General features: G+C 65.1%; 117 protein-coding genes and 2 tRNA genes (2 of these 119 only partly in view). 65 read left to right on the top strand and 54 right to left on the bottom strand.

The genetic code is table 11. The annotated features are described in order from the left end of the window. Window positions 1-36 carry the final stretch of a ribosome biogenesis factor YjgA gene (gene yjgA / locus HR9077_RS10855; protein WP_136067019.1) on the top strand. 477 nt of this gene lie to the left of the window's left edge, so the window shows 36 of its 513 coding nt (coding positions 478-513); its start codon lies off the left edge, out of view; its stop codon occupies window positions 34-36. A 71-nt stretch (window positions 37-107) separates the two neighbouring features. On the opposite strand, the gene tldD is transcribed toward yjgA, so the two are convergent. The 7 genes from tldD to HR9077_RS10890 all read right to left on the bottom strand — a co-directional run bounded on the left by tldD (window position 108) and on the right by HR9077_RS10890 (window position 10,135). After that, complete coding sequence (tldD, locus tag HR9077_RS10860) at window positions 108-1,562, bottom strand: metalloprotease TldD (protein ID WP_136067020.1); 1,455 nt, start codon at window positions 1,560-1,562, stop codon at window positions 108-110. Next, window positions 1,559-5,464, bottom strand: a complete 3,906-nt coding sequence (locus tag HR9077_RS10865) for a YhdP family phospholipid transporter (RefSeq protein ID WP_136067021.1) — start codon at window positions 5,462-5,464, stop codon at window positions 1,559-1,561. The genes tldD and HR9077_RS10865 overlap by 4 nt, the downstream gene beginning before the upstream one ends. A gap of 4 nt (window positions 5,465-5,468) precedes the next feature. Beyond that, window positions 5,469-6,932, bottom strand: a complete 1,464-nt coding sequence (gene rng, locus HR9077_RS10870; RefSeq protein ID WP_136067022.1) for a ribonuclease G — start codon at window positions 6,930-6,932, stop codon at window positions 5,469-5,471. Window positions 6,933-6,964: 32 nt separating this feature from the next. Continuing rightward, a complete protein-coding gene (locus HR9077_RS10875; RefSeq protein WP_136067023.1) occupies window positions 6,965-7,567 on the bottom strand; it encodes a Maf family protein in 603 nt (200 codons plus the stop codon). A 42-nt stretch (window positions 7,568-7,609) separates the two neighbouring features. After that, window positions 7,610-8,095 (bottom strand): rod shape-determining protein MreD, encoded by a 486-nt coding sequence (gene mreD, locus HR9077_RS10880; RefSeq protein WP_136067024.1) that lies wholly within the window; start codon window positions 8,093-8,095, stop codon window positions 7,610-7,612. Next, the gene (gene mreC / locus HR9077_RS10885) at window positions 8,092-9,000 is read right to left on the bottom strand and encodes a rod shape-determining protein MreC (RefSeq protein ID WP_280178435.1); all 909 of its coding nucleotides are present in this window, start codon (window positions 8,998-9,000) and stop codon (window positions 8,092-8,094) included. Before mreC ends, mreD begins: the two co-directional genes overlap by 4 nt. 97 nt (window positions 9,001-9,097) lie before the next feature. Then, window positions 9,098-10,135 (bottom strand): rod shape-determining protein, encoded by a 1,038-nt coding sequence (locus HR9077_RS10890; protein ID WP_031383110.1) that lies wholly within the window; start codon window positions 10,133-10,135, stop codon window positions 9,098-9,100. Window positions 10,136-10,331: 196 nt separating this feature from the next. Between HR9077_RS10890 and gatC the strand changes: the two genes are divergently transcribed. The 4 genes from gatC to HR9077_RS10910 all read left to right on the top strand — a co-directional run bounded on the left by gatC (window position 10,332) and on the right by HR9077_RS10910 (window position 14,225). Further along, window positions 10,332-10,619, top strand: a complete 288-nt coding sequence (gatC, locus tag HR9077_RS10895; protein ID WP_136067026.1) for an Asp-tRNA(Asn)/Glu-tRNA(Gln) amidotransferase subunit GatC — start codon at window positions 10,332-10,334, stop codon at window positions 10,617-10,619. A gap of 78 nt (window positions 10,620-10,697) precedes the next feature. Then, window positions 10,698-12,158 (top strand): Asp-tRNA(Asn)/Glu-tRNA(Gln) amidotransferase subunit GatA, encoded by a 1,461-nt coding sequence (gatA, locus tag HR9077_RS10900; protein ID WP_136067027.1) that lies wholly within the window; start codon window positions 10,698-10,700, stop codon window positions 12,156-12,158. After that, complete coding sequence (gene gatB, locus HR9077_RS10905) at window positions 12,158-13,609, top strand: Asp-tRNA(Asn)/Glu-tRNA(Gln) amidotransferase subunit GatB (protein ID WP_136067294.1); 1,452 nt, start codon at window positions 12,158-12,160, stop codon at window positions 13,607-13,609. Before gatA ends, gatB begins: the two co-directional genes overlap by 1 nt. Before the next feature lie 64 nt (window positions 13,610-13,673). After that, window positions 13,674-14,225 carry a cupin domain-containing protein gene (locus HR9077_RS10910; RefSeq protein ID WP_136067028.1) on the top strand — a complete coding sequence of 184 codons (552 nt, stop codon included), beginning with the start codon at window positions 13,674-13,676 and terminating at the stop codon, window positions 14,223-14,225. Window positions 14,226-14,246: 21 nt separating this feature from the next. Here the strand turns inward: HR9077_RS10910 and HR9077_RS10915 are convergent, their stop codons facing one another. Next, window positions 14,247-15,746 (bottom strand): aldehyde dehydrogenase, encoded by a 1,500-nt coding sequence (locus HR9077_RS10915; protein ID WP_136067029.1) that lies wholly within the window; start codon window positions 15,744-15,746, stop codon window positions 14,247-14,249. 346 nt (window positions 15,747-16,092) lie between these two features. Here HR9077_RS10915 and HR9077_RS10920 point away from each other — a divergent pair, with 346 nt between their 5' ends. Then, window positions 16,093-17,472, top strand: coding sequence for a glutamine synthetase family protein (locus tag HR9077_RS10920; protein ID WP_136067030.1), 1,380 nt, complete (start codon window positions 16,093-16,095; stop codon window positions 17,470-17,472). A 13-nt stretch (window positions 17,473-17,485) separates the two neighbouring features. Here HR9077_RS10920 and HR9077_RS10925 read toward each other — a convergent pair whose 3' ends face one another. From HR9077_RS10925 to hemA, 15 genes are all read right to left on the bottom strand, one after another. Beyond that, window positions 17,486-18,334, bottom strand: coding sequence for an EamA family transporter (locus tag HR9077_RS10925; protein ID WP_136067031.1), 849 nt, complete (start codon window positions 18,332-18,334; stop codon window positions 17,486-17,488). Window positions 18,335-18,392: 58 nt separating this feature from the next. Further along, window positions 18,393-19,682: an NAD(P)/FAD-dependent oxidoreductase gene (locus HR9077_RS10930; protein WP_136067032.1), complete on the bottom strand. Its 1,290-nt coding sequence runs from the start codon at window positions 19,680-19,682 to the stop codon at window positions 18,393-18,395. Window positions 19,683-19,724: 42 nt separating this feature from the next. Continuing rightward, window positions 19,725-20,786 (bottom strand): polyamine ABC transporter substrate-binding protein, encoded by a 1,062-nt coding sequence (locus HR9077_RS10935; RefSeq protein WP_136067033.1) that lies wholly within the window; start codon window positions 20,784-20,786, stop codon window positions 19,725-19,727. Window positions 20,787-20,822: 36 nt separating this feature from the next. Then, entirely contained in the window at window positions 20,823-22,187 is a 1,365-nt protein-coding gene (locus HR9077_RS10940; protein WP_136067034.1) for a glutamine synthetase family protein, read from the bottom strand. Between the two features lie 115 nt (window positions 22,188-22,302). Next, complete coding sequence (locus HR9077_RS10945) at window positions 22,303-23,367, bottom strand: ABC transporter substrate-binding protein (protein WP_136067035.1); 1,065 nt, start codon at window positions 23,365-23,367, stop codon at window positions 22,303-22,305. Between the two features lie 39 nt (window positions 23,368-23,406). Beyond that, a complete protein-coding gene (locus HR9077_RS10950; RefSeq protein WP_136067036.1) occupies window positions 23,407-24,204 on the bottom strand; it encodes an ABC transporter permease in 798 nt (265 codons plus the stop codon). Next, a complete protein-coding gene (locus HR9077_RS10955; RefSeq protein WP_136067037.1) occupies window positions 24,201-25,118 on the bottom strand; it encodes an ABC transporter permease in 918 nt (305 codons plus the stop codon). Before HR9077_RS10955 ends, HR9077_RS10950 begins: the two co-directional genes overlap by 4 nt. Window positions 25,119-25,128: 10 nt before the next feature. Beyond that, window positions 25,129-26,247 (bottom strand): ABC transporter ATP-binding protein, encoded by a 1,119-nt coding sequence (locus HR9077_RS10960; protein ID WP_136067038.1) that lies wholly within the window; start codon window positions 26,245-26,247, stop codon window positions 25,129-25,131. Window positions 26,248-26,304: 57 nt separating this feature from the next. Then, complete coding sequence (locus HR9077_RS10965) at window positions 26,305-27,597, bottom strand: NAD(P)/FAD-dependent oxidoreductase (protein ID WP_136067039.1); 1,293 nt, start codon at window positions 27,595-27,597, stop codon at window positions 26,305-26,307. A gap of 141 nt (window positions 27,598-27,738) precedes the next feature. Next, window positions 27,739-28,677 carry a LysR family transcriptional regulator gene (locus tag HR9077_RS10970; RefSeq protein ID WP_136067040.1) on the bottom strand — a complete coding sequence of 313 codons (939 nt, stop codon included), beginning with the start codon at window positions 28,675-28,677 and terminating at the stop codon, window positions 27,739-27,741. 24 nt (window positions 28,678-28,701) lie between these two features. Next, the gene (locus HR9077_RS10975; protein WP_136067041.1) at window positions 28,702-29,454 is read right to left on the bottom strand and encodes a HesA/MoeB/ThiF family protein; all 753 of its coding nucleotides are present in this window, start codon (window positions 29,452-29,454) and stop codon (window positions 28,702-28,704) included. A gap of 42 nt (window positions 29,455-29,496) precedes the next feature. Further along, on the bottom strand, window positions 29,497-29,997 hold the full coding sequence (locus HR9077_RS10980; RefSeq protein WP_136067042.1) for an Lrp/AsnC ligand binding domain-containing protein: 501 nt from the start codon (window positions 29,995-29,997) through the stop codon (window positions 29,497-29,499). A 189-nt stretch (window positions 29,998-30,186) separates the two neighbouring features. Next, window positions 30,187-31,026, bottom strand: a complete 840-nt coding sequence (gene prmC / locus HR9077_RS10985; RefSeq protein WP_136067043.1) for a peptide chain release factor N(5)-glutamine methyltransferase — start codon at window positions 31,024-31,026, stop codon at window positions 30,187-30,189. Continuing rightward, on the bottom strand, window positions 31,026-32,111 hold the full coding sequence (prfA, locus tag HR9077_RS10990; protein ID WP_136067044.1) for a peptide chain release factor 1: 1,086 nt from the start codon (window positions 32,109-32,111) through the stop codon (window positions 31,026-31,028). The genes prmC and prfA overlap by 1 nt, the downstream gene beginning before the upstream one ends. Before the next feature lie 8 nt (window positions 32,112-32,119). Further along, window positions 32,120-33,394: a glutamyl-tRNA reductase gene (gene hemA, locus HR9077_RS10995; protein WP_136067045.1), complete on the bottom strand. Its 1,275-nt coding sequence runs from the start codon at window positions 33,392-33,394 to the stop codon at window positions 32,120-32,122. 248 nt (window positions 33,395-33,642) lie between these two features. Here hemA and HR9077_RS11000 point away from each other — a divergent pair, with 248 nt between their 5' ends. The 9 genes from HR9077_RS11000 to HR9077_RS11040 all read left to right on the top strand — a co-directional run bounded on the left by HR9077_RS11000 (window position 33,643) and on the right by HR9077_RS11040 (window position 40,828). Then, window positions 33,643-35,367 carry a tetratricopeptide repeat protein gene (locus HR9077_RS11000; protein ID WP_136067046.1) on the top strand — a complete coding sequence of 575 codons (1,725 nt, stop codon included), beginning with the start codon at window positions 33,643-33,645 and terminating at the stop codon, window positions 35,365-35,367. Window positions 35,368-35,371: 4 nt separating this feature from the next. Next, the gene (lolB, locus tag HR9077_RS11005) at window positions 35,372-35,986 is read left to right on the top strand and encodes a lipoprotein insertase outer membrane protein LolB (protein WP_136067047.1); all 615 of its coding nucleotides are present in this window, start codon (window positions 35,372-35,374) and stop codon (window positions 35,984-35,986) included. Next, window positions 35,979-36,830: a 4-(cytidine 5'-diphospho)-2-C-methyl-D-erythritol kinase gene (gene ispE / locus HR9077_RS11010; protein WP_136067048.1), complete on the top strand. Its 852-nt coding sequence runs from the start codon at window positions 35,979-35,981 to the stop codon at window positions 36,828-36,830. Before lolB ends, ispE begins: the two co-directional genes overlap by 8 nt. A gap of 98 nt (window positions 36,831-36,928) precedes the next feature. Beyond that, window positions 36,929-37,003 (top strand) — tRNA-Gln (locus tag HR9077_RS11015). Between the two features lie 65 nt (window positions 37,004-37,068). Next, a complete protein-coding gene (locus HR9077_RS11020) occupies window positions 37,069-38,010 on the top strand; it encodes a ribose-phosphate pyrophosphokinase (protein ID WP_210725912.1) in 942 nt (313 codons plus the stop codon). Window positions 38,011-38,126: 116 nt separating this feature from the next. Further along, window positions 38,127-38,807 (top strand): 50S ribosomal protein L25/general stress protein Ctc, encoded by a 681-nt coding sequence (locus HR9077_RS11025; RefSeq protein ID WP_136067049.1) that lies wholly within the window; start codon window positions 38,127-38,129, stop codon window positions 38,805-38,807. Window positions 38,808-38,846: 39 nt separating this feature from the next. After that, a complete protein-coding gene (gene pth / locus HR9077_RS11030) occupies window positions 38,847-39,431 on the top strand; it encodes an aminoacyl-tRNA hydrolase (RefSeq protein ID WP_136067050.1) in 585 nt (194 codons plus the stop codon). 157 nt (window positions 39,432-39,588) lie between these two features. Further along, on the top strand, window positions 39,589-40,680 hold the full coding sequence (gene ychF, locus HR9077_RS11035; protein WP_136067051.1) for a redox-regulated ATPase YchF: 1,092 nt from the start codon (window positions 39,589-39,591) through the stop codon (window positions 40,678-40,680). Window positions 40,681-40,751: 71 nt separating this feature from the next. Beyond that, window positions 40,752-40,828: transfer RNA gene (locus HR9077_RS11040), tRNA-Met, on the top strand. Between the two features lie 64 nt (window positions 40,829-40,892). On the opposite strand, the gene murB is transcribed toward HR9077_RS11040, so the two are convergent. The 9 genes from murB to HR9077_RS11085 form a co-directional block, all read right to left on the bottom strand. Continuing rightward, entirely contained in the window at window positions 40,893-41,909 is a 1,017-nt protein-coding gene (gene murB / locus HR9077_RS11045) for a UDP-N-acetylmuramate dehydrogenase (protein ID WP_136067052.1), read from the bottom strand. After that, a complete protein-coding gene (locus HR9077_RS11050; RefSeq protein ID WP_136067296.1) occupies window positions 41,906-42,391 on the bottom strand; it encodes a low molecular weight protein-tyrosine-phosphatase in 486 nt (161 codons plus the stop codon). Before HR9077_RS11050 ends, murB begins: the two co-directional genes overlap by 4 nt. Window positions 42,392-42,436: 45 nt before the next feature. Further along, entirely contained in the window at window positions 42,437-43,219 is a 783-nt protein-coding gene (gene kdsB, locus HR9077_RS11055; RefSeq protein ID WP_136067053.1) for a 3-deoxy-manno-octulosonate cytidylyltransferase, read from the bottom strand. Next, a complete protein-coding gene (locus HR9077_RS11060) occupies window positions 43,216-43,452 on the bottom strand; it encodes a Trm112 family protein (RefSeq protein ID WP_136067054.1) in 237 nt (78 codons plus the stop codon). The genes kdsB and HR9077_RS11060 overlap by 4 nt, the downstream gene beginning before the upstream one ends. Continuing rightward, window positions 43,445-44,458, bottom strand: coding sequence for a tetraacyldisaccharide 4'-kinase (lpxK, locus tag HR9077_RS11065; RefSeq protein WP_136067055.1), 1,014 nt, complete (start codon window positions 44,456-44,458; stop codon window positions 43,445-43,447). Before lpxK ends, HR9077_RS11060 begins: the two co-directional genes overlap by 8 nt. Further along, on the bottom strand, window positions 44,455-46,197 hold the full coding sequence (gene msbA, locus HR9077_RS11070; protein ID WP_136067056.1) for a lipid A export permease/ATP-binding protein MsbA: 1,743 nt from the start codon (window positions 46,195-46,197) through the stop codon (window positions 44,455-44,457). Before msbA ends, lpxK begins: the two co-directional genes overlap by 4 nt. Beyond that, complete coding sequence (locus HR9077_RS11075; RefSeq protein WP_136067057.1) at window positions 46,194-46,625, bottom strand: ExbD/TolR family protein; 432 nt, start codon at window positions 46,623-46,625, stop codon at window positions 46,194-46,196. The genes msbA and HR9077_RS11075 overlap by 4 nt, the downstream gene beginning before the upstream one ends. Continuing rightward, window positions 46,622-47,275: a MotA/TolQ/ExbB proton channel family protein gene (locus tag HR9077_RS11080; protein ID WP_244613157.1), complete on the bottom strand. Its 654-nt coding sequence runs from the start codon at window positions 47,273-47,275 to the stop codon at window positions 46,622-46,624. Before HR9077_RS11080 ends, HR9077_RS11075 begins: the two co-directional genes overlap by 4 nt. Window positions 47,276-47,401: 126 nt before the next feature. Next, window positions 47,402-49,708 carry a DNA internalization-related competence protein ComEC/Rec2 gene (locus HR9077_RS11085; protein ID WP_136067058.1) on the bottom strand — a complete coding sequence of 769 codons (2,307 nt, stop codon included), beginning with the start codon at window positions 49,706-49,708 and terminating at the stop codon, window positions 47,402-47,404. A 121-nt stretch (window positions 49,709-49,829) separates the two neighbouring features. Here HR9077_RS11085 and HR9077_RS11090 point away from each other — a divergent pair, with 121 nt between their 5' ends. Beyond that, complete coding sequence (locus HR9077_RS11090) at window positions 49,830-50,399, top strand: DUF2062 domain-containing protein (protein WP_136067059.1); 570 nt, start codon at window positions 49,830-49,832, stop codon at window positions 50,397-50,399. On the opposite strand, the gene HR9077_RS11095 is transcribed toward HR9077_RS11090, so the two are convergent. Then, complete coding sequence (locus HR9077_RS11095; protein ID WP_168380933.1) at window positions 50,396-51,121, bottom strand: ABC transporter ATP-binding protein; 726 nt, start codon at window positions 51,119-51,121, stop codon at window positions 50,396-50,398. The two genes, HR9077_RS11090 and HR9077_RS11095, sit on opposite strands and share 4 nt — an antisense overlap. Beyond that, complete coding sequence (locus tag HR9077_RS11100; protein WP_136067060.1) at window positions 51,114-52,355, bottom strand: lipoprotein-releasing ABC transporter permease subunit; 1,242 nt, start codon at window positions 52,353-52,355, stop codon at window positions 51,114-51,116. The genes HR9077_RS11095 and HR9077_RS11100 overlap by 8 nt, the downstream gene beginning before the upstream one ends. A gap of 192 nt (window positions 52,356-52,547) precedes the next feature. On the opposite strand from HR9077_RS11100, the gene HR9077_RS11105 reads away from it, so the two are divergent. The 4 genes from HR9077_RS11105 (at window position 52,548) to HR9077_RS11120 (ending at window position 56,645) form a co-directional block, all read left to right on the top strand. Beyond that, window positions 52,548-53,615, top strand: a complete 1,068-nt coding sequence (locus HR9077_RS11105) for an agmatine deiminase family protein (RefSeq protein ID WP_136067061.1) — start codon at window positions 52,548-52,550, stop codon at window positions 53,613-53,615. Between the two features lies 1 nt (window position 53,616). Next, window positions 53,617-54,516 (top strand): carbon-nitrogen hydrolase, encoded by a 900-nt coding sequence (locus HR9077_RS11110; protein WP_136067062.1) that lies wholly within the window; start codon window positions 53,617-53,619, stop codon window positions 54,514-54,516. A 202-nt stretch (window positions 54,517-54,718) separates the two neighbouring features. Then, window positions 54,719-55,654, top strand: coding sequence for an oxygen-dependent tRNA uridine(34) hydroxylase TrhO (gene trhO, locus HR9077_RS11115; RefSeq protein WP_136067063.1), 936 nt, complete (start codon window positions 54,719-54,721; stop codon window positions 55,652-55,654). Window positions 55,655-55,778: 124 nt separating this feature from the next. Next, window positions 55,779-56,645 (top strand): DNA replication terminus site-binding protein, encoded by an 867-nt coding sequence (locus HR9077_RS11120; protein WP_136067064.1) that lies wholly within the window; start codon window positions 55,779-55,781, stop codon window positions 56,643-56,645. 2 nt (window positions 56,646-56,647) lie between these two features. Here the strand turns inward: HR9077_RS11120 and HR9077_RS11125 are convergent, their stop codons facing one another. From HR9077_RS11125 to HR9077_RS11175, 11 genes are all read right to left on the bottom strand, one after another. Next, on the bottom strand, window positions 56,648-56,932 hold the full coding sequence (locus HR9077_RS11125) for a YrhK family protein (RefSeq protein ID WP_136067065.1): 285 nt from the start codon (window positions 56,930-56,932) through the stop codon (window positions 56,648-56,650). Window positions 56,933-56,989: 57 nt separating this feature from the next. Then, window positions 56,990-58,381, bottom strand: a complete 1,392-nt coding sequence (sthA, locus tag HR9077_RS11130) for a Si-specific NAD(P)(+) transhydrogenase (RefSeq protein ID WP_136067066.1) — start codon at window positions 58,379-58,381, stop codon at window positions 56,990-56,992. Between the two features lie 45 nt (window positions 58,382-58,426). Continuing rightward, window positions 58,427-58,684, bottom strand: a complete 258-nt coding sequence (gene nqrM / locus HR9077_RS11135) for a (Na+)-NQR maturation NqrM (protein ID WP_136067067.1) — start codon at window positions 58,682-58,684, stop codon at window positions 58,427-58,429. Beyond that, window positions 58,681-59,691 (bottom strand): FAD:protein FMN transferase, encoded by a 1,011-nt coding sequence (locus tag HR9077_RS11140; RefSeq protein WP_244613158.1) that lies wholly within the window; start codon window positions 59,689-59,691, stop codon window positions 58,681-58,683. The genes nqrM and HR9077_RS11140 overlap by 4 nt, the downstream gene beginning before the upstream one ends. Before the next feature lie 68 nt (window positions 59,692-59,759). Next, window positions 59,760-60,992, bottom strand: coding sequence for an NADH:ubiquinone reductase (Na(+)-transporting) subunit F (gene nqrF, locus HR9077_RS11145; protein WP_136067069.1), 1,233 nt, complete (start codon window positions 60,990-60,992; stop codon window positions 59,760-59,762). Between the two features lie 25 nt (window positions 60,993-61,017). Further along, on the bottom strand, window positions 61,018-61,638 hold the full coding sequence (gene nqrE, locus HR9077_RS11150) for an NADH:ubiquinone reductase (Na(+)-transporting) subunit E (RefSeq protein WP_136067070.1): 621 nt from the start codon (window positions 61,636-61,638) through the stop codon (window positions 61,018-61,020). Then, window positions 61,639-62,307, bottom strand: coding sequence for an NADH:ubiquinone reductase (Na(+)-transporting) subunit D (locus HR9077_RS11155; RefSeq protein ID WP_136067071.1), 669 nt, complete (start codon window positions 62,305-62,307; stop codon window positions 61,639-61,641). 3 nt (window positions 62,308-62,310) lie between these two features. Further along, a complete protein-coding gene (locus tag HR9077_RS11160) occupies window positions 62,311-63,099 on the bottom strand; it encodes a Na(+)-translocating NADH-quinone reductase subunit C (protein WP_136067072.1) in 789 nt (262 codons plus the stop codon). Further along, complete coding sequence (locus HR9077_RS11165; protein WP_136067073.1) at window positions 63,096-64,328, bottom strand: NADH:ubiquinone reductase (Na(+)-transporting) subunit B; 1,233 nt, start codon at window positions 64,326-64,328, stop codon at window positions 63,096-63,098. The genes HR9077_RS11160 and HR9077_RS11165 overlap by 4 nt, the downstream gene beginning before the upstream one ends. Further along, window positions 64,328-65,680 (bottom strand): Na(+)-translocating NADH-quinone reductase subunit A, encoded by a 1,353-nt coding sequence (locus tag HR9077_RS11170; protein ID WP_136067074.1) that lies wholly within the window; start codon window positions 65,678-65,680, stop codon window positions 64,328-64,330. Before HR9077_RS11170 ends, HR9077_RS11165 begins: the two co-directional genes overlap by 1 nt. A gap of 294 nt (window positions 65,681-65,974) precedes the next feature. Beyond that, window positions 65,975-67,444, bottom strand: coding sequence for a glyceraldehyde-3-phosphate dehydrogenase (locus HR9077_RS11175; protein WP_280178430.1), 1,470 nt, complete (start codon window positions 67,442-67,444; stop codon window positions 65,975-65,977). Window positions 67,445-67,706: 262 nt separating this feature from the next. On the opposite strand from HR9077_RS11175, the gene mfd reads away from it, so the two are divergent. Beyond that, the gene (mfd, locus tag HR9077_RS11180; protein ID WP_136067075.1) at window positions 67,707-71,156 is read left to right on the top strand and encodes a transcription-repair coupling factor; all 3,450 of its coding nucleotides are present in this window, start codon (window positions 67,707-67,709) and stop codon (window positions 71,154-71,156) included. A gap of 120 nt (window positions 71,157-71,276) precedes the next feature. Further along, entirely contained in the window at window positions 71,277-72,371 is a 1,095-nt protein-coding gene (locus HR9077_RS11185) for a L,D-transpeptidase family protein (protein ID WP_136067076.1), read from the top strand. 43 nt (window positions 72,372-72,414) lie between these two features. On the opposite strand, the gene HR9077_RS11190 is transcribed toward HR9077_RS11185, so the two are convergent. The 4 genes from HR9077_RS11190 to HR9077_RS11205 form a co-directional block, all read right to left on the bottom strand. Further along, a complete protein-coding gene (locus HR9077_RS11190; protein ID WP_136067077.1) occupies window positions 72,415-72,678 on the bottom strand; it encodes an Lpp/OprI family alanine-zipper lipoprotein in 264 nt (87 codons plus the stop codon). Between the two features lie 133 nt (window positions 72,679-72,811). Continuing rightward, window positions 72,812-73,378: a L,D-transpeptidase family protein gene (locus HR9077_RS11195; protein WP_136067078.1), complete on the bottom strand. Its 567-nt coding sequence runs from the start codon at window positions 73,376-73,378 to the stop codon at window positions 72,812-72,814. A gap of 1,102 nt (window positions 73,379-74,480) precedes the next feature. Beyond that, window positions 74,481-75,569 (bottom strand): phage portal protein, encoded by a 1,089-nt coding sequence (locus HR9077_RS11200; RefSeq protein WP_136067079.1) that lies wholly within the window; start codon window positions 75,567-75,569, stop codon window positions 74,481-74,483. Further along, the gene (locus HR9077_RS11205) at window positions 75,566-77,416 is read right to left on the bottom strand and encodes a terminase large subunit domain-containing protein (RefSeq protein WP_458692918.1); all 1,851 of its coding nucleotides are present in this window, start codon (window positions 77,414-77,416) and stop codon (window positions 75,566-75,568) included. Before HR9077_RS11205 ends, HR9077_RS11200 begins: the two co-directional genes overlap by 4 nt. A gap of 102 nt (window positions 77,417-77,518) precedes the next feature. Between HR9077_RS11205 and HR9077_RS11210 the strand changes: the two genes are divergently transcribed. The 18 genes from HR9077_RS11210 (at window position 77,519) to HR9077_RS11290 (ending at window position 88,668) form a co-directional block, all read left to right on the top strand. Further along, window positions 77,519-78,346 (top strand): GPO family capsid scaffolding protein, encoded by an 828-nt coding sequence (locus tag HR9077_RS11210; protein WP_136067080.1) that lies wholly within the window; start codon window positions 77,519-77,521, stop codon window positions 78,344-78,346. A 15-nt stretch (window positions 78,347-78,361) separates the two neighbouring features. Next, on the top strand, window positions 78,362-79,381 hold the full coding sequence (locus tag HR9077_RS11215) for a phage major capsid protein, P2 family (protein ID WP_136067081.1): 1,020 nt from the start codon (window positions 78,362-78,364) through the stop codon (window positions 79,379-79,381). A gap of 9 nt (window positions 79,382-79,390) precedes the next feature. Further along, window positions 79,391-80,086: a phage terminase small subunit gene (gene gpM / locus HR9077_RS11220; RefSeq protein ID WP_136067082.1), complete on the top strand. Its 696-nt coding sequence runs from the start codon at window positions 79,391-79,393 to the stop codon at window positions 80,084-80,086. 101 nt (window positions 80,087-80,187) lie between these two features. Further along, window positions 80,188-80,658 carry a head completion/stabilization protein gene (locus HR9077_RS11225; protein WP_136067083.1) on the top strand — a complete coding sequence of 157 codons (471 nt, stop codon included), beginning with the start codon at window positions 80,188-80,190 and terminating at the stop codon, window positions 80,656-80,658. Then, window positions 80,658-80,870: a tail protein X gene (locus HR9077_RS11230; RefSeq protein WP_136067084.1), complete on the top strand. Its 213-nt coding sequence runs from the start codon at window positions 80,658-80,660 to the stop codon at window positions 80,868-80,870. The genes HR9077_RS11225 and HR9077_RS11230 overlap by 1 nt, the downstream gene beginning before the upstream one ends. Before the next feature lie 11 nt (window positions 80,871-80,881). Beyond that, window positions 80,882-81,085, top strand: coding sequence for a hypothetical protein (locus tag HR9077_RS11235; protein WP_136067085.1), 204 nt, complete (start codon window positions 80,882-80,884; stop codon window positions 81,083-81,085). Next, entirely contained in the window at window positions 81,075-81,578 is a 504-nt protein-coding gene (locus HR9077_RS11240) for a lysozyme (RefSeq protein ID WP_136067086.1), read from the top strand. The genes HR9077_RS11235 and HR9077_RS11240 overlap by 11 nt, the downstream gene beginning before the upstream one ends. After that, window positions 81,575-82,009 (top strand): Rz-like lysis system protein LysB, encoded by a 435-nt coding sequence (lysB, locus tag HR9077_RS11245; RefSeq protein WP_136067087.1) that lies wholly within the window; start codon window positions 81,575-81,577, stop codon window positions 82,007-82,009. The genes HR9077_RS11240 and lysB overlap by 4 nt, the downstream gene beginning before the upstream one ends. Beyond that, window positions 81,903-82,172 carry an Rz1-like lysis system protein LysC gene (gene lysC / locus HR9077_RS22470; protein ID WP_458692919.1) on the top strand — a complete coding sequence of 90 codons (270 nt, stop codon included), beginning with the start codon at window positions 81,903-81,905 and terminating at the stop codon, window positions 82,170-82,172. The genes lysB and lysC overlap by 107 nt, the downstream gene beginning before the upstream one ends. After that, window positions 82,105-82,593: a phage tail protein gene (locus HR9077_RS11250; protein WP_136067088.1), complete on the top strand. Its 489-nt coding sequence runs from the start codon at window positions 82,105-82,107 to the stop codon at window positions 82,591-82,593. The genes lysC and HR9077_RS11250 overlap by 68 nt, the downstream gene beginning before the upstream one ends. Then, a complete protein-coding gene (locus tag HR9077_RS11255; protein WP_136067089.1) occupies window positions 82,586-83,044 on the top strand; it encodes a phage virion morphogenesis protein in 459 nt (152 codons plus the stop codon). The genes HR9077_RS11250 and HR9077_RS11255 overlap by 8 nt, the downstream gene beginning before the upstream one ends. 61 nt (window positions 83,045-83,105) lie before the next feature. Further along, window positions 83,106-83,579 (top strand): phage baseplate assembly protein V, encoded by a 474-nt coding sequence (locus tag HR9077_RS11260; protein WP_136067090.1) that lies wholly within the window; start codon window positions 83,106-83,108, stop codon window positions 83,577-83,579. A gap of 21 nt (window positions 83,580-83,600) precedes the next feature. Beyond that, a complete protein-coding gene (locus HR9077_RS11265; RefSeq protein WP_136067091.1) occupies window positions 83,601-83,894 on the top strand; it encodes a PAAR domain-containing protein in 294 nt (97 codons plus the stop codon). Between the two features lie 11 nt (window positions 83,895-83,905). Continuing rightward, complete coding sequence (locus HR9077_RS11270) at window positions 83,906-84,238, top strand: GPW/gp25 family protein (RefSeq protein WP_244613160.1); 333 nt, start codon at window positions 83,906-83,908, stop codon at window positions 84,236-84,238. Continuing rightward, on the top strand, window positions 84,235-85,146 hold the full coding sequence (locus HR9077_RS11275; RefSeq protein WP_136067093.1) for a baseplate assembly protein: 912 nt from the start codon (window positions 84,235-84,237) through the stop codon (window positions 85,144-85,146). The genes HR9077_RS11270 and HR9077_RS11275 overlap by 4 nt, the downstream gene beginning before the upstream one ends. Beyond that, window positions 85,139-85,828: a phage tail protein I gene (locus tag HR9077_RS11280; RefSeq protein WP_136067094.1), complete on the top strand. Its 690-nt coding sequence runs from the start codon at window positions 85,139-85,141 to the stop codon at window positions 85,826-85,828. Before HR9077_RS11275 ends, HR9077_RS11280 begins: the two co-directional genes overlap by 8 nt. 3 nt (window positions 85,829-85,831) lie before the next feature. Then, a complete protein-coding gene (locus HR9077_RS11285) occupies window positions 85,832-88,036 on the top strand; it encodes an Lcl domain-containing protein (RefSeq protein WP_136067095.1) in 2,205 nt (734 codons plus the stop codon). Window positions 88,037-88,050: 14 nt separating this feature from the next. Continuing rightward, window positions 88,051-88,668 carry a DUF4376 domain-containing protein gene (locus tag HR9077_RS11290; protein WP_136067096.1) on the top strand — a complete coding sequence of 206 codons (618 nt, stop codon included), beginning with the start codon at window positions 88,051-88,053 and terminating at the stop codon, window positions 88,666-88,668. Window positions 88,669-88,724: 56 nt separating this feature from the next. Here HR9077_RS11290 and HR9077_RS11295 read toward each other — a convergent pair whose 3' ends face one another. Then, window positions 88,725-89,333: a hypothetical protein gene (locus HR9077_RS11295; RefSeq protein WP_136067097.1), complete on the bottom strand. Its 609-nt coding sequence runs from the start codon at window positions 89,331-89,333 to the stop codon at window positions 88,725-88,727. Between the two features lie 184 nt (window positions 89,334-89,517). On the opposite strand from HR9077_RS11295, the gene HR9077_RS11300 reads away from it, so the two are divergent. From HR9077_RS11300 to HR9077_RS11345, 10 genes are all read left to right on the top strand, one after another. Next, the gene (locus HR9077_RS11300; RefSeq protein ID WP_136067098.1) at window positions 89,518-90,702 is read left to right on the top strand and encodes a phage tail sheath protein; all 1,185 of its coding nucleotides are present in this window, start codon (window positions 89,518-89,520) and stop codon (window positions 90,700-90,702) included. A 16-nt stretch (window positions 90,703-90,718) separates the two neighbouring features. Next, complete coding sequence (locus HR9077_RS11305) at window positions 90,719-91,231, top strand: phage major tail tube protein (RefSeq protein ID WP_136067099.1); 513 nt, start codon at window positions 90,719-90,721, stop codon at window positions 91,229-91,231. A 39-nt stretch (window positions 91,232-91,270) separates the two neighbouring features. Further along, window positions 91,271-91,579, top strand: a complete 309-nt coding sequence (locus tag HR9077_RS11310) for a phage tail assembly protein (RefSeq protein ID WP_136067100.1) — start codon at window positions 91,271-91,273, stop codon at window positions 91,577-91,579. Window positions 91,580-91,605: 26 nt separating this feature from the next. Continuing rightward, window positions 91,606-91,725: a GpE family phage tail protein gene (locus tag HR9077_RS11315; RefSeq protein ID WP_136067101.1), complete on the top strand. Its 120-nt coding sequence runs from the start codon at window positions 91,606-91,608 to the stop codon at window positions 91,723-91,725. A 12-nt stretch (window positions 91,726-91,737) separates the two neighbouring features. Next, window positions 91,738-94,470 (top strand): phage tail tape measure protein, encoded by a 2,733-nt coding sequence (locus tag HR9077_RS11320; protein WP_136067102.1) that lies wholly within the window; start codon window positions 91,738-91,740, stop codon window positions 94,468-94,470. A 22-nt stretch (window positions 94,471-94,492) separates the two neighbouring features. Next, complete coding sequence (locus HR9077_RS11325; protein ID WP_136067103.1) at window positions 94,493-94,936, top strand: phage tail protein; 444 nt, start codon at window positions 94,493-94,495, stop codon at window positions 94,934-94,936. Beyond that, window positions 94,933-95,964 (top strand): phage late control D family protein, encoded by a 1,032-nt coding sequence (locus tag HR9077_RS11330; protein ID WP_136067104.1) that lies wholly within the window; start codon window positions 94,933-94,935, stop codon window positions 95,962-95,964. The genes HR9077_RS11325 and HR9077_RS11330 overlap by 4 nt, the downstream gene beginning before the upstream one ends. 440 nt (window positions 95,965-96,404) lie before the next feature. Next, the gene (locus HR9077_RS11335; RefSeq protein WP_136067105.1) at window positions 96,405-97,295 is read left to right on the top strand and encodes an endonuclease; all 891 of its coding nucleotides are present in this window, start codon (window positions 96,405-96,407) and stop codon (window positions 97,293-97,295) included. A gap of 61 nt (window positions 97,296-97,356) precedes the next feature. Then, window positions 97,357-97,662: a DUF2188 domain-containing protein gene (locus HR9077_RS11340; RefSeq protein WP_136067106.1), complete on the top strand. Its 306-nt coding sequence runs from the start codon at window positions 97,357-97,359 to the stop codon at window positions 97,660-97,662. Then, window positions 97,662-98,273 (top strand): hypothetical protein, encoded by a 612-nt coding sequence (locus HR9077_RS11345; RefSeq protein WP_136067107.1) that lies wholly within the window; start codon window positions 97,662-97,664, stop codon window positions 98,271-98,273. The genes HR9077_RS11340 and HR9077_RS11345 overlap by 1 nt, the downstream gene beginning before the upstream one ends. Here HR9077_RS11345 and HR9077_RS11350 read toward each other — a convergent pair. Further along, window positions 98,270-98,626, bottom strand: coding sequence for a S24/S26 family peptidase (locus HR9077_RS11350; RefSeq protein WP_136067108.1), 357 nt, complete (start codon window positions 98,624-98,626; stop codon window positions 98,270-98,272). The two genes, HR9077_RS11345 and HR9077_RS11350, sit on opposite strands and share 4 nt — an antisense overlap. A 149-nt stretch (window positions 98,627-98,775) precedes the next feature. On the opposite strand from HR9077_RS11350, the gene HR9077_RS11355 reads away from it, so the two are divergent. From HR9077_RS11355 to HR9077_RS11365, 3 genes are all read left to right on the top strand, one after another. Continuing rightward, window positions 98,776-99,216 carry a LexA family protein gene (locus HR9077_RS11355; RefSeq protein WP_136067109.1) on the top strand — a complete coding sequence of 147 codons (441 nt, stop codon included), beginning with the start codon at window positions 98,776-98,778 and terminating at the stop codon, window positions 99,214-99,216. Then, window positions 99,213-100,490 (top strand): Y-family DNA polymerase, encoded by a 1,278-nt coding sequence (locus tag HR9077_RS11360; protein ID WP_136067110.1) that lies wholly within the window; start codon window positions 99,213-99,215, stop codon window positions 100,488-100,490. Before HR9077_RS11355 ends, HR9077_RS11360 begins: the two co-directional genes overlap by 4 nt. A gap of 162 nt (window positions 100,491-100,652) precedes the next feature. Then, window positions 100,653-101,108 carry a very short patch repair endonuclease gene (locus tag HR9077_RS11365; protein WP_136067111.1) on the top strand — a complete coding sequence of 152 codons (456 nt, stop codon included), beginning with the start codon at window positions 100,653-100,655 and terminating at the stop codon, window positions 101,106-101,108. 200 nt (window positions 101,109-101,308) lie between these two features. On the opposite strand, the gene HR9077_RS11370 is transcribed toward HR9077_RS11365, so the two are convergent. The 3 genes from HR9077_RS11370 to HR9077_RS11380 all read right to left on the bottom strand — a co-directional run bounded on the left by HR9077_RS11370 (window position 101,309) and on the right by HR9077_RS11380 (window position 104,813). Continuing rightward, on the bottom strand, window positions 101,309-103,312 hold the full coding sequence (locus tag HR9077_RS11370) for an ATP-binding protein (RefSeq protein WP_136067112.1): 2,004 nt from the start codon (window positions 103,310-103,312) through the stop codon (window positions 101,309-101,311). After that, window positions 103,312-104,337 (bottom strand): DNA cytosine methyltransferase, encoded by a 1,026-nt coding sequence (locus HR9077_RS11375; protein ID WP_136067113.1) that lies wholly within the window; start codon window positions 104,335-104,337, stop codon window positions 103,312-103,314. Before HR9077_RS11375 ends, HR9077_RS11370 begins: the two co-directional genes overlap by 1 nt. A gap of 83 nt (window positions 104,338-104,420) precedes the next feature. Next, on the bottom strand, window positions 104,421-104,813 hold the full coding sequence (locus tag HR9077_RS11380; RefSeq protein ID WP_244613181.1) for a S24 family peptidase: 393 nt from the start codon (window positions 104,811-104,813) through the stop codon (window positions 104,421-104,423). Between the two features lie 327 nt (window positions 104,814-105,140). Here HR9077_RS11380 and HR9077_RS11385 point away from each other — a divergent pair, with 327 nt between their 5' ends. From HR9077_RS11385 to HR9077_RS11440, 12 genes are all read left to right on the top strand, one after another. Continuing rightward, window positions 105,141-105,371: a DNA-binding protein gene (locus HR9077_RS11385; protein ID WP_136067115.1), complete on the top strand. Its 231-nt coding sequence runs from the start codon at window positions 105,141-105,143 to the stop codon at window positions 105,369-105,371. Between the two features lie 36 nt (window positions 105,372-105,407). Then, window positions 105,408-105,611, top strand: coding sequence for a hypothetical protein (locus tag HR9077_RS11390; protein WP_136067116.1), 204 nt, complete (start codon window positions 105,408-105,410; stop codon window positions 105,609-105,611). Window positions 105,612-105,650: 39 nt separating this feature from the next. Further along, window positions 105,651-105,839 (top strand): hypothetical protein, encoded by a 189-nt coding sequence (locus tag HR9077_RS11395; protein WP_136067117.1) that lies wholly within the window; start codon window positions 105,651-105,653, stop codon window positions 105,837-105,839. Continuing rightward, window positions 105,839-106,105: an ogr/Delta-like zinc finger family protein gene (locus tag HR9077_RS11400; protein ID WP_136067118.1), complete on the top strand. Its 267-nt coding sequence runs from the start codon at window positions 105,839-105,841 to the stop codon at window positions 106,103-106,105. The genes HR9077_RS11395 and HR9077_RS11400 overlap by 1 nt, the downstream gene beginning before the upstream one ends. 121 nt (window positions 106,106-106,226) lie before the next feature. Continuing rightward, on the top strand, window positions 106,227-106,559 hold the full coding sequence (locus HR9077_RS11405) for a hypothetical protein (RefSeq protein ID WP_136067119.1): 333 nt from the start codon (window positions 106,227-106,229) through the stop codon (window positions 106,557-106,559). Between the two features lie 33 nt (window positions 106,560-106,592). Then, complete coding sequence (locus tag HR9077_RS11410) at window positions 106,593-109,265, top strand: toprim domain-containing protein (protein ID WP_136067120.1); 2,673 nt, start codon at window positions 106,593-106,595, stop codon at window positions 109,263-109,265. A 10-nt stretch (window positions 109,266-109,275) separates the two neighbouring features. Then, on the top strand, window positions 109,276-109,599 hold the full coding sequence (locus HR9077_RS11415; RefSeq protein WP_136067121.1) for a phage antirepressor KilAC domain-containing protein: 324 nt from the start codon (window positions 109,276-109,278) through the stop codon (window positions 109,597-109,599). Next, window positions 109,596-109,994 carry a DUF7673 family protein gene (locus tag HR9077_RS11420; RefSeq protein ID WP_136067122.1) on the top strand — a complete coding sequence of 133 codons (399 nt, stop codon included), beginning with the start codon at window positions 109,596-109,598 and terminating at the stop codon, window positions 109,992-109,994. Before HR9077_RS11415 ends, HR9077_RS11420 begins: the two co-directional genes overlap by 4 nt. A gap of 2 nt (window positions 109,995-109,996) precedes the next feature. Further along, window positions 109,997-110,209: a hypothetical protein gene (locus HR9077_RS11425; RefSeq protein WP_136067123.1), complete on the top strand. Its 213-nt coding sequence runs from the start codon at window positions 109,997-109,999 to the stop codon at window positions 110,207-110,209. Next, window positions 110,202-110,417, top strand: coding sequence for a TraR/DksA C4-type zinc finger protein (locus tag HR9077_RS11430; RefSeq protein ID WP_136067124.1), 216 nt, complete (start codon window positions 110,202-110,204; stop codon window positions 110,415-110,417). The genes HR9077_RS11425 and HR9077_RS11430 overlap by 8 nt, the downstream gene beginning before the upstream one ends. Next, window positions 110,407-110,628 (top strand): hypothetical protein, encoded by a 222-nt coding sequence (locus tag HR9077_RS11435; RefSeq protein ID WP_136067125.1) that lies wholly within the window; start codon window positions 110,407-110,409, stop codon window positions 110,626-110,628. Before HR9077_RS11430 ends, HR9077_RS11435 begins: the two co-directional genes overlap by 11 nt. Continuing rightward, window positions 110,625-110,731, top strand: partial view of a hypothetical protein gene (locus HR9077_RS11440; protein WP_136067126.1) — the 5' end (the start) only. It continues 199 nt past the right edge of the window; the window shows 107 of its 306 coding nt (coding positions 1-107); the start codon lies at window positions 110,625-110,627; its stop codon lies off the right edge, out of view. Before HR9077_RS11435 ends, HR9077_RS11440 begins: the two co-directional genes overlap by 4 nt.

The following is a 110,731-nucleotide window of genomic DNA, read 5'->3' on the forward strand; positions in this document are numbered from 1 at the left end:
CAGTTGATCCGCGACACCGCCGCCCTCGAGCCGTAAGCCGTCACAGGAAATGCCAGAGCCTGGTAACGGTTTTTTACTTACCGCTTATGGCTTACAGCTCATGACTCTCAGGATTGCGTTCCGCCGACGGTCAGCTCGTCGAGCTTCAGCGTCGGCTGGCCGACGCCCACCGGCACGCCCTGGCCCTCCTTGCCGCAGACGCCGATGCCGCTGTCCAGCTGCATGTCGTTGCCGATCATCGACACCCGCCCCATCGCCTCGGGGCCGTTGCCGATCAGGGTCGCGCCCTTGACCGGCGCGGTGATGCGTCCATCCTCGATCAGATAGGCCTCGCTGGCCGCGAACACGAATTTCCCGGAGGTGATATCGACCTGCCCACCGCTGAAGCTGACCGCGTAGATGCCGCGCTTGACGCTCCTGACGATATCCTCGGGGTCGTCCTGGCCGGCCAGCATGTAGGTGTTGGACATCCGCGGCATCGGCATGTGCGCGTAGGATTCGCGCCGCGCGTTGCCGGTCGGGCTCATGCCCATCAGCCGCGCATTGAGCTTGTCCTGCATGTAGCCGGTGAGGATGCCGTCCTCGATCAGCGGCGTATAGGCGCCGGGCGTGCCCTCGTCGTCGATCGACATCGAGCCGCGCCGATCCGTCAGGGTGGCGTCGTCGACCACGGTCACCCCCCTGGCGGCGACCCGCTGGCCGATGCGTCCGGCGAACGCCGAGCTGCCCTTGCGATTGAAATCGCCCTCCAGGCCGTGACCCACCGCCTCGTGAAGCAGGATGCCCGGCCAGCCGGCGCCCAGCACCACCGGCATCTGCCCGGCCGGGGCATCGACCGCCTCGAGGTTGACCAGCGCCTGACGCACGGCCTCCCTGGCGTAGCGTTCGGCGACGTTCTCGTCACGCAGCCGCGACATTGCGTAACGTCCACCACCGCCGGCGCTGCCGCGTTCGCGACGGCCATCGCGCATGGCGATGACACTGACGTTGAAGCGCACCAGCGGCCGAATGTCCGCGGCCAGGGTGCCGTCGCTGGCGCGTACCAGCACCACCTCATGGACACCGCTCAACGAGGCACTCACCTGGGTGACGCTGGGATCGGCGGCACGGGCGATGCGATCGGCCTGCTTGAGCATGGCGATCTTGTCCTCCGCGGACAGCCCCGACAGCGGATCGACGCCGGCATAGCGCTGCGTCGCCGAGGCGCCGTGCACCGGCACCCGCGACAGCCGCGAACCGCCACGCGCGATTCCCGACGCGGTGCGGCCCGCCTCGGCCAGAGCATCGGCGGTAATCTGGTTGGAGTAGGCGAAGCCGGTCTTTTCCCCGGCCAGCGCGCGCACCCCGACACCGCCATCGATATTGAAGCTGGCGTCCTTGACCTCGCCATCCTCGAGCACCCAGTTCTCCTGCCAACTGCGCTGGAAGTACAGGTCGGCATAATCGATGCCCGGCCCCAGCGCGTGCTCCAGGCCGGGCTCGAGCGCCGCGGCATCCAGGCCGCCGGGAGCGAGCAGAGTGGTCATGGCCTCATCGAGAGGCGAATGGGAGAGTTGCGTCATTCGGCATCTTCCACGGTGATTCGCGGCGAGGTCCAGGGCCCCTGCACGCGATAGTAAATTCTCGTGACCTTGTCGAGCCAGCCACCGAAGACCTTGTCCGCCAGGAAGAGTGCGCCGCCCACATAGGGGGCGCCGGCGATCACGGCGGCCAGGGGCAGGTTCTGGCTGACCGGCACGGTAACCCCGAGGGTCAGGTCCAGTTGGCGTGCCATCAGATCGACGCTGCCATCCAGAGTGAATTGGGTGGAGGTACCATCGATTTCAACCGGACCGCGGGTTTCCAGACGTCCACCATACAGTGTGGCATCGCCACTGACACTGTCGAATGCGGTGCCCTCGCCGGTGACATCGGAGAAATCCAGGCGCAGCCGGCGCAGCAGGTTATCGACGTTGAGCAGCCCGACCAGTCGCGCCGAGGGCGACTCGAGGGTACGGAAGCGACCGTCGCCGAGATTCGCCTCGATGCTGCCCCGCGAACGCGCCAGGGCGAATTGCCAGGGCGCCCCCGGCCAGGCCAGCTGTGTCTGTACATCGGTGCTCGCCGAGCTGACGGCCACCGGCTGGTCGAGTGCCGCCAGGGCCGTGCCCAGGTCGCCGCCGCTGATCGACAGTCGCGATCGGGTCAGGCTCGCCTGCTCGCCCGAGGCCTCCCAGACCAGCTCGCCCTGCGCGGTTATCTCGCCCAGTTTCAGCGACACCGGCTCGAGCCGCAGGCGGTCGGGGGATTCGCGCCAATGCGCCTCGAAGGGACCAAACTGACGCCCGCTACGCGACAGCGTGGCGATACTCAGTCGGCCTGCCGGTACCCGGGCCAGCCAGTCGGGCAGCGGTGCGGGCTCGGGCGGCGCGGTGACGATCTCGCTCTGCAGGCTCGGTGACGACGCTTCGCCCTGTTCGCCGACCCCGGCCAGCAGCGGGTCGAGGTTCAAGCGCGAAAGGGAGATATCCAGCGGCGCGGCCTGCGCCGGGCGATACGCGGCGCGCCCCTGGGTCAGCGACCCCGCCAGCGCAAGCGACCAGCCATCTCCGTCCAGCGGACTGGCCGAGGCCTGCAGGTCGCCGAGACAGCGCTGCTCATAATGCAGGCAGTCGGTGCGCAGGCTCAGGCGGCGCAACCGGGTCAGTGCCGAGCCATCGCCGGCCGCGCCGTCGTCCGCCGCTGGCGCGGAGGGCAATGACACCCCGGCCAGCGCCTGCTGCCAGCGAGCCAGCAGCAGGCGCGGCGTGCTCCAGGCGATCTCCCAGCCGCCGCCACCCGGCCACTCGGGATTGGCCGGCCAGTTCTCCAGCCATACCTGGCCCTGGCCGTTGTCCGGGCCCAGCGAGCGCCAACGCAGGCGCAAGCGGTCGGCCAGGTCGAGATTGACCACGCGATCGGGAATCGAGGCCGTCAGGTGAAGCGGAACCCGGGCATCCCGCGTCTTGCCGAACGGCGCCGGCAGGTCGATGGCCAGCCCCTGGAGATCGCTATCGAGGCTCAGGCTCGGCTTGTCGGCGTCGAGATCGAGCGCGGCCGTGTAGGGAAAATACCCGCTGAGCATGCCGTCGAGGCCGTCGAGGCCGCCCCAGTCAAGCAGCCCGCTGGCCAATGCCCGCCCCTCCAGGGTCACGCCCTGCCCGCCGACATCGAAGTCGGCGAGCAGCGGTCCTTCGAAGACCCGTGCGCCGAGCTGGCCGGTCAGGGTATCGCTGTCGCGCTCGCCGAGGTGTTTATAGTGCAGCGCACCATTGACGTTGCCCAGTTCGAGATCGGCCTGGGGCAGACGTACCGAGGGGGCATCGACGTTGGCCTGCAGATCGACGTCGACGGGCGCCTCCACCGAGTCCGGAGTATCCATGGCCACGCCGAGGCGCAACCGACCGTCGACCCGCCCCTCGCCCTGCCAGTCGCCGAAGCCGTCCATGCCCTCGATCGGCGCGGCGGCCAGGAAGTCGAACAGGCTCTGAACGGGGCCGCCGACCGGTCCTTCGACCGTCAGCCGCTCGTCGGCCAGCGACACCCTGGCGCCTTCGCTGACCAGGCCCAGCATCTCGGCATGATCCACCGTGGCCTCGAGCGTCTGGTCATGCAGCGAGAGGTGGCCGCTGAGTTCGTCGAGAGCCGGCCACTCGGGATCATAGGGCAGGTGGCCCCGTTCGACGTCGAGGGCCAGGCGCAGCTCGGCGCTCTTGCCGAGCTCATCGGCGTCATCCCCCGTGGAGGCGGCCTCCTCGCCATCGAGGGTTTGGCTGAAGTGCAGCGAGCCGCGCGGGACATGACCTGTGATGCCGGAAGTCAGCCATTCGCGCAGATCGCTGTCGAACACCTCGAGCGGCAACCACTCGCCCAGCGGGGTTTGCGTCGCATCGACATCGCGCATGGCGAGGTTCAGCGTGAACTGCCCGGGCCGCCGGCGTGCCGGCTCCCCCGGCACCGTCAACTGAAAGTCGCCGTCGACCGAGGCGCCCCGCCAGCCAGCCGACAGATCCTCGCCCTCGACGCGCGGCCGCTCGCCGGCCAACGACCAGTTGACGCGACCACTGGCATGGTCGAGCGACAAGGGTTCGGGAAACAGCTCGGGAAAGCGCAGATCGACACCCTGCCGGGCGGCGAACTCGACGTGCCCGGTACGGCCCTCGGTCTCGACCCAGGCATCGAAGGGGCCACCACCGGGCGCGTCCTGCCAGGGCCGGGCGGCCATCTCCTGCAAGGCGGCGCGCACCTGCCACTGGCCCTGGTCTTGCCCCACCTGCAGGCCCTCGACACGGCCGCCGGGCCTGATCGCATCGAGCAGCGATTGCCAGCGTTCGGGCAACGGCAGACGTCGGCGCCATTCCATCAGCGCGTCCACCGAGAACGGCGAGCTGCGCAGCCACCAGTCACCGCCCTCGCCGGCCAGTTGCAGATGCTCGGGAAGCGGCGAATCGCCACCCCGGGCATCGTTCACCGACAACGCGTCGACCCAGGCATTCCAGTCATCGTCACTGCCACGCAACCACTGCGCACGGGCCTTGATATCGCGCAGCTCGAGACTCCCGTCGCTGCCGGCGACGTCCAGTTCGGGCACCGACAGGGCCAGCCGCGCGTCCTCGACCCGACCGTCTCGCCAACGCGCCCATAGCCTGGCCTCGCCGCTCAGCTGATCGAGGCTCAATGGCTGACGGCGCGTGAGCAGCCGCCCCAGCCGCGTCAGACTGCCCATATCCATGCGCGCCTGCAGCGCAGCACTGAAATCGCTCAGCCCACGGGTTCCGGGCAGCACCTCGAGCACGGCGGAAAGCGACTGCCGAGACTGGCCGTCAACGAACAGCTGGCCTTCGAGATGGGCACGCCCCGTGCCGCCGGCAATCAGCAATTGAGGTGCCCGCAGCGTCAGGGTGTCATCGAGACCGTGCAGCACCAGGCGCAGGTCGCTCACCAACACCCGCTGGCGCAGCAACAGCCCGACCCAGTAATCGAGCCGCGACAGGTTCATGTCACCTTCGGGTATCACGTAAGGCGGGACTTCGGCCGGCCCCGGCCATTGCCAGCGGCCTTCGCTATCCTGGTAGAGATGCAGCGTAGCCCGGCTGATGCGTGCGTCGCCGATCACCGGCTGCCAGGCACGCAGCGAGGCGCTGGTGTCGAGACGCACGTCGGCGTGCTCGATCTCGAGCAACGGAAAAGGGTCGCTCTCCGCCTGGGCCATCAACCGCAGATCGTCGATCCGCAGCGCCGGGTCGAACCATTGCAGCCGACCTTCGAACACATCCATCGCCAGGGTCGCATTGAACTGCCGGGAAAGCTCGGCGCCGACCCGGTCGCGCACCGTGTCCAGCTGTTCCAGCGCCAGGCGCATGCCGCCGAGCAGCAACGCCAGCAGGACCAGCGCAACGGCCGTCAGCGTCAGGCCCCATCGCAGCGTCAGACGAATCGGACTCATGGGCTCACATCAGCACGATGTCGTACTGCTCCTGGGAGTAATGACCCTCGACCTGGAAGCGGATCGTCTTGCCGATGAATATCTCCAGATCGGCGACCGCCGCCGACTCCTCGTCGAGCAGGCGATCGACCACCTCCTGCGAGGCGAGCACCATGTAGGTGTCCGGACTGTAGGCCCGCTCCTCGCGCAGGATCTCGCGGAAGATCTCGTAGCAGACGGTTTCCGGCGTCTTCAGCGTGCCCCGCCCCTGGCAGGTCGGGCACGGTTCGCACAACGTCTGCTCCAGGCTTTCGCGGGTCCGCTTGCGGGTCAGTTGCACCAGTCCCAGCTCGGTGACGCCGGTCAGCTTGTTCTTGGCGTGATCGCGCTCCAGCGACTTCTCCAGCACGCGCAGGACCTGGCGCTGATGCTCGGTATCCTCCATGTCGATGAAGTCGATGATGATGATCCCGCCGAGGTTGCGCAGGCGCAGTTGCCGGGCGATGGCGGTCGCCGCCTCGAGGTTGGTCTTGAAGATCGTCTCCTCGAGGTTGCGGTGCCCGACATAGCCGCCGGTATTGACGTCGATGGTGGTCATCGCCTCGGTGGGATCGATCACCAGATAACCGCCCGACTTGAGCTGCACCTTGCGGCCCAGCGCCTTGTGGATCTCGTCCTCGACGCTGAACAAATCGAAGATCGGCCGCTCCCCCGGGTAGTACTCGACCCGCTCGACCACGTTGGGCATGAACTCCTCGGCGAACTCGATCAGTCGCTGGTAGTTCTCGCGCGAGTCGATACGCACCTTCTCGATGTCGTCGCGCATCACGTCGCGCAACGTGCGGATGAACAGCGGCAGATCGTCGTAGATGCGGCTCGGCGTGGCCGCGGTCAGCTTGCGCTCGTCGACCTTGCGCCACAGCCGCAGCAGAAACTGCATGTCGGTGATCAGTTCCTCGGCGCCCACGCCTTCGGCCGCGGTGCGAATGATGAAGCCGCCAGCGACGGTCTGCTCCTGATCGGCCAGGCACCCTTCGACCAGCGTCCTCAACCGCTCGCGCTCGGCGTCGTCCTCGATGCGCTGGGAGACGCCGGTGTGCGGCGAGTCGGGCATGTAGACCAGATAGCGCGAGGGTACCGACAGGTGCGTCGTCAGGCGCGCCCCCTTGGAGGCGATCGGGTCCTTGGTGGCCTGCACCACCAGCGACTGGCCCTGTTGCAGCAACTGGCTGATCGACACCTGTTCATCGCTCGGCGTGTTGGGCGGCAGCACCTCGTTGGCATGAATGAACGCGGCGCGCTCGAGACCGATATCGATGAATGCCGCCTGCATGCCGGGCAGCACACGCACGACCTTGCCCTTGTAGATGTTGCCGACGATACCGCGACGCCGGCTGCGCTCGATGAAGGCCTCCTGCAGCACGCCGTTCTCGACCACGGCGACGCGGGTCTCCATCGGGGTCAGGTTGATGAGTACCTCACCGCTCATGCGGGAATCCTTGTACTGAGGTCATGGCTCGATTATGACACAGCGTCGGCACCGTCAGCCCACAGCGCGAGGCCCTGACGCTGCAACAACTGCGCGGTCTCGTACAGCGGCAGACCGACCACCGCCGAATGACTGCCCTCGATGCGCTCGACGAACATCGCGGCACGCCCCTGGATGGCATAACCGCCGGCCTTGTCGACGGGCTCGCCGGTCGCCCAGTAGGCGGCGATCTCGGCCGCGTCGATCGAGCGCATCGCCACCCGCGTGGTCACGCAGGCTTGCAATAGCCCCTGGGGGCCGGTCACCGCCACCGCGGTCATTACCGCATGCCAGCGCCCCGACAGCGTGCCGAGCATCTCGCAGGCATGACCGCGATCGCGCGGCTTGCCGAGAATGGCGCCGTCCAGCACCACCGCGGTGTCCGAGCCGAGCGTAGGCAGCGCGCAACCGGCCGCCCCCGTCAATGCCTTGTCGCGGGCCAGCCGCGACACATAATCGACCGCGCTCTCGCCGGCGTGGGGCGTCTCGTCGATATCGACGGGAACCACCTCGGTGGCGATGCCGATACTCGCCAGCAGTTCGCGACGGCGCGGCGAAGCCGACGCCAGGCGCAACGCGGGATCGGAAAGCGTCATCGTCGTCTCCTTGGCGGGCAACGCTCGCCGGGTGCGGGGCAGTCAGCTCACGCCCAGGCGTCGTCGCAGCATCTGCAACAGGGTATAGAACCAGGGCCACAGCACGGCGCCGATCAACGCCGGCAGCAGAAAGGCGAGATTGATCGCGAAAGGTCCGAAGATGGTCCGCAGCCACTGCTCGAGCAACTGTGCGATGCCCAGCAGCACGAACACCAGCACTGCCTGCTGGACCAGCGCATAGGCACGCATGCGCTGATAGACCAGCAGGGCCAGGAAGGCGACCAGCGCCATCACCAGCGCGTTCTGGCCGAGCGGCGCGCCCTCGATCAGATCCAGCAGCAGGCCGAGGATGAAACCGTGGAAGACGCCGACCCGCTGCGGTGCGACGACGCACCAGTAGATCAGGGTCAACCCCAGCCAATCGGGGCGCCAGACAAGCCAGACATCCGGCAGCGGCATGACCTGCAGGCACAGGGCCAGCAACAGGCTGATCCAGGTGGCCGCCAGGCCGCGCAGGGAAACGCTCATGGCCGCTCCTCCGCGACAGGCGACACCTGGCCGCCGGCGGCCTCGACGGCGGCGCCGATCGCTGCGTCGCTGATCAGCGTCGGACGCGGCGGCGGAAACAGCACCAGGAAATGCCGTGAACGCTCGGGCTGGGCGATCGGCTCGGCGCTGACCTGGGCGAACGGCTCGCCGGGATCGTGGACCACCTCGCTGACACGGGCCACCGGAAAGCCCTCGGGAAACCGTCCGCCCAGACCGGACGTCACCAGCAGGTCGCCGACCCGGATATCGGCCGTATCGGGGACGTGCAGCACATCCAGGCTGTCGTAGCTGCCGGTCCCCTGGACGATGAAACGCAGCCCGTTGCGGTTGCTCTGCACCGGCACCGCATGGCTGGCGTCGGCGACCATCAGGATGCGGCTGGTGTAGGCGGATGCCGAGATCACCTGGCCGATGAGCCCCGAGGCGTCCATGACCGGCAAGCCGACCCGCACGCCACTGCTGCGACCACGATCGATGACCATCTGGTGGGTAAAGGGGTCGGAGTCCAGCGACAGCAGTTCGGCACCGATATACGGCACCTGGCGACGTTGCGCGGCGTGCAGCAGTTCGCGCAGCCGCACGTTCTCGGCGGTCAGGCTGGCCATGCGCTGGACGCGATGGGACAACGTCAGCAGCTGTTCGCGCAGGCGGCGGTTTTCATCGATCAACTCGCTCTGGTCGGTGATGACCAGCGCCCCCCAGGAGAGCGCGTCGCTGGGCAGGCTGACCAGCCACTGCACCGGGGTGACCAGGGTCGACAACTCCGCGCGCAGTTCCGCGAACCGCGGCAGGCGATGCTCGGCGAACATCAACGCGAAGGCGATGAAGGCGCACAGCAGCATGCGATAGCCGGGGGCGGGCCCCTGCGAGAACAGCGGTTTGATAGATCGACTCCCTGCGAGCTAACCACGAAAGCGGGCCGCGTTCGGCAAAGGCGGCCCATCCGCAACAACCTACGGCGACGCGATATGCCGCCGCTCGTCAATCGCTGGAGAGCAGTTCGAAGGTGTGCTGGTCGATCATTTCGAGGGCCTTGCCGCCACCGCGCGCCACACAAGTCAGCGGATCCTCGGCAACGATCACCGGCAGACCGGTCTCCTCGGCGATCAGCTTGTCCATGTCACGCAGCAGCGCGCCACCACCGGTCAGCACCAGGCCGCGCTCGGCGATATCGGAGGCCAGCTCAGGCGGCGACTGCTCCAGCGCGCTCTTGACCGCGGCGACGATCGACGCCAGCGGATCCTGCAGGGCGTCGAGGATCTCGTGGGAATTGAGCGTGAAGCTTCGCGGTATGCCTTCGGCCAGGTTGCGACCACGCACATCGATCTCGCGCAGCTCGCCGCCCGGGTAGGCGCAGCCGATCTCCTCCTTGATGCGTTCCGCCGTGGCCTCACCGATCAGGCTGCCGTAATGGCGACGCACATAGGCGGTGATTGCCTCGTCGAAACGATCGCCGCCGACGCGGATCGACTCGGAGTAGACCACGCCGTTGAGCGAGATGATGGCGATTTCGGAGGTGCCGCCACCCACGTCGACGACCATCGAGCCCTGGGCTTCCTCGACCGGCAGGCCGGCGCCGATCGCCGCCGCCATGGGCTCCTCGATCAGGAACACCTCGCGGGCGCCCGCCCCTTCGGCGGACTCCTTGATGGCGCGTCGCTCGACCTGGGTCGACATGCACGGCACGCAGACCAGCACGCGCGGGCTCGGGGTCAGGAAGGTGCTCTGGTGAACCTTGCGGATGAAGTGCTGGAGCATCTGCTCGGTGACGGTGAAGTCGGCGATCACGCCATCCTTCATCGGCCGGATCGCGGTAATGTTGCCCGGTGTGCGGCCGAGCATGCGCTTGGCGTCGACACCGACGGCCGCAACAGAGCGCATGTTGCCCGACTGGCGGATCGCGACTACCGAGGGCTCGTCCAGGACGATACCGCGACCGCGTACATAAATCAGTGTGTTGGCGGTACCCAAGTCGATCGACAGATCGCTGGAGAACAGCCCCCTCAAACGTTTAAACATGGAAGTCTTTCACCTAGTCCAGACCGGAACCCTGTGCGGAGGCAAACGGTATCATCGCGGGGGCAGGCCGGCAAGCGAGATGCCCGCCAGGCCGAGTTATGCTACCGTATCAAGCTATTTTCCGAGCCGTCGACTGCGGACCTTTGCACCGCGCGACCCGCCTTGCCTGAAGCCAGAACCGAGGACAGCAGACGTTATGGCGCTTGAACCCCAAGACGTACGGCGAGCCGCCTTTCTCGCTCGCCTGGGCCTGAACGACGACGAAGCCGCAGGCTACGTGGATGACCTGAGCCGGATCCTGGAGATGGTCGACCGGTTGCAGTCCGTCGATACCACCGGCGTGACGCCGCTGGCCCACCCGCTCGACGCCACCCAGCGCCTGCGCGCCGACGAGGTGACCGAAAGCGATCAGCGCGAGCGCTTCCAGCGCTGCGCGCCGGCCGTGGAAAACGGCCTGTACCTGGTCCCCCGGGTCGTCGAATGAGCCTATCCGTCGTCGGCGACCGCGCAAGAGAGCCCCGGCGACCGGGTAAGACAAGCCTTTCAGGGAGCCCCACTCCACATGCATGACAAGACCTTGACCGAGCTGGCCACGGCGCTGGCCGCCGGTGAGTTCTCCAGCCGCGAGCTGACCGAGACGCTGCTCGCGCGCATCGAACGCCTCGACGGCGAACTCAACAGCTTCATCACCGTCACCGGCGAGCGGGCCATCGCCGCCGCCGACGCCGCCGACGCCGCCCGCGCGCGTGGCGAGGCAGGCCCGCTGACCGGCCTGCCGCTGGCCTTGAAGGACATCTTCTGCACCCGCGGCGTACGCACCAGTTGCGGCTCGCGGATGCTCGACAACTTCGAGGCGCCCTACGACGCCACGGTGGTCGAGAAACTCGCCGCCGCCGGCAGCGTCAGCCTGGGCAAGACCAACATGGACGAGTTCGCGATGGGCTCGTCCAACGAGAACAGCTACTACGGCCCGGTCAAGAACCCGTGGGACCTGACCGCCGTGCCCGGCGGCAGTTCCGGGGGCAGCGCCGCGGCGGTCGCCGCCGGACTGGTGCCGGCCGCGCTGGGCACCGACACCGGCGGCTCGATCCGCCAGCCGGCGGCGTTCTGCGGCATCACCGGCCTGAAGCCCACCTACGGCCGCGTGTCGCGCTACGGCATGGTCGCCTACGCCTCGAGCCTCGACCAGGGCGGCCCGCTGGCGCGCTCGGCCGCCGACTGCGCGCTGCTGCTCGGCGCGATCGCCGGCCACGACCTGCGCGACTCGACCAGCGTGGCGCGCGGCGTGCCCGACTACACCGCCGAACTCGGCGAATCGCTGTCGGGGCTCAAGATCGGCCTGCCCCGCGAATACTTCGGCGACGGCCTCGATCCGGCGGTGGAAATGGCGGTGCGCGAGGCGATCCGCGTCTACGAATCGCTCGGCGCCACGGTGCGCGAGGTCAGCCTGCCGCACACCTCGCTGGCGATCCCGGCGTACTACGTGATCGCCCCCGCCGAGGCGTCGTCGAACCTGTCGCGCTACGACGGGGTACGCTTCGGCCATCGCTGCGACAATCCCCGGGACCTGATCGACCTCTACCAGCGCTCGCGGGCCGAAGGCTTCGGCGACGAGGTCAAGCGGCGCATCCTGATCGGCACCCATACGCTCTCGGAGGGGTTCTTCGACGCCTACTACAAGAAGGCACAGCAGGTCCGCCGGCTGATTCGCCAGGACTTCCTCGACGCCTTCGAGGATGTCGACGTCCTGATGGGCCCGGCCTCGCCGACCCCGGCCTTCGATCTGGGCGCCAACAAGGATCCGGTGTCGATGTACCTGCAGGACATCTACACCATCGCCGTCAACCTGGCCGGCATTCCGGGCATCAGCGTGCCGGCCGGCTTCGTCGACCAGCGCCCCGTAGGCCTCCAGGTTCTCGGCCCGCATTTCGCCGAGCAGCGCCTGCTCAATGTCGCCCATCGCTTCCAGCAGGCGACCGACTGGCACCGCCGCCAGCCCGCTTTCGGTCAGGAGAACGCATGATGCAGTGGGAAACCGTGATCGGCCTGGAAGTCCACGTCCAGCTCGCCACCCAGTCGAAGATCTTCTCCGGCGCCTCGACCGCCTTCGGCGCCGAGCCCAACACCCAGGCCTGCGCCGTCGACCTGGGCCTGCCGGGCGTATTGCCGGTGCTCAACGAGGGCGCCGTGGCGATGGCGGTCAGGTTCGGGCTGGGCATCAATGCCGAGATTCCCGAAACCTCGGTCTTCGACCGCAAGAATTACTTCTATCCCGACCTGCCCAAGGGCTACCAGACCAGCCAGATGTATCAGCCGATCGTCGGCCCGGGCGAGGTCGAGATCACCCTCGACGACGGCGGCACCAAGCGCATCCGCGTGCATCACGCCCACCTTGAGGAGGATGCCGGCAAGTCGCTGCACGAGGACTACCAGGGCATGACCGGCATCGACCTGAACCGCGCCGGCACGCCGCTGCTCGAGATCGTCTCCGAGCCGGACATGCGCTCGGCCAGGGAGGCAGCGGCCTACCTCAAGGCGATCCACGCCATCGTCACCTACCTGGGGATCTCCGACGGCAACATGGCCGAGGGCTCGATGCGTTGCGACGTCAACGTCTCGGTCCGCCCCAGGGGCCAGGAGACGCTGGGTACCCGCGCCGAGATCAAGAACGTCAACTCGTTCCGTTTCGTCGAGAAGGCGATCGCCTTCGAGATCGAGCGTCAGATCGAACTGATCGAGGACGGCGGCACGGTAGTGCAGGAGACCCGCCTGTACGACCCCGAGGCCGACGAGACGCGCAGCATGCGTACCAAGGAGCAGGCCAACGACTACCGTTACTTCCCCTGCCCCGACCTGTTGCCGGTGGTGCTCGACCAGGCCTATGTCGATCACCTGCGCGCCAACCTGCCGGAGCTGCCTGCCGAGAAGCGCGCGCGCTTTCAGGATGAACTGGGCCTGTCGGCCTACGATGCCGGCGTGCTTGCCTCGAGCCGCGCCATGGCCGAGTACTTCGAAGTCGTCAAGGATGTCAGCGGCGACGCCAAGCTGGCCGCCAACTGGGTCCAGGGCGAGCTCGCCGGACAACTCAACAAGCAGGGCCTGGATATCGCCGACAGCCCGGTCTCGGCTTCCCAGCTCGGCGGCCTGGTCGCCCGGGTCAAGGACGAGACCATCAACGGCAAGGCGGCCAAGCAGGTGTTTGCCGCCTTGTGGGAGGGCGAAGGCGACAGCGCCGACGCGATCATCGACGCCCGAGGGCTCAGGCAGGTGACCGACAGCGGCGCCATCGAGGCGATGATCGATCAGGTGATCAGCGACAGCCCGGTGCAGGTCGCCCAGTATCGCGACGCCGAGCCCGACAAGCGCGGCAAGATGATCGGCTACTTCGTCGGTCAGGTGATGAAGGCCTCGCGGGGCACCGCCAACCCGCAGCAGGTCAACGCCCTGCTCAAGGAAAAGCTCGACGACGCATGACGACACCCGCGCCGGCGGGCAAGCCCGTCGGCGCGTTCGCACGAGGCGCACGAGGAACCCCGCGATGTCAGACGATGTCGGTCCACGCCTACGCTCGCTGCGCACCCTGCGCGGCATCTCCCAGCGCGAGCTGGCCAAGCGCTGCGGCGTTACCCACTCGAGCCTGTCGCTGATCGAGCAGGGCAAGGTCAGCCCCTCGGTCAGTTCGTTGAAGAAGATCCTCGACGCCATCCCGATCAGCGTCGGCGATTTCTTCACCCTCGACCTGGAAAGCCGCGACCAGGTCTTCTACTCGGCCGACGAACTCACCGACATCGGCAGCGGCGAGGTGATCTACAAGCTAGTCGGCGCCAATCACCAGACCCGCGCCCTGTCGTTCATGATCGAGACCTATTCGGCCGGCGCCGATACCGGCCGCGAAATGATCACCCATCGCGGCGAGGAAGCCGGCGTGGTGCTCGAGGGCGAGATCGAGATCACCATCGGCATCGACATCCGGGTACTCGGCCCCGGCGAGGCCTACTACTTCAATACCCGGCTGCCCCACCGCTTCCGCAACCCCGGCAGCACGCCCTGCCGGCTGGTCAGTTGCTGCACGCCGGCGCGCGCATTCTAGGGGCTGCCGCAACCGCGGGCATCAGGTCGCCAGCGACATCCATACCGTCTTGAGTTCCGAATACTCGGCAAGGCTGTGGTGCGACTTGTCGCGGCCGTTGCCGGACTGCTTGACCCCGCCGAACGGCACCGTCATGTCGCCGCCGGCCCAGTTGTTGACGAACACCTGGCCGGAGTGCAACCGCCGCGAGACCCGCATGATGCGATCGATGTCCTGGCTCCACAGCCCGGCGGCGAGACCGTACTCGCTGTCGTTGGCCAGCGCCACGGCTTCTTCCTCGCTGTCGAAGCCGAACACCGCGAGCACCGGGCCGAACACCTCCTCGCGGCCGATGGCCATCTGCGGGGTGACGTTATCGAAGACCGTCGGCGCGACGAACAGCCCGCCGGCGACCGGGCTCACCGCCTGGCCACCGGTGCGCAGATGCGCGCCCTCCTCGACGCCCCGACGGATGTAGTCGAGGATGCGCGCGTGCTGCACCTCGTCGACGATCGCCCCCATAAAGCTGGCCGGGTCGAGCGGATCGCCGGGTTGCATGGTCTCGGCATGCGCCAGCACGCGCTCGACGAAGGCCTCGCGAATCGAATTCTCGACCAGCAGGCGCGAGCCGGCGATGCACACCTCGCCCTGGTTGTAGAAGATCGCCTCGGCGGCATGGCGGGCCACGGCGTCGAGATCCTTGCAGTCGGCGAACACCAGGTTGGGGCTCTTGCCGCCGCACTCGAGATAGACGCGCTTGAGATTGGACTGGCCGGCGTACTGCATCAACTGCTTGCCGACCCCGGTGGAACCGGTGAACGACAGGCAGTCGACGTCCATCGACAGCGCCAGCGCCTTGCCGGCGGTATGGCCGAAGCCGGGCACGACCTGGAACACGCCGGCGGGCAGCCCCGCTTCCCGGGCCAGTTGCGCCAGGCGCAGCGCGGAGAGCGGCGACTTCTCGGAGGGCTTGAGGATCACGCTGTTGCCGGCGGCCAGTGCCGGGCCGATCTTCCAGGCGGTCATCATCAGCGGAAAGTTCCACGGCACGATCGAGGCGACCACGCCGAGCGGTTCGCGCAGCACCAGCCCCAGGCTCTCCTCGCCGGTGGGCGCGACCTCGCCATACAGCTTGTCGATGGTCTCGGCGTTGTAGCGGATGCAACCGATCGCCCCGGCCATGTCATCCAGCGAACTGGTGACCGGCTTGCCCATGTCCAGGGTGTCGAGCAATGCCAGTTCGTTGACGTGCTGTTCCATCAGCGCGGCCAGGCGCAGCATGGCCTGCTTGCGTGCCCCCGGCGCCAGGCGCGACCAGTCGCCGCGATTGAAGGCGTCGCGAGCGTGGCCCACCGCGGCCTCGACATCGGCGGCGTCGCAGCTGGCGACCCGGGCCAGCGTCTTGCCGGTGGCCGGATTGATCGTCTCGAAGGTCTCGCCACTGGCGGCCTCGACGAAGCCGTCGCCGATCAACGCGCGGGTTTCAAAGCTCAGCTCGCCGGCGAGCTTCTGCCAGTCGGCATGATTCAGGGAGGCGTTCATAGGCTGCTTCTCCAGTCAGGAAAGACGGTTGGCGTGCGGCGGCGCGCATCCCGCGGGCGGCGCCCCCGTGGACGCCGGGCATGGCCGGGATACAGCGGGCTCCTTGGCCCGGGCAACATCTTGTTGTGTTATTCTCAACATAACGCCCCGCGGGGCACTTGCCAACCCGGTGTCTTCACTCGCCCGAAGGCGAGACTGTACCTTGCAAAAAGCCCACCAGAGGTTTTCACCCCCGGCATTCATGTACCCGCGAAAACCGACCGTCTCGTAAAAAATTTGACAACACTCGTCGACGACGAAAAGATTGGCTCACAGCCACCACCACCATCGGCACAAAGGTATCATCATGACGCCCGCATCCGCCCAGGCCGAAGCCCGGAGCTTTCTCGAACGCCACCCGGACACCGAGAGCTTCGACTTGCTGATCAGCGACCTCAATGGTGTGATGCGCGGCAAGCGGATTCCCCGCGACAACCTGATCAAGGCATATCGCAACGGCATCAACCTGCCCGCCTCGCTGTTCGCCCTGGACATCAACGGCAACACCATCGAGGAAACAGGGCTGGGGCTGTCCAGCGGCGACAGCGACCGGGTCTGCTGGCCGATACCCGGCTCGCTGCATCCGACCCCCTGGCTGCGCGAAGGCCGCCAGGCGCAACTGCTGATGACCATGGAAGAGCTCGATGGCAACCCGTTCTTCGCCGACCCCCGTCAGGTGCTGAGACGCGTTCTCGACGGTTTTCGGACGCGTGGACTGACGCCGGTGGTGGCGCTCGAGCTGGAATTCTACCTGGTCGATCGGCGCCGCGACGAGCTGGGCCTGGCCCAACCGCCGCGCTCGCCGGGTACCGGCGAGCGCGCCACCCAGAGCCAACTCTACTCGATCAACGAACTCGACGAATACGCCGACTTCCTGGAGGAGATCCAGCAGGCCGCCGCCGAGCAGGGTCTGCCCCTGGACACCGCGCTCAAGGAGTGCGCCCCCGGCCAGTTCGAGATCAATCTGATCCATTGCAACGACGCCCTGCGCGCCGGCGACAGCGCGGTGCTGCTCAAGCGCTTGATCAAGGGCGTGGCGCTCAATCACGGCTTCGAGGCCACGTTCATGGCCAAGCCCTACGGCGACGAGGCCGGCAGCGGTGCCCACGTGCACATCAGCCTGCTCGACGAGGCCGGCAACAACGTTTTCGCCGATGCCGACGAGGATCCCCTGGGCACCCCGGCACTCCGCCAGGGGATTGCCGGGATGCTCGCGCTGATGCCGGCGTCGATGGCGATCTTCGCGCCCAACCTGAACTCCTATCGCCGCTTCCAGGCCGGCCTGTACGTGCCCATGGCACCCTCGTGGGGCTACGACAACCGCTCGGTGGCGGTGCGCATCCCCTCCGGCCCCAACGCCGCACGGCGCATCGAGCACCGGGTCGCCGGCGCCGACGCCAACCCCTACCTGCTGCTGGCAACGCTGCTCGCCTCGGTCCTGCACGGCCTGAAAAGCGAGCTGACGCCCCCGCCGCCGATCGAGGGCAACGCCTACGAACAGCTCGAGCCGACGCTGACCAACAGCTGGCAGCGCGCACTCGACCTGTTCGCCGAGAACGCCGTGCTGGCCGAGACGCTGGGCCGCGACTTTCACCATGTCTTCCATGCCAACCGGCTCGCCGAACGCGCCGAGACGATGCGTACCGTCAGCAACCTGGAGTACGACTGGTACCTGCGCCACGTCTGACCCGGTTGCCGACTCAACCGAGGCGGATGACGATGATGCCCGATACGATCAACAATCCCGACAACAGCCGGCCTCGGCTCAGCGGTTCCCCCAGCAACAGCGCGGAAATCGCCAGCGCGAACAGCACGCTGCTCTCGCGCAGCGCCGCCACCAGCGCAATCGGCGCCACGCTCATCGCCCAGATGGTGATGCCATAGGCGCCCAGCGACATCGCACCGCCGGTCAGGCCACCGCGCCAATGCGCCACTAGCGTCGGCAGCGACGACACGCCCCGCCAACCGAGAAACACGACCAGCATGGCCAGACCGTTGATAGCGAACAGCCACGACGTGTAGCCCAATGGATCGTGGTTGGCGCGCGCACCGACACCATCGGCCAGCGTGTAGCCGGCAATGAACAGCGAGGTCGTCAGTGCATTGCCCAGCGCGCGTCGCGCCAGGCGGGCGTGTCCGACACGTCCGCCCCACAGCGCCATCAGCCAGATTCCCGCTATCAACAGCGCGATGCCGAGCAGTTCACGCGGGTCGAGCCCTTCGTTCAGCGCCGCCAGACTGACCAGCGTCACCAGCAGCGGTGCCGTGCCGCGGGCGATCGGATAAACCTGGCCCAGGTCGCCGCCGCGATAGGCCTGAACCAGGAACAGGTTGTAGCCGATGTGCAGCACGACCGAAAGCGCCATCCAGGGCCACGCCGGAGGCCCCGGCGGTGACACGAACGGCAGGGCCGCCAGCGAAAGCAGGCCGGCGCACAGCGCGATCAGCGTGATCGAGGAAAGCCGGTCGAGACCGACCTTGACCAGGGCATTCCAGCCGGCGTGCATCGCCGCGGCGGCAAGTACCAGCGAGAAGACCCCTGTTTCCACGACACACCCTGCTGCAGTAACGGTTGAGATCAGCCGCCCCGAGGGCAGCCATGACGTGCTAGATGCCCAGCGCGTCGCGCATGCGATAGTACCAGGCGCCCAACGTGGTCAGCGGCACGCTCAGCGCGCGGCCACCGGGGAACGGCAATTGCGGTACGCCGGCGAAGGCATCGAAGCGTTCGCTCTGGCCGGCCATGACCTCGGCGATCAGGCGCCCGGCGAGGTGCGAACAGGTCACGCCGTGCCCGGAATAGCCCTGGGCATAATAGACGTTGCTATTGATCCGGCCGAACTGCGGCAGGCGGTTGAGCGTCAGCAGAAATGTCCCGCTCCAGGCGTAATCGACTTTCACGCCCCTGAGCTGGGGAAAGGTGGTTTCCAGCTTGGGGCGGATCGCGCCCTCGATGCTCGCCGGATCCTGACCGCCGTAGCTGACTCCCCCGCCGTAGATCAGCCGCCGATCGGCGGACAGACGGTAATAGTCGAGCAGGTAGTTGCAATCCTCCACCGCGCGGTCGGTGGGCAGGATCTCCTCGGCCTGGGCGGCGTCGAGCGGCGCGGTGGTGACGACCTGTGTGCTGGCGGGCATCGACTTGCCTTCCATCTGCGGCAGCAGGCCCTTCATGTAGGCGTTGCCGGCCAGCACCACCCGTTCGGCGACGACCACCCCTTGGGGAGTATGCAAGCGCACCGGCTCGCCGTGCTCGATGCGGCTCACCGGGGTCTGTTCGTGGATCGTGCCGCCCAGCGATTCCAGCACCGCGGCCTGGCCCAGCACCAGATTGAGCGGATGCAGGTGGCCGCCGGAATGGTCGAGCAGCGCGCCGACATAGCGCTCGCTGCCGATGTCCTGCCGGTAGGCCTTGCCCTCGAGCAGCTCGAGCCGGTCATGGCCATAGCGCTCCCACAAGGCCTTGTGCTCGATCAGCGCCTTCATCTGCTTGGCGTTGCACGCCGCGAACAGGTTGCCCTCCTTGAGATCGCAGGCGATGTCGTAGCGGGCGATGCGCTCGCGGATGATCCGGTTGCCCTCGAAGGCCATGTCGCCCAGTGCGCGTGCCGTCTGCTCGCCGTAGCGCGCCTCGATGACGTCCATGTCGCGACTGTAGCTGTTGACGATCTGCCCGCCGTTGCGCCCCGAGGCACCGTAGCCGACCCGCGCCCCCTCGAGCACGACGACCTTCTGGCCCTGCTCGGCCAGGTGCAGGGCGGCGGAGATCCCGGTGAAGCCGGCTCCCACCACGCAGACATCGCAGCGCACCTCGCCCTGCAGTGCGGGGCGCTCGGGCGCGGGATTGGCCGATGCGGCATAGTAGGACGCCACATGGGACGTATCGGGCGTTTGCATGACGATCTCCAGCTAAGCAAGCAAGGTTGATTCAGTGGCGTTTCAGCGACTGCGAGCCTCGTTCCACAACTGTTGCAACAGCTGCAACTGGTCGCCTTCGATCAGCGGCGTGGTGACCAGATTTTCCATCTGTTCCGGCTCCAGCCGCGATACCTCGCGCAGATCCGCGTTCACCTGGTCGAGCGCGGCCTGGCTGGGCGTGCGGTAGTAGGCATAGTTGGCCGATTTCGCGGCGTTTTCCGGTCGCTGCATGAAGCGGATGAACTCGTTGGCCAGCGCCGGGTGCGGTGCACGGGCCGGAATCACCAGCGTATCGACCGCCAGTTGCGAGCCCTCCTCGGGGATGAAGAATTCCAGGTGCCCGTACGTTTCCGGCGAATCGGCCTTGCGGTAGTCGAGATCGCCGCTGTAGGTGACGGCAACGCTGGTTACACCACGCGCGACCTGCTCGATGGCGGCGGTGCTGTCCACGAAGCCCGAGAAATTGTCCCGCTGCAGCGTCTGGCTGACTAGCCTGGCCGCTTCGACCCATGGCTGCTGGCCGACGCAGTCGAAGCCGTTCCCCTGGTAGGCGCAGGCCATGCCGAACGCGACTTGCGGATCGCCGCCCAGCAGCGCGAAGGGACGATCCGGGTTCACTTCGGGGTCGAACAGCGCCGCCCAGGAGTGCGGCAGGTCGGGAAACACGTCGGTGTCGTAGACGATTCCCGTCGTCCCCCACAGATACGGCATGCTGTAGCGCTCATCGGGATCGTAGGCCGGCTGCCGGAACGCCGCCATCAGATGATCACGCCCCAGCGACTCGTCCAGAGGCTGGACGAGCCCGGCGTTGATCAGCCGGGGCACGAAATAGTCGGTAGGCACCACCACGTCGTATTGCGCATCGCCGCCCGCCGCCAGCTTGGAAAACATCTCGGCATTGGAGGTGAAGTAGTTCTGCACGACTTCCACGCCATACTCCTCCTCGAATGCGGAGATCACCTCGGGATCGGCGTATTCGGTCCAGTTGAAGAGAAACAGCTTCTCCGCGGCGGCCATGCTCGGCAGCGCGGTGGCGCTCAGACAGACACCCAGGCTCAGGCGGGCCAGACGGGATAGGGACATGACATTGATTCCTTCTGTGGCAGAGAGATGGGCACGTCACACCCTGAGCAGCAGATGCTCGCGTTCCCAGGAGCTGATCACGCCGAAGTAAGCGGCGTGCTCGGCGCGCTTGACCGCCAGGTAGCTGTTGACGAAGCGCTCGCCGAGCAGGTCGGCCAGCGGCTTGCACTCGCGCAGCGCGGCCAGTGCCGGACCGATGTCATCGGGCAGCTTGCTGCCCGATGACCACGCCGAACCGACCATCGGCGGACGCGGATCGAGCTGGCTGAGCATGCCCAGGTAGCCACAGGCCAGCGACGCGGCGATCGCCAGGTACGGGTTGCAGTCGGCGCCGCCCAGGCGGTTCTCGACGCGGGTCGCCACGGCCTCGCCGACCGGTACGCGCAGGCCCACGGTGCGGTTGTCGAAGCCCCATTCGGTATTGACCGGCGCCGAGCCGCTGGTCTCGCTGCGTACCAGCCGGCGGTAGGAATTGACGTTGGGCGCGAAGAACGGCATCGCCGCCGGCAGGTAGGTCTGCAGCCCGCCGATGAAATGGTGGAACAGACGACTGGGCTCGTCGTCATCGCCGGCGAACAGGTTGTTGCCGGACTTGATGTCGAGCAGGCTCTGGTGCACGTGCATCGAGCTGCCCGGCTCATGGGCCATCGGCTTGGCCATGAAGGTGGCGTACATGCCGTGACGCAGCGCCACCTCGCGTAGCGTGCGCTTGAAGATCACCACCTGGTCGGCGAGCTTGAGCGGGTCGCCATGCTGGAAGTTGACCTCCATCTGCCCGGCGCCCTCCTCGTGGATCAGGGTATCCAGATCCAGGTCCATCGCTTCGCAGTAGTCGTACATCTCCTCGAACAACGGGTCGAACTCGTTGACCGCATCGATCGAGAACGACTGCCGGCTGCTTTCCTGACGCCCGCTGCGACCGATCGGCGGCTCCAGCGGGTAATCGGAATCGGTGTTGGTCTTGACCAGGTAGAACTCCACCTCGGGCGCCACCACCGGACGCCAGCCACGCGCCGCGTAGAGATCGAGCACCCGCTTGAGCACGCTGCGCGGCGACAGCTCGACCGGTTCGCCGGTCAGGTAGAAGCAGTCGTGGATGATCTGCGCGGTGGGATCGTCGGCCCAGGGCACCAGATAGACCGCGCCGGGATCGGGGACCAGCTGCATGTCGCGCTCGGCGGGGTTCCAGAAGCGGATATCCTCGTCGTCGGGATAACCGCCGGTGACCGTCTGGATGAAGATCGAATCGGGCAGCCGCGGCCGGCCGCCGTTGAGGTACTTGCCGGCGGGCATGATCTTGCCCTTGAGAATGCCGGTCAGGTCGCTGACCAGGCATTCCACTTCGGTGATGCCATGAGCATGAAACCATTCACTGAGTTCATGGCCGCTACGCTCGCTCATAAGGATTCCTTGGTTGGCCGGGACAGGCCCGCTTCCGGTCCGGCCGGCTTCGGCGGCCGGACCGGCATCGGGCGTTCACGTGTTCGTGCGACGAGGGTCGCCCCGCCGCGAGCGATCAGCGCGACTGCACCTCGGTCCACAGTTGGTTGAACATCTGCAGCTTGTCGCCTTCCAGGCTGGGGGTGAAGGAGAGCCGTTCGAGGTCCGCCTCGGTGGGCGTCACCGGCGGCTGGGTCAGCACCTCGTCGAGATACGGCCTGGCCGCCTCGTTGGGGCTCGAATAGTAGTTGTAGTTGGACAGCTGGGCACCGATCTCGGGATCGAGAATGAAATCGATGAACTTGTGGGCCAGCTCCGGATTGGGCGCCTCGGAGGGGATCATCATCGAGTCGACCCAGATCTCCGTGCCTTCGTCAGGAATCATGAACTCGATATTGGCGAAGGAATCGGGGTTCTCTTCCTTGTAGTAGAGATAGTCGCCGTTGTAAGACAGCGAGACGTGGGTGACGCCGCGCGCCAGTTGCTGCAGGGCCGGCGTGCCGTCGACGAAGCCGCTGAAGTTGTCGCGCTGCTTGGTGTCGAGCAGCAGCTTGGCGGACGCCTTCCAGGCCTCGGGATCGGTGCAGGCGTAGCCGTGATCCAGGTAGGCGCAGGCCGCTCCCATGCTCACCTGGCCGTCGCCCATCAGGCCGAACGGCCGGCCGGGATTGACCTCGGGATCGAACAGCAGCGACCAGCTCTTGGGCGCATCGGGGAAGGTCTCGGTGTTGTAGACGATGCCGGTGACGCCGTATTGGTAGGCGGCGGTGTAATCGCTGTTCGGGTCGTAATCGGTGTTCTTGAACTGATCCATGATGTTGTCGAAGTTGGCAAGCTTCGACTTGTCCAGCTTCTGCACCAGGCCGGTCTCGATTAGCCGCGGTACATAGTAGTTGGACGGCACGATGATGTCGTACTGGGAGACACCGCCGGTATTGAGCTTGGCGAACATCTCGGGCAGCGAGTTGAAGTAGTTCTGCACGACCTCGACGTCGTACTTGTCCTCGAACGCCTGGATGATCGCCGGGTCCATGTACGCTGTCCAGTTGAAAAGGTACAGCTTGCCCTCTTCGGCCTGTGCCGCGCCGGCCAGCATCAGCCCGCCCAATCCGGCGACGACGCGTGTAGTGATTGTTTTCATGGTGTCGTTCTCCTAGGTTCCCAGGTTGGCCAGTCGCACCTAGCGGCGCCCCTGACGATTGAACAGCAGACTCAGGATCGCCGCCAGCGCCACCGCACCGATCATCAGTGTCGCTATGGCGTTGATTTCCGGCGAAACGCCCTTCTTGATCGCGCCCCAGATATAGATCGGCAGCGTCGCGCTCTCGGGTCCGGCGGTAAAGAAGCTGATCACGAAGTCGTCGATCGACAGCGTGAACGACAGGAAGAAGGCCGAGATCAGCGCCGGCTTGAGGGTCGGCAGCAGGAAGTGCAGCGCCCGCTGGAACGGCGAGGCATACAGGTCCTTGGCGGCCTCGAACAGGCTCGGATCGAGCCCCACGAACCGCGAGTAGACGATCAGCGCGACGAACGGGATCTGGAAGGTCACGTGGGCGATGATCATCGTCCCCAGGCCCGGCTCGAGCAGCCCGGTCAGGCGGTTGAACTGGACGAAGAAGGCCATCTCCGAGATACCGAAGACGATGTCCGGCAACACGATCGGCAGGTAGATCAGCACGATCAGCCAGCCCAGCCTGCGATGCCGATGGCGGTACATGCCGTAGCCGATCAGGCAACCGATCACCAATGCGACCAGCGACGACACGATGGCCAGTATCAGGCTGTTGTAGAACGCCGAGATGATCTGCTCGTTGCCCAGCAGCCGGTGGTACCAGCGCAGCGAGAAGCTCGTGAAGTTGGCGGCGCTGTTGGTCGAGTTGAACGAGAACAGCACGACGATCGCCAGCGGCAGGTAGAGGAACGCCAGGGTCAGCCACCAGAAGCCGGCCAGGCCGCGGTTGAGGGTGCGCTTTCTCATATCACCACCTCCTCGCCGCCGCCCAGCCGCTTGCCGATCCGGCGCATGGCGAACAGCCCGACGAACGTCGCCAGCAGCATCAGCAGTGCCCCCGCCGCGCCCAGCGGCCAGTTGGAGCCGCCGGCGAACTGGTTGGCGACCAGGTTGCCGAGCATCATGCCCTTGCCGCCGCCGAGCAACTCGGGAATCACGTACATGCCGAAGGCGGGAATCGCCACCAGTACCGTGCCGGCCAGCAACCCCGGAAGCGTCTGCGGAAACACCGCGTGCCAGAAGGCGCGCATCGGCGAGGCGTAGAGATCCTGGGCGGCCTGCACCTGGGCGGTATCGAGCTTCTCGAAGGCAGCGTACAGCGGCAGCACCATGAACGGCAGGAAGTTGTAGACCAGCCCCAGGGTCACCGCGAAGTTCGAGGGATAGAGCCCCATGTGCTGGCCGATGAGCCCCAGCGCCTGGGCGGCGTCGGACAGCGGCGTGCCCGGGGCCAGCAGGTTCATCCAGCCGAAGGCGCGAATCACCTGGTTGGTCCAGGACGGCACCACCACCGCCAGCAGCATCAATGGACGCAGTTTCGCGCGGCAGGTGGTGATGTAGTAAGCGATCGGATAGGCGACCACGATCACCAGCGCCGTCGACACCAGGGTCTGCCACAACGAACGCAGCAAGGTGTAGAAATTGCCCGGACTCCAGCCGAGAAAACCGAAGCCGGCCAACTGCTTGAAGGCATCCAGCGACAGCGGCAGCTCGGGGAGTCCATAGGGGCCGTTGGACATGAAGGCCACCGCCATCAGGTAGAGGCTGGGCAGCACCAGAAAGACGAAGATCCACACTGCCCCGGGCATCACGCTGAACAGCAGGTGGCGAGTCTCGCTGACCACCGCATGGCGGCGGGTAACTAACGGTGTATTGGCCATGCCGCTCTCCTCAGGATGCCACGCGTACCAGATCCTCGGGACACACGCTGATGGTGACGCTGTCGCCGACGCCGTGCATGCGCTGGCCCAGGTTGCTGGCCACCGCCATCAGCGGCTGGCCGTTGACCTCGAGCCGGTATTCGATGCGGCTGCCGCGATACAGGCGCTCGCGGACGAAACCCTCGAGACGGTTGTAACCCTCGGGGACCTCGGGGCCCAGTTCCAGCGTTTCGGGGCGGATCAACAGCCAGCCGTCCTGGGCGTCGCGCTGCTCGGCGGGGTCGAGTTGCAGGCGGCCGAGTTCGGTTTCGACCCAGTCGGCCTCGCTGCGGCTGATCGCGAACAGGTTGTCGTGGCCCATGAAGCGCGCGACGAAGGCGTTGGCGGGATGCTCGTAGACCTCGCCGGGGGTGCCCACCTGCTGGATGATGCCGCTGTCGAGCACGGCGATGCGGTCCGACATCACCATCGCCTCGTCCTGGTCATGGGTGACGAACACGAAGGTCATGCCCAGACGCTTCTGCAAACGCTGCAACTCCACCTGCAACTGGCCGCGCAGGCCGGCATCGAGCGCCGACAGCGGCTCGTCGAGCAGCAGCACGTCGGGCTCGCAGATCAGCGCCCGGGCCAGCGCGATGCGCTGGCGCTGGCCACCAGAGAGCTGATCGACATGGCGCTCGACCAGCGAGCCGAGCTGGATGAACTCGGCGACTTCGGCGACCTTGCGATCGCGTTCGGCGGCCCGCTCGCCGCGCATGCGCAGGCCGAAGGCCAGGTTGTCGCGCACCGACAGGTGCGGAAACAGTGCATACGACTGGAAGACGGTATTGACGCTGCGCCGGTGCGGCGGCGTATCGGTCACGTCCCTGCCGCCGATCTTGAGGCGCCCGGCGTTGGGCTCCTCGAGCCCGGCGAGGATGCGCAACAGCGTGGTCTTGCCGCAGCCCGAGGGTCCCAGCAGAGTGAAGAATTCGCCGGCCTGGATCGTCAGGTCGACCCCGTCGAGGGCGACGGTGTCGCGACCGAATCGCTTGTGCACTCCTTCCAGCTCGATGGACGAAGCCTCGCGGGGTCGCGACTCGGCCGTCACCGCTCGGGAACCGGCCTCGCCGGCCATGGGATCACTCATCGCCACTCTCCCTGATCATTGTCGGGTTGTTCTGTATCCCCAGCGGGTAATCGCGCGTCACAGGCGATCACGCAGCTTGTAGAAACTGGTCGCCAGCACCAGCAGCGGCGTACGCAGCCAGCGCCCGCCCGGGAAAGGCCGGTGCGGCATGGCGGAGAAAAGGTCGAAACGCTCGGCCTGGCCGGCAATGGCCTCGCTGAGCAATTGCCCGGCCAGCCCGGCCAGCGACATGCCGTGGCCGGAATAGCCCTGGGCATAGAACAGGTTGCCGTCCAGGCGGCCGAAATCCGGGGCGCGGTTGAGGGTGATCGCCACGTCGCCGCCCCAGCGGTAATCGATGCGAACGCCTTTCAGAGGCGGAAAAAGGTGCGCGATCTTGGCATCCATGCGCGCCTGCAGGTGGCGCGGCTCGCGGCCGTCGTAACTGACCTCGCCGCCATAGACAAGGCGCCGATCCGCCGACAGGCGATAGTAGTCGAGGACGAAATTGGCGTCTGAGAGTGCGTCGTTGCGGGGCAGTACCTGGGCGGCCTGCGCCTCGCTCAACGGTTCGGTGGCGACGATGTAGTTGGCCGCGCGCATGATGCGTCCGCCGAGTTCGGGTACCAGCCCACCCAGGTAGGCATTGGCGGCGACCACCACGTAATCGGCAATCACGCGGCCCTGGGCGGTTTTCACCCGCGCCGGCTCGCCCCGCTCTATGGCCACGGCGGCGCTGTGTTCGTGGATGCACACCCCGGCGCGCTGGGCGGCGCGCGCCAGCCCCAGCGTGTAGTTGAGCGGATGCAGATGGCCGCCCTCGGCGTCGAAAAGCGCCGCCGGGTAGGCGTCGGTGACGACCCGCTCGCGCAACGCCTCGCCCTCGAGCAGGTGCAACGATTCATAGCCGTAGCGCTCGGCCATGGCGGCCTGGAACTCGCGCAGTTCGCGGACATGACGCGGCTTGACGGCGGCGTGCAGGTAACCCCAGCTCAGGTCGCAGGGAATCGCGTGACGCTCGACCAGCGCGGCGGTCAGGCGCACCGATTCGCGGCTCATCTCCCAGATCGCCCTGGCGCGCTCGTGACCCAGGGCCTTCTCGACCACGGCGATGTCGGTGCCCAGTCCGGGCAGGATCTGGCCGCCGCTGCGTCCCGAGGCACCATGGCCGATCTCGCCGGCCTCGAGCAGCGCCACGCTATAGCCGCGCTCGGCGAGGTGCAGCGCCGCCGAGCAGCCGGTGATGCCACCGCCCACCACACAGACATCGACGCGTTGTTCGCCATCCAGCGGCCGCGTCGGGGCAAGGGTCACCCGGGTACTGGCGGCGTAATAGGACGCCGGATGGCGTAGAGCGGCAGCTACGTTCATGGAGATTTCCGAAAGCGTTGATTCTCGTCGGGAGAACCTAAGTTGTTGTTGAATTCTTTCACCATCGCAACTCGGCAATCGTGATCCTGCCTACTCAGTCTGACACCAATACCGCATTTATTGTCAAGTATTCAATAACACCTAGCGTGCTTCGCCCCTATCCTCCGACGTCATGTCCTGCTCCGCCAGGGCCTCCAGAAAGGCCTCCAGCACGCGATGCGGGCGTCGTCCACGGCGAGTCACGGTGACGAAATCGGTAACGAACCGTTCGCGTTCCGGCACCAGCGCACGTAGCCGACCCGCCTCGACCCAGGGCCGTGCCAGATGATCGGGTAGATAGCCGATGAAGCGCCCGGTGAGAATCAGAAACGCGGCGCCCTCGCGGTCCGAAGCCATCGCCTGGCCATCCAGGCGCTCGATGCGCTCGCGCGCCTCGCCGGGCAGCGGATAGCCCGGCACGACCGCCGCCTGGCGGGCCAGGCAGGCAGCGCTCAGTTGCCCCTCGTCGGCCTCGAACAGCGGATGCGCGTCGGCGCAATACAACAGCGAGCATTCGCTGTAGAGCGGACGCACCTCGAGGCTGGCGAGGCGATTGACGTCGGGCACCACCCCCAGATGCAACCGACCGTCGAGTACCGCCCGGGCGATCTCGTCGGGTGGCGTCATGTGGATGTTGAGACGCACGTCCGGCCCGCGGGCCTTGAGATCGGCCAGCGCGTGGGTGATGCGCATGCGCGGCAGGGTGACCAGGTTGTCGGTGATACCGATACTGAATTCGCCGCGCAGCGTCTGGTGCAGGCCATTGACCTCGGTGCGAAAGGTTTCCAGCGAGGCGAGCAGGGTCAACGCCGCCTGATAGACCTCGCGCCCCTCCTCGGTGAGCGCGAAACCACCGCGGCCGCGCTGGCAAAGCCGCAGTCCCAGGCGTTTCTCGAGATCGGCCATGTGCACGCTGATCGCCGAGCGACCGATACCCAGCGACACCTCGGCGGCGGTGAAGCCGCCGCTCTCGGCCACCGCCTTGAAGATCCGCAGCAGGCGAATCTCGAAATCGCTGACCTGGCCGAGCGGTCCCGCCATCGACTTACCTCGCTCCCCGGTCGCTCACGGGCCACAGACCGGGCAGTCAGGGTCGCGCGGCACGTTGAAGCGGCGCCACTCGCCGTCCAGGCCATCGAAGACCGAAAGCCCGCGATGGGACCTGCCCGCGCCGCTCAGCAGCTTGACCGCCTCGAGCGCCTGGAAGCAGCCGACCAGCCCGACCAGCGGGCCGATCACCCCGCTCTCGGCACAACGCAACTCGTCGTCCTCCTCGCCGGCCGGCGAGGGCGGATAGAGACAGGCGTAGCAGGGACACTGTCGGTCGCGCGGATCGAAAACCGCCAACTGCCCCGAAAAGCGGATCGCCGCTCCCGAGACCAGCGGACGTCCGGCCTCGACGCAGGCGCGATTGATGGCGTAGCGGCTGGCGAAACGGTCGGTGCAGTCGAGCACCACATCGGCCGCAGCCACCGCCGCGGCGAGCGCCTCGCCGTCGAGATGGCTGGCCAGCGCCGCAACGCTGCAGTCGCTGTTGAGGGCGCTTGCCGCCGCGGCCGCCGACTCGGCCTTGTTGCGCCCCAGATCGTCTTGTCGATGGGCGATCTGACGCTGCAGGTTGCTGATCTCGACCACGTCGGCATCGGCGATGCTCAGCCGGCCCACGCCGGCCGCCGCCAGATAGAGGGTCACCGGCGAGCCCAGCCCGCCGGCGCCGACCACCAGCGCATGGCCGTCGAGCAGGCGCTGCTGGCCCTCGATATCCACCGCATCGAGCATGATATGGCGGCTGTAGCGCAACAGTGCCTCATCGTTCATCGTCGCTCCCGGGATTCGCCATTGCATGGATGCTGGAAAGGCCTACTTGGCGTCGAGCTCGTCGAGCTCGGGCACATGCAGGGAGAACTCCTCCTTGACCTCTTCCATGACCACATAGCTCTTGGACTCCTTGACCCCGGGCAACGTCAGCACCACGTCGCCGAGCAGCTGGCGATAGGCGGACATCTCGGGGATCCGGCACTTGAGAATGTAGTCGAACTGCCCCGAAACCAGATGGCACTCCTGGATCTGAGGCAACTTGGCGACGGCACGACGGAACTCGTCGAACACCGCCGGCGACTGGGTTTCCAGGCAGATCTCGACGAACACCAGCAGATTCGCCTTGAGCGCCCGCGGATCGAGAATCGCCCGATAGCCACGAATGATACCCGCCCTTTCCAGGCGCTTGACGCGCTCCAGGCAGGGCGTGGTCGACAACCCCACCTGGGCGGCCAGGTCGACATAGGAGATGCGCGCATTTTCCTGCAGGCTGCGCAGGATCTTGAGGTCGATGCGGTCCAGGGAGCGTGTCTTCGTTTTCATGGTAGGAAGGTTCCTCCTGCCCGATAGCAGGATGATCGCCTGCATTGATCGCGGCCTACCGCAGCAATTGATGGTCTTGTCGCAAGATGCTGCAAGGAAACAGCAAGATTCACCAAGGCAGCATGACTAGTCCGATAGTCTTATCACATCAGCCCGAAGGATAACCAGCGAGCGCATTCCACGCTGCACTCAGCCATCGTGCCGGCCCAGCGAAACGCGCGGCAGACCGGCCAGGTCGGCCTGCGTCGCGACCTCGACATAGCCCGTCCGGCAGAGTGCCTCGCGAACCGCTTCGCCCTGGGTCATGCCATGCTCGAGCAGCAGCCAGCCACCGGCCGCCAGATAGTCATGCGCGACCTCGATCAGGTAACGCAGATCGGCCAGGCCGCCATCACCGGCCACCAGCGCCGAGCGCGGCTCGAAGCGCACGTCGCCATGCGCCAGGTGCGGATCGTCGTCGGCCAGATAGGGCGGATTGGTGACGATCAGCTCGAAACGCTGGCCGGCCAGCGCGGAAAACCAGTCGCTGACCCGAAAATCGGCATTGTCGATCCCCAGTCGCCGGGCATTGCCACCCGCCAGCGCCACGGCCTCGATGATCCGGTCGACGCCGGTGACCCGCCAGGCGGGCCGCTCGCTGGCCAGCGCCAGGGCGATCGCCCCGCTGCCGGTGCCCAGGTCGAGGACCCGCCGGGCCGTCGCCGGCATCAGTGCCAGCGCCGTCTCGACCAGGCACTCGGTGTCCGGGCGCGGAATCAGCGTCGAGGCCCCGGTGGCAAGGGCCAGCCCCCAGAACTCGCGCTCGCCGGTCAGGTAGGCCACCGGCTCGCCGCCGGCTCGCGCAGCGACCAGGGCGGCAAATCGGGCCCGCGGAAAACCCTCGACGCGATGATCGTTCCAGGTATAGAGCCAGCTGCGCTCACGGCCCAGCACATGCCCCAGCAGTACCTCGGCGTCGAGCCGCGCGGTCGGCGAACCGGCATCGGCGAGCCGTGTGGCAGCAACCCTGAGCAAGTCATCGACGCGCATCAGCCGTCCTGCAATGCCGCCAACCGCTCGGCCTGGTATTCGTTGATCAGCGGCGAGATGACTTCGTCGAGCTCGCCGCCCATCACTTCACCGAGCTTGTAGAGAGTGAGGTTGACGCGATGGTCGGTGATTCGCCCCTGGGGGAAGTTGTAGGTGCGGATGCGTTCGCTGCGATCGCCGGAGCCGACCAGCGACTTGCGCGTATCGGCCTGCTGCTGGCGCTGGCTGTCGACGGCGTTCTGCTTGAGCCGGGCCGCCAGCAGCGACATCGCCTTGGCGCGATTCTTGTGCTGACTGCGCTCCTCCTGGCATTCGACCACCACGCCGCTCGGCAGGTGGGTGATGCGGATCGCCGAGTCGGTGGTGTTGACGTGCTGGCCGCCGGCGCCGCTGGAGCGAAAGGTATCGACACGCAGATCGCTGGGGTTGATGTCGATGTCGCCCACCGCGTCGGCCTCGGGCATCACCGCCACCGTGCACGCCGAGGTGTGGATGCGCCCCTGGGATTCGGTGGCGGGGACACGCTGGACGCGGTGCGCGCCGGATTCGAACTTGAGCCGCGCATAGACCCCGTCGCCCTTTATCCGGGCGATGATCTCCTTGTAGCCACCCTGCTCGCCGTGGCTGACGTTGACCACCTCGATGTTCCAGCCGCGCTTCTCGGCATAGCGCGAGTACATGCGAAACAGGTCACCGGCGAACAGCGCCGCCTCGTCGCCGCCGGTACCGGCGCGCACTTCGAGGAATACGTTGCGCGCATCGTCGGGATCCCTGGGCACCAGCAGCACCTTGAGGCGCTCCTCGAGTTCGGCGAGCCGCTCGCGGCCGGCGTAGAGCTCCTCGCTGGCGAGTTCGCGCATCTCGGCATCGGCGTCGCCGGTGAGCTGCTCGGCGGCTTCGACGTCGCCCTCGGTGGCGCGGAAGTCCCGCCACGCCTCGATGAGCGATTCGAGTTCGGCGTACTCGCGCGAATAGTCGCGAAAGCGCGCCTGATCGGCGATGACATCCGGCTCGGCGAGCAGCGCGGCAAGCTCATCGAAGCGTTCGTGAAGACTTTCCAGACGTTGGCGCAGAGACGCTTTCATGCAGTGTCCTATTCCGGATCCTGGGCAGGCGAGGCCGGGTCGAGCAACAGGCTCTCGGCCGCCTGGATGACATCGTGTCGCTCGGCGCCCGACGCCTCGCGCAGGCGCAGCGTCGGGCCATGCATCAGCTTGTTGGTGAGCTGCTGGCTGAGCCGGCGCAGCACCTTCTCGGGATCCTCGCCGCGTGCCAGCTGCGCCAGCGCCTGGGCCTCGGCGCCCTGGCGCAGCGCCTCGCCCTGTTCGCGATAGCGCTTGATCAGCTCGCCGGCGCCACGCACCCGGCGCTCGTGCTGCCAGTGGCTGACCCCCTGGCTGATCAGATCTTCGGCCTGGTCGGCGGCGACCTGACGATGGCGACGGTTCTCCTCGATCACCTCGTGGAGATTGTCGACGGTGTACAGGAAGACGTCGTCGAGTTCGCCCACCTGGGGTTCGATGTCCCGCGGCACGGCGATGTCGACCATGAAGATCGGCCGGTGGCGACGTACCTTCAGGGCCCGTTCGACCATGCCCTTGCCGAGAATCGGCAAGGGCGCCGCGGTCGAGGTGATGACGATGTCGGCGCGCTCCAGCGCCTGGGGTATCTCGCCGAGGGTGATCGCCTCGCCGCCGAACTCGCCGGTCAGTTGCTCGGCACGCTCGCGGGTGCGGTTGGCGACGATCAAGCCCTTGATGCCGGCTTCGCGCAGGTGACGGGCGACCAGCTCGATGGTTTCGCCGGCACCGACCAGCAGGGCCCGAGAGCGCGACAGATCATCGAAGATACGCGTCGCCAGGCTGACCGCGGCGTAGGCCACCGAGACCGGATTCTCGCCGATACCGGTCTCGGTGCGCACCTGCTTGGCGACCGCGAAGGTGTGCTGAAACAGCCGTTCCAGCTCACCGCCCAGCCCCTGATGCTGACGCGCCTGCTGATAGGCATCCTTGAGCTGGCCGAGGATCTGCGGCTCGCCGAGCACCATCGAATCCAGCCCCGACGCCACGCGCATCAGGTGGCGGGCCGCCGACTCGTCGAGATAGTGGTAGGCGCAACGGGTGAGTTCCTCGACAGGCAGGTTGTGGAAGCGGCCCAGCCAGTCGATGACCGCCTGCTCGCCCTGCGCCTCGGTGACGCAGTAGAGTTCGGTACGATTGCAGGTCGACAGTACCGCGGCTTCGCTCACCGTCGGCAGCCTCTTGAGCTCGACCAGTGCCGCTTCCAGCTGACTGGGGGTAAAGGCGACCTGCTCTCGCACCGCAACATCGGCGGTCTTGTGGTTGATTCCCAGGGCGAGAAGCGTCATTGCAATGAGCCGTTGGTCCTGCGCAATAGTCAAAATACTCGCCGCATCGCGGTTGGCGTGCGGTCAGGCGCGCCCGTAGTCAGAGCGCACCCTGACGATTCGGGCGGCTTAGTCTACCACACCGCCATCCGCGTGGGCATGCGCGCCTTTGCTTTGCCCGGCGTCGGCGAATCGGTATGCTGACGACACGCCCCCGCCCCGCTGCAGGGATGTCACGGGATGACTACCGGCTCTGGAATGAGGAAAGCATGCGCGCACGCTTGCTTGTGACTGTTCTGGCATCGGCCCTGGTGGCCGGCTGCCAGGGGCTGGCCGACCGACCGCCGCGACCGACCGACCCGCTGGCCTCGGCTCCGCCGGTGCAGAAAGGCCTGGACGCCCGGAGCCTGGCCACGCTGCTGACCGCCGAGATCGCCGGCCAGCGCGGTGATTTCGCACGCGCCGCCGACGGCTACCTGGAAACCGCGCAGCGCTACGACTCGCCGGCACTGGCGGAGCGCGCCACCCTGGCCGCACGCTACACCGACGACCCGCAGTTGCAAGCCCGGGCCGCCGAACTCTGGCGGCACCTGGCGCCGCAGACCGAAGCGCCCGCCCGCCTGCTGGCCAACCTGGCGCTGGAGCGCGGCGACTGGCTGGCCAGCCTGGAACAGCGCCTGGCGCTGGCCGAGCGGGGCGACCAGGGCGACCTGACCGGTTTCGCCGAAGCCGCCATCGAGCGCGGGGTCGATCTTGCGCCGCTGGTCGAGCGCCTGCGCCGCCATGTGCAAACGCACGACGCACGTGCCGACGCGGTACTCGCCACCGCCCTGCTGGAGGCCGCCAGCGGCGAGACCACGCGTGCCGATGCACGCCTCGCCCGGCTCGCCGAAAGCCATCCGGCACTGCCCGGAGTGTGGCTCACCCGGGCGCGCATCGCCCTGCAGGAGGGCCGCGATGCCGATGCCCGCGACGCCGCGCTGCGCGGCCTCGAGAGCGCCGAGGACGACAGCCGCTTCATTCTGCTGCTGGCCCGCGCGCAGCTGCGCCTCGGCCAGGTGGAAAAGGCCGAGACGCGCATCGACGCCCTGCTGGCACGCCATTCCGACTCGGTCGAGCTGCGCCTGGCGCTGGCTCAGCTGTATCTCGAGGAAGCGCACCCGGCACCGGCCCGGCGCCTGCTGCTGCCACTGATCGACAGCCAGCCGACGCCACCGCCGGCCTTCATCATGCTCGGCAGCATCGCCGAGCAGGCCGGCGAGATCGACAATGCACTGCTCTATTACCGCCAGGTGCCCACCGGCGAGGGGTTCATCGAGGCCCGTCAGCGCGCCGCATCCATGCTCGCCGACAACGACCGGCTGGCCGACGCGCAGACCTTCCTGCGCATCGAGCGCCTGCGCCATCCCGAGGCCTACGCCGAGCTGATCGGCCTGGAGACCGACCTGCTCCAGGCGCGGGGCCGGATCGACGAGGCCCGACAACTGCTCGACCGGGCCGTGGCCCGACACCCCGACGACACCCAGTTGCGCTTCACCCGCAGCATGTTCCGCTATCGACAAGGCAACCTGGCGGGCATGGAGCGCGACCTCCGCCACGTCATCGAACTCGAGCCGCACAATGCCACGGCACTCAATGCGCTGGGCTACACGCTGGCCGACGAGACAGCGCGTCTCGACGAGGCGCGCGAGCTGATCGAACGCGCCCATCGGCTGGAGCCCGAGTCTCCGGCGATCATCGACAGCCTGGGCTGGGTCTACCACAAGCTGGGCGACGACCAGCGGGCCCTGCCCTACCTGCGCGAGGCCTATCGTCAGCAGCCGGACCAGGAAATCGCCGCTCACCTGGCCGAAGTGCTGTGGCAACTCGAACGCCGCGATGAAGCGCGGGCGCTGATCGCCGACGCGCTCGAGCGCTACCCCGAGCGCCCGCTGATCGACGCGCTGCTCGAACGCATCCCCGAACTCGCCCCCACGACTACCAACATGGAGTAACGCCATGCGACGGCTTGCCGCGATCACGCTAGGCCTGGCGCTGCTGGCCGGCTGCGCCAGTCAGGCGCCCTCTCCCGACTCGCCCCGCGAAAAGGGTGACTGGGCCGACCAGAAGCCGCGTCTCGAGGCACTGGATAGCTGGCGTCTGGCCGGCAAGCTGGGCCTGCGCACACCGAACGACGCGCAGAGCGCCAATCTCGACTGGACGCAACGCAGCGGGCATTACCGCATGCTGATCAGCGGCCCGTTCGGCGCCGGGCGCAGCGTGCTCGAAGGCGGCCCTGACGGCGTTGTGCTGACCACCGGCGAAGGTCGCTTCGAAGCCGACACTCCCGAGCAACTGATGGAACAGCAGCTGGGCTGGTCGCTACCGATCTCGGCGCTCGACAACTGGGTGCGCGGACTGCCCTCGCCGATCGTCGAGTATCAGCTGACCCGCGACGCGCTGAATTTTCCCCAGCGCCTGCGCCAGGCCGGCTGGGTGATCGATTATCGCGACTGGACCCGGGCCGACGGCTTGTGGCTGCCGCGTCGGATGGTGATGAGCTTCGCCGACTGGCGGGCCACGCTGGTCGTCAACGAATGGCATCCGGACACTCCGGAAGGCGGCAATGAGTGAGCTGAGCCTGCCGGCGCCGGCCAAGCTCAACCGGATGCTGCACGTCACCGGACGCCGCGCCGACGGCTATCACGAGCTGCAGACACTGTTCCAGTTCCTCGATCACGGCGACACCCTCGACCTGCGGCGGCGCGAGGATGGCCGGATCACGCTGACACCGGGACTGCCGGGCGTCGAGCATGACGCCAACCTGATCGTGCGGGCGGCAGGCCTGCTGCAGGAGAGCAGCGGCTGTCGCCTCGGCGCCGACATCGCCCTCACCAAGCGCCTGCCGATGGGCGGTGGACTGGGCGGGGGCAGCTCCGACGCCGCGACCGCGCTGCTCGGCCTGGCGCGCCTCTGGGAACTGCCCGTGTCGCTCGATGCGCTCGCCAGCCTGGGTCTGCGCCTGGGCGCCGACGTGCCGGTGTTCATCCGCGGTCGCGCCGCCTGGGCCGAAGGCATCGGCGAGCGCCTGACGCCGGTCGAGCTCGACACGCCCTGGTTCGTGGTCATCCACCCCGGCATCGAGGTCGCCACCCCCGCGGTATTCGGCGCGTCGCAATTGACACGCGAGACCCCCCCGATTAGTATGGCGCGCGCACTGCAGGAGGGGCCGCACGCCTGGCGCAACGATTGCCAGTCGACCGTGCGCCGGCTCTATCCGGCCGTGGGCGAGGCGCTCGACTGGCTGTCCGGCTTCGCGCCGAGCCTTTTGACCGGAACCGGCGCCTGTGTCTTCTGCCGATTGACGCACAGTGACGAGGCAGATAGCATACTTGCCCGTGTTGGCGACGGCTGGCATGCCTTCAAGGCACGCGGGCGCAACATATCTCCCCTCCATCAGGCGCTGGGCCTGCATTGAGCGGATTTTCGGTCAAGGCTTCATGATCGAAAGGTCCGTGATCAAGGCGGTCGAAGCCGGCGACGCACCGCGCCGCGGCTAGCGAAGGGCACGGTTACTGGGGTATAGCCAAGTGGTAAGGCAGCGGCTTCTGGTGCCGCCATTCCCAGGTTCGAATCCTGGTACCCCAGCCATTTTCCCTGCGCGCGACTGCACAACCCGCTCCAGAGATCCCCGAAGACTCCAAAGGTGGCTGCGCGTGTCTAAATTGATGGTTTTCGCCGGGAATGCCAATCCCGAACTCGCCCGCAAGGTTGCCGAGGCGCTCGACAACCGGCTGGGGCATGCCACGGTCGGCCAGTTCAGCGATGGCGAAATCGCGGTCGAGATCAACGAGAACGTTCGCGGCAAGGACGTCTTCATACTGCAGTCCACCTGCGCCCCGACCAACGACAATCTGATGGAACTGATCTTCATGGTGGATGCCCTGCGGCGCGCATCCGCCGCGCGGATCACCGCCGTGGTGCCCTACTTCGGCTATGCCCGCCAGGACCGTCGTGTACGCTCGGCGCGTGTGCCGATCTCGGCCAAGGTGGTCGCCGATGTGCTGGTCAAGGCCGGTGTCGACCGGGTAATGACCATGGATCTGCACGCCGATCAGATTCAGGGCTTCTTCGACGTGCCCGTCGACAACGTCTACGGGTCGCCGATCCTGCTCGACGACATCGAACGCCAGAACTACGACGACCTGGTCGTCGTCTCGCCGGATGTCGGTGGCGTGGTGCGCGCGCGCGCCATCGCCAAGCAGCTCAACGCCGACCTGGCGATCATCGACAAGCGTCGCCCGCAGGCCAACCACGCCCAGGTGATGCATATCATCGGCGAGATCGAGGATCGCACCTGCGTGGTGGTCGACGACATGGTCGACACCGCCGGCACCCTGTGCAAGGCCGCCGAGGCGCTCAAGGATCACGGCGCGCGCCGCGTCGTCGCCTATGCCACGCACCCGATCCTGTCCGGTCCGGCCGTCGACAACATCAGCGGATCGGTGCTTGACGAACTCGTCGTGGCCGATACCATTCCGCTGTCCGAAACCGCACGCCGCAGCGGCAAGATCCGCCAGCTGTCGGTCGCCGGACTGATCGCCGAGGCGATCCGCCGGGTCAGCAACGAAGAATCCGTAAGCGCGATGTTCCACTGAACGTCGCGTTGAGGCACCTGCCTCGGATACGTGCGCCGCGAGGCGCTACCGGAAACGCCATCGTCTGGTCGCGGGCGGTGGCGATTTCCTTATTTTAAACCCGCGAGGTTACATCAATGTCCGACTATCAACTCACCGCCAACGTTCGTCACGACCTGGGGAAAGGTGCGAGCCGCCGCCTGCGTCGTGAGAACCAGCAGGTCGCTGCCATCATCTATGGCGGCGAAAAGGCACCGCAGCCGATCACCATCGACAAGCCGGCCTTCTACAAGGCGATCGAGGAAGAGGCATTCTTTTCCTCGATCATCAACATCGATGTCGATGGCACCAAGGAGCAGGTCGTCGTGCGTGACCTGCAGCGCCACCCCTTCAAGGCGCTGATCACCCACGCCGACTTCCTGCGTGTCGACGCCTCGCATGCCATGACCATGCACGTGCCGCTGCACGTCATCGGCGAGGAAAACTGCCTGGGCATCAAGGAGCAGGACGGCGTGCTGCATGTGCTGGCCACCGACGTGACCATCAGCTGCCTGCCCAAGGACCTGCCGGAATACCTGGAAGTCGACGTCAGCAAGCTGGAACTCGGCGACACCCTGCACCTGTCGGATCTCCAGCTGCCGGCCGGCGTGACGCTGGTCGAGCTGTCCCACGGTGAAGAGCACGACGCCGGGGTGGTCAGCATCACTCGCCCGACCCGCGGCACCACCGAGGAGGGCGACGAAGAAGAAGCCGCCACCGAGGTCGAGCAGCGCGCCGCCGAGGAAGCGGGCAAGGACGAGGAAGGCAAGTCCGAGTAATCGGCACCTGCCCGCGAAGGCAACCGGCAAGGCACCCGCATGAGCCACGTCAAAGCGATCATCGGCCTGGGCAACCCGGGCACGAACTACGCCGAAACTCGGCACAATGCGGGGGCCTGGCTGGTCGAGGCCCTGGCGCGCGACAGCCACACGCCGCTGCGCGTGGAGAAGAAGTTCCTCGGCGAATACGCCAAGGTCCACTTCGCCGGTCGCGATCTGCATCTGCTCAATCCGACCACCTTCATGAATCGCAGCGGCGCGGCCGTCGCCGCGCTTTGCCAGTTCTTCAAGCTCACCCCCGACGAGCTTCTCGTCGTCCATGACGAGCTGGATATCGATCCCGGCACCGCTCGCTACAAGACCGGCGGCGGTCACGGCGGTCACAACGGGCTGCGCGACACCATCAGCGCGCTGGGCAACAGCAACGCCTTCCATCGCCTGCGCATCGGCATCGGCCATCCCGGCGACGCCAAGCAGGTCACCAACTATGTACTGGGTCGGCCCGGCAAGGCCGAGCGCCAGGCCATCGACGCCGCGCTCGACGAGTGCCTTCATACCCTGCCCGACGCCCTCGACGGCAACTGGGCAAAGGCCATGAATCGCCTGCACAGCTTTTCCGCCTAAGGCGGAAAAGGTAGTTGTCAGCTTGAAGCTATAGGCCGTAAGCCATCCCAACCGTCCGAGCGAGTTTTCTTACGGCTTAAAGCTTATGGCTTACCGCTCATACCGAGTAGAATACCGACCGATCACACTCCTCGAACTCCCTTTCCAGGAAGACTCCATGGGTTTCAATTGCGGCATCGTCGGCCTGCCCAACGTCGGCAAATCCACGCTCTTCAATGCACTGACCAAGTCGGGTATCGACGCCGAGAACTTCCCGTTCTGCACCATCGAGCCGAACACCGGCATCGTGCCGATGCCCGACCCCCGCCTCGATAAACTGGCCGAGATCGTCAAACCCGAGAAGGTCATTCCGACCACCATGGAGTTCGTCGATATCGCCGGGCTGGTCGCCGGCGCCTCCAAGGGCGAAGGCCTCGGCAACCAGTTCCTCGCCAACATTCGCGAGACCGAGGCGATCGCCCACGTGGTGCGCTGCTTCGACAATGACAACGTCATCCACGTCGCCAACCAGGTCGACCCACGCGCCGATATCGAGATCATCAACATGGAACTCGCGCTGGCCGACCTGGACACCGTCGAGCGCGCCAGTCAGCGCCTGGCTCGGGTGGTCAAGGGCGGCGACAAGGACGCCATCGCCACCAAGGCGGTGCTCGACCGCATCCAGCCGCATCTCGCCGAGGGCCAGCCGCTGAGAAGCTTCGGCCTCTCCGACGAGGACAAGCGCCAGGTCAAGAGCTTCGGCTTTCTGACCCTCAAGCCGACCATGTACATCGCCAACGTCAACGAGGATGGCTTCGAGGCCAACCCCTACCTCGAGGTGGTCCGCGAGATCGCCGCCGAGGAAGGCGCCGTGGTGGTGCCGGTGTGCAACCAGCTCGAGGCCGAGATCGCCGAGCTCGACGACGAGGAGCGCAGCATGTTCCTCGACGAGATGGGCATGAGCGAACCCGGCCTCGACCGGGTGATCCGCGCCGGCTACAACCTGCTCGGCCTGCAGACCTATTTCACCGCCGGGGTCAAGGAAGTGCGCGCCTGGACGGTCAAGGTCGGCGCCACCGCACCGGAGGCCGCCGGCGTGATCCATACCGACTTCCAGAAGGGCTTCATTCGCGCCGAGGTGGTCGGCTACGACGACTTCGTCGCGCTGGGCGGCGAAGCCGGCGCCAAGGATGCCGGCAAATGGCGCCTCGAGGGCAAGGAGTACGTGGTCAAGGACGGCGACGTGGTGCATTTCCGCTTCAACGTTTGAACGCAGGCTTTGCTTTCGCGGATAACATTGACACCTCAAGGTGTTACGGGTAATATTCGCCCCCGTTGAAGGGCTACGTAGCTCAGCTGGTTAGAGCACATCACTCATAATGATGGGGTCCCCTGTTCGAATCAGGGCGTAGCCACCAGATACGCAAAAACGCCTCGCCGGTTCGCCGGCGAGGCGTTTTTTCGTTGGCGGCGCGATCGCTGTTACGGCAACGCCCTGCCCAGCAGGCGCGGTTCGCGCTCCAGCGTCACCCCGAAGCGCTCGGCGACCGTGTCGGCGACGCGGCGCGCCAGCGCCAGCAACTCCTCGGCACTGGCGCCGCCGTGGTGGACCAGCACCAGCGCCTGGCGATCATGGACGCCGACCCGCCCCTCTCTCAGCCCCTTGAGCCCGCACTGGTCGATCAACCAGCCCGCGGCCAGCTTGACGCTCCCGTCGGCGAGCGGAAAGTGCGGCATCCCCGGATATTCGGCCAGCAACCGCCGAGCACGCTCGGCCGCGACCACCGGATTCTTGAAGAAACTGCCGGCATTGCCGAGCACTGCGGGGTCGGGCAGCTTCTCCCGGCGCACCCGGCTGACCGCGGCGACCACCTCGCTGGCGCTGGGCGTCGGGCCCAGCCGTGCCGCCAGGTCGCCGTAGCCGAGCCGTGGCGCCGGCCGGGTGGACAGGCGCAGCACCAGGCGGGTAATCAGCACCCGGCCGTGCAGTGCATGCTTGAAGACGCTGTCGCGATAGGCGAAGGCGCACTCCTCGCGGCTCAATACCGTCTCGCGCCCATCGTCCAGATACAGCAGGTGCACACTTTCCAGCAGATCGGCGAGCTCGACGCCATAGGCGCCGATATTCTGGATCGGCGCGGCACCGACACGCCCCGGGATCAACGCCAGGTTCTCGGTGCCCCACAGCTCGCGCGCCGCCAGGGCCTCGACCAGGCTGTGCCAGTTCATCCCGGCTTCGACGTGCACCCGCACCGTATCGGCGTCGAGCGGCTCCAGCCACCAGTCGGCGAAGTCGGCCTGCACCACCAGCCCGGGCAGCCAGGGCCGCAGGATCAGGTTGCTGCCGCCGCCCAGCACGCTGACCGGCCAACCGTGGCGACGCGCCTCGGCGAGCACCTGGCGCGCCTCGGCGAGGCTTTCGAGCGCGGCGAAGCGCTCGGCGCGGCACGCCAGCCCCAGGGTATTGGCGGCGCCGAGTTCGGCGTCATGACGGATCATCGCACCGCCGGCTCGTCGCGCAGCTTTTCCTGCAGTTCGGCGACCAGACCCTCGCTGGCGGCCTCGATCAGTTCGAAGACTCTGGCGAAGCCCTCGCCACCGCCGAAATAGGGATCCGGCACCGCCTCGTCGGGGCGCCCGGCGAAGGCCAGAAACAGCCCGACGTGCGCGGGACAGTCGACAGGACGCTGCGCCTCGATGGCCTCGAGGTTGTCATGGTCCATCGCCAGGATGTAATCGAAACGCCGGAAGTCCGCGGCATCGAGAACCCGCGCCCGCAGCGCGCCGATATCGATGCCACGCTGGCCTGCCGCCTCGAGCGCACGGCGATCCGGCCCCTTGCCGACATGCCAGTGGCCGATCCCGCAGGAGTCGACCTCGACCTGCGCATCCAGGCCGGCGTCGGCAAGCCGTGCGCGCAGCACGCCTTCGGCGGTGGGAGAACGGCAGATATTGCCGAGACAGACGAACAGTACGCGCATCATGGCTCGAAGCCTCTCGGTACATTGCGAAGGAATCAAAGACGACTAGCGGGAAAAGTACTCGCGGACGCGCGCGAGATCCTCGGCGCTGTCGACGCCCGCCGGGTGGGCCTGGCGCGCCAGACCGACCTGGATATGCCGGCCATGGTGCAGGGCGCGCAACTGCTCGAGCTGCTCCAGTTGCTCCAGCGGGCTCGGCAGCCAGTCGACGTAATCGGCCAGAAAGCCGGCGCGGTAGGCGTACAATCCGATGTGACGCAGCCAGGCATCGGTCGCCAGGGCATCGGGCCGCGCGGCGAACTGCTCGCGGTCCCAGGGGATCGGCGCCCGCGAGAAGTACAGCGCCCGGCCGTGGATGTCACGCACCACCTTGACCACGTTGGGATTGAACAGCGTCTCGATGTCGCTGATCGGCTCGGCCAGCGTGGCGATCGAGGCCTCGGCGTCGTCGCCCAGCCTTACCGCCACCTGGGCGATGGCCGAGGGCGGCAGCAACGGCTCGTCGCCCTGCACATTGACCACGATCGTCGCGTCGGAAAGCCCCAGCGTCGCGGCGACCTCGGCGAGCCGGTCGGTCCCCGAGGGGTGGTCGTCGCGGGTCATCAGCGCCTCGCCGCCGGCCGCTTCCACCGCCCCGCGGATACGCGCATCGTCGGTGGCCACCACGACCCGTGCCGCACCGCTGGCGATCGCCTGCTGCCAGACGCGTACCACCATCGGCTGACCGGCGATGTCGAGCAACGGCTTGCCCGGCAAGCGACTGGAGCCGTAGCGAGCCGGGATCACCACCACGAAATGCTCGGCGGCTTCGTTCACGGTCTGGCTCACGGCCCGACTCCCGGAGTTTCCCCCGGTTGCTGGTCGCCGGGCCCGACGCTCTTGTGAAGCTTCTCGTCGACATCCATGACACGCGCCTCTTCCTGGAGCATCACCGGGATATCGTCGCGGATCGGGTACGCCAGGCCATCGAAATGGCACTTGAGCTCGCCGCGCTCGCGGTCGTACTTGAGCTTGCCCTGGCAAAGCGGACAGACCAGCATGGCCAGCAGTTCCTTATCCATGAGTTACCTCGCAGGTCGCGGGTTGTAGGTGGTCGAGCCGTTCACGCAGCCAGGCGACGAAGGTCGGATCCGGCCGGGCCTCGACGTCCAGCGCCCAGCAGCGCTCGTTGGCGAACCGCCGACACTTGACGGCATCCTTGGCGGTCATGACCACCGGACGATTGTCGGCAAAGCGCAGATCGCCGGCAGTGTAGCGATGGTGGTCGGGCAATGGATGAGCGTCGTGTTCGACGCCCAGTGCCTCGAGGGTGGCGAAGAAGCGCGGCGGATGGCCGATCCCCGCCAGCGCATGCACACGGCCGGCGAACGGCACCTGCTCGACCGGATAGCAGACCCCGTCGGTGAGATGACGCCAGCGCGCCGGGGCCAGCGTCATGCCGTAACCCTCGACCGGCAGGGCCGCCGTCGGAGCGCCGTTGATCACCATCGCATCGACCGTCTGCAGTCGCTGCAACGGCTCGCGCAACGGCCCCGCCGGCAGGCAACGGCCATTGCCGAAGCCGCGCGCGCCATCGACCACCACCAGTTCGATGTCGCGGCCCAGCGCCAGATGCTGCAGGCCGTCGTCGGCGATCACGATGTCGCAACCGGCGGCGATCAGCTTGCGGGCGCCGCGCGGGCGATCGGGGTCGACCACCACCGGCAGGCCCGTCTGCTGGGCGAGCATCAACGGCTCGTCACCGCTCTGTGCGGCGTCGCTGTCGACGTTGACGTACAGCGGATAGCGCGGCGCATCGCCGCCATAGCCCCGCGAGACGATGCCCGGCTGCCAGCCCTGTTCGGCCAGCCAGCGCGCCAGCCAGGCGACCAACGGCGACTTGCCGGTGCCACCCAGGGTCAGGTTGCCGACCACGATCACCGGCACCGGCGAGCGCCACTGGGTCTTGCGCCCCGTGGCATAGGCCCGCCGACGGGCGCCGACCGCCTGCCCATAGAGCCACGCCAGCGGCCGCAGCGCCTGCAGCCAGGCGGCATCGCGGTACCAGGCCTCGCTCAGCCGGCTCATGCCGCCGTCTCCTGAAACTGTAGCCGATACAGAGCCGCGTAGGCACCATCGCGCTCGAGCAATTCGCCATGACTGCCATTCTCGACGATCTGCCCCTGCTCCATCACCAGGATGCGATCGGCGCGCTCGATGGTCGACAGGCGGTGGGCGATGACGAAGGTCGTGCGTCCACGACAGACCTCTTCCAGCGCGCGCTGGATATAGCGCTCGGATTCGGTGTCCAGCGCCGAGGTCGCCTCGTCGAGCACCAGCAGCGGCGCGTCCTTGAAGATCGCCCGGGCGATCGCCAGACGCTGTCGCTGGCCGCCGGAGAGCATCACCCCGTTGTCGCCGACCACGGTGTCGTAGCCCTGCGGCAGGCGGGCGATGAACTCGTCGGCATAGGCCGCGCGCGCCGCTGCCTCGACCGCCTCGCGGTCGGCATCGGGCACGCCGTAGGCGATGTTGTCGGCGACCGTGGCGTTGAACAGCGTCACCTGCTGCGAGACCAGCGCGATCTGGCGGCGCAGCGGCGACAGCCGGTAGTCGTCGACGGCCACGTCGTCGATCGTCACGCGCCCCCGGGTCGGCCGGTAGAAGCGCGGCAACAGATTGACCAGCGTCGACTTGCCGCTACCCGAACGGCCGACGATGGCAATCATCTCGCCGGCCTCGACGCGCAGATCGATCCCCTTGAGCACCTCGGGCTGATCCTCGCCGTAGGCGAAATGCACGTCCTCGAAAGCGACCCGCCCGGCGATCCGGTCGGGCTCGCGCTGCCCCTCGTCGGTCTCGGTCGGCTCCTCGAGCAGACGAAACAGCTCACTGGCCGCCGCCAGGCCCTTCTGGATCACCGAGTTGATCTCGGTGAGTTGCTTGATCGGCTTGGCCATCAGGGCGGCGGCGGTGATGAAGGCGACGAACTCGCCGGGGGTCATGCTGGCCATCAGGTCGGGAGCCATCGCCAGCCACACCAGACCGGCCAGCGCCAGCGCCACCAACAGCTGGATGATCGGCGTGCTGGTGGCCTTGGTCAACGCCTCCTTGAGGCTCTGATCGCGGTTGTAGGCGCTGGCGGCGGCGAACCGGCGCTTCTCGTAGTCCTCTGCACCGTGGGTGCGCATTACCTTGTAGCCGGTCAACGCCTCGGAGGCGACGTGAGTCACATCGCCCATCGAGTGCTGGATGCGCCGTGAAATGAGCCGGAAGCGTTTGCTGGCATAACGCACCACCAGGCCGATCAGCGGCGTCACGGTGAGAAACAGCAGGGTCAGCAGCCAGTTGGTCCACAGCAGGTAGCCCACCAGACCGATCACGAACAGGCCTTCGCGGAGGATGATGGTGATCGCGTTGGTCGCCGCGCCGGTGACCTGTTCGACGTGATAGGTGACCCGCGAGATCAGGTGCCCGCTCGAGTGCGAATCGAAGAAGCGCCCGGGCAGGTGAAGCATGTGGTTGAAGACCCCGCAACGCAGCGAGTGCACCACGTTGCGCGCCACGTTGCTCATGTAGAAGGTCCCGAGGAAGGTCCCCACCCCGCGCAGCGCGAACATGCCGACCACGAACAGCGGCAGGAACAGCCGAAAATCGGCATCGGGGTGCTGGATGCCGTCGATCAGGCGTTTCATCATCTCGGCCAGCGCGGTGCTCGAGGCGGCGTAGATCGCATAACCCACGACCGCCGTGGCAAAGTACTTCCAGTACGGTCGCACATAGCCGAGCAGGCGCCGATAGAGGGTCCAACTGGTTGCTTGGGTCACGGCGTCTCCGCTTGATTGAGAAGTTCTGACGGCGCGCGGGTGGCGATGCGCACCCGCTGGATACCCAGCGCGGCCGCCTGGTCGAGCGCCCCGACCACTGCCGCATGGCTGGCCTGACCGTCGGCTTCGATCACCAGGCCCTGCTCGCGGGCCACCGCGGCATGGCCGGCCAACGTCCGGCGTAGCGCCTCGGTGGCGTCGAAGGTCTGGCCATCCAGCCGATAGGCACCGTCGCGGGTCACCACCACGGTCACCGGCGAGGCGTCGGCAGGCGTGCCGCTTTCGCTGGTGGGCAGCGTCAATTCCAGTGCCTCGCGGGTCTCGAAGGTGGTCGAGACCATGAAGAAAATCAACAGCAGGAATACCACATCGATCAGCGGGGTCAGGTTGACCTCCGCCGGCTCGCGGTGACGGCGGGCGAACTTCATGCACGGGCACCCTGCGGGTCGCGCCGCTCGGCCAGGGTCAGCTCGCTGCCGTGGTGGGCGAGAAACTCGACCACCTGCCCTGCCTGCTCTTCCATGCGCACCGTGATGTCCTCGACACGGCGCTGGAAGTAGCGGTGAAACATCAAGGCCGGAATCGCCACGGTCAGCCCCGCGGCGGTGGTCACCAGCGCCTGGGAGATGCCGCCGGCGAGTTCGGCGGTCTGCTCGGCGCCCTCGGCGGAAACGATCACCGCGAACACCTGGATCATGCCCACCACCGTGCCCAGCAGGCCGATCAACGGGGTGATCGAGGCGATCGTGCCCAGCGGGCTGAGGAAGCGCTCCATGTCGTGGATCACCGCGGTCGCTGCTTCCTGCAGCCGGGCGCGCACCTGATCCTGGCCCAACCGGGCATTGCGCAGCCCCGCCGCGAGTATGCCGCCGAGCGGCGAGTGGCTCTCCAACCAGTAGAGGTTGACCTGGCCCTGCTGGATCAGTTCGCAGACTTCCTGGCCGAGGCGTGGTGGAGCGATCCGCGAAACACGCAGGCTCCACAACCGCTCGAGGATGATCAGCGTCGCCAGCAGCGAGCAGCCCACGATGGGGAGCATCAACAAGCCGCCGGCCAATAAAGCGTCGTACATGTTCATTCAGCCCCTCTCCCCGTCAGCCGGTCTATCCGGGCTCAGCACGTTTACCCAACCCACTCTTGTCCAGAAAGCGTTCTCGAGGGTCTTTCGATACGGACCGAGATCAGACGGGGCCGAACGCTACCCCTACTCGACGACATCCCGGTGCGGCGATTCTACCGTATGGCAGCGCCCTCCGACACCGCCGCCCCAGCCCGACGGTTCGCGTTCGACAGCCACGGATTGCGCCGGATGGCCGCCCAGCCGGAAGGTCACGGCGCCGTCGATGGCGGTGTTCCACAGGCAGCTGCCGGCCGCCCGGAAGCGCCTCACCACACTCGCCGCCGGGTGTCCGTGCGGGTTGTCGCGTCCCGCGCTGAATACCACATGCCGGGGCCGGCTGGCCGCGACCCAGCTCGGTGACGAGCTGCTGCGACTGCCGTGGTGCCCCGCCACCAGCACGCTGACCGGGCCCGCCAGGTCATCGGCAATGCGCCGCTCGACCCCGGCCCCGGCATCGCCACTGACCAGCAGACGCTGGTCGCCGGCCTCGACCAGCAGCACGCAGGAGCGGTCGTTGGTCGTTCGCCCGGCCAGGTCGACCCCATCGGGCGGCCAGAGGAAGCGGAACTCGACCCCATCCCAACGCCAGTGGCTGCCCGCCCGACAGGGCCGGACGTCCACCCCCGGCGCCACGCTGACCGGAGCATACCAGCGCGCGACATGATGCAGCTCGCGCAACGCCGGCACGCCCCCCGAGTGATCGCGGTCACCGTGGCTGACGATGACCGCGTCGAAGGACTGGCCCGGCGGCCAGAGCGTGGTCAGCGGCATGAATCCCGAGCGGAAGCGTGGCCCGGTGTCGTACAGCAGACGGTGGTGGGCCGTGCGCAGCGACAGCAACTGGCCCTGGCCGACATCCTGGACACGCACCCGCAGCGTGCCGGTTGCAATGCCCGGCGGTGCCAGCGTCGTTCCCAGCAGCAACAGCGCCACGCTGCCGGCCCAGCGCGGCGTGCGCGCCACGCCGGGCAGCGCCCACAATGCCGCCAGCAGAGCCAGCCCCAGGGCCCACGGCCAGGCTTGCCAGGACGGCGGTTGCCACATCGGCATCACGCTCTCGCACCAGACCAGCAGTGCCTGCAGCGCGTGGGCCAGCAGCGCGAACAGCTGCCAGATCCCCTCGGCCAGGGGCGGCGCCCAGGCCAGCAGCCAGCCGGCCAACCCCAGCGGCACCAGCACGCTGCCCACCAGCGGCACGACCAGCAGATTGACCAGCGGTGCCGCCGGCGCCAGCCGATCGAAGGCCAGCAACACCGCCGCCGCCATCAGCGGTGCCAGCAGGCACTGGCTGCGCAGCAGCGCCCGCAGCCAGCCGTACCCACCGCGCGGCCGGGGGCGCCCCTGCCAGATCAGGATAAGCAGGCCCACGGCGACGAACGACAGCCACAGCCCGGGGCGCCACAGCGCCAAGGGATCGAACAGCACGATGACTCCCAGGGCCAGCCACCAGCCCTGCCAGGGGCCGGGCGCATGCCGTCCGCTGGCCACCCAGAGGCCCACCAGGGCCATGATCATTGCCCGTAGCGCGGGCGGCTCGAGTCCCGCCAACCCGGCATAGCCGACCGCCGCCGCAGCGGCGCACCACCAGGGCCCTGTCGCCAGCCGCCAGCGGCGCGGCGTGAGCAGCCGCGCCAGGCCGCGCGACACCCACAATACCAGCGATGCCACCAGGCCGACGTGCAGGCCCGAGATGACCATGACGTGCGTCGTGCCGGTGGCATTGAGCAGCTCCCAGTCGGCGCTGTCGAGACGCCCGGCCGCGCCCAGCGTCAGGGCCGCCAGCCAGCGCCGCGCCAGGGGGTCCTCGACGTGCCGGTCGAGATAGTCGAGCGCCACCTGACGCAGGCCCGGTTCGCCGATGGCCAGGCGTTGCGGCGACGGCGCATCGCGGACGTAGCCGGTGGCGTCGATACCCTCGCGCCACAGCCAGGCGCCGTAATCGAATGTGTCCGGATTGGCGAAGCCGGCCGGCGGTCGCAAGCGCAGCGTCAGCCGCCAGCGATCGTCCACCGCCAGCGCCGGCGGGTCGTACCAGCTGACTCGCACCCGGTCGAGCGCCGCGCAGCTCGGCCGCGCGGCATCCAACGGACGGCAGCCCTCGATGGCCAGCCTCAGGCGCGTCAGGCGGCCCTCCTCGCTGAGCGAGAGGATCCGGACACGGGTCGCCAGGTCCGCGCGCGACAACCCCTGCGGCAGTTGCGCGCCACGTGCCAGCAGCACCTGACCGGCGCTCAGGGCCAGTACCCCTATCAGCAGCGCCAGGCGATAGCGGCGCATGGCCAGGGCCGCCAGCAAAGCCAGCGCCAGGCCGGCGACGAGACCGGGCTGCGCCAGCGTGCCGAGCGTGCCGCCGAGCACGGCGGCGATGGCTAGTGACGGCGCCAGGCCCATGGGCGGCGGGTGGACGGGAAGAAGGCGGAATCTGTGCGTGGGACCTCCCGAAGCGATCGAGCATGGCGGGACGCTGACCAACTATGGATAATAGCCGGGAACCGAGCCAGCGAGCGAGACCATGCCGCGCCGCCTGCTACAGCGCTACATGCCCCACCCGGACGTTCTGAAGCGCAACCGCTCGCTGCGCTTCATGAGCGGCCTGACCGGTAATGCCACGCTCTGGGTGCTGACCCGCCGTTCGGTGGGCAATGCCTTCATGGTCGGGCTGTTCTGCGCCCTGCTGCCGATCCCCTTCCAGATGGTCGCCGCGGCGCTGGGCGCCTGGCTGCTGCGCTGCAACCTGCCGCTCTCGGTGGGCCTGGTCTGGCTGACCAACCCGTTGACCATGCCGCTCATCTTCTATGCCAACTATCGCCTCGGCGCCTGGCTGATGAACACCCCCGCGCGGCATGTCCCCGAGCAGATCAACCTCCACTGGATCGCCGCCAAGATGGCCGACATCCTGCCCCCGCTGATGCTCGGCTCGCTGGTTGCGGCGGTGGTGGTCGGTCTTCTCAGCAATCTGGTCATCCGCTTGATATGGCGCTGGCACGTGGCGCGCAGTTGGAAGCGTCGCGCCCGGCGGCGGCAGGCCACCCACCGGACCCAGCCGCGCGACGCCGGCGCGCGCCCCGACGAGTCGAGCTAGCCGGCCGGCTGCAGGCGCCCGCCGTCGAGATGCAGCACGCGATCCTGATGAGCCGCCAGCCCGGTGTCGTGGGTCACCACGACGAAGGCGCAAGCGGCGGTCGCGGCGAGCTCGTCCATCAGCGCGAGGATACTCGAGGCGGTGGTCTTGTCGAGATTGCCGGTGGGCTCGTCCATCAGCATCACGCTGGGGTCGGTTATCAGCGCCCGGGCGATCGCCACCCGCTGGCGCTCCCCGCCGGAGAGTTCACCGGGCTTGTGGTCGGCGCGGGGCGCCATGCCCACCTTGTCGAGTATCTCGCCGGCCCGCGCCTCGGCGGCCTTGCGCTTGAGGCCACGGATGATCAAGGCCAGGGCGACGTTCTCGCGGGCGGTGAACTCGGCCAGAAGATGGTGGAACTGGTAGACGAAACCGATATGCCGGTTGCGGAAGCGCCCCAGTTCGGCGTCGTCGAGCCCGGCCAGATCCTGGCCGGCGATATGTACCGTACCGCCGCTCGGCTGGTCGAGCCCGCCGAGCAGATTGAGCAGCGTGGTCTTGCCCGACCCGGAACTGCCCACCACCGCCACCCGCTCGCCGGCGCGCACTTCGAGCTCGAGCCCGTCGAGCACGGTGACGTCCTGCGGCCCTTCGCGGTACGTGCGGGACAGTCCCTGGCATTCGAGCATGACCTGGCGGGTATCCGCCTCGTCGGAAACTGAAAAGCGAGATGCGTCATTCATAGCGCAATACCTCCGCCGGCTGGACACGCGCCGCCCGCCAGGCGGGATACAGGGTTGACAGAAAGCTCAGGCCGAAGGCCGCCGCGACGATGATGCCCACGTCGCTCCACTGCAGTTGCGAGGGCAGATAGCTGATGAAGTAGACGTTGGGATCGAGGAACTGGATCCCCGTCAGCGCTTCGAACCCGGCGATTATGTCCGACACCGACAGCGCCAGCACGATGCCCAGGATCACGCCGATGACGATGCCGATCAGGCCGATCGTCATCCCCTGGACGATGAAGATCCCCATGATCGTCCGCGGGGTCGCGCCGATGGTCCGCAGGATGGCGATGTCGGCGTGCTTGTCGGTGACCACCATGACCAGTGTCGAGACGATGTTGAACGCCGCCACCGCGACGATCACCATCAGCAGCAGACCGATCATGCGCTTCTCCATCTGGATCGCCTGGAACAGGTTGCCGTGGGTATAGGTCCAGTCGATGCCGCGGTAGCCGTAACCCAGCTCCTGGACGATATCGCGGGTCAGCTCGCTGGCCAGGAACAGGTCGTCGAGCTTGAGGCGCAGCCCCCCCACGTTGTCGCCCATTCGCGCCAGGGTCTGCATGTCCTGGATATTGGCGTAGGCCAGCCGCGCGTCGATGTCCGCGCCGACCTTGAAGATGCCGCTGACCGTGAAGCGCTTGAGCCGCGGGAAGACCCCCCCGGGCGTGATCGACGCCTCGGGCACCAGCAGGGTGACCTGGTCGCCGACACCCACGCCCAGATTGCGCGCCAGCAGGTCACCGAGCACGATATTCCAGTCGCCGGGCGTCAGATCGTCCAGGCTGCCCTGTGGCATGTGCTGGGCGATGATCGACACGCGCTTCTCGTAGTCGGGGTCGACCCCCCAGACCAGGCCGCCCTCGTTGCGCCCGCCGACCGAGAACATGCCCTGCTGCTCGATGTAGGGCGCCGCGGCGAGCACATGCTCACGCTGGGTCAGGCGTTCGGCCAGCGGCTTCCAGTCGCTCATGCCCTGGGGTTGCTCGATGCGCGTATGCGGCACCATGCCGAGCACCCGGGTACGCAGTTCGTGGTCGAAGCCGTTCATCACCGACAGCACCAGGATGAGAACCGCCACGCCCAGCATCAGGCCCAGCATCGAGGTCATCGAGATGAATGATATGAAATGGTTGCGTCGTTTGGCGCGCACGTAGCGCAGCCCGATCAGAAAGGGGAGGCGATCCAGCATCAACATTGGTTCCTTGTCGGCAGGCGACCCATGGTACGGTTTTTTTCGCGACGACGCATCGCCGGGCCGGCCGACCCGGGACAACGCTTCGTCCGCCGCATTCGATAAGGCTTGCATCACCCACGGCGACGACTAAAATGCCGCCGCCCGGCTTGCGGCTCGCCCGGTACGATAGCCACCCATGGAGACCCCATGACTCAGCGTCTGTTCCCCGAATGGCACACTCAGGATGCCATTCTGCTTACCTGGCCCGGCGCGCGCAGCGACTGGGCGCCGATTCTGCCGCGCATCGAGGCGACGCTGGAAGCCATGGTCGTGGCGATCGCCCGCCATCAGCGCGTGCTGATCAGCGTCGCCGACGAAGCCACCCGTCAACGCCTGCTGACGACCTTCCGCCACCTGGGGGTGGATACCGATCGCTTGCTGTTCGCCCTGGCCCCCAGTGACGACAGCTGGGCGCGCGATCATGGCCCGATAGCCATCGAACGCGACGGTTTCCCGGTGCTGCTCGACTATCGTTTCACCGGCTGGGGCGGCAAGTTCCCGGCACAGCGCGACAATGCGCTGACGTCACGGCTTCAGGCCGCCGGCATCTTCGCCGCGCCCGTCGAGAAGCGCGACCTGGTGCTGGAGGGCGGCGCCATCGACACCGACGGTGCGGGCACGCTGCTGACCACCGAGGCCTGCCTGCTCAACCCCAATCGCAACCCCGGGCTCGATCGCCGGGACGTCGAGACCCGACTGCGCGACGAGCTGGGCATCGAGCGGGTGCTGTGGCTGCGCCATGGCCATCTCGAGGGCGACGACACCGACAGCCATGTCGATACCATGGCGCGCTTCTGCGATCCGCAGACCATCGCCTATGTACGCTGCGACGAACCGGCCGACCCGCATTATGCCGAACTGCGCGCCATGGAAGAGGAACTCGAGGCGCTGCGCCGGGCCGACGGCGAGCCCTACCGGCTGATCCCCCTGCCCTGGCCCAGCCCCTGCTTCGACCCCGAAGACGGCCACCGCCTGCCGGCGACCTACGCCAATTTCCTGATCATCAATGGCGCAGTACTGGTGCCTGTCTACGCCGACCCCGCCGATGCCCGGGCGCTGGCGGCGCTCGCCGAGGCCTTCCCCGAGCGCGCACTGATGCCCATCGATTGCCGCAGTGTGATCCGCCAGCACGGCAGTCTACACTGCCTGACCATGCAACTTCCGCGAGGCAGCCTGGCCGGGACCGGGCCCTCCCATGACGACGAGGAGCGTTGAGATGGAAAAGACCCTCAAGGTGGGCCTGGTCCAGCAGCAGGCCTGGCCGGACAAGGCGCGCAGCCTGGAGGCCAGCGAAGCGGGCATCCGCGAACTCGCCGAGCGTGGCGCCGAGCTGGTGCTGCTGCAGGAGCTCCATGCCACCCATTACTTCTGTCAGAGCGAGGACGCCGAGCTGTTCGACCTCGCCGAGCCGCTCGACGGCCCCACCGCCACCCAGCTGGCGGAACTCGCCCGCGAACTCGACATCGTGCTGGTCGGCTCGCTGTTCGAGCGCCGCGCCGCGGGGGTCTATCACAACACCGCCGTGGTCATGGATCGGCATCACGGACGCGTCGGCTTCTATCGCAAGATGCACATTCCCGACGATCCCGGCTTCTACGAGAAGTTCTATTTCACGCCGGGCGACGCCGACGCCGCGCAGGGCTTCGAGCCGATCGACACCTCGGTCGGCCGGCTCGGCGTGCTGGTGTGCTGGGACCAGTGGTACCCCGAGGCCGCCCGCCTGATGGCGCTGGCCGGCGCCGAACTGCTGCTCTACCCCACCGCGATCGGCTGGCATCCGCCCGACGACCTGCCCGAGAAGGGCCGCCAGAAGGACGCCTGGACGCTGGTTCAGCGCGCCCATGGCGTGGCCAACGGCCTGCCGGTGCTGGTCGCCAACCGGGTCGGCGACGAGCCCGACCACAGCGGCGTCACCGAGGGCATCCACTTCTGGGGCGGCAGCTTCATCTGCGGGCCGCAGGGAGAGCTGCTCGCCCATGCCGGCGAAGAGCCGGAAAACCTGCTGGTCGAACTCGACATGAGCCGCAGCGAGCATGTCCGTCGCATGTGGCCCTACCTGCGCGATCGCCGGATCGACGCCTATGGCGATCTGACCCGCCGCTACCGCGATCGTTGACCTGCGTTTATGAAGCGCGACTGAGCGCCAGGGACAGGCCTCGGCACCACTTGCAATGCGCTAACCGCGAAAGCCCCGCAGCGGCGCCCCGTCGCACTGCATGCCGCGGCGGTTTGACGTAGAATGGCGCCCGGCCGCCTCGACGGCGGCCGAAACCATCATCCGGACCGTCCTTTACGCGGACGACCCACTGGAGAGCGACATGAGTCAATCCATCGTCGTGGCGGCGCTTTACAAGTTCGTTGCGTTGCCCGATTACCAGGCCCTGCGCGAGCCGCTGCTCGACGTCATGAAGCGCAACGACGTCAAGGGCACCCTGCTGATCGCCGAAGAAGGCATCAACGGCACCGTATCCGGACCCCGTGGCGGGATCGACGCCCTGCTCGACTGGCTCAAGCGCGACGCGCGCTTCAATGACATCGAGCACAAGGAATCGTACTGCGACGACCATCCCTTCTACCGCACCAAGGTCAAGCTCAAGCGCGAGATCGTCACCCTCGGCGTGCCTCAGGTCGATCCCAATCGCAAGGTCGGCACCTACGTCGAGCCCGAGGAGTGGAACGCGCTGATCAGCGACCCCGAGGTACTGGTCCTCGATACCCGCAACGACTACGAGGTCGAGATCGGCTCCTTCGAGGGCGCGATCAATCCCCGGACCCGCTCTTTCCGCGAATTCCCCGAGTACGTCAAGGCCCACTACGACCCCGCCCGGCACAAGAAGGTGGCGATGTTCTGTACCGGCGGCATTCGTTGCGAGAAGGCCTCGAGCTACATGCTCGACCAGGGCTTCGAGTCGGTCTATCACCTCAAGGGGGGTATCCTGAGCTACCTGGAGCAGGTTCCCGAACGGCAATCGCTGTGGCGGGGCGATTGCTTCGTTTTCGACAACCGGGTCACCGTGCGCCACGACCTCAGCGAGGGCGAGTTCGACCAGTGCCACGCCTGCCGCCGGCCGATTTCCGAGCAGGATCGCGCCTCACAGAAATACCAGCCGGGGGTCAGTTGCCCGCATTGCTGGGACACCCTGTCCGAGAAGACCCGCGCGCGCGCCGCCGAGCGTCAGAAACAGATAGACCTGGCCAAGGCACGGCGCAGGCCGCATCCGATCGGTCGCGACCCGCGGGCCGACCAAGCCTGACCAGCCGTGGCGATAGTGCTCCGGGCACGGAGCACTATCGTCTTTTGTAGTCAGCAAGCGCGTGACAATAGCAATACCAGCTTCTAATATCTCGAAAGATAACGGTATAAAGAGAGATCGCCAGATGGAATTGCAATACCGCCTGCTCGCCGAACTCGAAGCCGCCTTCGACCGGATGATCGAGTGCGTCGAGGCCTTGGTCGACATCTACGACCGGGCACCCCGCCAGGCCTGGGCCCTGGAGGAGCCGCACCCCGGCAGCGACTGGCTGCGCCGGGCACTGTTCGACTTCTGGTATCAGGATGGCCAGGATGGCCGCACCACGCGCAGCTATGTCGCCCTCATCGCGGCCGACGAGGCCCTGCTCGAGGCAGTGGCGAGCGTCAACCACGCCAAGGCCGAGTTTGCCGCGCTGCTCGCCCAGATCCGTCAGCAGGCGGCGGCCCTGGTGCCGGAAATCAAGGCGGTCTTGCCGTTTCGCCACCCGGCGCTGCACGACCACCTGCGCGGCCAGGGCCTGGCCCGTCTGCACCTCAAGCAGTGCTGGCGGCACATTCCGGTGGCCGATGCGCCGCTGTCGCGGGTGAGGCTGGCCTGGTATACCAGCGGGCGTTCGATCAAGCGCCTCACGGTGCGCGAGGCCGAGCAGAAGCTGCTGGCACTCGACAGCGAGGCCGCCCATGTGCGCATCCAGCTCAGGCATCTGGCCGGCATTCCCGACGGCGAGCCCCTGGCCCAGGTACAGCGTCAGGCGCCGGTGATGCGCGCCAACCTGTTCTTCGCCGAGCCGCTGGTCGATGGGCGCGAGCGGCGCGCCATGAATCTGCCCTTGCCGCTGTTCATCCCGGCGCCCGATGGCCGCCTCCCCCACCACAACGACCCCCTGCCGCGCCCGCCGCAGGGGCGCACCCGGGCACGGCGCAGCGATGAGCGGCTCGAGAACGACGTCTTCCTGCCCAGCCTGCGCGTCTACCGCTACCGCAGCCCGTAGCCTCAGGCGTCGTGGTCGGTATCGGGCAGATGCCTGAAGCGCACGTAGCGATGCAGGCGGATCACCGGCCGTACCAATAGCTGGGCACTGCCGATGACGAACAGCCAGATGCCCAGCGTCTTGATACCGCCCTCGAAGAAGAAGCACACGCTCCCCAGGGTGAACCACAAGCCGAGCATGAAGTCGTTGACGATGCTGAGGACTTCATAGCGCTGGTGGATGACCAGCTCTTCGTGACCGACGGTGAAGATCCAGTCACTGCTGCCGGTGCGGCGCTCCTTGCGCATGACGAGACTCCTGTCCGATGATCGAAACGACGCTTCGCGAGTGCGCCACCCCGGGCGTCAGAAGAGACGGTTCAAACCGTTCTGGGCCGCCACCCGGTAGGCCTCCGCCATGGTCGGGTAGTTGAAGGTGGTGTTGATGAAGTACTTGAGGCTGTTGGCCTCGCCGGGCTGCTGCATGATCGCCTGGCCGATGTGGACGATCTCGGAGGCCTGGTCGCCGAAACAGTGGATACCCAGTATCTCCAGGGTGTCACGATGGAACAGGATCTTGAGCATGCCCACGGTGTCGCCGGTGATCTGTGCCCGGGCGGTGTCCTTGAAGAACGCCTGGGCCACCTCGTAGGGCACCCTGGCCTCGGTGAGCTCGCGCTCGTTCCTGCCGACCGAGCTGATCTCGGGAATCGTGTAGATGCCGGTGGGAACGTCTTCGACAAAGCGGAACGGCTCGTCGAGAAAGTCGTCGCTGGCGCTGCGTCCCTGATCGTAGGCGGCACTCGCCAGGCTCGGCCAGCCGATCACGTCGCCCACCGCGTAGATGTGCGGAATCATCGTGCGGTAGTGCTCGTCGACTTGCAGCTGGCCGCGGCCATTGGCCTCGAGCCCGATGTTCTCGAGCCCCAGCTCGTCGGTGTTGCCGGTGCGTCCGTTGGCCCACAGGAAGGCGTCGGCGCGCAGCTTCTTGCCCGACTTGAGATGCACCACCACACCCGCCTCGTCGCCCTCGATCTTCTCGTACTCCTCGTTGTGGCGCACCAGCACGCCATGCTGGCGCAGGTGGTAGGAGAGCGCATCGCTGATCTCGTCGTCGAGGAACGACAGCAGCCGGTCGCGGGTATCGATCAGGTCGACCTTGACCCCCAGACCCGAGAAGATCGAGGCGTACTCGGAGCCGATGACGCCCGCACCGTAGATGATCAATGTCCGCGGGGTGTGCGACACGCCGAGGATCGTGTCCGAGCAGTAGATCCGCGGATGGCGAAAGTTGACGTCGCCCGGCCGGTAGGGCCGCGAGCCGGTGGCCACCACGATACGCTGGGCGATCAACTCCTCGGCGCCTTCGTGGTTGTCGCGCACCACCAGGGTGTGCTCGTCCTTGAAGCGCGCCACGCCGAAGAACACGTCGATCCGGTTGCGTGCATAGAAGGTGGTGCGCATCTCGACCTGCTGGTCGATGGTCACCCGCGAGCGTTCTAGTACCCTGGGAAACGAGAACCAGCGCGGCTCACCGATATCGCGGAACATGCGGTTGGTATTGAACTGCATGATCTGCTTGACCTGGTGACGCAGCGCCTTGGAGGGAATCGTCCCCCAGTGCGTGCAATTGCCGCCCACCGCGGGTTGCTTCTCGATCACCGCCACGCGCTTGCCATGCTTGGCGGCATTGATAGCCGCACTTTCGCCGGCCGGACCGGTACCGATCACCACCACGTCGTAGTTATGGACTGCCATCGGTTGTCGCATCTCCTCTACTGAGCGGTCGTTGCCCCGCGTCGTTCAACGTCGCGTTGCGTCGTAGCCAAGGTCGAGCCCGCGCTGGCTGTCGGCACTGCGACGTGTCTGAACCCCACGCTTGCGGTTTTCCTCCTCGCAGACCTCGTCCTTGCCGCCGCAGATCTCGCAGCCGTCCTTGAGGCCCAGATTGTTAAGCCCGCCACAGGAGCCGCTGATCGGCTTGCGCCCGAGGATCACCCCGATCGACATCGCCGCGACCAGCAACAGCATGGCAGTGAACACGATCAACCATAGCGTCATGACCCTTTCTCCTCGCCGACCGTCTCGGCCCCCTCGAGATAGGGGGCGAAGGTCGAACTCATGCGTGTTTCGAATCCGTCACCGCTTCTGACAATGAAATACGCCGCAATGCTTTCGCGCTCGGCCAACTCGAGCCCGGCGCGCTCGCCCATGACCGTGAATGCCGTGGCCAGTGCATCGGCGGTGGCGCAGCGCTCGGCGATGACCGTCACCGAGGCCACCTGATTGGTGATCGGCCGCCCGGTACGCGGGTCGATGGTGTGCGAGTAGCGAACCCCGTCGCTTTCGAAGTAGTTGCGATAATCGCCCGAAGTGGCCACGGCCGCGCTGTCGAGATCGATGATACGCTGCACGCTGCGCTCACTGGAGACGGGTTTCTCGACCGCGATACGCCACGGCTCGTCATCCGGCTTGGAACCCTGCGTACGGATCTCGCCGCCGACTTCCACCAGGTAGTCCTCGATACCGCGCTCCTCGAGATAGTCGGCGACGCGATCGGTCCCGTAGCCCTTGGCGATGCCCGACAGATCGACGTAGACGGGCTTGCGCTTGGTCAGCGTATCGCCGTCGAGCACGAGCGCATGGATATCCACCCGGGCCAGCGCTGCGGCCAGCTCGTCGGGGCCCGGCACCTGCTCGGGCCGCCCCTCGGGACCGAACCCCCACAGGTTGACCGCCGGGCCCACGGTGACGTCGAAGGCATCGTCCGACAGCCGGGCGATGCGCAGCGCTTCGCGCACTACCTCCGCCGTGGCCGGCGACAGAAAGAACGGCACGCCCACCGGGTAGCGGTTGAAACGCGACAGCTCCGAGTCTTCCCGATAGGTCGACATCAGGGCATCGACATGCTCGAGCTGATTGCGGATACCCGCATCGAGCGACTCGAGCGTTGCCTCGTCGAGTGCCGCATAGACCGTCACGTGAAAACCGGTACCGAAGATCGGCCCCTCGAAGCGGTGAGCCTCGACCTGTGGTGCGCGCTGGCAACCCGCCACGAGCGCCAGCATCGCGATCGTCGCCACTACCGAGAACAGGGCCGCATGCGGCCCTGTCGGTGTTCGACGATGGCTTCGGATCATCCGCCGAAATCATCCAGCATGATGTTTTCCGGCTCGACGCCCAGGTCGGTGAGCATCTTGATCACCGACGCGTTCATCATCGGCGGCCCGCACATGTAGTACTCGCAGTCCTCGGGCGCGGGATGATCCTTGAGGTAATTCTCGTAGAGCACGTTGTGGATGAAGCCGGTGGGCCCCTCCCAGTTGTCCTCGGGCTGGGGATCCGACAGCGCCAGATGCCACTCGAAGTTGTCGAACTCCTCGGCCAGCTGGTCGTACTCGTCGTTGTAGAAGGTCTCGCGCCAGGAGCGCGCGCCGTACCAGAACGAGATCTTGCGCTTGGATTCGAGGCGCTTGAGCTGATCGAAGATATGGCTGCGCATCGGCGCCATGCCGGCGCCACCGCCGACGAAGATCATCTCGGCATCGGTGTCCTTGGCGAAGAACTCGCCGAACGGCCCCATCACCGTGACCTTGTCGCCCGGCTTGAGACTGAAGACGTAGGTCGACATCAGGCCCGGCGGATGGCTGGAGTTGGGCGGCGGCGTGGCGATCCGGATATTGAACTTGAGGATGCCCTTCTCTTCCGGGTAGTTGGCCATCGAGTAGGCGCGGATGACTTCCTCGTCGTTCTTGTGCGAGACGTTGAAGAGATTGAACTTCTCCCAGTCGCCCCGGTACTCCTCTTCGATGTCGAAGTCGGAGAACTTGATGTCGTAGGGCGGTGCGACCAGCTGAACGTACCCGCCGGCACGGAAATCGACGTTCTCGCCCTCCGGCAGCCTGAGGTTGAGCTCCTTGATGAAGGTCGCGACGTTGGGATTCTCGATGACCTCGCATTCCCACTTCTTGACGCCGAAGACCTCTTCGGGGACCTCGATGCGCATGTCCTGCTTGACCGGCACCTGGCAGGAGAGCCGCCAGCCCTCCTTCTTCTCGCCCATGGTGAAGTGCGACTCCTCGGTCGGCAGGATCGAGCCGCCGCCCTCGGTGACCCGGCACTTGCACTGGGCGCAGGACCCGCCGCCGCCGCAGGCGGAAGACAGGAAGATGCCGTTCGATGCCAGTGTCTGCAGCAGCTTGCCGCCGGCCTGCGTCGTCAGGGTGTTGTCGGGGTCCTCGTTGATCTGGATCGTCACGTCGCCGCTGCTCACCAGGCGGCTGCGCGCGGCCAGGATGATCGCCACCAGGCCGATGACGACCACGGTGAACATGACCACGCCGAGCACGATAATCGATGTATCGACCATGTCGAATTCCTATATCTCGTTGTACTTACAGCTGGATGCCGGAAAAGGACATGAAGCCCAGCGACATCAGGCCCACGGTGATGAAGGTGATCCCCAGCCCGCGCAGGCCGGCCGGCACATCGCTGTACTTGAGCTTCTCGCGGATACCCGCCAGGGCGGCGATGGCCAGCGCCCAGCCGGCGCCCGCACCGAAGCCATAGATCACCGACTCGCCGAAGCTGTAGTCGCGCTGGACCATGAACAGCGAGGCACCGAGGATCGCGCAGTTCACCGTGATCAGCGGCAGGAACACGCCCAGCGCGTTGTAGAGCGCGGGCACGAACTTGTCGAGGAACATCTCGAGGATCTGCACGATCGCCGCGATCACGCCGATATAGCTGAGCAGCCCGAGGAACGACAGGTCGATGTTCTCGGCACCCTCGATGCCGGTCCAGGTCAACGCCCCTTCCCGCAGCAGATAATGCAGGATCAGGTTGTTGACCGGCACGGTGATGGCCAGCACCACGACCACGGCGATGCCCAGCCCGATCGCCGAGGAGACCTTCTTCGACACCGCCATGAAGGTACACATGCCCAGGAAGAACGCCAGCGCCATGTTCTCGACGAACACGGCCTTGATGAACAGGCTCAGGTAATGTTCGAACATTTACACTGCCTCCTTGGCCTTGGTGTTGGTCGTGATCTTGAACTCGTTCTCCTCGACCTGCTCGGGGTTGAGACTGCGCAGTGCCCAGATGATCAGACCGATGACGAAGAACGCCGAGGGCGGCAGCAGCATCAGACCATTGGTGACGTACCAGCCGCCATCGCTGGTGGTCTGCAGAATGGTCATGCCGAACACCGAGCCGGACCCGAACAGCTCGCGGAAGAAGCCCACGATGAGCAGGATCACGGCATAGCCCAGCCCGTTGCCGACGCCGTCGAGAAAGCTCATCACCGGGGTGTTCTGCATGGCGAAGGCCTCGGCGCGCCCCATGACGATGCAGTTGGTGATGATCAGGCCGACGAAGACCGAGAGCTGCTTGGATATCTCGTAGGCGTAGGCCTTGAGCACCTGGTCGACGACGATGACCAGCGAGGCGATGATCGTCATCTGCACGATGATGCGGATCGCCGACGGGATATGATTGCGAATCAGTGAAACGAAGAAACTCGAGAAGGCGGTAACGGCAATGACCGCCAGCCCCATGACCAGCGAGGTGTTCATGGAGTTGGTGACCGCCAGCGCGGAACAGATCCCCAGGATCTGCAGCGCGATCGGGTTGTTCTTGAAGATCGGCGTGGTCAGCACGCCTTTGGGCGTATAGGCAGCCATGGCTTACGCTCCTTGCGTCGTGTCGCGGAAACGGGCCAAGTACTCGGCGAAGCCGGCGTCACTCAGCCAGAATTGCAGCAGATTGGTCACACCGTTGCTGGTCAGCGTCGCACCGGACAGGGCGTCGACCTTGTACTCGGCCTCCGGCGTTTGGGGACCCACGCCCCCCTTGACCAGGCGGATGGCGGGATCCATCTCGCCCTCGGGATAGATCTTCTTGCCATCCCAGAGGGCCTTCCAGTCGGGGTTGTCGACCTCGCCGCCAAGCCCCGGCGTCTCGCCCTGATCGTAGAACGACAGGCCGACCACGGTATTGCCGTCTCCCTTCAGCGCCAGATAGCCCGACATCAACGACCACAGCCCCTGCCCGCGAACCGGCAGGATGATCTTGTCGGGATTGTCCGGGTCGCCGACCAGATACACCGTAGCGTAGTCTTCCCGGCGCCCGATACCCGCCATGTCCTCGGCGCCCGACAGGGTCCGCGACTGAGCGGGGTCCTTGGCGGCTTCGAACTGGTTGAAGGTCTCGGCGTTCTTGTCCTCGGCATACTCGCCGTTTTGCAGGTCGACCACCCGCGCGGTGATCGCCTCGGCGAACCTTTCGTTGACGTCGACACCCGGCTCGTAGAGCTCGGCTACCTGAAGGATGTTCGACTTGCGGTCGAGCTCCTGATTCTGCTGCTGCGTGGGACGCAGCACCACGGCCGCCGTCGACACGACCACCGAACAGACGATGCACAGCGCGAACGCGACCGTGAGTGTCTTCTTGATGGAGTTGTTACTGGCCATCAGGCGGTCTCCTTGCTCATCGCGCCAGCGGTCTCACGCTTCTGGCGACGCTTGATATTGGCCTGCACGACGAAATGGTCGATCAACGGGGCGAACAGGTTGGCGAACAGGATCGCCAGCATGATGCCTTCGGGAAAGGCCGGATTGACCACACGGATCAGCACCGTCATCACCCCGATCAAGGCACCGAATACCAGCTTGCCCTTGTCGGTCATCGAGGCCGAGACCGGATCGGTGGCCATGAACACCATGCCGAAGGCGAAACCGCCGATGACCAGGTGCCAGTACCAGGGCATGGCGAACATGGGATTGGTCTCGGAGCCGACCAGGTTGAACAGCGCGCTGGTGGCGACCATGCCGAGGAAGGTACCCAGCATGATTCGCCAGGAGGCGATGCGGGTCCACAGCAACACGGCGGCGCCGATCAGAATGGCCAGGGTCGAGACCTCGCCGACCGAGCCGGGCATGAAACCGAAGAAGGCATCGAGCCAGCTCAGCTGCTGATGCAGCGCGTCCATGCCATCGGAATAGGCGGTGGAAAGCGCGGTCGCCCCGGTATACCCGTCGGCCGCGACCCATACCGAGTCGCCCGAGATCTGCGCCGGATAGGCGAAATACAGAAACGCCCGCCCGGTGAGCGCCGGGTTGAGGAAGTTCTTGCCGGTGCCGCCGAAGATCTCCTTGCCGATCACCACGCCGAAGGTGATCCCCAGCGCCACCTGCCACAACGGGATCGTCGCCGGCAGGATCAGGGCGTAGAGCACCGAGGTGACGAAGAAGCCTTCGTTGACCTCGTGACCGCGCTTGACCGCGAACAGCACTTCCCAGAACCCGCCGACCACGAAGGTGACCAGGTAGATGGGCAGGAAGTAGGTCGCACCGAGCACGAAATCGGCCCAGATGCTGCCCGGATCGTTGCCGCCGGCCAGGGTCATGGTGACGGCTTCGCGCCAGCCGCCCAGCGCGCTGTAGCCGTCGGCGATCGCCAGGTTGGCCTGCAGCCCGGCGTTGTACATGCCGAAGAACATCGCCGGGAAGGTGCAGAACCACACCGTGATCATGATCCGCTTGAGATCGATGCCGTCACGCACGTGGGCCGTCGTCCGCGTCACGTCGGGCGGCGAGTAGAAGATCGTGTCCACCGCCTCGTAGAGGGCATAGAACTTCTCGTACTTGCCCCCCTTGTGGAAGTGCGGCTCGAGATTGTCGAGTGTCTGTCGGATCCCCATCATCAAGCCTCTTTCTCGATCGTGGTGAGATTGTCGCGCAGGATGGGACCGTACTCGTACTTGCCCGGGCACACGTAGGTGCACAGCGCGAGGTCTTCCTCATCCAGCTCGAGACAGCCGAGCTGCATCGCCATTTCGATGTCGCCGACGATCAGCGACCGCAGCAACTGGGTCGGCAGGATATCCAGCGGCATGACCGTCTCGTAGGAACCCACCGGCACCATGGCGCGCTCGGAGCCGTTGGTGGTCGTCGTTGGCGCGAACCTGTCGAGTCCCGCAAACCGCGAGATGTAGATACCGAGCACCGAGTGCTTGTTGCGACCCGGCGACAGCCAGCCCAGGAAGGCCCGCTTGTTGCCCTCTTCGAGCAGGCTGACCTGCTGATGGAAGCGTCCCAGGTAGCTCAGTGCACCCTCGGCGATATTGCCGCCGAACACCGAACCGGAAATGATGCGGGGATCGCTGTCGGCCTCGCCGATCTCGCCGTCGAGCAGTTCGCGAAAGCTTGCCCCCAGGCGCGTGCGCACCAGCCGCGGGCGGGTGGCCAGCGGCCCGCCGATGGCCACCACGCGACGCGTGTCGAGAACCCCCTCGGCAAACAGCTTGCCGATGGCGATCACGTCCTGATAGCCGACATGCCAGACCTGGCGGGTCAGGCTGACCGGGGACAGGTGATGAATGTGGGTACCGACCAGCCCGGCGGGATGCACGCCCTTGAAGCTCTCCGCCTGAACGCCGGCGACGTCACCGCCAGGCAGGTTGGCATCGGGCGCATGGCACAGAAAGACCCGCCCTTCGGTGAGCCGCTTGAGCACCTTGAGCCCCTGGCTGAACGCCTCGGGCTGCTCGTTGATCACCAGCGTCGGGTCGGCCGCCAGCGGGTGGGTGTCGATCGCCGTCACGAAGATGTTCGTCGGCTGCGCGTCGAGCGCCGGCGTACGGGAATAGGGCCGGGTACGCAGCGCGGTCCACAGGCCGGACTCGACCAGCTGGTCGACCACCGTCTGACGCTCCAGAGTGTCCAGCGCAGAGGCACCATGCGCGGTGAACGCGACCTGCTCGTCCTGGTCGTCAACCTTGATCACCACTGACAACAGACGACGCTTCTCGCCACGGTTGATTGCGACCACTTCACCGGCCGCCGGCGCGGTAAAGCGCACGCCGGGGATCTTCTTGTCGGTGAACAAGAGCTGGCCAAGCTTCACCCGGTCCCCTTCCCGAACCTCCATGGTCGGCTTCATGCCGACGTAATCGGAGCCCAGGACGGCCACGTGGCGCACCGGCCGCGCATCCTCGATACGCTGTTCAGGTGTCCCCGCGATGGGGAGATCCAGGCCTCGTTTGACTTCGATCATAGTCTCGCCCAGTTATCGAATCTGATTAGCAAGCAAAGGGATTCGATGCACAGCATGAGGCTGAGCCCGCGTCTGGCTGACGCTGCCACGGCGCTTGTCACAGTGCTCGAACGCTTTTCTTATCAGAAGATTGTCTCGAGCGGTCCATGGCCATACGGACCGCACCAAAAGTCGCCGACATTATATAGAGAGGCACGTCGAAAGACCACCGGCGACGCACACGGGTGGCCCTTGTCGAGACATCTGGGAAAGGCGTTGCCAGCGGCCACGGCGTGGCCGCCAAGCACCGAACGGTCAGTCGCGGGTACGCGGCAGATAGAGGAAGTTGACGTTGGACATCGACTGTAGAATGCGCACGACCTGGCAGCTGTAGCCGAACTCGTTGTCGTACCAGACATAGAGCACGGCATTGTTGCCGTCGACGATGGTCGCCTTGGCATCGACGACGCCCGCATGCCGGTTGCCGACGAAATCGGACGACACCACTTCCGGCGAATCGACGTAATCGATCTGCTTCTGCAGCGGCGAGTCGAGCGATACCTGGCGCAGATAGGCGTTGACGCTCGCCACGTCGGCCGGCCGGGCCAGGTTGAGGTTGAGAATCGCCATCGAGACATTCGGCGTGGGCACGCGGATGGCGTTGCCGGTCAGCTTGCCCTCGAGCTCCGGCAATGCCTTGGCGACGGCCTTGGCGGCGCCGGTCTCGGTCAACACCATGTTGAGCGGTGCGCTGCGTCCGCGGCGGTCGCCCTTGTGGTAGTTGTCGATCAGGTTCTGGTCGTTGGTGTAGGAGTGTACCGTCTCGACATGGCCGTGGCTGATGCCGAACTCGTCGTTGATCGCCTTGAGCACCGGAACGATGGCGTTGGTGGTACAGGACGCCGCCGAAATGATCCGGTCGTCGTCGCCGACGTCAGCGTGGTTGATGCCATACACGATATTCTTGACGTTGCCCTTGCCCGGCGCGGTGAGCATCACCTTGGCGACGCCCTTGCTGGCCAGGTGTTGGGACAACCCCTCCTCGTCTCGCCATTTACCGGTATTGTCGACCACCAGCGCATTGTTGATGCCGTACTCGGTATAGTCGATCTCTGCCGGCGAGTCGGCATGGATGACCTTGATGACCTGGCCGTTGGCGATCAGCGCGCTGTTGTCGTGATCGACGCTGATCGAACCGGCGAAGGGGCCGTGTACCGAGTCGCGCCGCAGCAGGCTGGCACGCTTTTCCAGGTCGTCGCCACCGCCACGCACGACGATGGCGCGCAACCGCAACAGATTGCCGCCCCCCGCCTTCTCGATCAGGATGCGCGCCAGGATACGGCCGATCCGCCCGAAGCCGTAGAGCACCACGTCCTTGGGCGCACCGCCCATGCCGTTCGCGCCATGCGCGCCGACCAGCTCGCCGAGCTCCTCGCGCAGATAGCCTTCGACATCACTGCGCCCGCTACGCTTGAAGGCGACGACCAGCTTGCCCAGGTCGATATGCGCCGGCCCCAGTTCGAGCTCGGTCATGGCCTTGATGAACGGCAGGGTGTCGCGCACCGACAGCTCGGTCCCCTCGACCTTCTTGACGTAGCGGTGGTTCTTGAGAATGCGGATCACCGAGCGGATGATCAGCGAGCGGCCATACAATGAAGGCACCACGTTGTACTTGCGGTACAACTGGCCTAGCAGCGGAATCATCTCCTCGGCCAGCGCCTCGTTTTCCTGCCACTCCTGGAAACAGATATCGCGCCTATCCTGACCTGCCTTGTCCTGGTCCACGTGGAAGCCCCTTTCTCGGAATCGCGAACGAATTGAATCCGTTCATTATCCTTGCCAAGCGAGAAGGGCCGCAATCGCTGGATGGTCGCATGAGCTGTAGGACCACTACAGAAATACGGGGTTGACTACAAGCTCGCTTGCGGGCATGGCGGACAATATTCTCGACAGGTCGGCCATGAGCATGCGGTACAATTGTCCGCCGACAGCGCCGCCCTGTTATGATCTGACGCATCGCCACTACGTCGTTACGTTGCCCAGACCCATGCCCAATTTTTCGCCCTTGGCTCCGCCGCTTCCCGATGACCAGCGCCATACCCTTTATTGCCGGGCACCATCGGGCGCCGCCGGCCCGCTGACCCTGGCCCGGCTGGCCGATGACGCACCACTGCTGGTGGTCACCCCCGACACCGCCGGCGCTCAACGCCTGGAAAGCGCCCTGCGCTTTTTCGCGCGCGTCCCGGTGCTGCCGTTCCCCGATTGGGAAACGCTGCCCTACGACAGCTTCTCGCCCCACCAGGACATCGTCTCCGAGCGTCTGCGCACCCTGCGGCGCCTGCAGGAAGCCCGCCAGGGCATCGTCCTGGTGCCGGTCAATACCCTGATGCAACGGCTACCGCCCACCGACTACATCGCCGGGCGGGTCATCACCCTGTCGGTTGGCATGACGCTGGATCGCGAAGGCTTCCGCGAACGCCTGTCGCGGGCCGGCTATCGCGCCGTGGAGACCGTCTACGAGCCGGGCGAATACGCCCTGCGCGGCGCGTTGATCGACCTCTTCCCGATGGGCAGCGAGACCCCGCTGCGCATCGACCTGTTCGACGACGAGATCGATACCCTGCGCCGCTTCGACCCCGATACCCAGCGCAGCGCCGACAAGGTCGAATCGGTCGAGCTGCTGCCGGCTCACGAGTATTCGCTGTCGCGCTCGGCGATCGCCTGCTTCCGCGAGGGCTTCGAGACGCTGTTCGACGTCGACCCGCGCCAGTGCCCGCTCTACAACGACGCCATCAAGGGCATCCCCTCGCCGGGGCTCGAGCAGTACCTGCCGCTGTTCTTCGAGGAGACCGCGACGCTCTTCGAGCATCTCGCCGAGGGTACCCGCGTCGCCCTGCTGCCCGGCGTCCACGCCGCCGCCGAGCATCACTGGAACGCGATCCAGAGTCGCTACGAGAATCTCGGCGTCGACCCGACGCGCCCTCTGCTGCCGCCGGCCAGGGCCTTCATTCCGGTGGCCGAGGTGTTCGCCGCGATCAAGGCCAAACCGCGTCTCGAGCTGGTCGACAACGACGACCATCCGCATGCCCGGCGACCACTGAGCCGGACGCCGCCGCAGGTCGCCATCAACGCCCGCGCCCAGAACCCGCTGGCCGCCCTCGAGCATTATCTTGCCGCCCATCCCGAGCAACGCATGCTGTTCGTCGCCGAGTCCCGCGGGCGCCGCGAGGCCCTGGAGGAGACCCTTGCCGTCCTGCACCTGGAAATGCCCCATGTCGACGACTGGCAGACCTTCATCGACGGGGAGCAGCGACTGGCGATCACCGAGGGGTTGCTCGGCGAGGGCCTGGTCCTCGACGAGCCGGATCTCGCCGTCATCACCGAGACCGAACTGTTCGGCGAAGTGGTCCGCCAGAGCCGGCGCCGGGAGAAGGCCACCGACGACAACGAACTGGCGGTGCGTCATCTGTCCGAATTGCGCCCCGGTTCGCCGGTGGTCCATCAGCTGCATGGCGTGGGTCGCTACCTGGGCCTGGAGACCATCGAGGCAGGCGGTCAGGCCGCCGAGTTCGTCACCCTGGAATATGCCGATGGCGCGCGCCTCTACGTGCCGGTGGACAGCCTGCAGCTGATTTCGCGCTATGCCGGGGCCAGCGACGAGCTGGCGCCGCTACACAAGCTCGGCTCGGACACCTGGGACAAGGCCAAGAGGAAGGCCGCCGAGCGCATTCGCGATACCGCCGCCGAGCTGCTCGACGTCTATGCCCGTCGCGAGGCGCGCCAAGGTTTCGCCAGCGACCAGCCCGGGGCGGAGTATCAGCGCTTCGCGGCGAGCTTCCCGTTCGAGGAAACCCCCGATCAGCGCGCCGCCATCCATGCCGTGATCGGTGACATGACGGCCAGCCAGCCGATGGATCGGGTGGTCTGCGGCGATGTCGGCTTCGGCAAGACCGAGGTCGCCATGCGTGCGGCCTTCCTGGCCGTGCATTCCGGGCGTCAGGTGGTGGTGCTGGTGCCCACCACCCTGCTCGCCCAGCAGCATTACGACAATTTCCGCGACCGCTTCGCCGATACCGCGGTCCAGGTCGAACTGATCTCGCGCTTTACCGGCGGCAAGGGCCAGGCCGACACCCTCAAGCGCATCGAGGAGGGCCGTGCCGACATCGTCATCGGCACCCACAAGCTGCTCTCCAAGAACGTCAAGCTGCCCAACATGGGCCTGCTGATCATCGACGAGGAACACCGTTTCGGCGTCTCGCAGAAGGAGCGGCTGAAGAACCTGCGTGCCGAGGTCGATATCCTGACACTGACCGCGACACCGATCCCGCGCACCCTGAACATGGCGATGAACGGCATCCGCGACCTGTCGATCATCGCCACCCCGCCGGCACGCCGACTGTCGGTGAAGACCTTCGTCCAGCAGCGCGACGAGGCGGTGGTCAAGGAAGCGTTGCTCCGCGAGATCCTGCGTGGCGGTCAGGTGTACTTCCTGCACAACGAGGTCAGGACCATCGAGCAGACGGCGGAAAAGGTGCGCGATCTGATCCCCGAGGCGCGGGTCGGCGTGGCCCATGGCCAGCTGCCCGAGCGCAGCCTCGAGCGAATCATGTCCGACTTCTACCACCAGCGGTTCAACGTGCTGGTCTGCTCGACGATCATAGAGACCGGCATCGACGTCCCCAGCGCCAACACCATCATCATCGAGCGGGCGGACAAGTTCGGCCTGGCCCAGCTTCATCAATTGCGCGGACGGGTCGGGCGTAGCCACCACCAGGCCTATGCCTATCTGCTGACACCACCGCCCAGGGCGATGAGCAAGGACGCCATCAAGCGTCTGGAAGCGATCGGCCAGGCCGAGGATCTCGGCGCCGGCTTCACCCTGGCCAGCCATGACATGGAGATCCGCGGCGCCGGCGAACTGCTCGGCGACGAACAGAGCGGCCAGATGGAAACCATCGGCTACAGCCTCTATATGCAGATGCTCGACCGGGCGGTGAAAGCGATTCGCGCCGGCAAGACACCCAACATCGAGGCCCCGCTGGACGAAGGGGTCGAGGTCAGCCTCAACCTGCCAGCGCTGATTCCCGACGACTACCTGCACGACGTTCAGCAGCGCCTGATCATGTACAAGCGCATCAGCAACGCCGAGAACGAGGCCGACCTCAAGGAGTTGCAGGTGGAGATGATCGACCGCTTCGGCCTGCTGCCGGGCCCGGTCAAGACGCTGTTCCGCCAGACTCGGCTGCGCCAGCGCGCCGAGCGCCTGGGCATCGTGCGTCTCGAGGCCGGTGACGAACGCGGTCGCATCATTTTCGGCGCCAACCCCGCGATCGATCCCATGACACTGGTGCAACTGATCCAGCAGGATCCCCAGCACTACCGGCTCGACGGTGCCGACACCCTGCGCTTCAACGCCGAAATGGCTGATGGCGAACAGCGTTTCGCCGCCCTCGAGGCCCTGCTGGAGACCCTCAATCGCAAGGCCGAAGCCGCCTGATCGGGCGGTGGAAATTATTGCCCCGGCGTAGCCGGGAACGCTTGCCTTGGCCAGGAATTTCGCCAGAATGCCAGAAATCTATCCGTGCCCCGACGGCACTCTCGAATAGGCTCATTGTCCATGCCGATTGTGAACCAGACCAGACGCCTGTTGCGTCTGACCACTCTGTTCTGCGTGGGGTTCTCCCCGTTGCTGCAGGCCGCAGGCCCCATTACCACCAGCGATGGCCTGCCGGTCGGGCACTACCGCCTGCCCGAGAACGGCGACGTGATCGGCGAGGTACAGACCGCCACCTCCGAGCACGAGGAAACGCTGATCGAGATCGGCCATCGTTATGGCGTGGGCTTCGAGGAGATGCGCCGCGCCAACCCCAAGCTCAACATGTGGCTACCCGGCGACGGTACCGAAGTGACCGTGCCGACCCGCTTCATCCTGCCACCCGGGCCGCGCGAAGGCGTGGTGGTCAACGTCGCCGAGATGCGACTTTACTATTACCCGCCGAACGAGGAAGGCGAAACGCGCCAGGTCGAGACCTACCCGATCAGCGTCGGCCGCATGGACTGGAAAACACCCCTGGGAACCACGCGCATCATCGACAAGATCGAGAACCCGCTGTGGTATCCGCCCCAGTCGATCATCAAGGAGCATGCCGAGCGCGGCGACAACCTGCCGAGCGTCGTCCCGGCCGGGCCCGACAACCCGCTCGGCAAGTACAAGATGCGCCTGGACATCCCGGGCTATCTGATTCACGGCACCAACAAGCCCCAGGGCGTGGGAATGCGCGTCACCCATGGCTGTATCCGCATGCTGCCCGAGGATATCGAGCAGCTTTTCCCGCGACTGCCGGTCGGCACCCAAGTGCGCCTGATCAACGAAACCCTCAAGCTGGGGTGGTCGGACGACATCCTGTATATCCAGGCCTATCCCGGCCTCGAAGAGCAGGCCAGCACGCCGATCAGCCGCGTTACCGATGCGTTGAGCGCCGTTTCCTCGGTCGTCGAGAAGCGCGAGTATCCGGTCGACTATGGACAATTGCGTGCAGAGGTCGAGTCGCCAAGCGGCATGCCGGTGGCCCTGCAGCTTCTCGATATGCAGCCCCGGTTCGACCGTTTCGCCGACGACCCTTCGCTGTACGGCAAGCTCTACCTGGTGGCCAACCCCTACTGGTGGGAAGAAACGCAAAAGGCCCTGCCGATATCGACAGGGCCTTCCTGAACACTGACCCGTGCCGCCGCTGGCGGCACGGGGGAACCAGCGTTTACTTCTGCATGGACTGTTCGAACATGCGATCCATGGCCTGACGGTTTTCACGGGCCATCTGCAGAGCAGCCTGGGCGTCGCGCTGAGCGGAATTCGCGGTGCTCAGAGCTTCATTGGCCATGCTGCGTGCTTCCGCGACATCCGAATCCGTCTTGTCCATCCAGGACTGCTGCTCGCCACCCTGGGCGGCACAGCCTGCCATTACCAGCATGGACAGACCGAGCGCGGAGAGCTTGAGAGCACTGCTGAAACTTTTAACCATAATGTTCTCCTTACCATCATTCCTTGGTTCTTGGTTAATTCCTGCTTGGCAGGCTTTCACGTTCGGCCCATGGCCGTCAATGAATCTCGTTTTCCATGATGCCGCCTACTATGCATCACTTCCACCCTAGAAACTAGCGGATGATAACTCTCGTGCCAAGTTGTACCAGATCCGCCAAGCGTTCTATCTGGGCATTGGTCACCGCGACACAACCTTCGGTCCAGTTGAACTGCTCATGAATCGACGGGTCGGCCTTGCCCAGGCCGTGTATCCCGATGTTGCTGCCCAGCACGGTATCCTGTGGCGGCGCACCGTGGCGACGATAATAAGCGAGGTAGCGATCGAACTCGACCTCACTGAACACGCCGCTTTGCAGCGCCTGACGCGCATTGTCCAGATTGGGGTAATCGAGCCCGAGAAAGATGTTGAAATGACTGTCACGATTGATCCAATTGATGCGGAACTCCCCCGCCGGGGTCTTCATATCGCCGCGCAAACGCGCCTGGGAGACGCCGCGTCGCCCAACCGATATGGGATGGAAACGCTCGATTTCGCGCTCGCCACGATAGACACGCAACGTCGAGGAGGCTTCATCGACCAGCAACCAGACCGCACCCCGCTGGTTGGCCACGGCCTGACCCGTCGACGGCAGGATCAATAGTAGGCTCAAGATCAAACCGATCACGATTCGTCCTGTCATATAACCTCTCTTGCGATAAGCCCCTGGTCGGCTGACCCGGTGACCGCCTGAAACCCGAACGGATCACTTTGTACAAGCCGGCCGGCGTCCAAACGTGGCGCAGGGGTGACAGAAATAGTCTCGAAATTCGCCCATTTAACGCTACGTACCGTGGTGGCTGGCGCCCCTCGGCTCCCGGCCGTTTCCGAGCGGCGATGAGCACACCCTGCACGACCACCCGGCGCCACAGGCCCGAGGATGAGCATAACGCCGCACACGACAAAGGGGCCAGATCGTAGACCTGGCCCCTTCTTTATCTCGTGGCGGAGGGGGAGGGATTCGAACCCATCATTACCGCCGATTGGCATTCTAAGGCATTGATCTATGGGGTGACAACAGCCAACGAGCGCTTTCATCTGTTCCCAGCGCGTTCCCACTTCCATAGCTGAATATGCGTGCGACGCGTGCGTACACGCAGGATAGCGCCCCGACCTTCAGAATTGCTGGGGGGCTCGGAAAAAGGTAACAAAGGTAATGCGTCGCCAAAAATCGCCATATCTCATTGATTAGAATAGGTTTCAAACGAGTGTCCAAAAGGTAACGTTTAAGTAATGCAGAAGTAACGCGTTACCTTTTTGAAGAGTGATTTTTCTATTTCTCCACATCCTTTAAAAACAGCAACTTGCGAAAGCATTACTTTTTGCATTACTCCTTGTTACCTTTTAGGGGTAACGCTCGACTTCAACTAGATCAGCAACTTACGCGCCAATTTCAGCAGAATTACTTCCATTACTCCTTTCCCAGCCCCCCTGCCATTCTCTGAGAACCCTTCCCATCTACCTGCCCTTCGTCTCCTACGTCGTCCGGTTGAGTTCGCATGAATCCGCATGGAAAAACCCAGCCTCCAGACCATCGCTCGGCCCTGTATCTGCGCGGCCTCCAGCCAGGCGCATGGGCGCCCAAAAACACACAGGTTTAGCGCGCAGGCGGGGCGGGGTGTCGACGGCGCGCCAGGGGGCGCGGCTGGCTGTCGCCAGGGGCTGGCCGGGCCCTGGGCCGTGCGCGCCGAGCGGGCACAAAAAAGCCGCCCGAGTGGGCGGCTGGCAGCTGCAGTGCAGAGGGTTCAGCGGATGGGGTCGGTAGGTGCTGGCTGGTCGGCCTCGAGTGAGTACGGCCGGAACCGGATCACTTTCTGGCCCAGGAGGTCGTTGATCTCGCTGAACACGGCCTGAACCGGCTCGAGCTCGTTGGTCACGAACACCTTGGCCGCTTTCTCGACGTCTCCGAAACCGCCGGTGTTGTTGGGGATGATGCCCATCAGCTGCGGCGGGATCCGGTGGCCGGCGAGCTGGTCGTCGCGGGTGATGTTCTTGATCGAGGCGAACTCGTCCTTGGCGGCGACTTCCGAGATCGGGATGATCTGGATGCCGTCCTTCTTGCCGTTGGGGCTGTAGAGGAACAGGTTGCGGAAGTTGCCGACGCCCTTCGACTCCTTCAACGCGGTGCGCATCGAGTCGATGTCTTCCTGGTTCTGGGCGGCATCGGAGACGTACATGATGAACCCAGCGTGAGAACCGTTGAGGTAGTACTTGCGGCGGAACAGCGTGGCGTTCTCGTTCAAGTAGATCGACTGCAGCGCGCCCAGGTAGTCGGGCACGCCGTAGACTTCCTGGTTGATGTCGGGCTCGAGCAGGTGGATCAGGCTGCCGGCCGGGAATTCGCTGCGATCCGACCAGGTGGGCACCCAGAAGTAGCGATCGAGATCGGCGCCGCGGCGCACGTACTTGGCCCGCGCGGGGCGCAAGGCGAGCAGCTTGCCGAGCCGGCCGAAGATCCGCTCCAGGTAGCAGTTGCCGAACACCAGGTAGTCGGTGGCCAGCGCGCTGAACGCCTGGCGGCTGAGCAACGGATGCGGGATGAACGAACGCACCAGGATGTTGCGCTTCACCTGGATCGCGCTGCCGTGATGCGCCGTGGCCCGGTAGGTCTGGGCGAGCGCCGGCAAGTCGAACGGCGGCTCGTACCATTCGTTGCCCAGCATCCAGCAGCCGGTATAGAAGAAATCGTAGCCATCGGTGACTGGCACTGGGTCGCCGAAGCTGAACGCCTCCGCCTTGGCCTTAGCGGGCGCCGGCGCGGCATTAGCCTCGTCCTCGACGTGATAGGCCGGCACGCGCACGCGGGGCTTGCCGGCTGGGGTTTCGGTCGTCATCCAAACATCTCCATCATTGATCGACCGGTGCCGTGGTCGAGCGGCCCGTCGAGGGGTTCGTTATGCAGGGCATGCATGGTTGCCCACGCCAGGTCGGCGTGGCCGGTCTGGTTGTTACGTCCGGCGGTGTAAGTCATTTGGCGCCCGCCGGCCGTGAGCTCACGTCGGATCGCCATGAACGACTGAGCGATATCGACTGCGCCGGCGTCGAATTCGAGTCGGCCTTTGTTGATGATCTGCTGGGCCTGCATAACCAACCGCGACTTGACCTCGGGCGTATAGCGATAGCGGGTCACGGTGGGGAAGAACTTGGCGACCAGTTGCGCCACGGGCTCGCCCAAGCCGTTGGTATCGATGCCGATGAACGTCACGTTGTAGCGTCGGGTCACGCCGCGAATGAATTCCACCTGCGCTTCGTAGTCACGCCCCTTGATGCGGTGCTTCTCGAGAATCCTGTGCTTGCCCTCCATCGAGCGCGGCGGCGCCACGACCACCAGCCCCGCGCCGTCGCCCTCCTCGCCATCGCCGGCCGGGTCGTAGCCGATCCAGACCGGATACTCGCCATACGGGCGCGGCGCGAAAGGCTTGAGATCCCGCCAGGCGTCCCAGCTGTCGACCATGCACTTCTGCATCATCGCCAGCGGGAATGCCGACTGGGTGTCGTCGACGAACTCGCACATCAGCAGGTTGGCGAACTCGTCGTCGGAGTACTCCAGGCGCAGTTGGTCGATGTCGAACAGGTCGCAGCCGCCGGCGATCGCATCCTCGATCGTCACGATCTGGCGCCATTGGCCGTCCGGCCCGCGCGCCCCGTCCTTCAGCGCCGAATGGCTGACGTCGATCTTCACCCGGTCGGCTTTCTTCTGGCGCTTGTTGAAGCGATCGCCGGTCCAGAACGGATAGGCCTCATGGGCGACACTCGAGGGCGTGCTGAAGTAGGTCTGGCGCCACTTCTTGTGCATCGCCATCCCGCTGGTCACTTTGCGGAAGGTCTCGAAGCCGTGGATCCAGAAATATTCATCCAGGTACGTGTCGCCATGATAACCCTGCGCCGTTTTGGCATTGGTCCCCAGGAAGTGGAGCTCGGCGCCATTGGCCAGGATGATCGGATCGCCCTTGAGCTCGACGCCGGTGGCCTCCTTGACGAACTGGACGATGTAGTGCCGGAAGATATGCGCCTGTGCTTTCGAGGCGCTCATGAAGATCTTGTTCTTGCCGGTCTCCAGGGCATCGGCGATCGCCTCGCGGGCGAAGTACCAGGTGGCGCCGATCTGCCTCGACTTGAGCAGGTTGCGGATTCGCTCGTGCTGGCCGGCGCGGTACCAGCCGCGCTGGTAATCGAACAGCGAGGCCTCGAAGGCCTCGACGATCTGGATCACCCCTTCGTCGCCGACATCGTTGCGCGCCGGCTTGCGCTTCTCGCCGGCGTTGCGCCGCTCGATGTTGGGATTGAGGTCGCTCTCCTTGCCGCTGCCCTCGTACTTGTGCACCCGGGCCAGCCGCTCGACCTGTCGGCCCAACAGGTCGATCTCCTTGAAGTCCTTGCCTTCCTTCTGCTCCTTCCAGATCAGCTGAACCATGCGCGCTTCCAGCGCGCCCTCGATGCGCTGGGTCGGCGAGGCGTCGTCCCAGGCGTCGCGTTTCTTCCAGCTGTCGATGGTCGCCCGCGGCAGATCGAGAAACTCGGCAATACGCGCGATGCGCCACCCGGTCCAGTAGAGGTGCCGGGCGGAGAGACGCGAGGCGTCGTGGCTGTCCAGGTCGGGTGTCGGTGCGGTCATGCCGCCCAGCGTACCCGCGCGCGCGCGCGGGCTATTGCGGGCCTCGGTGTAAGTGCGCCGACTCACACCGGCCGCGCGTTGAGCCCGGCCGCCGGTGCGCGGAACCTGACGCCATTGCCCCGACCAACGCTCCGACCAAAGCCCCGACCAACAACCCGAGAGGCACCAATGGCCAAGTTCCGCGTCGCCACCGAAGGCGCCACCACCGACGGCCGCACGATCACGCGCGAGTGGATCGAGCAGATGGCCAAGAACTACGACCCCGCTAAATACGGCGCCCGCGTGTGGATGGAGCACGTGCGCGGCATGTTCGCGGACGGCCCATTCCAGGCCCTCGGCGACATCACCGCCGTAGAGGCTAAAGAGGTCGAGATCGGCGGTGTCACCAAGCTCGGCCTGTTCGCCGAGATCGACCCCACCGACCGCTTGAAAGAAATCAACCAGCAGCGCCAGAAGGTCTACACCTCCATCGAGGTGGACCCGGATTTCGCCGGTACCGGTGAAGCCTACCTCGAGGGCCTCGGTGTCACCGACTCGCCGGCGAGCCTGGGTACCGAGATGCTCAAATTCTCACGCCAGGCCGGTGAATCCTCGCCGCTCGCCGCGCGCAAGCAGAAGCCCGGCAACGTGTTCTCCGCCGCGGTCGAGACCGAGCTGAATTTCAGCGATGAAGCGCCGGCCGACAAGGGCCCGTCGCTGGCCGATCGCGTCAAGGCGCTGTTCAAGAAGCACGACGCCAAGACCGAGGCCGGTTTCACCGCCTTCCGCGCCGAGCTCGAGCAGACGCTGGAACTGTTCGTCGAGAAACACAGCGCCCTGGCCGCCGACCTGAAAGCGCGCCCTTCCGCCGCCGCCTTCAGCGAGCTCAAGGACGCCCATGAGTCGCTGAAGCGCAGCTTCGACGAGCTCTACACCAAGCTCGACAACGAACCCGGTCAACAACATCACCGTAAGCGTGCCACCGGCAACGACGGCGCACTCGTCACCGACTGCTAAGGACTCGACCCGCTCATGCGCAACGAAACCCGCATCCTCTTCAACCAGTTCGCCGGTCAGGTGGCGAAACTCAACGGCGTGCCCGACGCCACCCAGAAATTCGCCGTGGACCCCAGCGTCCAGCAGCGTCTGGAAAAGCGCATTCAGGAGTCGAGCGACTTCCTGAACCGCATCAACATGATCGGCGTCGATGAGCTCAAGGGCGAGAAACTCGCCTTGGGCGTGTCCGGCCCGATCGCCGGTCGCACGAATGTGGCCAACCAGGACCGCCAGACCCGCGACCTGTCGACGCTGGATGCCCTGGGCTACGAGTGCCGAATGACCGAGTTCGACACCCACCTCGGTTACAACAAGATCGACGCCTGGGCCAAGTTCCCGAATTTCCAAGCACTGCTCCGAGACGCCATCGTGCGTCAGCAGGCGCTCGACCGCATGACCATCGGCTTCAACGGCACCAGTGCCGCGGTGCAGACCGACCGCGTCGCCAACCCGATGCTCGAGGACGTCAACATCGGCTGGCTGCAGCAGTACCGTACCAACGCGCCCGCGCGGGTGATGGCCGACGGTGCCACGGCCGGTACCGTCAAGGTCGGCCCGGGCGGCGATTACAACAACCTCGACGCCCTGGTCTACGACGCCGTCAACAGCCTGCTCGAACCCTGGTACCGCCGCGTGCCGGGCCTGGTCGTGCTGGTGGGCCGCGATCTGATGTCCGACAAGTATTTCCCGCTGCTCAATACCGACCAGCCACCCACCGAGCAGATGGCCGCCGACATGGTGATCAGCCAGAAGCGCATCGGCGGGCTGCAGGGCATGGACGTGCCGTTCTTCCCCGACAACGCGATCATGGTCACCACGCTGGATAACCTCTCGATCTACTGGCAGACCGGCGCCCGCCGCCGCTACGTCAGCGAGAACCCCAAGCGCAACCGCATCGAGAACTACGAGAGCTCGAACGACGCCTATGTCGTCGAGGACTTCGGCGCCGGCTGCTTGATCGAGAACATCGAGCTCGGCGACTTCTCGGCCGCGTAAGGGGGATCGATGACCAGCCCAGCCCGACGCCATTTCCAGCGAGTCTCCGCCGCCCAGGCGGCGGAGGCCGCCGGCGATCAACCCATGCAGGGCGACGCCTACGAGCTGATGCAGGCCGCCCTGTTCGAGGACTACCGCCGCCTCAAGTCGACCCAGTCGATGGAGCGCAAGGCCGAGATCAAGCGCGAGATCTTGCCGAAGTACGCCGACTACGTCACCGGCGTGCTCGAGGGCGGTACCGGCGCCCAGGATGACCTGCTAATGCGCATCATGCTGTGGCGCATCGATGCCGGCGACATCGCCGGCGCGGTGGCCATCGCCCGCTACGCGCTCAAACACGATCTCAACCCGCCCGATCAGTTCGAGCGTTCGACTGCGGCGATCATCGCCGAGGAAGTCGCCGACCAGGCGCTCAAGCAGCTCGACGAGGAAGGCACCGACGTTCTCGTTCTGCTCAAAAACCTGATCGACGTCGAGGCCATGACCCGCCAGGCCGACATGCACGACCAGGTGCGCGCCAAGCTCTACAAGGCACTCGGCTACACCCTGCGCGCCGCTGGCCAGCTGAGCGAAGCCCAGGCAAGCCTGGAACGCGCCCTGGGGCTCAACGAGCGGATTGGCGTGAAGAAGGATCTCGAGCGCATCGAGCGTGAGCTCAAGCAACAGAATGCCGCCGCCCAGGCCCCTGGTGACAACCAGGGCTGACGGCCAACCGAGTCGACCGCCGACGTCAGGGGGCGCGACGCCAGAGCAATGACTCGTCATGGCTCGACGTGTCGCCCACCCCCTTTTAACCAGGAGCCACGATGAGCAGCTTCGTATCTGCCGGCACCACGACTGCCGCAACCGCCGAGCCAGTCACGAACAACGGTTTCTGGCCCGACATCGACCCCGCTGCCTTCCGCGAAAACCACCGCCTGGACGGCACCATCACGCCCGCGCGGATCGAAGGCGCCCTGCTCGCCGCGATCGCCACCGTCAACCGCACCTTGCGCGACTGGCAGGCCCGGCAGATCGACGCCGGCCACGCCACGGTGGATGCGGTACCGGTGCCGATCTGGCAAGCGCCGGGCGTCTATCTCGGTCTTTACCAGCGCGCCGTGTTCTCCATGGCGCACGCCAGCCTGATCGAGCGCTACGCCGATTACGATGCCACCAACAGCGGCCGCGAGCGTAGCGAGAGCCTCATCGAGCCGGCGGACAGTTACCGCCGCGACGCGGTGTGGGCGATCAGCGAGATCGAGGGCCGCCCGCACTGCACCGTCGAGCTGATCTGATGCCTCGGCTCGTCTATGCCCAGCAGCGCGACACGCTGGATGCCATTTGCTACCGCGCCTACGGCCGTACGGCCGGCGTCACCGAACAAGTACTGCAGACGAATCCCGGCATCGCCGAGCTCGGCCCGGTTCTGCCTCATGGCACGCCAGTAGAGCTGCCCGACATCACCCAACAGCCCAGCAGTGCACCGACCGTGCAGCTCTGGGATTGACCGAGGCCTGCATGAGCCAGCCATTCGAAATCACCACCGAGGGCGCCAAGGTCGCGCCGCCGGCGATCGTCTCGATGATGCATGTCGGCGGCATGACGCCCGCCGACTGGGTCACGGTGCTGACGTTGCTCTATCTGGCGCTCCAGATCGGCCTCCTCGTGCCGCGTTACATCGCCCGCTTCCGCCGCTACTGGGAGCGCCGCCGTGAACATTAAGCGCCGTATCGCCATCGGCGCGGTGACCGGCTCGCTGAGCATCGCCACCGCCGTCGTCTCCTATTACGAGGGCTACCGCCCCACCGCCTACCAGGACCCGGTGGGCATCCCGACGATCTGCTACGGCCACACCGAAGGCGTCCAACTCGGCCAGACCCTGGACCGGGACGAATGCCGGGCCCTGCTAGCCGAGGATCTCGGCGACGCCTTCGACGCTGTAGATCGGCGCGTCGAGGTCGACTTGCCGCCCCGGCGACGCGCAGCCCTGGCCTCCTTCGTCTACAACGTCGGCGAGACCCAGTTCGCCCGGTCCACGCTGCTGCGCAAGCTCAACGACGGCGACGTGCGCGGTGCCTGCCGGGAGCTCTCGCGCTGGGTCTACGCCAACGGCCGCAAACTCGCCGGGCTGGTCAAGCGCCGCGCCACCGAGCGCGAGCTGTGCCTGATCGGCCTCGATAGGCGCACAAAATTGGCAGAGACGGGCCAGCCATGAACCGATTGATCGCCGCAGTCCTAATCCTCGCCCTGGTCGTGCTCGTTACCTGGGCGCTCTGGCAGCGCGGCGAGGCCGCCGAAGCCCGTGCGCATCTCGCCGAGCAGCGCCTCGCTGAGTCCCAGCAGAATGAGCGGGAGAGCCAGCTGGTCATCGGCGCACTGTGGGATAACGCCGCCCGCCTCGACACCCAGCGCCGAGCGCTGGCCAGCCAACAGGCCGAGCTCGAGCGCACCGCTTCCGATCGCCTCGCCACCATTCAGGAGCTGCAACGTGAGAACCAAGCGCTACGCGAGTGGGCCGATACTCGCCTCCCTGCTGCTGTTGTCCGCCTGCGGAAGCGCCCCGCCGTCACCGGCGCCGACGCTTATCGTCAATCACTGCGCGACTCCGAGTCCCTGCACGCTGCCGGCGAGCTCGCCGACCACTAACGGCGAGCTGCATTTGCAGCTTGAGCGTACCGAGGCCGCCTGGGCGTACTGTGCCGCCGAGGTCGACGCGATCATCACCTGCCACGAGTCGAGCGATGAAAAAACTCCACCTGCTGCGCACACACCTGATCAACGCGGTGCCGGGCCTCGCCCGGGATCCTGACCGGCTGCTCACCTTCGTCGAGGATGGCAGCATCGAGTTTCGCCGCGGCGAGAACCTGTCGCATGAGTACCAGTTCGCCGCGCAGCTGGTACTGACCGACTTCGCCGACGATCTCGACACCGTCATGCTGCCGTTGCTGCAGTGGCTTGCCGAGTACCAGCCGGACGCCGACCCCACCGAGGCGGTAACGTTCGAGGCCGAGATCCTCAGCAACCAATCGGTGGACGTCGCGCTGCGCGTCCAGCTGACCGAGCGCGTGATCGCCAAGGTCGATTGCGACAACGGGAGCATCCAAGTCGAGCACGCCCTGCCGCGTTTCGAGCGCGACACCTGCCCGACCACGCACTGGCAGATCTACACTCGCGAGCCGGGTGAGCAAGACTGGATGCTGACCAGCGAATGGGACTCTCCCAATGGCTGACAATCTGCAGGCGCTCGAGGACTGGGCCGCCCCGCTGCTGGCCCGACTCGAAGCCAAAGAGCGCCGCCGGCTGGCCCGGGCGATCGCCCGCGACCTGCGCCGTAGCCAGCGCGAGCGCATCAGGTCGCAGACCAACCCGGACGGCACGCCCTACGCACCCCGCAAGCCCCAGAAGTGGCTGGCCCGCCAGGGCAGCATTCGTCGCAAGGCCATGTTCGGCAAGCTGGCCACCGCCAAGTGGCTCAAGGCCACGGCGCGCGGCGATGCCGCCATGGTGGGCTTCTTCGGCAACGTCGCCCGGCTCGCAAAGACGCACCAGTATGGCCTGCGCGACCGCGTCGACCGGGACGGCCCGACAATCGAGTATCCGCAGCGCGAGCTGCTCGGCTTCACCGACCAGGATCGCGAGGTCATCCTCGATTCACTGCTGACCCACCTGGGCTCGGTGTAAGACTCGCCCTCGACACCGGGCCCCGCTTCGCCTGCCCACCCCACCACCGCACGATAGCGGCATGAACATCGTCGAGCTCACCCGCCTGCTGCACAACCTGATCCGCCTCGGGACCATCGCCGCCGTGGATCACGCAGCCGCGCGCGTGCGCATCCAGTCCGGCAAATTGCTGACTGACTGGCTGCCCTGGATCGAATCTCGCGCCGGCACCACGCGCGATTGGGACCCGCCCACCGTGGGCGAGCAGGTCATCGTGTTCTCGCCCGGCGGCGACCCGCGATCCGGCATCGTGCTGACCGGTATCTTCAGCGACGCCAGCCCGGCGCCGGCGAACAGCGGCGATCTCTGGCGTCGCGTTTTCCCCGATGGGGCCGTGCTCGAGTACGACCATCAGGCCAGTTACCTGCGCGCCGAACTGCCCGGCTCGGCCAGCGTCACGGCTGCAGGCGCGATCGCCATCGAATCCGGCGCCGACATATCGATCACCGCCGCGGGCAACGTCGCTATCCGCGGCGCCCGTATCGACCTCAACTGACCAGGATAACCAGGAGCCGATATGCCTGCAGTCACGCGCAAAGGCGATAGCGGTACCGGTCACGGATGCTGGCCACCGCGCCCGTCGACCGGCGGTTCCGGTGATGTCTTCGTCAACGGCATTGCCGCCCACCGCGCGGGCGATGCATGGGCGTCACATACCTGCCCGGCGATTCCCGAGACGCACGCCAGCGCGCTCGGCGGCGGATCCTCGACGGTCTATGCCAATGGCAAGGCGCTCGGTCGCATCGGCGACCCCGTCGCCTGTGGCTCTACCGTCGCGGGTGGTTCCTCCAACGTGTTCGCGGGGGGCTGACCGTGCCAGGCATGAACGCCCAGACCGGCCGCACCCTCGACACGCTCGAGCATATCCAGCAGTCGGTGCGCGACATCCTCACCACGCCGATCGGCAGCCGCGTCATGCGCCGCGATTATGGCTCGCTGCTGCCCGAACTCATCGACCAGCCGCTGCATGGTGCCACGGCGCTGCGCGCCTACTCGGCCACTGTCGTCGCGATCATGAAGTGGGAACCGCGGCTCCGCGTCCAGCAGATCAAGCGCCTCGTCTCCACCGAGCGCCCTGGGCGGCTCGACCTGGTCATGACTGCGCGCCGCGTCGACAACGGTGACACCGTGACGCTGGAGGTCCCACTGTCATGACCACCCCCATCGACCTCTCGCAGCTACCAGCACCCGACGTCGTCGAAGCTCTCGACTTCGAGACGATCTTCGCGTCCCGCAAAGCCGCGCTCATTGCCCTGTACCCGGCCGATGGGCAGGCTGACATCGCCGCCACCCTCGAGCTCGAGTCCGAGCCGCTGACCAAGATGCTCCAGGAGAACGCCTATCGCGAACTGATCCTGCGGCAACGCGTGAACGAGGCCGCCAAGGCGACGATGCTGGCCTATGCCCAGGGCGCGGATCTCGACCAGATCGGCGCGCGCTACAACGTCGAGCGCCTCACCCTCGACGGAGGCGACCCCGCCGCGGTGCCGCCGGTCGCGCCGACCTACGAGAGCAACAGTGATTACCGCCGCCGCATCCAGTTGAGCTTCGAGGGGTTCACCACCGCCGGCCCGGCATCGGCCTACCAGGTGCACGCCCTGGGCGCCGATGCCCGGGTGCTCGATGCCAGCGTGACCAGCCCGGCACCCGGCGACGTGACCGTGACGATCCTTGCCCGCGATGGCAACGGCGAGGCACCGGCCGACCTGGTCGCCGCCGTGCAGTCTGCGCTGGATGCCGACGACGTGCGCCCGCTCACCGACCGCGTCACCGTCGCCTCGGCAGAGATCCTGCCCTTCACCGTCGACGCGACCCTGACCATCTACCCCGGGCCCGACGGCAGCACCGTGCGCGACACCGCCGAGCAGCAGCTAGCCGACTACCTCGCCGCCCGCCGCCGGCTCGGCCAGGACGTCACCCTCTCCGGCCTCTACGCCGCGCTGCATGTCGCTGGCGTCCAGAACGTCGCGCTGGCCTCACCCACTGCCGACATCGTCGCCACTCCGCAGCAGGCGGCCCATGCCACCGCTATCAACGTGACGCTGGGAGGAGTCGATGAGTAACGCCAGCCTGCTGCCGCCCAACAGCACGCCGCTCGAGCGTGCCGCCGCGACGACCAATGCCGCGCTGGGCGACATCGAGGTGCCCATCGCGGCGCTGTGGACGCCGCAAGACTGCCCGGCCCACGTGCTGCCCTGGCTGGCCTGGGCCTACAGCGTCGACGAGTGGGACACCGATTGGACGGAACAGCAGAAGCGTGACGCGATTGACGCCGCCGTATTCATCCATCGTCACAAGGGCACCGTGGCCGCGGTCACCCGCGCGGTCACCGCCGTGCTCGACGACGCCGAGGTCGAAGAGTGGTTCGACTACGGCGGCGAGCCGTTCCATTTCCGCATCGTCAGCGACAGCCGCTTCACCGGCGAGGCGGACTACCGCCGGCTGATCCGCCTGGTCGAGTCGGCCAAGAACGCCCGCTCCTGGCTCGAAGCCGTCGTCGTGCGCAGCCGCATCGAGATGCCGCTCTATCACGGCTCGGTGATCGCCCAGGGCAACAAGCTAAGCCTCGGCCCACGCCCGGCGATCCCAGCGCCGGCCAACGCCACCCCGCGCACCGGCCAGGCTTACCACGTCGCGCGCACCACCACGATTCGCGCGTTCGAGATCCGCATCTCGGTCGAGCCCACGCAACGCCACTGGCGCGGCGCGCTTCACGAATTCCGCAAGCTCACCATTCGAGGATAAGCAATGGCCAACTTCCCCGGCGCTCAGCTCACCGATCAGGGCCGGCAACTACAAGCCAAGGCGCAGATCGGTACCGCGCTCACCTTCACCCGCGTCGCCCTCGGCGACGGGTCCAGCAGCAACTGGGAGACCATGACCGGGCTCGATAACGAGATGCTCTCGCTGTCGATCCAGGGTCACCAGGTCGTCGGCGACGGCACATCACGGCTGCGCGTGATCATGACCAACGAAGGCCTGGTCAACGGCTTCTTCGTCCGCGAGCTCGGCGTGTTCGCCCGCGACCCCGACACTGGTGACGAGCTGCTCTACAGCTACACCAACGCCGGCAACCAGCCCGATTTCCTGCCCGCCGGATCCGGCGCCTCGATGGTCGAGAACGTCTTCGATCTCTACACCGTGATCGGCAACGCGCAGTCGGTCACGGCGGTGATCAGCGACTACATCACCATCGCCACCAAGCAGGACATCGACAAGATCCGCCCGCAGCTACTGCCGGTCGGCGGCCTGATCCACCAACTCGCCCGCAAACGCAGCAACACCGACGGCGACGTCGAGTGGTTCGACCCCGCCGAGGGCGTCAATGTCGCGGTCGAGTCGATTGAGGAGCGCCGCGTCGCTGTCACTGGCCAGCGCACCTTTTCGCTGGCCATCGTCAGCACGCGCGGCATGGCCGCCTACGTCAATGGCCAGCGCGTGCCGCGCTCGGGCTGGGAGCCCCTGGGCGAGACGCAGATGCGCTTTGCCAGCGAGCTGGTCGACGGCGACGAAGTGCTGTTCGTGCGCAACGAGGAAGTCGGCGAGCTCGAGATCCCGCGCGTATCGCTGGATGGCCCGGCGTTGATCTACCCCGACAGCTCCAACAGCTACACGATCAGTGATTACGATGGCTTCGCGCAGTACGCGGTCACCGCGAGCCGGGGCACCGTCAGCCGCAGCGGCGACACGATCACCCTGGCGCTCGATGCGGCCGAAGCCGATGGCCCGCTGGATCTTAACATCACCCGCGACGGCGCCGGCGTGACCTACCCGCTGGCCGTGGGCGCGCCGACCGTGGCCGCGCCCGAGCTGACCGGGCCGGGCGATGGCGCCACCGGCGTCGAGCTGTCGCCGACGCTGCAAGCCACGGCCTTCAAGACATACCCCGGCGACTACGACACGCACGCCAGCGCGGATTGGCAGATCGCCACCGATGCCGCGTTCGCCGACGTGGTGTGGGAGAGCGCCGCCGATGCCGACCACCTGACCAGCATTGGCGTGCCGGCCGGCGTGCTGGACATGACCACGCAGTATTACGCCCGCGTGCGCTACAACGGCGCGAGCCTGGGTGCCTCGGCGTGGTCCGCCGTGGTGGGGTTCGAGACCACCGACCAATACATCGTCACGCCCAGCATCACCGCCCCGACCGACGGCGCGACCGGGCAGCCCGAGTCCCCGGTGCTGGAATGCAGCGCCTTCGCCACCAACCCGGCCGGCGTCGATACGCACTTCGCCACGTCCTGGCGCGTCAGGGACAGCCAAGGCGCGGTGATGTGGGAACGGCTCAACGACAGCGCGAACAAGACCGGCATCGCCATTCCAGCGGGCGTGCTTCAGGAGTCGATGACCTACACCGCCGAGGTGCGGCATATCGGCGAGAGCCTGCCGAGTAGCCAGTGGTCGGCGGGGGTGGCCTTCACCACCTCGGCCAGCTTCATTCCCGAGGATGGCAACGCCGGCGAGCCGTTTGGGGGCGGGTATTTTGTCCGCCGGATGATGGATGAAAACGGCGCTTGGTATGCGCTGGTCGTCAGTCAGAAAGCGGATGGTGAACCAGCCGGCACCGTCGACTGGTATGAGGCGGATTCGTTCGTGGCTGCGATGTCGTCCGGCGGTTACAGCGACTGGCGACTGCCCACCATCGATGAGTTGCGCATCCTGTATCGCGAGCTCAAGCCAGCAGCAGATTCGAATTCCACCGACGATGGTGCTACCGACCGTGTAGCCCCCCCGCTGGGGAACTACACCTCAGGCGATCCCGCGCGGACCAACGTTGTCGCGTTCAGATATTACGGCGCCGAAGCCTTTTCGTCGGGCAATACCACTGCTGAGGGGTACACCTCGGCGGATACCGGTTCGGTAACCCGGGTCTTTTTCCGGAACGGCAATGAAGTGGGCGGAAGCAAAACCTATAACGGTCGTGTCCGAGCCGTCCGCCGCGTCTATTTATAACCTAAAGGTGTTCAATGAAACCGATTGAGTTCGTCAAAGTGGACGCCCGCGACGGGCGTCCGGCCACGGAATACCCGACCCGCCACGGCCCCGCCGACCCGGTCGAGAACATCACGATTCTCTGGTGGGAGGGCCGCAACCCCGCGCGTTATTTCGGCCTGGTTGCCAACGACCGCCAGACCGACGTGCCCGGCGTGCTGCGCGAGATCAATGCCGAGGTATGGGCGCAGCTCACCGCGGCCCGCCGCGAGACGCTGCTGGGCGAGCTGGCCGCGCATCGCTTCAACGTCGAAACCGGCGGCGTAGAGATGCCGGACGGCACCCGCGTACGGACCGACCGCGAGAGCCAGTCGCAGGTTAACTCGGCATACACAACGTTGCGCGATGGGATGGTCGATGCCGCCGACTTCAAGGGCGCGAATGGCTGGGTCACGATCACGCTGGCCGAGATCACCCCGATTGCCACTGCCGTCGCCCGGCATGTGCAGCCGTGCTTTACCGCAGAGCGCTACGTCGAGGGCCTGTTGAGTGCGGCTGAAACCGCCGAGGCGCTACATGCCATCGACTACCGGGGCGAGTTCGATACTGCGCTCGAGGCGATCAAGGCTGAGCAGGTGGAAGCCGCTGCCTAAGCAATTAGCCCGCCGATCGGCGGGCTAATGATTTCCTCGGCGTACTGGTTCTAATGCTATTCGATGAGTTTTCGAGTCAATATTATGTATTCAAATAGCTCGACAGCATGTTCGGTCAAAAGATTATAGTTATCTACATAGCTAGAGAACGCAGAGCTGGCAATAGTTACAAAACCTGTACGAGCCATACGGTTTAGACTGGTGCGCAAGTAATCTTTTGAGTATCCAAAGTTGTCACGGGCAAACGATCTTAGCTGACGCATTCCGTCAATGCATTTTTCTTCACCGATGTCGCCTTTAGCGTATAGACCTAACATTCTCATTTTTGAAAGCAATTCGACTTCTGTCAGCGTCATATCTCCTAATGCAGTCAACAGAGACTGAAACCGGTCTGGGCATTTATCGATATCTCCAGACCTCACCCCACCAATCAAAAGGTCAGAAAGGTAATCAGCCATTTCATTATTTGAGCACTTTTCCAAGGCCCTGACCATGTGAACGAAATGGGCGAAGCGATGTTCCTGCTGGCATAGATCGGGAACAGAAACCCCTCCCTGTTCTGCACGGTTTAGTGCTCTTTCTAGGCGCTGCACGGTGAAATGCTCATATCCCCTTCTCACTGCCCATTTCATGGCCCCGGAAACTGTTGGCTCAAGCACTGTCATCGCTACCTCCAATTTCTGTAGTTCTTAGTACTACAACGCCCCTCCGCCCGGGCTACCCCACTACACCCCTCCCTTGGTGTAAACCCCTCCACTTACACCCTGCCCCGCTAACACCCTACCCGCGCGCGCCGCACGATACCTGCGTGAATTCACCTTTTCAGGCTGAACCTGCGCAGGAGCCACCATGGCACTCGATCAATACCACCACGGCGTGCGCGTCCAGGAAGTCTCCGACGGCACTCGCAGCATCCGCACGGTCTCGACGGCGATCATCGGCGTGGTCTGTACCGCCGAGGATGCCGACGCCGCGGCCTTCCCGCTCGACCAGCCCGCCCTGGTCACCAATGTCGACACCGCGATCGGAAAGGCCGGCACCACCGGCACGCTGAAGGACACCCTCACCGCCATCGGCCAGCAATCCAAGCCGGTGATCGTCGTGGTGCGTGTCGCCGAGGGCATTGACGACGAAGAGACCACTGCCAACGTCATCGGCACCACCACTGCGACCGGCCAGCGTACCGGCCTGCAGGCGCTGCTGACCGCGAAGCAGAAGCTGGGCGTCACGCCGCGCATCATCGGTGTGCCAGGGCTGGATACTCAGCCGGTGGCCACCGCCATGGTCTCGGTGCTGCAGCAGCTGCGCGCCTTCGGCTATGCCTATGCCCACGGCTGCGAAACCATCACCGACGTGACCGCCTACCGCGACGAGTTCGGCGCGCGCGAGCTGATGATCATCTGGCCGCAGTTCCAGGCATTCGACACCGACGATGCCGCCACCGTCTCGATCAGCCCCGTCGCCATCGCGCTCGGCCTGCGCGCGAAGCTCGACCAGGAGATCGGCTGGCACAAGACGATCTCCAACGTGGTGGTCAACGGCGTCACCGGTATCGACCGCGATGTGTTCTGGGATCTTCAGTCCCCCAACACCGATGCGGGGATCCTCAACGCCGCGGACGTCACCACGCTGATCAACCAGGGCGGCTATCGCTTCTGGGGCTCGCGCACCTGCGCCGGCCCGCAATCGCTGTTCCCGTTCGAGAACTACACCCGCACCGCGCAGATCCTCGCCGACACGATCGCCGAGGCGCACCTGTGGGCGGTCGACAAGCCGATGCACGCCTCGCTGGCCCGCGACATCATCGAAGGCATCAACGCCAAGTTCAGCGAGCTCAAAGCCCTGCGGCTGATCGTCGACGGCCAAGCCTGGCTGAACGAGGAGCTCAACACCCAGGAGTCCCTGAAAGCGGGCAAGCTGCGCATCGATTACGACTACACGCCGGTGCCGCCGCTCGAGGACCTCGGCTTCCAGCAGCGCATCACCGATTCATACCTGGCTGACTTCGCCGAGCGCGTCGCCGCCACCGCCTGACAGGAGACACTGACCCATGGCACTCCCCAAGAAGCTCAAGGACCTGAACCTGTTCAGCAACGGCGACAGTTGGCAGGGCATCGTCCAGTCGGTAACGCTGCCCACCCTCACCCGCAAGATCGAGGAATGGCGCGGCGGCGGCATGGATGGCCCGGTCGGCATCGACATGGGCATGGACGGCCTGATGACGACCCAGTGGACCGTCGGCGGCCTGGTCGAAAGCATCTTCGACAACTTCGGCAGCGCGCGCATCGATGCCGAGATGCTGCGCATGACCGGCAGCTACGAGCGCGACGACGTCGACGAAGCCGCGGCGGTGGAAGTCGTGATGCGCGGCCGCCACACCGAGATCGACATGGGCGACGCCCAGTCCGGCGAGAACACCGAGCACCAGGTCACCAGCACGCTCAGCTACTACAAGCTGATCATCGATGGCACCACCAAGATCGAGATCGACATCCCCAACCAGGTGTTCAAGGTCAACGGCGAAGACCGCCTCGCCGGCCGCCGCCAGCGCCTGGGCCTCTAAGCCGCCCGCTACCCACTCATTGCACAGGAACCAACCCTCATGACCAAGGCACAAGTCGCCCAGGCAATCACTACCACCGTCACCCTCGACACGCCGATCGTGCGCGGCGAGACCGAGATCACCGAGCTGACGCTGCGTAAGCCCTCGTCCGGCGAGCTGCGCGGCGTGAACCTAGCCGACGTACTGCAGATGCAGACCGACGCGCTGATGACGCTGATCCCGCGGCTCTCGAACCCTTCGCTGACCGCTCCCGAAGTACGCCAGATGGACCCCGCCGATCTGGTTCAGTGCGGCGGGGAGATCGCCGGTTTTTTGGTCTCGAAGCGGGTGCGGGGCGAGACCGCATAAACCTCCCTGCTCAGGTGGAAGACGCGATGGCCGACCTGGCCATCGTTTTCCACTGGACCCCCGCCGACTGCGCGGACTTCACCCTGCGCGAACTGATGGATTGGCGTGAGCGGGCGCGCAAGCGCAGTGCCGCCGACAACAACTGAACAGGGCCCGCCATGGCGCGCGATCTTAAACTGCAAGTCATCCTCGATGCGGTCGACAAGGCCACCCGGCCGCTCAAGTCGATTGATCGCGCGTCTGAGGGCGCCGCCAAGGCCCTGAAGGAGAACCGCGACCGCCTCAAGCAACTACAGGCGGTCCAGAAGGATGTCAGCTCCTTCCGCACCCTCAAGCACCAGTCCGGCGACACCGCCAAGGCCCTGCGCGAACAGCAGGACCGCATACGCCGCCTGTCGCAGCAGATGCAATCCAACCAGGGCGACACCGCCGAGCTGTCTGCCGAGCGCAAGAGAGCCGTCGCCCTGGCCCGCAAGCTCACCCAGCGCTACTCGAGCGAAGAGCAAGAACTTCACCGGCTGCGGACCCAGCTGAAGAACAACGGCGTCAGCACTACCGATCTGATGCGCGATCAGCGACGCCTGACCGAGCAGATGAGCCAAACGAGTCAGGCGGCAGATGAGCAGCGTCAGCGGCTGAAGCGCCTCGCCGAGCAGCAGAAAGCCCTCGCACGCGCCCGCTCGAACTACGACCGCGGCATGAGCATGCGCAACAACATGGCCGGTACCGGCGCCAGCATGGCCGCATCCGGCGGCGCCGCGCTATATGCTGGTGCGCGCCTGCTGGCACCGGGCGTCGAGTTCGGCAAGGCGATGTCCCGCGTTCAGGCCCTTACCCGCCTGGACGGCAACGACGAGCAACTCAAAGCACTGCGCGACCAGGCCCGCGAGCTGGGCGCAAGTACCGCATTCAGCGCTGGCCAAGCGGCCAACGCCCAGGGCTTTCTGGCCATGGCCGGCTTCACTCCGGAGGCCATCAAGGCCTCGATGTCCGACATGCTCAACCTGGCACTCGCCAACGGCACCGACCTCGCCCGCACGGCGGATATCGGCTCCAACCTGCTTACCAGCTTCGGCCTTGGTCCAGATGAGATGGGGCGGTTAGCCGACGTCATCACTGCCACCACGACCCGGGCGAACGTCGATCTCGAGATGCTCGGCGACGCCATGAAGTACGTCGCGCCCCAGGCACGCGCCATGGGCCTGTCGCTCGAGGAAGCCGCCGCCATGGCCGGGCTGCTCGGCAACGTGGGTATTCAGGGCAGCCAGGCCGGTACCACGCTGCGCGCGATGATGACGCGCCTGGCCGCGCCCACCGGCAAGGCCGCCAGCGCCCTCAAGGAACTGGGCGTCAACGCCAAGGACGCCGACGGCAACCTGCGCAACGTGCCGAAGATCCTCGCCGACGTGGCCAAGGCCACCGAGACCATGGGCAACGCCGACCGCGCCGCCTACCTCAAGGAGATCTTCGGCGAGGAACCCGGTGCCGGCATGGCCGAGCTGATCGCTCAGCAGGGCGCGGCTGGCATCGAGAAGTTCACCGAGATCCTGACCCAGGCCGGCGGCGAGAACGCCCGCGTGGCCAAGACCATGACCGACAACATCGCCGGCGACCTCAAGAGCCTGTCATCGGTCTGGGATGAGGTCGGTATCAGCATCACCGACACCAACAAGGGGCCCCTGCGCGAGCTGATCCAGAACGTGACCAGCATCACCCGCGGTGTGGGCAACTGGATCAAGGAGAACCCGCAGCTGGCCGGCACCCTCGCCAAGGTCGCCGGCGCGCTGGCCGTGCTGGTGACCGCCGGCGGCGCGCTGACGCTGATGCTGGCCTCGATCATGGGGCCGATGGTCATGGTGCGCTACGCCATGGCCATGTTCGGCCCCAACGTGCTGAGCGCCGGCAAGGCGCTGCTGTGGCTGGGCAGCGTGTTCCGCACGGTGGCGATGTTCTTCCTCACCAACCCGATCGGCCTCGCCATTGCCGCGCTCGCCGGCGCCGCCTACCTGATCTACAAGCACTGGGAGCCGATCAAGGCGTTCTTCCTGGGGCTTTGGCAGCAGGTGAAGGCGGCGTTCAGCGAAGGCGCCGGCGGCGTGGCCCGGCTGCTGCTCAACTGGAACCCCATCGGCCTGATTTACAAGGGCATCACCGCCGGCCTTTCCGCGCTGGGCGTCGAGATCCCCGCCAACTTCAAGACGCTGGGCAGTGCCATCGTCGACGGCCTGATCGGCGGCTTGGCGGGCAAGTTCACCGCCCTGAAGGACAAGGTGGTCGGCATGGCCAGCAGCGTGAAGAGCTGGTTCGCCGACGTGCTGGGCATCAACTCACCTTCGCGGGTGTTCGCCGAGTTCGGCGGCTGGACGGTCGAGGGCCTGATCAGCGGCCTCACCAGCAAGATCGCCGCGCTCAAGGACAAGGTGGTCGGCATCGCCAGCAGCGTGAAGGGCTGGTTCGCCGACGTGCTCGACATCAACTCGCCCTCGCGCGTCTTCGCCAAGCTGGGCGGCTACACCGTGGACGGCCTCAACCAGGGGTTCGACGCCCAGCGCGACGAGCCCGCCAAGCGCGTCGCCGACATCGCCAAGCGCGTATCCCGCGCCGGCGCCGGGCTGGCCATCGGTGCCGCCGCCCTGCCCAGCGCGGCGATGCCAGGCATCACCCAGCAGGAACCGATCCGCTTCGATACCCGGCCGCCGATCGCCGCCGGCAGTGGCCAGCAGGCCATCGACAACCGCATCACGATCGGCGACATCCAGGTGAGCGCCGCGCCCGGCATGGATGAACGGCAGCTCGCCCAGTACGTCGCCCAGGAAGTCCAGCGCGCGCTGGCCCAGGCACAGCACGACGCCAGCGCCCGCCGACGTTCGTCGCTGCGCGATATCGACTGATTCCTAGACCGGGAGACCCGCCATGCTCATGGCCCTTGGCATGTTCGTTTTCGAGGCGCGCAGCGTACCCTACCAGCAGCTGCAGCGCTCCACCGAGTGGCGCCACGCCAGCCAATCCCGCGTCGGCGACAGGCCGGCGTATCAGTTCGTCGGCCCCGGCGCCGACACCATCACCCTTTCCGGCACGCTGCTGCCGGAATTCACAGGCGGCCGGCTGGACCTGGACGAGATCCGCGACATGGCTGACCAGGGCAAGGCCTGGCCGCTGGTTGAGGGCACCGGCAAACAGTACGGGCTGTGGGTGATCCCCCGCGTCCAGGAAACCTCGAGCACGTTCTTCCGCGACGGCGCTGCGGCCAAGATCGAGTTCACGCTCTCGCTCGAGCACGTCGATGACGAGCGCACCGACCTGATCGGCAGCCTGTCCACGTCGGCGATCGCCCGGCTCGCCGGGGCCTACGCATGAGCGACAGCAACGCCCGCCCCTACCGGCGCCCAAGCTACCGCATCACCCTGGGCGGTACCGATATCACCCCGCGCATCAATGGCCGGCTGATCAGCCTGCGCCTGCGCAGCCAGCGCGGCCTCGAGGCCGACCAGCTGGATATCACCCTGGCCGACCACGACGGCGCCCTCGAGCTGCCCCGCCGCGGCGTCTCTCTGCGCGTGGCCTATGGCTGGCAGGATGAAGGACTGATCGACAAGGGCCTGTTCACTGTCGACGAGGTCCAGCACAGCGGCTCGCCGGACCAGGTCACCATCCGCGCCCGCTCGGCCGACATGCGCGGCCCGCTGCTCGGCAAGCGCTCCCAGAGCTGGCACGACATCACCGTGGCCGAGATCATCGACACCATCGCCAAGCGCCACGGGCTCGACCCGGTGATCGGCAACACGCTGGGCGGGATCCGCGTCGGCCACATCGACCAGACGGAAGAATCCGACCTCAACTTCCTCACCCGCCTGGGCGAGCGCCACGATGCCATCGCCGCGATCAAAGCCGGCAGGATGCTGTTCACCAAGGCCGGCGAAGCGCTGACGGCCAGCGGGCTGAGCATGCCGACCATCACCCTCACCCGCCGGGACGGCGACCAGCACCGCTACAGCGTCACCGATCGCGACAGCTACAGCGGCGTGAAGGCCTACTGGAACGACACCAGCGGCGCCGAGCGCAAGATCGTGCTCACCGGCAGCGGCGACAACGCCAAGCAGCTGCGCCCAACGTACGCCAGCGAGGCCGACGCCCTGGACGCCGCCCAGGCGGAGTGGCAGCGCATCCAACGCGGCCTGGCCGAGTTCGACCTGACGCTGGCCTACGGACGGCCGGACATCCTGCCCGAATCACCGCTGCGGGTGAGCGGCTTCAAGCCGGACATAGACGCCACGCCCTGGTTGGTGACCGAGGTGGAAGATTCGCTGGACGACAACGGCTTCGGCACGCGGGTGCGGTGCGAGGTGAAGGGTGGCGAGGAACAGCAGGAAAGTACGGGGCCCTGAACGAAAACGCCTCAGCCATCCGAGTTGGCTGAGGACTCGCGCTGTGGGTCTCCCTACCCCGTTCGCCCAACGTAACGCCAATGCGGCAAGCTGCACGTACGAAATTGGAGACATTTTTTGTAAGAGATTTCGCACAAATTCTGCGCAAGACACGGGCCCCTACTGAGTAGGGGCCCGCATGACGTAAACAGCAGACGAACCAGCGGGTGGAACGAGAATTCGGGACGTCACAATTTCAGGCTAGCAGCTAACCACAATCCTGATCGCTCGAAATAAAGCCGAGATTGAAGCGATATCGAAGCACTCCCGCGATCCTTCGCACACCGCCTCGCCTGGCGCACCACTACGCCCCCAACGAACTCTGACTCGCCCGAATCGACCCGCTCCCCCCTATAGATTCGCCTCGTGATACAGTCCGCCCCTTTTGCCGGAGACCCCGCATGAAGCCGCTTGCCATCCTCGCCTTCACCCTCGCAACTGTGGCGCTCTCCGCCCAGGCTGCACCACCCACCTCCTTCTCCGCCGCCAAACGGCTCGCCGAGAGCCAGGTCTATTACGATCAGGACGAGTCCTTCTACTGCGGCTGTGACTTCACCTTCGAAGGCGGGCCAGATCTCGCTAGCTGCGGCTACCAGGTGCGCAAGCAGGCCAAACGAGCAGCACGCATCGAGTGGGAACATGTGATGCCTGCCTACGATATCGGCCGACAACGGCAATGCTGGCAAGAAGGCGGGCGTGACCATTGCCGGGCCACCGACCCGACCTTCCGCAGCGCTGAAGCGGATCTGCACAACCTGGTGCCATCGGTCGGCGAAGTGAACGGCGACCGATCGAACCTGCGCTACGGCATGGCCACTGGTGCCAGCGCCTATCAGTACGGCCAGTGCAGCGCGAAGGTGGACTTCGAAGAGGACGTTTTCCAGCCACCGGCCAGCCAGCGCGGCAATGTCGCCCGCACCTACTGGCACATGCGCGACGAGTACGGCATCCGCATCAGCCGGCAGCAGGAGCAACTGTTCCAGGCCTGGGCGAAGCAAGATCCCGTCGACGCGTGGGAGCGAGAGCGTAACCGCCGCATCGCCGCGATCCAGGGCAGCGGCAACCCCTACGTCAGCGACGAGACGCTTCCAGCCCAAGCGATCCTACCTACGACATCAGTAGCCAACGACCCAGGGCTTCCCGTCAGTGATGACGGCTTCAACTGCGCTACTCGCAAGACCTGCGGTGCTATGGCATCTTGTGAGGAGGCGCTATACTACCTGCATCAGTGTGGGAATAAGCGACTAGACAGGGACAAAGATGGCTTACCCTGCGAAAGAACTTGCAGATAAAGCTTAAAGAACCAAAGTTACCGAAACTTTACCAGCATGACTACCTATTGAGAGAAATGCCATGAAACTTCACTACCACGTATCTAAAGCAGGAGAGCACTGGCAAATAGCTTCTGAGAAAAAACCTGCATCAAAAACATTTCGGACAAAATCAGATGCTATTGCTCACGCCCAAAAAGCACTGAAAGGCAAAAACGAAAACGCAACCTTGGTCATACATAAAGCAGACGGGTCAATAGGCGAAGTCAGGTCCTATCATGACAAAAACACTCCGCGAATAAAAGAAGCAAAAATTGCGAGGAGACTAGACACTGACAAGATCAAGCTAGCCATAGCAGAGGCTTTAGAAAAAAAACGGGGTGAATAATGGCTTCTCAATACAATTACAATATTTTCGTCAACTGCCCTTTTGATGAACAGTACTCACCATTATTTGAAGCCATTCTTTTCTCAATCTATAAATGTGGTTTTCGGCCGCGATGTGCTCAAGAGACATTTGATGCAGCAGGCACTCGAATTGAGAAGATCAAGGAAATAATAAGCGAATGCCGTTTCGGAATCCATGATATTTCCAGAACCGACCTTGATGCACATAACAACCTTCCACGCTTCAACATGCCTCTTGAACTTGGCATATTCCTAGGGGCTAAAAGCTATGGATCAGGAAAACAAAAAAACAAAATTGCTATTGTTATGGACACACAAAAATATCGCTACCAACAGTTCATCTCAGACATAGCAGGCCAGGACATTTCTGCTCACGAAAACGATCCAGAAAAAATAATAAGGACAATAAGAAACGCTCTAAACGGCTCTCATGTAAATGGACATATCACAGGCCCACAAAATATTGTAGATGTATATGAGAAATACCAGGCAACCAAACCTTACATTATAGAAAATCTCGGCCTTGATCCTAATGAGCTGACATATGCGGACAAGCTTCAAATAATTGAAGAATTTTTGGAAATAGCTTAGTAGATCCCATACCGCCTCGCCTGGCTCACCACCACGCCCCGCAACATGTTCTGCCGTGCCCGGATCGACCCGCTCCGGTCGCGCGGCGGAATCAGCAACAGGCTCCCGCCGAGCCGGAACGCCTGGTATAGCCGCTGCTCCTCGTCACAATCCACGATCACCAGGTCGTCGTGCTGAGCGGTGCGCGCCTCATCGACCACCAGCACGTCGCCCTCGATCAGCGGCCCGTCGACGCCGGCGTCCTCGCCGATCTCCACCAGGTAGCAGCTCGGCGCGAACTGGCTGATGTCGTACCCATGCAGTGCGGGGTGGTCGAGGCCAGCAATCAGCGGGCCCAAGTAATTCACGATCATGCGTCTACCCTGCAAACCCTTGTTTGTTCTGGTTTATCCGGTCGAGCGTTGAATGCCAAACCGGCCGGCGCATTCCATTAGCATTTGCCTCACGGCGCCGCTTCGCTGAATACTGTATATGCAAACAGCAACCGACGTGAAGGACCACCATGTCACGCACCCACACAATCCCCGCGGCACTCTCGCCGCACCCGCTCGAGCTACCTTTCCCCGAGACGCGCATTCGCGCCGGGCTAGCTGGCTTTCCCAGCCCCGCGCAGGACTACGAGGGCCGGCGGCTGGATCTCAACGAGCGGCTCATCAAGCGCCCCGCTGCCACGTTCTTTCTCACCGTTGCCGGCGACAGCATGGAGCCGCTGGGCATCGATGACGGCGACCTGCTCGTCGTCGACCGCTCGCTCGACCCACGCCCCGGCCACATCCTCGCCGCCCTGGTCGATGGCGAGCTGATGGTCAAACGCTACGAGCTGCTCGGCAACCGGCCGTATCTCGCCTCCGGCAACCCGCGTTACGCGCCGATCCCGCTCACCGACTGCGACTGCCAGGTGTGGGGCGTGGTCCGCTCAGTGATTCACGAGTACCCGGTATGATCGGCCTGGTCGACTGCAACAACTTCTACGTCAGCTGCGAGCGCGCCTTTCAGCCACATTTGGAGGGCGTCCCGGTCGGCGTGCTCAGCAACAACGACGGCTGCGTCATCGCCCGTTCGGCCGAGATCAAGCAGATCGGCATCGAGATGGGCACCCCGGCATTCCAGATTCAGCACCTGGTGCGCCAACGCCGCGTCGTGCTGCTCTCGTCCAACTATGAGCTCTACGGCGACATGTCATCCCGGGTGCAATCGGTGCTCGAGGAGTTCGCGCCGGAAGTCGAGCCTTACTCGGTCGATGAGATGTTCGTGAGATTTCACGGTTTCGAGGCCGCCGCCCTCACAGACCACTGCCGGCGGCTGCGCCACCAGGTGCGCCAGTACACCGGCATCCCCGTCTCGATCGGCGTCGCCCCCACGCGCACCCTCAGCAAGCTCGCCAACCATGCAGCGAAGAAGGTCTCCGGCTACGGCGGCGTCTGCGTGCTCACCGGTGATGGGCCAGACACCAAGGGGCTGCTGCAGCGGGTCAAATTGGATGGCATCTGGGGCGTCGGCCGGCGCCTGGTCGAGCGCCTGCACATCATGGGCATAAAGACCGCCTGGGATTTGCGCAACGAAGATCCCAAACGCATCCGCCGACGCTTCAGCGTCACCCTCGAACGCACCGTGCTCGAGCTTAAGGGCATCCCCGCGATCGAAATGAACGACTTCGCCGAGCCCAAGCAACGCATCATGACCAGCCGCTCGTTCGGCAAGCTCACCGGAGACCTGGGCGAGATCCGCGAGGCGATCCGTCAGCACGGCCAGCGCGGCGCTGAAAAGCTCCGCGAGCAACGCAGTCTCACCAGGGCGGTGCTCGTCTTCCTGAAGACCAACCCGCACCGGCAGGACCTGCGGCAGCACTCGCCAAGCATCATCGTCGAGCTCAACCGGCCCACCGATGACAGCCGGCCGATACTCCAGGCCGCCCAGCACGCGCTGAATCGCATTTACCTGAAAGGCCACCTCTACATGAAGGCAGGGGTAATGCTCATCGACCTGGTCGATGCCGATCGCCAGCAACTCTCGCTGCTCGACACGCCACAAAGCGACGCCGACCGCCAGCGCAGCGCGAAGCTGATGGCCACCATGGACGAGCTCAACAAGACGATGGGGCGTGGTACAGTCCGGCTCGGCATGCCGACAGATGGTGCCGCATGGCACTTGCGCTGTGCCAATCGCACGCCCAGGTGGACGACGAGGTGGAATGAAATTCCCGCCGCTAAAGCTTAGCGACTGCAGCTATTGAGACGTGACGGTATATAGTAGTTATCGGGCGACTACACATGACACATGTTAAATCAGTAATTCACCTCAGGCGGGCTTGGCGTCTACGCTATGAAGAAGCGAATATGAAATGTAATAGTCAAAACAGCAGGCAAGGATGCCTTAACAATGGTAGACCACGTTGATAGTAGTACACGATCCAAAATCATGGCTTCCGTGGGCTGGAAGAATACGGAGCCGGAGCTGGCTCTGAGACGTTATCTACATGCTCGCGGTTACCGCTTCCGTCTGCATCGAAAAGATCTACCAGGAAAGCCGGACCTAGTTCTACCCAAGCATCAGCTTGCAATTTTCGTGCATGGCTGCTACTGGCACCGTCACCCTGGTTGCCATTATGCATCAACCCCGAAGTCGAACCTTGGGTTCTGGGAAGACAAATTCGAGAAAAACATTGACCGAGATCGGCGACAGCAACAGGAACTCATCGATCTCGGTTGGAAGGTTCTCATTATTTGGCAATGCGGATTGCGTCTTTGTAGAGATGAAATGGATGTGATCGATAGCCTGGTGGGCAACAACAGCCTTTACAATGAGTGGCCCATAGAACCGCCCCGGCCAGGGTAAAGCCGCACTCTCGCCCGTCGTCAGTTTCGCTTGTGCCTTTTACCATAGCTCAACTTACTGCTTGTCAGATTGCTGAGCGTCGAATAACTAGACTTGGCTGACGCCACGCTATGGCGTGGCGTCAGTAGATCCTCGAGGAGCGGCTCACCGATGCGATGAACAAATCGCGGGCGAACTATAGTGTGAGACACGACCGTGCATTAAGCATCGCTTTCGGCGGAAAGTCTTGGGTTGTCGGCAACATCCCCTCCGGCCAAACTCTGAAGCCTCTCATCATCAGGATTTCTCTCTAATAAGTGATCGAAGAACTCCTGCCATTGACGCTTGGCCTTACTTAATAAATCCTCCCAGGTCATAGCATATTTGCTATCTTCAGCCAATCGCTGAATTCGTCTTGGCGTCCCACCTCTTAAATTCTTGAACTTGTCAGCTACAACATAACCAATTACATGGCTAAACTGAATAGCAGTAGAGGATTCGCATTGCGCTCTAATAGCGTCGACATATTGCTCAAAACGATTGATATGATCAACATCAAGCTTAAGCTCTGGCCTCATGAACTCAAGAACTAGCAAAGTTCTCCCGCTCCCAAGGACCAAGTCAACGCGCCCCCTGAAATCAGGGTCGGTGTTAAGCCCCGCCTCATCTGTGGCATCTCTGATTATATGGTTAACATTTCTTTCAATGGCAAAGGTTTCCCACTCAGGCGATATTAGCCAAGGGTTTTTAGCGATGTAATCTCTTATGGCATTCTCAAGGTCTTTTGTACGTATTCGAGCTTCAAGGCCATTAATGGCTTCGAGCTTAGCCTTAACAGATTCAGCTGTATGTAAAGCCTGGATAGTATTGGCTTCTACTAATATCGCCAACAATCTCTTTTCGTCCATATCTTCGGAACGAGACATTTCATCGATAAGACCACGTAAACGACCATGCTCCCATGCGGTGAGAATGGCTGAACCGAGATCTTGAAACTGTTGTTGGGTAAGTTTATCGATAGATGCCAACTTTCTTAAAGCACCTTCTACTGTTGAGGCCTCAGATCCTAAACGCTTTAACCGATTTTCGAAGTCGAGAAGCTTCCCTGTTAAAATATTAAGCTTTTCCTCGCCGCGTCTTTTCTTCCAAATACCTAGCAAGCTCTTAACACGTTTTTGGCCCCATTCTTCCAAAGCGGCGAGGCGCTCATCTTGCCAATTCATCCTCTGCCGTTCAGTGGAGATCAGATCATCTTCTTGCTCGTCGATGAAGTCTGCTGTCACTGACCCCGCGAGATACTCAGGACCGGTCTGAGTAGTAAGCCCTCCAGTTAAATTAAACATGAATGCGCTTTGGGCCAGCTTGTGATGCGCAAATATAGAAATTCCCTGTAAAGCTTCCTCTTTGATGGTGTCGTTGTAAAACTGGAAGCGCCACCAAATTTCATTACCATCCTCAAGTCTCTCTAGCCCCCAACCATCTTTGACTTCCAGGATCGAGCTAGGTCTTTCTGTAGATTGATAGTCCTTGGGAAAAGAAAACTGAACATCTGAAAAGTCTTCATCTTCCGGTATGTGAATGCCATCCACGAACACATCAAATGAATCCGTAACCCCTAAGAAATTAAAACGTCTAGCCATCGACCTTGAGAACTGTGGAACAGAGATAGCTCTTCCCAGCTTCAACTCTCGCAAAGTAATAACGGTTCCATGATCTACTATTCTAGCACTATCAGGTGGTAGATACTGACTAACAATTATTTCTTGATCACTGGTATCAACGTAATCGCTGGACGACCTAATAGTATCTATATCAAGCATAAAAACGGTTTTCTCGCCGGTCTTCTTTGAAACCGTAGCGATTTCTATTTTTTTAGCTATCCCGAAACCCGCGAATTTTCCTATTCCCTTTCGCCCCATAAGTGGGCGTCCATGCGAAGACGATGTATCCTCGGCCTCATATGCTCTGCGGTCATAACCAACCTTTAAAAATCTCTGCTCGCATTCCTCGAAGGTCATGCCTTGGCCATCGTCTTTTATTGAAATGGTTCTTGCGCTTTGTGTAATAGCAGCATCAGGAAGAGTGATATCGACTCTTGCAGCGCCTGCGTCCCAAGCATTAGAAACCATTTCGGCCAAGGCCGCCGTAGGGCTCTGATACATCTGGATGCCGAGGTGATCTATAATTCTTCCATGGAATGCAAGTTTTAATTTTTTATCAGACATTATGCCCCCAAATGTTCCCTGATCGCGTGTGCATGTGCCTGAATGAATTTTGGTGGCAAAGCATTCCCAATCATTAAGGCCAAGCTATCTTTTCCCTTTCTTAAGGAAAATTTATAGTCGGGAGGGAAGGTCTGCAAAGCAGCCGCCTCCCTTAGCGTTATTGCTCTATTTTGTTCAGGATGTAGAAACCGCCCTTTTGAAGGATTGTGACATCCTCCAGTAATGGTTGGCGAAACTTTATCCCACCACATTCGCCCATATACATCCAAAAAACCTTTCGGGCATTTTTTATGACATGGCAGCTGGAGATGATCCGGCAGATCTAGCCGCCCTCCGCCATCTTTTGGTATAGCCGCTATAACCTCAGTGACTCTTGGGCTTCTTATGACCGGCAAATCATGGATCTCGTCACCAGACTTTCCAGGCTCAGGAAGGTTTCCAATGGCTTCACGAACCGTAACTTTCTTCATTACTTTCGGTGGTGAAGTTATACTTCCTAATCTGCTGGCGACAAATATCATCCTTTTTCTACGCTGAGGAACCCCATAATCAGAAGCGTCTTCGACCGAAGCGCTTTTTTCATTTATCGAATAACCAAGTGCTGACACGGCCGATAAAAAAGTTCCCATCCTGCTATCTTTAATTAGATAAGGTACATTTTCTAACATTAGAGCTCTCGGCTGGAATGTTTCAACAAACCGCAGGTACTCAAAAATTAAATCATTCCTTACATCTTCAGCCGAAATATGCTTATTTCTAGTGCGCAGCTTAGAAAAGCCTTGGCAAGGAGGGCATCCAGCAAGAAGATCAAGCTCTCCAGCCTTAAGACCCAACTGTTGCATAACAATGTTAGGGTCAATATTTTTAATATCATCTGCCACTGCTAATGGAGTGGCATGATTCATTTTATATGTCTCGATAGCCACAACATTATTATCTACAGCAAAGACCACTTCGAACCCAGCATCTTTAAGCCCTTGGGACAATCCTCCTGCGCCGCAAAATAGGTCTATAGCTCTTAACATCAATCTTCACCAAAAAAAAGGGGCGTTCTATCCAAGGCAAACCACTTCCGTGAAGGATATCTAAATCTCATCAGATATGCAGCTCAAAAAACCCGCCCCACCTTCCGCCAGCACTGCCCGATGATCTCCACGTTCCCTAGATCCTCCGGCTTGATCATTTCCCGCTCGTACGCAGGGTTATCGCTGATCAAAATCCACGCTCCACCTGCCACACGCTGCACCCGCTTTAGGCGTAATTCGCCATCCATGCGCAGCAGGAACACACCGTCTGGTGTCCGACGGGCACGGTTCACCAGCACCTGCTCCTGGTCGCGGATCGTGTCGCCCATTGAATCGCCCCGGGCGGTCACACCCACTACCTGAGCCGGGTCCACGCCCTCGGCCTCGAATAGCTCGGCGGGCAAATAGAACGTCGACTGGATCAGCTCAGCATCGAACAGGCGCCCTGCCCCAGCCGCTGCCTCTATGTCGTACATCGGCACCGGCCGACTTCTCTCCAGCTCACTCGCCACCCCCTCCACATAAGAGTGACTATTTACACCGGAGAGCACATAGCTAGCGTCGACACCTATGCTGCCAAGCCTCGCAAGTAGCTCAGCGGAGCATTTTTTTCTGCCAGAAAGGGTATCCCGGATGCTTTGGGAGGAATCATCGCCTATTGCTCGAGCGGCCTCGGCAAGACTATATCCACACCTGTCGAGCTCTTTGCGGAGCCGATTGCGTATTTCTTCCACACAAGAGCTTGACACTGTGTACTATCTCCACCATTCTGATTTTCACACAAACACACACAGGACCACACTATGCCCGCCCCTCTGACTCGTGAGCAAGCGAGAAACGAGCTAGAGCGCCGTGGGATCAGCATCGCTGAGTTTTCACGGGCTCATAAGCTCAACCCCAATCTCGTTCATGACCTGCTCGCGGGTCGCAAGAAGGGCCTGCGTGGTGAATCCCACCGGGCCGCCGTACTGCTGGGTATCAAGGATGGCGTCATCGACGATGCTGACGACTTTCCTCCCCGGCCCGGCCACTGAGCCCCCTTTCGTCATAAGCCGCTTAAGGAAGTCGTCATGTACCCGGACCCCAAGCGCGTTCGCTCCCGTTATGCCGCGCTGAACCTCGACCAGTACGAAGCCCAGTTGATCGACGCCCTGGTCGCCTACACCGGCATCGACAAGGCCGCGCTGCTGCGTCAGCTGGTGTTGAAGGAAGCGCTGGAGACGCTGGGCGTCGCCGATCTCGACCTACGCACTGTGCCCCGGCAGGCATCGTAAGGGCAGGCCCTTTTGAGGACCCCAAGGAGCACTGGATTTATGGCTGACGAACTGCGCCTTCCGCTGGATGACGAGCTCGAAGCCGTGCTGGAGCAGATACGCGCCCAGCAGAACCTGAGAAACCGAGAAGAAGCTGCCGAGTGGCTACTGCGCAGACGCCTGCGCAAGGGCACCCAGGAGCTCACCGGGCGTGGTCGCGCCCTCTACCCCGCAGGGAGAAAAAACTGATGACCGTTCAAAACCGACACCGCATTCCGTGCCCCCACTGCGGCGAGAACGTGCGCGTTCGCAAGAGCCAGGGGCTCACCCCGGTCTATCGCGAGGCGATTCTCGAGTGCCGCAATGAGGCGTGCGGGTTTCGCGGTAAAGCCTCGATCGAGCTGACCCATACGCTCACGCCGAGCGATATGCCGAACCCCACGGTGGAGTTGCCGTTAGTGCCGCGCCTGCGTGAATTGGCGATGAGCCAGGCGGCACTGGCGGCCACCGGCTAGCGCTCTAGCAGCACCCACAACAACCGGGACACCCCCTTCCCGCTGGCCGTCGTGCCAGCCGGGCAGGAAAGCCGCGTCCTGAAAAAAGCATCACGACAGGTGAACGGAAGGAGAAGAACCCATGCACGCACTGAACATCAACGACGCCGCCTGCGCCTATCTGCTGAAGCTGGCCCGCCCCTACCAGCGCACCGTGGCGCTGGAGCGCTGCACCGCGCACCTGGTCGAGCAGCACGACTGCAGCCAGAGCACCGCCTCGCTGGCCGCGATCCAGGCAATCGCCGAGCTCGAGACGCTCAACCAGCCGGCCTTTATCGACGCCGACGCGACCACTTCACACGTGGTGATCGTGCGCCGGCCGGGCATGAAGGCGATGGCCTTCTCGGTAGCGGATTTGCTGCGGCTGCACGCCCAGGAGAAGACGCTGCCGGCCCCCACCGCTGGCCTGCAGTAACGCCACCCCCTCGCTGGTAACAAGGAGCTCGGCGTGAATCCATCGCTGCGTGCAGACATCATCGCCCGCCTGACCCGCGACTATGACGCGGTCGAGCGTGGCCAATACCTGCAGAAGGTCGCCTGCCCAAGCTGCGGCAAGCGCGAGGCGTACATCGCGGCCGACCAGCCTTGGATGCTGAAGTGCGGCCGCGAGAACAACTGCGGCGACCAGCGCCACGTGAAGGAGCTGTTCCCCGAGCTGTTCGAGTCGTGGACCGAGCGCTACGCCAACCAGCCGCCGGCGGCGGGCAAGCCGGTGAGCAAGACGCCGGTGGCGGATGGCTACCTGGCCGACGGCCGCGGCTTCTACCTGGAGCGCATTCGCGGCTGGTACACCCAGGAGACCTACTGGAGCCACAAGCTCAACGCCGGCTCCACCACCGTGCGCTTCGCCCTGCCCGGCGGCGCCTACTGGGAGCGGATCCTCGACAAGCCGGAGCGCTTCGGCAAACAGAAGGCCAACTTCGTCGGGCGCTACAAGGGCGAGTGGTGGCAGCCGCCCACGCTGACCGATGCCGACCTGGTCGAGGCCGGCGAGGTGTGGATCGTCGAGGGAATCTTCGACGCCATCGCCAACCTGCATCACGGCAAGGCCGCCGTCTCGGCGATGAGTTGCGCCAACTACCCCGACGTGGCGCTCAAGCGCCTGGCCGATGCGTCACACGCCGCCGGCACTTCGCGGCCGACGCTGGTGTGGGCGCTGGACAGCAACCGCGGCGGGCAGAACGGCATCGTCAAGCATGTTACCCGCGCCCGGGCCGAGGGCTGGGAGTGCAAGGCGGCGCAGATACCGGGTAAGCGCGACTGGAACGATGCGCACCAGGCCGGCGCGCTGAGCGACAAGGACTACGAGACCTACCGCTACCACGGCGCGCTGCTGCTGGCCGAGAACGCCATGGCCAAGGCGCTGCTGATCTACAAGCGCCGCGAGCAGCGCGAGTTCTGGTTCGAGTTCCGCAGCCAGCTGTGGTGGTGGAAGCTGGACATGGACGCCTTCGACCGGGCGATCCGCGCCGAGGGCGAGGACGGCGCCGACCAGCAGCAGCTCAACCCGGCGATCCGCGACGCCGCGCTCGAGCAGGCCGGCATGGTCAAGCGCATCTGCACCTGCTACCCGACGGCGCTCTACTACCAGGCCAACCAGGTCACCGACGAGTCCTGGTACTACTACCGGGTCGAGTTCCCCAACGGCGCGGCGCCGGTCAAGAACACCTTCAGCGGTGGCCAGCTGGCCAGCGCCTCCGAATTCAAGAAGCGCCTGCTGGGCGTCGCCGCCGGCGCGGTATGGACCGGGACCAGCCAGCAGCTCGACAACCTGCTGCAGGACCAGATCGGCAACATCAAGACCGTCCAGACCATCGATTTCATCGGCTATTCGCGGGACCACGGCGCTTACGTGTTCGGCGACCTGGCGGTGAGCGACGGCAGGCAGTACGCGATCAACAGCGAAGACTACTTCGAGCTCAAGCAGCTGCAGCTGAAAACCTTGAGCCAGTCCGTGGCGCTGGCCATCAACCCCAACCGAGACGACTACAGCCGCGAGTGGACGCGCAACCTGTTCGGCGCGTTCGGCGCCCGCGGCGTGGTGGCCACCGCCTGGTGGCTGGGCTCGCTGTTCGCCGAGCAGATCCGCAAGCGGCAGAAAAGCTATCCGTTCATGGAGATCATCGGCGAGGCCGGCGCGGGTAAATCGACGCTGATCGAGTTCCTCTGGAAGCTGTGCGGCCGCCAGGACTACGAGGGCTTCGACCCGGCCAAGGCGACCATGCCGGCGCGGGCGCGCAACTTCGCCCAGGTCTCCAACCTGCCGGTAGTGCTGATCGAGTCCGACCGCGAGCAAGAAGGCGGGGCCAAGCAACGCCAGTTCGACTGGGACGAGCTGAAGACCGCCTACAACGGCCGCTCGATCCGCGCCCGAGGCGTGAAGAACAGCGGCAACGACACCTACGAGCCGCCCTTCCGCGGGGCGATCCTGATCAGCCAGAACGCCGCCGTCCAGGCCGGCGAGGCGATCCAGACCCGTATCACCCACCTGCACTTCACCCGCGAGGGCCAGACGCCGCAGACCAAGCGCATGGCCGAGGCGCTCGAGCGCGTGCCGATGGAGCACGTCAGCGGCTTCATCCTCGAGGCAACGCTGCGCGAGAAGGCGTTGCTCGAGCTGATGGACCAGGGCGTCGAAGCCTACGAGCCGCTGCTGATGGCCGACGAGGCCATTCACAGCCTGCGTATCGCCAAGTGCCACGCCCAACTGCTGGCCCTGCTGGATTGCCTGGGGCCGGACGGCCTGAAGCTGTTCGAAGCGCAGATCATCGACCAGGCGGCCGGGCTGGTGTGGCAGATGGCCCGCGATCGCCAGCAGGCGATCAACGCCGACCACCCGCTGGTGGCGGATTTCTGGGAGGCCTACGACTACATCGAGGGCCTGCGCGCCGAGCCCACGCTCAACCACTACGGCGCCGGTACCGGGCAGATCGCCATCAATCTCAAGGAGTTCGAGCGCTACTGCGGCGAACACAAGCTGCGCGTGCCCGAGGTCCGTGAGCTGAAACGCCACCTCAAGACCAGCAAGACCCGCAAGTTCATCGACTCCAACCGCGCGGTGCGCAGCCAGATCCGGCTGGGCAATTCCACTGTGCGGTGCTGGGTATTTCAGGGCGAGTGAGGAACCAACGATGCCGACCTACACCCTCGACCAAGCCGCGGCGCTGCTCAACCTGGGCCGCAACACCCTCACCCGCCGCCTGCGCGACGCCGGCGTGCTGGGCCGCGACAACCTGCCCGCCGGCCGGTACCGAGGCGGCAAGTACCTCGCTGTGAAAACCGGCGTGTACCGCCACCCCGTCACCGGCTGGACCCATTACGGCCGTACCGAAATCACCGACGCCGGGCTCGATCACATCGCCGATCGGCTGGGTATCGACATCGACCACCTGCCGAGGATCCACGCGACCCGGCAGAACAATAGCCAACAGCACTACGCAAGGAGCCAGTCATGACCCACGAAAGCCGTATGCCGCGCCTCTCCGCGTGCCTCAACGAGCGCACCCGTCAAGCCATCGAGACCGCTCAGGCCAATGAGGCGACCGCCGAGCAACGCCTGACCGAACCGGAGCGCGTCGGCAACGCCGCCCTGGTGCGCCTCGCCGAGGTTGCCAACGGCCACAGCGGCCAAAGCCACCATTGCCGGCGCATCCTGCTGGCCGTTTACAACGGCCCGGAGTGGCCCCTCGAACTCACCCGCCTGCGCTGCCTGGACCGCGACCTGCAGCGCGCCGCGCTCATCGTCATCGAGTGGGCCACCTATAGCGGGCGCGAACTGCACGAGTACCTGGACGACGGCGATCGCCTGATGCATCGCTTCTGGGCCCTCGAGACCGGCGAGGAGGCCTGACCATGCCACAACCCATCCTGCTCTGGGGCGTCGTCACGCCCGCCGGCGAGCCGATTGTCAGCTCGCTCGATTACACCCAGTACGCCGCGACCTACCGCTACGGCGCGAGCTGCGGCGTCGATCCCAACGCCAGGGCCCTGTTCTGGCTCAACCAGCAGGCCCTGGGCTACCAGGCCCAGCAATTCACCCTGATACCGGAGAACAACAATGGCTGATTCAGCAGACATCGCCGGCGAGATCATCGACCTCGCCCTCAACAACGCCCTGCAGCGCTCGCGCCTGCCCAGCACCGTCGCCAGCTGCGCTGAGTGCGACGACTGCGGTGAGGAGATCCCCCAGGCACGACGCCACGCGGCGCCCTGGGCCACCACCTGCACCGAGTGTCAGTCCATTCGCGAGAGGAAAAGCCGCCATGTCTCCTAACAACATCCAGGCGCTGATCAACACCAGCGTCACAGACGCGAAGATTTCCATGGAGGGCGGTATCGAGAGTGACCCGGCATATGCTGCCCACACGGCAACCGAACTGCTGAAGGCACTCCAGGGCCTGGAAGGCCACGTCAGCCGGCGGAAGATGGCCGCCGCCGTCGCCCGCAAAGCGATCAAGCAACTGGAGAAGGAGCCACTGTCATGAACAAGAGCTACCAGGAACTGTGCGATGAGATCGTCCAGTTGCGCGAGCAGCTGGAGGCGGCCCGCCTGCTGATGGCCGGGACGCTCGGGATCGGCCCGGTAAG

Origin of the sequence: Modicisalibacter radicis (genome assembly GCF_900961225.1) — a bacterium.
Classification (GTDB): Bacteria; Pseudomonadota; Gammaproteobacteria; order Pseudomonadales; family Halomonadaceae; genus Modicisalibacter.

Excerpts from the sequence above, each read along its gene's own strand:
- HR9077_RS11105 (WP_136067061.1), top strand. The coding sequence starts at position 52,548 with ATGACTCAGCGTCTGTTCCCCGAATGGCACACTCAGGATGCCATTCTG.
- HR9077_RS11430 (WP_136067124.1), top strand. The coding sequence starts at position 110,202 with ATGGCTGATTCAGCAGACATCGCCGGCGAGATCATCGACCTCGCCCTC.
- HR9077_RS10875 (WP_136067023.1), bottom strand. The coding sequence starts at position 7,567 with ATGACGCTTTCCGATCCCGCGTTGCGCCTGGCGTCGGCTTCGCCGCGC.
- HR9077_RS11165 (WP_136067073.1), bottom strand. The coding sequence starts at position 64,328 with ATGATGGGGATCCGACAGACACTCGACAATCTCGAGCCGCACTTCCAC.
- ychF (WP_136067051.1), top strand. The coding sequence starts at position 39,589 with ATGGGTTTCAATTGCGGCATCGTCGGCCTGCCCAACGTCGGCAAATCC.
- HR9077_RS11250 (WP_136067088.1), top strand. The coding sequence starts at position 82,105 with ATGAAAAAACTCCACCTGCTGCGCACACACCTGATCAACGCGGTGCCG.
- HR9077_RS11260 (WP_136067090.1), top strand. The coding sequence starts at position 83,106 with ATGAACATCGTCGAGCTCACCCGCCTGCTGCACAACCTGATCCGCCTC.
- HR9077_RS11050 (WP_136067296.1), bottom strand. The coding sequence starts at position 42,391 with ATGCGCGTACTGTTCGTCTGTCTCGGCAATATCTGCCGTTCTCCCACC.
- HR9077_RS11200 (WP_136067079.1), bottom strand. The coding sequence starts at position 75,569 with ATGACGACCGAAACCCCAGCCGGCAAGCCCCGCGTGCGCGTGCCGGCC.
- HR9077_RS11300 (WP_136067098.1), top strand. The coding sequence starts at position 89,518 with ATGGCACTCGATCAATACCACCACGGCGTGCGCGTCCAGGAAGTCTCC.
- HR9077_RS10890 (WP_031383110.1), bottom strand. The coding sequence starts at position 10,135 with ATGTTTAAACGTTTGAGGGGGCTGTTCTCCAGCGATCTGTCGATCGAC.
- HR9077_RS10960 (WP_136067038.1), bottom strand. The coding sequence starts at position 26,247 with ATGAGTGATCCCATGGCCGGCGAGGCCGGTTCCCGAGCGGTGACGGCC.
- HR9077_RS10955 (WP_136067037.1), bottom strand. The coding sequence starts at position 25,118 with ATGGCCAATACACCGTTAGTTACCCGCCGCCATGCGGTGGTCAGCGAG.
- HR9077_RS11400 (WP_136067118.1), top strand. The coding sequence starts at position 105,839 with ATGACCGTTCAAAACCGACACCGCATTCCGTGCCCCCACTGCGGCGAG.
- HR9077_RS10980 (WP_136067042.1), bottom strand. The coding sequence starts at position 29,997 with ATGAAAACGAAGACACGCTCCCTGGACCGCATCGACCTCAAGATCCTG.
- HR9077_RS11215 (WP_136067081.1), top strand. The coding sequence starts at position 78,362 with ATGCGCAACGAAACCCGCATCCTCTTCAACCAGTTCGCCGGTCAGGTG.
- HR9077_RS10935 (WP_136067033.1), bottom strand. The coding sequence starts at position 20,786 with ATGTCCCTATCCCGTCTGGCCCGCCTGAGCCTGGGTGTCTGTCTGAGC.
- HR9077_RS11210 (WP_136067080.1), top strand. The coding sequence starts at position 77,519 with ATGGCCAAGTTCCGCGTCGCCACCGAAGGCGCCACCACCGACGGCCGC.
- HR9077_RS11380 (WP_244613181.1), bottom strand. The coding sequence starts at position 104,813 with ATGTACGACATAGAGGCAGCGGCTGGGGCAGGGCGCCTGTTCGATGCT.
- HR9077_RS10930 (WP_136067032.1), bottom strand. The coding sequence starts at position 19,682 with ATGCAAACGCCCGATACGTCCCATGTGGCGTCCTACTATGCCGCATCG.
- gatA (WP_136067027.1), top strand. The coding sequence starts at position 10,698 with ATGCATGACAAGACCTTGACCGAGCTGGCCACGGCGCTGGCCGCCGGT.
- HR9077_RS11090 (WP_136067059.1), top strand. The coding sequence starts at position 49,830 with ATGCCGCGCCGCCTGCTACAGCGCTACATGCCCCACCCGGACGTTCTG.
- HR9077_RS11025 (WP_136067049.1), top strand. The coding sequence starts at position 38,127 with ATGTCCGACTATCAACTCACCGCCAACGTTCGTCACGACCTGGGGAAA.
- ispE (WP_136067048.1), top strand. The coding sequence starts at position 35,979 with ATGAGTGAGCTGAGCCTGCCGGCGCCGGCCAAGCTCAACCGGATGCTG.
- nqrM (WP_136067067.1), bottom strand. The coding sequence starts at position 58,684 with ATGACGCTATGGTTGATCGTGTTCACTGCCATGCTGTTGCTGGTCGCG.
- HR9077_RS11320 (WP_136067102.1), top strand. The coding sequence starts at position 91,738 with ATGGCGCGCGATCTTAAACTGCAAGTCATCCTCGATGCGGTCGACAAG.
- HR9077_RS10920 (WP_136067030.1), top strand. The coding sequence starts at position 16,093 with ATGACGCCCGCATCCGCCCAGGCCGAAGCCCGGAGCTTTCTCGAACGC.
- gatB (WP_136067294.1), top strand. The coding sequence starts at position 12,158 with ATGCAGTGGGAAACCGTGATCGGCCTGGAAGTCCACGTCCAGCTCGCC.
- HR9077_RS11140 (WP_244613158.1), bottom strand. The coding sequence starts at position 59,691 with ATGCTGGCGCTCGTGGCGGGTTGCCAGCGCGCACCACAGGTCGAGGCT.
- HR9077_RS11305 (WP_136067099.1), top strand. The coding sequence starts at position 90,719 with ATGGCACTCCCCAAGAAGCTCAAGGACCTGAACCTGTTCAGCAACGGC.
- hemA (WP_136067045.1), bottom strand. The coding sequence starts at position 33,394 with ATGACGCTTCTCGCCCTGGGAATCAACCACAAGACCGCCGATGTTGCG.
- lpxK (WP_136067055.1), bottom strand. The coding sequence starts at position 44,458 with ATGAGCCGGCTGAGCGAGGCCTGGTACCGCGATGCCGCCTGGCTGCAG.
- HR9077_RS11110 (WP_136067062.1), top strand. The coding sequence starts at position 53,617 with ATGGAAAAGACCCTCAAGGTGGGCCTGGTCCAGCAGCAGGCCTGGCCG.
- HR9077_RS10970 (WP_136067040.1), bottom strand. The coding sequence starts at position 28,677 with ATGGCGGGACCGCTCGGCCAGGTCAGCGATTTCGAGATTCGCCTGCTG.
- HR9077_RS11385 (WP_136067115.1), top strand. The coding sequence starts at position 105,141 with ATGCCCGCCCCTCTGACTCGTGAGCAAGCGAGAAACGAGCTAGAGCGC.
- HR9077_RS11415 (WP_136067121.1), top strand. The coding sequence starts at position 109,276 with ATGCCGACCTACACCCTCGACCAAGCCGCGGCGCTGCTCAACCTGGGC.
- HR9077_RS11155 (WP_136067071.1), bottom strand. The coding sequence starts at position 62,307 with ATGGCTGCCTATACGCCCAAAGGCGTGCTGACCACGCCGATCTTCAAG.
- HR9077_RS11265 (WP_136067091.1), top strand. The coding sequence starts at position 83,601 with ATGCCTGCAGTCACGCGCAAAGGCGATAGCGGTACCGGTCACGGATGC.
- HR9077_RS11280 (WP_136067094.1), top strand. The coding sequence starts at position 85,139 with ATGAGTAACGCCAGCCTGCTGCCGCCCAACAGCACGCCGCTCGAGCGT.
- HR9077_RS11085 (WP_136067058.1), bottom strand. The coding sequence starts at position 49,708 with ATGGGCCTGGCGCCGTCACTAGCCATCGCCGCCGTGCTCGGCGGCACG.
- HR9077_RS10965 (WP_136067039.1), bottom strand. The coding sequence starts at position 27,597 with ATGAACGTAGCTGCCGCTCTACGCCATCCGGCGTCCTATTACGCCGCC.
- HR9077_RS11390 (WP_136067116.1), top strand. The coding sequence starts at position 105,408 with ATGTACCCGGACCCCAAGCGCGTTCGCTCCCGTTATGCCGCGCTGAAC.
- rng (WP_136067022.1), bottom strand. The coding sequence starts at position 6,932 with ATGAGCGGTGAGGTACTCATCAACCTGACCCCGATGGAGACCCGCGTC.
- HR9077_RS10950 (WP_136067036.1), bottom strand. The coding sequence starts at position 24,204 with ATGAGAAAGCGCACCCTCAACCGCGGCCTGGCCGGCTTCTGGTGGCTG.
- gatC (WP_136067026.1), top strand. The coding sequence starts at position 10,332 with ATGGCGCTTGAACCCCAAGACGTACGGCGAGCCGCCTTTCTCGCTCGC.
- HR9077_RS11310 (WP_136067100.1), top strand. The coding sequence starts at position 91,271 with ATGACCAAGGCACAAGTCGCCCAGGCAATCACTACCACCGTCACCCTC.
- HR9077_RS10975 (WP_136067041.1), bottom strand. The coding sequence starts at position 29,454 with ATGAACGATGAGGCACTGTTGCGCTACAGCCGCCATATCATGCTCGAT.
- HR9077_RS11330 (WP_136067104.1), top strand. The coding sequence starts at position 94,933 with ATGAGCGACAGCAACGCCCGCCCCTACCGGCGCCCAAGCTACCGCATC.
- HR9077_RS11290 (WP_136067096.1), top strand. The coding sequence starts at position 88,051 with ATGAAACCGATTGAGTTCGTCAAAGTGGACGCCCGCGACGGGCGTCCG.
- lolB (WP_136067047.1), top strand. The coding sequence starts at position 35,372 with ATGCGACGGCTTGCCGCGATCACGCTAGGCCTGGCGCTGCTGGCCGGC.
- prmC (WP_136067043.1), bottom strand. The coding sequence starts at position 31,026 with ATGCGCGTCGATGACTTGCTCAGGGTTGCTGCCACACGGCTCGCCGAT.
- HR9077_RS11345 (WP_136067107.1), top strand. The coding sequence starts at position 97,662 with ATGGCTTCTCAATACAATTACAATATTTTCGTCAACTGCCCTTTTGAT.
- HR9077_RS11170 (WP_136067074.1), bottom strand. The coding sequence starts at position 65,680 with ATGATCGAAGTCAAACGAGGCCTGGATCTCCCCATCGCGGGGACACCT.
- HR9077_RS11075 (WP_136067057.1), bottom strand. The coding sequence starts at position 46,625 with ATGAAGTTCGCCCGCCGTCACCGCGAGCCGGCGGAGGTCAACCTGACC.
- nqrF (WP_136067069.1), bottom strand. The coding sequence starts at position 60,992 with ATGGTCGATACATCGATTATCGTGCTCGGCGTGGTCATGTTCACCGTG.
- HR9077_RS11195 (WP_136067078.1), bottom strand. The coding sequence starts at position 73,378 with ATGACAGGACGAATCGTGATCGGTTTGATCTTGAGCCTACTATTGATC.
- HR9077_RS11395 (WP_136067117.1), top strand. The coding sequence starts at position 105,651 with ATGGCTGACGAACTGCGCCTTCCGCTGGATGACGAGCTCGAAGCCGTG.
- HR9077_RS10940 (WP_136067034.1), bottom strand. The coding sequence starts at position 22,187 with ATGAGCGAGCGTAGCGGCCATGAACTCAGTGAATGGTTTCATGCTCAT.
- HR9077_RS11060 (WP_136067054.1), bottom strand. The coding sequence starts at position 43,452 with ATGGATAAGGAACTGCTGGCCATGCTGGTCTGTCCGCTTTGCCAGGGC.
- HR9077_RS11080 (WP_244613157.1), bottom strand. The coding sequence starts at position 47,275 with ATGAACATGTACGACGCTTTATTGGCCGGCGGCTTGTTGATGCTCCCC.
- HR9077_RS11100 (WP_136067060.1), bottom strand. The coding sequence starts at position 52,355 with ATGCTGGATCGCCTCCCCTTTCTGATCGGGCTGCGCTACGTGCGCGCC.
- gpM (WP_136067082.1), top strand. The coding sequence starts at position 79,391 with ATGACCAGCCCAGCCCGACGCCATTTCCAGCGAGTCTCCGCCGCCCAG.
- HR9077_RS11350 (WP_136067108.1), bottom strand. The coding sequence starts at position 98,626 with ATGATCGTGAATTACTTGGGCCCGCTGATTGCTGGCCTCGACCACCCC.
- HR9077_RS11365 (WP_136067111.1), top strand. The coding sequence starts at position 100,653 with ATGGTAGACCACGTTGATAGTAGTACACGATCCAAAATCATGGCTTCC.
- HR9077_RS10915 (WP_136067029.1), bottom strand. The coding sequence starts at position 15,746 with ATGAACGCCTCCCTGAATCATGCCGACTGGCAGAAGCTCGCCGGCGAG.
- HR9077_RS11325 (WP_136067103.1), top strand. The coding sequence starts at position 94,493 with ATGCTCATGGCCCTTGGCATGTTCGTTTTCGAGGCGCGCAGCGTACCC.
- pth (WP_136067050.1), top strand. The coding sequence starts at position 38,847 with ATGAGCCACGTCAAAGCGATCATCGGCCTGGGCAACCCGGGCACGAAC.
- HR9077_RS11335 (WP_136067105.1), top strand. The coding sequence starts at position 96,405 with ATGAAGCCGCTTGCCATCCTCGCCTTCACCCTCGCAACTGTGGCGCTC.
- trhO (WP_136067063.1), top strand. The coding sequence starts at position 54,719 with ATGAGTCAATCCATCGTCGTGGCGGCGCTTTACAAGTTCGTTGCGTTG.
- mfd (WP_136067075.1), top strand. The coding sequence starts at position 67,707 with ATGCCCAATTTTTCGCCCTTGGCTCCGCCGCTTCCCGATGACCAGCGC.
- HR9077_RS11275 (WP_136067093.1), top strand. The coding sequence starts at position 84,235 with ATGACCACCCCCATCGACCTCTCGCAGCTACCAGCACCCGACGTCGTC.
- HR9077_RS10945 (WP_136067035.1), bottom strand. The coding sequence starts at position 23,367 with ATGAAAACAATCACTACACGCGTCGTCGCCGGATTGGGCGGGCTGATG.
- HR9077_RS11340 (WP_136067106.1), top strand. The coding sequence starts at position 97,357 with ATGAAACTTCACTACCACGTATCTAAAGCAGGAGAGCACTGGCAAATA.
- HR9077_RS11360 (WP_136067110.1), top strand. The coding sequence starts at position 99,213 with ATGATCGGCCTGGTCGACTGCAACAACTTCTACGTCAGCTGCGAGCGC.
- HR9077_RS11285 (WP_136067095.1), top strand. The coding sequence starts at position 85,832 with ATGGCCAACTTCCCCGGCGCTCAGCTCACCGATCAGGGCCGGCAACTA.
- HR9077_RS11190 (WP_136067077.1), bottom strand. The coding sequence starts at position 72,678 with ATGGTTAAAAGTTTCAGCAGTGCTCTCAAGCTCTCCGCGCTCGGTCTG.
- murB (WP_136067052.1), bottom strand. The coding sequence starts at position 41,909 with ATGATCCGTCATGACGCCGAACTCGGCGCCGCCAATACCCTGGGGCTG.
- HR9077_RS11230 (WP_136067084.1), top strand. The coding sequence starts at position 80,658 with ATGCCTCGGCTCGTCTATGCCCAGCAGCGCGACACGCTGGATGCCATT.
- HR9077_RS11225 (WP_136067083.1), top strand. The coding sequence starts at position 80,188 with ATGAGCAGCTTCGTATCTGCCGGCACCACGACTGCCGCAACCGCCGAG.
- HR9077_RS11315 (WP_136067101.1), top strand. The coding sequence starts at position 91,606 with ATGGCCGACCTGGCCATCGTTTTCCACTGGACCCCCGCCGACTGCGCG.
- HR9077_RS11120 (WP_136067064.1), top strand. The coding sequence starts at position 55,779 with ATGGAATTGCAATACCGCCTGCTCGCCGAACTCGAAGCCGCCTTCGAC.
- nqrE (WP_136067070.1), bottom strand. The coding sequence starts at position 61,638 with ATGTTCGAACATTACCTGAGCCTGTTCATCAAGGCCGTGTTCGTCGAG.
- lysB (WP_136067087.1), top strand. The coding sequence starts at position 81,575 with ATGAACCGATTGATCGCCGCAGTCCTAATCCTCGCCCTGGTCGTGCTC.
- HR9077_RS11435 (WP_136067125.1), top strand. The coding sequence starts at position 110,407 with ATGTCTCCTAACAACATCCAGGCGCTGATCAACACCAGCGTCACAGAC.
- tldD (WP_136067020.1), bottom strand. The coding sequence starts at position 1,562 with ATGACGCAACTCTCCCATTCGCCTCTCGATGAGGCCATGACCACTCTG.
- prfA (WP_136067044.1), bottom strand. The coding sequence starts at position 32,111 with ATGAAAGCGTCTCTGCGCCAACGTCTGGAAAGTCTTCACGAACGCTTC.
- HR9077_RS11420 (WP_136067122.1), top strand. The coding sequence starts at position 109,596 with ATGACCCACGAAAGCCGTATGCCGCGCCTCTCCGCGTGCCTCAACGAG.
- HR9077_RS10910 (WP_136067028.1), top strand. The coding sequence starts at position 13,674 with ATGTCAGACGATGTCGGTCCACGCCTACGCTCGCTGCGCACCCTGCGC.
- HR9077_RS10865 (WP_136067021.1), bottom strand. The coding sequence starts at position 5,464 with ATGAGTCCGATTCGTCTGACGCTGCGATGGGGCCTGACGCTGACGGCC.
- HR9077_RS11355 (WP_136067109.1), top strand. The coding sequence starts at position 98,776 with ATGTCACGCACCCACACAATCCCCGCGGCACTCTCGCCGCACCCGCTC.
- HR9077_RS11295 (WP_136067097.1), bottom strand. The coding sequence starts at position 89,333 with ATGACAGTGCTTGAGCCAACAGTTTCCGGGGCCATGAAATGGGCAGTG.
- HR9077_RS11270 (WP_244613160.1), top strand. The coding sequence starts at position 83,906 with ATGAACGCCCAGACCGGCCGCACCCTCGACACGCTCGAGCATATCCAG.
- HR9077_RS11185 (WP_136067076.1), top strand. The coding sequence starts at position 71,277 with ATGCCGATTGTGAACCAGACCAGACGCCTGTTGCGTCTGACCACTCTG.
- HR9077_RS11425 (WP_136067123.1), top strand. The coding sequence starts at position 109,997 with ATGCCACAACCCATCCTGCTCTGGGGCGTCGTCACGCCCGCCGGCGAG.
- HR9077_RS11000 (WP_136067046.1), top strand. The coding sequence starts at position 33,643 with ATGCGCGCACGCTTGCTTGTGACTGTTCTGGCATCGGCCCTGGTGGCC.
- HR9077_RS11375 (WP_136067113.1), bottom strand. The coding sequence starts at position 104,337 with ATGTTAAGAGCTATAGACCTATTTTGCGGCGCAGGAGGATTGTCCCAA.
- HR9077_RS11255 (WP_136067089.1), top strand. The coding sequence starts at position 82,586 with ATGGCTGACAATCTGCAGGCGCTCGAGGACTGGGCCGCCCCGCTGCTG.
- HR9077_RS11370 (WP_136067112.1), bottom strand. The coding sequence starts at position 103,312 with ATGTCTGATAAAAAATTAAAACTTGCATTCCATGGAAGAATTATAGAT.
- HR9077_RS11125 (WP_136067065.1), bottom strand. The coding sequence starts at position 56,932 with ATGCGCAAGGAGCGCCGCACCGGCAGCAGTGACTGGATCTTCACCGTC.
- HR9077_RS11405 (WP_136067119.1), top strand. The coding sequence starts at position 106,227 with ATGCACGCACTGAACATCAACGACGCCGCCTGCGCCTATCTGCTGAAG.
- HR9077_RS11235 (WP_136067085.1), top strand. The coding sequence starts at position 80,882 with ATGAGCCAGCCATTCGAAATCACCACCGAGGGCGCCAAGGTCGCGCCG.
- HR9077_RS11095 (WP_168380933.1), bottom strand. The coding sequence starts at position 51,121 with ATGAATGACGCATCTCGCTTTTCAGTTTCCGACGAGGCGGATACCCGC.
- sthA (WP_136067066.1), bottom strand. The coding sequence starts at position 58,381 with ATGGCAGTCCATAACTACGACGTGGTGGTGATCGGTACCGGTCCGGCC.
- mreD (WP_136067024.1), bottom strand. The coding sequence starts at position 8,095 with ATGAGCGTTTCCCTGCGCGGCCTGGCGGCCACCTGGATCAGCCTGTTG.